Raw genomic sequence first — 105,176 nt, 5'->3', positions numbered from 1 at the left:
AGCTGGACGGCGGATCGCTTTCGAACGTCCAGCGCCACAGCCGCTGATAGGCGCGCGGGCCCGTCAGCACGTAGGACGGAAAGGTCTTGGAATTGGTGAAGGACAGATAGATCGTCCAGAGGATGAAGCCGTAGACGAACACAAGCGTGATGGCGAAACTCGGCGCGAGCACGATCTTCTGCAGCGCGTCCTGCAGGCGCGCGCGGATGGAAATGGGCGTTCCACGGTGCGGCGTGAGAACGGTTTTATCGGTAGCGATGGTGCTCATGGGGTCATCTCCTCCAACGAGATCGTCCGTGGCGGAATCTTCCCCGCCGACACCGGCGGGGAAGACCGTGGGAGGCCTTGATTACTTGGCGTCGTCGATGGCCTTGACGAGCTCTTCGACCGCCTGGTCGGAGGTCTTGATCTGGCCATGCACGAACTTCGAGACGACGTCCTTGTAGGCATTGGCAACCGCCGGAGGCGCGCCATAGCCCTGGGCCAGCGAGCCGTACAGCGTGCCGCCTTCATTGGCCTTCTTCAGGTCGGCGATACCCTTCTTGCCGCAGGCGTCGAAATCGGTATCCGGAACGTCGGTACGGGCCGGAACCGAGCCCTTGACGACGTTGAACGCCGACTGGAAGCTCTTCGACAGCGTTGCCTTGGCAAGCGCCACCTGTGCTGCCTTGCGGTCGTCAGGCACGTTGAACATGCCGAACATGTCCGAGTTGTAGATCACGCTGCCGTCGGTGCCCGGGAAGCGGTAGCACAGGAAGTCGGTGTTCGGTGTCTTCTTGGCGGCGACGAACTCGCCCTTGGCCCAGTCACCCATCACCTGCACGAGCGCATCGCCCTTGATGACCATGGCGGTCGCAAGGTTCCAGTCGCGTCCGGAGAAGTTCGGGTCGACGTACTGGACGATCTTCTGCAGGTTGTCGAACGACTTCTTCATCGTGTCCGACTTCAGCGACTCCTCGTCGAGGTCGTTCATCGCCTTCTTGTAGAACTCGGGGCCGCCCGTCGACAGCACGATCGAGTCGAACATCGTCGCTTCCTGCCAGTTCTGGCCGCCGAGCGCCAGCGGCGTCACGCCGGCAGCCTTCGCCTTGTCGAGCAGCGCGATCAGGTCGTCGAAGGTCTTCGGCTCGGTGCCGCCGATCTTGTCCATCACACCCTTGTTGATCCACAGCCAGTTGACCGAGTGGACGTTGACGGGGGCTGCGACCCACTTGCCGTCATAGACGGAGAACTTCTGCAGCGCCGCCGGAACCGCCTTGTCCCAGCCCTCGGCCTTCGCCGTCTCCGTCAGGTCCCCCATGACGCCGGCCTGGGCGTAGTCGAGAACGGTGTAGCCGAGCATCTGCGAGGCCGTCGGATAGGTGCCGGCCGCAACCATCGCCTTCAGCGCCGTCATCGCCGCATCACCGCCACCGCCGGCAACCGGCACGTCCTTCCAGGCAAACCCCTCCTTCGACAGATCCTCCTTCAACACGTTCAAGGCCGCAGCCTCGCCGCCGGACGTCCACCAGTGCAGCATCTGCACTTCCTTCACATCCGCAGCCTTGGCAGCACCCAAGCCCGCAACACTCATCGTCACCAACGCTGTCGTCAGCAAAAACTTGCGCATCGTTTCCTCCCGGTTTGCAAGTTCGAAGGTGCGGGACCATTCCCGCACCGATTACCCGCCCTCCTCGGGCGTAGTCTCGTTGCCGGTTATCCCAGCGTTTCCCTCTTCGGCATCCACCAGTTTGTCCGGGCGCCGATATGCATGTTGAGCGTCTTGGTCTCGGTGTAATCCTCCACCGCATGGCGGCCGAGTTCGCGGCCGAGGCCGGATTGCTTGTATCCTCCGAACGGCAGCTCGGAGGCGCCGTCCATGAAGGTGTTCATCCAGACCGTCCCTGCCCTGACCTTCCGACCGATCGTCAGGCAGGTGTCGAAGTCACGGCTCCAGACGCCAGCGGAAAGGCCGTAGTCTATGGAGTTGGCGATCGCGATCGCCTCACTGGTGGTTTCGAACGTGAGGACGGACAGCACCGGTCCGAAGACTTCCTCGCGCGCAACCGCCATGCCTGGCGTGACAGCTTCGAGGATCGTCGGCGCCATGTATTGCCCCATGCCCAAGTCGAGCTTTTCGCCGCCATGCGCCACCTGCGCACCGCTGCTCGTCGCACTGGCCACGTAACCGGCAATCTTTTCCAGATGCTGCGGCGTGATGATCGCGCCCACTTGCGTTGTCGGATCGAGCGGATCGCCAACCTTGACGTCCTTGGCGAGTTCGGCGACGCGCTTGACCACATCGGAAGCGATGCTCTTGTGCAGGATAAGGCGCGAGCCCGCATTGCAGCACTCGCCGGCATTGAAATAGGCGCCGAAGACGGCCGCGTCGATGAACGCATCGAGATCCGCATCCGGGAATACAATCTGCGGGTTCTTGCCGCCCAGTTCCAGCGAGACCTTCTTCAGCGTCTGCGCGGCATTCGTCATGGTGAGCTTGCCGACGCCGGTTGAGCCGGTGAACGACACCATGTCGACCTCAGGATGGGACGTCATGATCGCGCCGACCTCTGGTCCCGTGCCGGTGACAATGTTGACGACGCTATCGGGCACGCCTGCTTCCTGAAGGATTTCGCCAAGAACCAGCGTCGAGCCCGAGGTCAGTTCGGATGGCTTGACGACCGTGGTGCAGCCCGCCGCCAACGCAAAGGGAAGCTTCTGGCCGACGATCAGGAAGGGGAAGTTCCAGGGAGTGATGATCGATACGACGCCGATCGCCTCACGCAGGACAACGCCCAGCGTGCCGTCTCCAAGCGTGTTGTAACTTTCGCCATGAAGATCGCGGGCGAGCGCCGCTGCGTATCGCCAAATGTCGACCGAACCGGCGATTTCGCCGCGCACCTGGGAGATCGGCTTGCCGGCCTCGATCGCGTCCAGGTAGGCGAGTTCGTCCGCACGGGCTGAGATCAGGTCGGCAGCCTTGAGCAAGATGGCGGAACGTTCGGATGCCGTCATTCTGGGCCAGGGACCCGTGTCAAACGCCTTGCGGGCGGCTTTGATGGCGCGCTCGGCATCGGCTTTGCTTCCCGCCGGAAAGCGGCTCACGACGACGCCATGGCTTGGCGCCACGCGCTCGATCGGCTGGCCGGAGCCGGCCTCCCACTTGCCATCGACCAGCATCTTGAAGTCGCGGGCCTTGTGATCGCTAAGCGCCTTGGGAGTAACCAGAACCGTCATTACCATTCTCCTCTAAAGTGTGCAGGGCGTTTTTCGGTGAACGAAGCCACCCCCTCATTGAGGTCGCCGGTCTTCGCAACGAGGATCGAGCCCAGCGCCTCGACGGCCGTGCCATTGTCCTCGCCGTTCGCGGAGGCAATCATCAGCTTGACCACTTCAAGAGCAGCCGGCCCCCTCATCGCGATGCGGGCCGCATATTCCTTGGCCGCTTCCACGGCATTACCGGTCGATGTCACCACATCGACGATGCTAAGCGCGCGGGCTTCCTCGGCGGTGAAGATCTCACCGCCCAGCGCCATGCGCCTGACCACCTGCGCGCCGAAGCGCTTCACAAGACGCTGCGTGCCCGACCAGCCGGGAACCATGCCGAGGCCTGTTTCCGGAAGTCCGATCTTGATGTGCTCTTCGGCAATGCGAATGTCGGCGACGCCGGCAAGCTCCAGCCCACCGCCGAGCGCATGGCCGTTCAAGGCCGCGATCAGAGGCATTCTGAGGGTCGCAAGTCTTTCGAAGATGCGATGTCCGTGGCGTACCCAGGCATGACCAAACTCCTGTGGCCGCATGCCGCCCCAGGCCTTGATGTCGCCGCCCGCTGAGAAGCCCTTGCCTTCGCCTGTCAGGATCGCCACACGAACGTCGCCGTTAGCCTCGACGTCATCGGCGGCATCTGCGAGCGCCTTGAGCATGTCGAGATCAAGCGCATTCAGCTTTTCCGGACGCGATACCGTCATGATCGCGATGTGATCTTCGACGTGGATCTTGACCGTGCCGCTAGCCATTGAACGTGCCCTCCAGGACGCGGGCGCTCTTCTTCGGTAGAGTCAGGCCGATGTTTGCTTCACCAAAGAGTTTCGCATCCATGACCTTGAGGTCCTCTGCTATGATGAGCGAGAACTCGGACTGATCGAGGATATGGGCCTGCAGGTCGACACCCGGCGCAATCTCCGTGAGAACAATGCCTTTAGGCGTCAGCTTCATCACGCATCGTTCGGTGACATAAGTGATGTCCTGGCCCTGCTCGATCGCCCGCTTGCCGGAGAAGGTGACATGCTCGACCTCGTTGACGAGCTTCTTCAACTTGCCTTCCTTCTCGATCACGAGCTTGCCGTCGACGATCGCGAGCTTTGCGCCGGCATTGAACATCCCCGAGAAGACGATCTTCTTCGCACGCGCCGTGATATCGACGAAGCCGCCGGCACCCGCGGTGACGTGGGGACGGAACGACAACTTCGAAACGTTCACCGAGCCATCACGGCCGATCTCGAGGAAGGAGAGCAACGAGGCGTCGAAGCCGGCGCCCTGGAAATAGGTGAACTGGTATGGCGAGGGCATATAGGCGTCGGCGTTGGATGCACAGCCGAACGCGAAGTCCAGCAACGGGACACCGCCGACGGCACCCTGTTCGATGACCCAGGTGACGGAGCCGTGCAGCCCTTCCTCAAGGAGGATGCGCGGCACGTTGGCGGAAATGCCGAAGCCCAGATTGACGCAGCTGCCTGCCTGCAACTCTTGGGCAACGCGGCGCGCGATGACCTTCTGGATGTTGAATTCCGGAACGCGGAAGCTCTCCAACGGGCGAAAGATCTCGCCTGAGATAGCCGGATCGTAGAGCGTCTGAGTGGTCTGCTTCTGGTCCGGATCGACGATCACGTAATCGACGAGCATACCGGGGACGCGCACGTCATGCGGCTTCAGCGAACCTTCCTTGGTGATCCGCTTGACCTGAGCGATGACGATGCCGCCATTGTTGCGGGCAGCAAGCGCCTGGTCGAGACCGCCGAGATAGGCACCCTCGTGTTCATAAGTCAGGTTGCCGCGCTCGTCCGCGGTCGTCGCGCGGATGATGACGACCTGCGGCACGATCGACGGGAAGAACAGGTAGTCGTCGCCTTCGAACGAGACGCGCTTGACCACCGGGTCCTGGGCAGCGAGGTCGTTCATCGCGCAACCCTGCCTCTTTGAATCCACGAACGTGTCGATGCCCACCTTTGTCAGGACACCCGGGCGTTTGGCGGCAGCCTCCCGGTGAATATCGAACATGATGCCCGAGGGAATGTTGTAGGCCGGAATTTCGTTGTTCGTGATCATTTGCCAGATCAGCGGCGGCTCCGCACTGGATGGTCCCGACGGATAGGAGCCGCCGATGATACATTTGAGCAGGCCCTTCTTGGCGATATAGTCCACACCCCTGATACCGCTCATGTCGCCCGCCGCGATGGGATGCAGCGTCGTGATATCGCGCGGATGACCGGTGCTATCGAAGCGCTCGCCGATCGCCTTCAGCATCAGGTCGGGGCAACCGAGGCCGCTCGACGACGATACGGAGACAACCGCTCCGTCGGGGATCAGTGCTGCGGCTTCCGTCGGGGTAATGTGCTTGCTCATCTGATTACTCAAAGCCCTGTTTCGATTTTCACGGCCGAGCCGCTTTTCGCCGCCTCGACAACGGCGGGACCCGTCGCCAGCGACCAACTCATGCCTGCCTCCTGTTGGAACCGCCTGCCAGGTTTGCTCCACAGGTCTCCCGGACCACGAGCCGGACAGAGGAGACGATCGACTCCGCTTCCGCCCTACCCGCGCTGATCTGCTTCAGAAGCAGTTGCGCGGCGCGCCTGCCCATTCCCTGCGGATCCACCGAGATCGTCGTCAGCGCCGGAACGGCGGCCTTTGCCTCGATGACGTCATCGAAGCCGACCACTGCAAAGTCACGTCCAGGCTCGAGGCGCTGGGCGCGAAGCCCGTCGCACACACCGAACGCGACTGCGTCGTTGAAACACACAGCGGCAGTGGGAGCGGCAGCGATTGCCAGCGCTCGGCCGATCGCATCGACACCACCAGCTCTCGAGGGGGCGGAAGGCAGGATAAGATCTTCGTCAAGCTCAAGGCCGCAAGCCGCTATTGCGCCGCGATAGCCGTCGATGCGCTCGTCGAAGACCGCCGTATCACTAAAGCCGCCGATGAATGCGATCCGGCGGTGGCCAAGCGAAGCGAGATGCTGCACGCCAGCAGATATTCCCTCGCGATTGTCCGAAACGACGGACGAGACCTTAGCTCCCGGAACGTTGCGGACAGCCACGACGACGGGAATGCCAGCGGCGACCAGCGGCTTCAGGTCAGCGGCTTCGGTCGCACGGGCGGGCGACATGATCAGCCCTGAAATCCCATGCTCGCGCATGGAGGCGATAACTTCCCGCTGTCGGTCCAGGTTCTCGCTGGTATTGGACAGGAACTGGACGAATCCCGCGGACTGGACGACCATGTCCACACCAACGGCGAGTTCCGCGAAGAACCCGTTGGTCAGATCGTTGACCACCACGCCGATAATTTTCGACTTCGAACCGGATTGGCGCAGATTGGCGGCTCCGCGATTGTACACGTAGCCAAGCTCGCGCATCACCGCATTGACCTTCGCTCTCGTGCCGTCGTTCACCAGGGACGATCCTTGCAAGACAAGCGAAACGGTCGACTTGGAGACGCCCGCCGCCTTCGCAATATCGATGACGGTGACCCGCCCTTTTGTCATGAGATCCTCCAATGGCCTTAGCCACGGCGCCCAAATAATTGGAACGTTCCAATTTTGTCAAGTGGCAATTCCGCATTTCTTGCGGGAAAAGCAATCGCCATACAGGAATTACGCCTCTGCGCTTCTAAATATCTAAGCCACGGAAAATACATCAATATCATCTACGGCGCTTGCTTGTTCGCAAGAAATTGGGTCGGTGTCGATCTAGAATATTTTGGAACGATCTAAGTTAAACCAACCGGAGGTCGCGCATCAACGCTCCCCGCTGCTGAGCAAAAGTCACGGACATGTAGTGTCGGTAGGCTGGGCAGGAAACCGGCCCAGACGGTCTTTTGGATCTCCGCGCTGAGTCCCTTTACGCTGCGCGACCACTTAGCCCGCCGCTCCCAAGCGCCGAATGGCCAGCAGTCAGTCGCCAGCGGTGAAGCCACCTATGGCATGCGTCAAAAATCCATGGTGAGATCGGCCGCTGGTAGGCCTGAGCTCGTGGAAGCCGTGATAGACAGCGCTGCGCCAACCGGAACTCGCCGCGTCAGAACTCCCCGATCAAACCGCGATCGGCGCCTTGATGCTGGCGTCGGCTTCGTAGCCGACCAGCTCGAAATCATCGAACTTGAAGCCGAAGATGTCCTTCACGTCGGGGTTGATCCGCATGAACGGCAATGGCTTTGGCGTGCGCGTCAGCTGCAGCTTCGCCTGCTCGAAGTGGTTGTGATACAGATGCGCATCGCCGAGCGTGTGCACGAAATCGCCGAGCTTCAGGCCCGTTACCTGCGCCACCATCATCGTCAGCAGGGCATACGAGGCAATGTTGAAGGGTACGCCAAGGAAGATGTCGGCCGAACGCTGATAGAGCTGACAGGACAGCTTCCCGTCGGCGACATAGAACTGGAACAGGCAATGGCAAGGTGGCAACGCCATGTCATCCACCTCGGCGGGGTTCCATGCCGAAACGATATGCCGGCGTGAATTCGGGTTCTTGACGATGCCCGAAACGAGATTGGAGATCTGGTCGATATGGCCGCCATCGGGAGCAGGCCAGGAACGCCACTGTGCGCCGTAGACCGGCCCAAGGTCGCCGTTTTCATCAGCCCATTCGTCCCAGATCGAGACGCCATTGTCCTTGAGGTAGCCGATATTGGTGTCGCCGCGAAGAAACCAGAGAAGCTCGTGGATGATCGAACGCAGATGCAGCTTCTTGGTCGTCAGGACCGGAAAGCCCTCCTGAAGATCGAACCGCATTTGATAGCCGAACACCGAGCGTGTGCCGGTGCCCGTTCGATCGCCACGATCGGTTCCGTGTTCCATGACATGCTTCAAGAGATCGAGATACTGCTTCATCGTCCGCCGCCGATTCCGTTCCGTACCTATTTAGGCGTTTTGCCCGTCGAAACCAATCATAGTGCGGCTATTATCCCGGCAATTCTCCGCGATACCTACCAGACGGTCGGAGGCGCTTTCAGGCTACCGTCAGGTTTGCGTGTCGCCCTATGCTCAGCGCGGGGGCGCTCCACGGGGTTTCAGCACTGTCAGTATATTAGCGGCAATTCACGCCGCTCTCCTTTGGGACCAACCGCTTTTTTTTGGGGGGGGAAATGATGGCAGAGAGCCCGATACGATTGCAGCTGCGAACAGAGCGGCGGGACGAAGAATTCGCCAAAGAGGATCAGCCGATTGGCGACTTCACCAGATGTCTTTGACGACATGGTCAGCCGATCCGTGCCGTATTACGAAGAAATGCAGCGGATGGTCTGTGAGTTGGCGCTGGACTTCGCCGTACCGAACACCAATCTCTACGATATCGGCTGCTCGACGGCGACGACATTGCTTACGCTCGACCGAATGATCGATCCGAACGTCACTTTCATCGGCATCGACAATGCCCCTGACATGCTGGAAAAGGCGGCAAAGAAAATCGAGCATGCAGACGCGCGGCGCCCGATCGACTTGAAAGTCGTCGATCTCCACCAGGGTCTTCACATGGAGAACGCCAGCGTCGTCACCATGCTGCTGACGCTGCAATTCATTCGCCCGCTGTTTCGCGAGCGCGTAATGAAGATGATCTTCTCCGGCCTGAACGATCAGGGCTGCCTGCTCCTCGTTGAGAAATTGACCAGCGAGGATACGGCCTTCAACCGGCTGTTCATCCAGCACTATTACGACTTCAAGCGACGAAACGGCTACTCCGAAATCGAGATCGCCTAGAAGCGCGAAGCGCTTGAAAATGTGCTCATCCCCTATCGTCTGGAAGAGAACATGCAGCTTCTGAAAGAGGTCGGCTTCCGCAGTGTCGAGGTCTTTTTCCGCTGGTACAATTTCTGCGGCATCGTGGCCGTCAAGTGAGTCTGGGCGCAGAAATGAAAACAGCCATGATCCATATCGGGAACTTCTTCTTCAAATATCGCAATCAGGTGTTCCCGCTCATAATTGTCACCTTGTTTCTGATGACGCTACCCCCCTCGGAAATCGGGGGAAGCGTTACGGCGGAGCGTGTTAAAGACGTAGTTGCACTTCTGATCCTGCTTGCCGGCCTGGCTTTGCGCGCAACCGTGATCGACTATGCCTATATTCAGCGAGGCGGCCTGAAGAAGCGCGTCTACGCCAGCGATCTGGTGACCGAGGGGATGTTCGGGTCTGCCGCAACCCGCTCTATGTCGGAAACATGCTGATCTATGCAGCGGTCTTCTTGCTGCATGGAAATCCAATGGTCGTAGTTGTCGGCATAGCGCTCTTCATGCTCATCTACCAATGCATCGTCTACGCCGAGGAAGCATTTCTCGAAAACAAGTTTGGCGACGCCGACGTTCCGCGCTGGATGCTTCGCCTTGGCAATTTTGCGCCGGCAACGCAAGGGATGGTGTTCAATGCGAAACGCGTCATCGCGAAGGACTATTCGACTGTTTCCGCCGCGCTTCTGGCCGTTCTCCTGATCGAGATCTACCGGGTCGCCAGCGCAGCCAATGCGCTGTCTCTCCCCTATCTATCTCTTCTTGTCTTCTTCATGGCCGTCGTGGGCGCTGCGACCGGTATGGTGAGTCTGCTCAAGAAGCGCGGTGTTTTCAATGAGGCAACGGCCGTCTGCTAGAGCACGGGCGAAATTCCTGCAGTCCCGCTCACTACGAAACGGTTTTGTGACAACACCTCTTCCCAACCGAGGCGGAAAACACTATATCAGCCATGCCGGTCCTCGGGCCGGCTATGGCGATAAATGAGCGGTGTAATAAACCTATTGGACCCGGGGGCGGTACCCGGCGCCTCCACCAAAAACCGGCGGCTTGCAACAAGATGGCCGGCTTTTGATGGGGGCGAAACAGGATCGACAAGGGTGTAAAGATCGTCTTTTTGCTCGGCATTGTACCGCCGTTATCGGGCTAAAATTGTAGTTGCAAACGACAACTATGCGGAAGCTCGTCTCGCTGCTTAATCGCGGTGTGACACTTCAAATAAAGCCCTAGTGGTTCGCACCTCTAGGCGGGGTCCGAAGGCACCTGGCAACAGAAGCCTTCACCTTCTCCCTTGCGCGCAAATCATGTATGGTTTGGTCAAGCATGACTCGGCTCAGGCCTTTTCCAGGGCGTCTTGGCATGCCATACAGCCTTGGGAAACGAGTCCGAACCAAAAGAAAGACAGGAAAGCATGGGGCAGGATCACATCCGTTACGACATTCTGGCACAGGACGCGCTGCGTGGCGTCATCCGCAAGGTTTTGTCTGAAGTTGCCGCGACGGGCCGCCTGCCGGGCGAGCATCATTTCTTCATTACCTTTCTGACCGGCGCCCCTGGTGTTCGCATCTCGCAGCACCTGAAGGCGAAGTATCCGGAACAGATGACTATCGTCATCCAGCACCAGTTCTGGGAACTGAAGATCACGGAGACCACTTTCGAGATCGGCCTTTCCTTCTCGGATGTTCCGGAAAAGCTCTTCATTCCGTTCAACGCCATCCGCGGCTTCTATGACCCGTCCGTGAACTTCGAGCTGGAATTCGACGTGCCTCTCGCTGACAGCGAAGAGCTTCCCGCCGCTGAAATCACCGCCTATCCGGTTGCGTCCGAGAAGTCCGAGGAAACGCCCGCCGCCAAAGCCGATGGCGAGGAAAAGAAACCCGGCTCGGTCGTCTCGCTCGACGCCTTCCGAAAGAAGCAGTAAAACCAAGGGAAGCAACTGCTTCCCTTTTTCAATTCCGATCGAGGCCAACCGTGACCGCCGAAGTCGTCAATCTCCGCCAGTTCAAAAAGAAACAGGCCCGCGCCGACAAGGCGAGGCAGGCGGAGCAAAACCGTATCTCCTTTGGCCGCACCAAGGCCGAGAAGCAGCTGACGAAGGCGCTCAATGAGAAGGCCGAACGCTCTCATCAGCAAGGCCGGATAGAGAAATCTGAAGACGACAAATGAGCGCCCCGAGAAACGCAAAAGATTCCGGGATCAATCAGTTGGCAGGCTTTCTGGAATCAACGTGTCAGCGGCTCGAACCGAATTCTGAAGCCTTGCGATGATCCGCAAGCACTCGGCTACTCTACACGGACACCGCACCAGCTTCTCGTTGGAAGACGAGTTCTGGACCGAGTTGAACATAATCGCCAAAGCGCGCGCTATCCCACTCGCAGCCTTGATTTCCGACATAGACGATCAGCGACAGCCGGAGAGCAACCTCTCGTCAGCGCTGCGCGTCTATGTCCTTCATTGGCTGAAATCCGAGAGCGCGGGCTAGTTCGCCTCGAAGGCTACCGCGCGTGAGGATACCCACATACCGCGATCGCAAACACACTACTGCGGCACCTGCACGCCCGGCAACCCCGGCACCGTTTCGAAATTGAGTGAGTTCTCCGGGGGCACGGTAAGCTGCTCCTGTGCCCGTCGCGCCGCCTCTGCGGCCGCTTTTGCGTCCTCCGCCGCCTTTGCCTTGGCGCGCGCTTCGGCTTCAGCGTCAGCCTTTGCTTTCGCTTCCGCTGCCTGCCTATCGCGCTCGGCCTGCGCGGCCAAAGCTCTCAGGCGCTGCTCTTCCGCCTGCCGTTGCGCCTCGAAGGCTGCGGCCTTCTGGCGCTCGATATCGTTGAACTTGTAGAGAGCAACTTCACGGCGCAGTCGCTGCTTCTCCAGTACGTTGGACTGCAGGCGCTCGACGCGCCGGCGTTCGCGCTCGTAGGCGCGCAACGACAAGAAGCCGGTGATGTCCGTGACATCAATGGTTCGCCCAGGCGACGCGAGCAGTCCTGAAAAGTCGAGTCGTACCGCAGGCTCCGCACCGGGAAGCACCTCGCCACCCGGATTCAGTGCAATGTTGAGCGACGCATTGATGCGCTCCTGTGGCAGGTCGATCTGGCCGTTGCCGACGAGCTTTGCCTGGTCGGTCGTCACGCTGACGTTCTGAAAGCGCAGAACCCCATCCGTCACGTTGAACGGAATCGCAGTCGGCGGCAGCTTCGCTTCGCCGTTGTTGAGCAAGGTCTCGACGATCGGATGAACCTTGCCGGCATTCAGCTGATCCTGCATCGGATCGGTGGCGGCCAGTAATGGCGCCAGCATGCCGAGATTGAGACCACGTACGCTGATATCGCCAAGCCGAAGCTCGCCGGAGCCGTTCAAAGAACCAGCGATATCCTTCATGGACTTGCCGGAAGCCTCCATGGAGAGCCCAAGCCCGAACTTGCCGTTGGCGACCGGCGCGCCATCGCGGGGCCACACGACACCGGCCAAATCCGCATCTGCCAGCACCAGTTGCGTCTGGAAGAAGCCCGTACCGTCAGCATTGGTAAACAGCAGGCTGCCGTTGACGCTGCCGCCATCCCAACCGCCCTTGATGTCGTTCAGCTGCAATTCGTCGCCCCTGTAGGCCACGTTTGACGTGAAATCCGAAATCGCGCCGGACCAGCCAGGCCAGAATTGCTTGGCGGAGAGCTTGAGGTTGACGTCCAAATCCTTGAAGATCGGCAAGCCCAGCGCGCCGGCCGACAGGTCGCCGGTCGCCGCATCCGTCATAGGTCCGTAAACAGCTTCCCCTAGCCAGGTGGCATCGGCCTTGGATAGCGCCAATTCGCCCGTCGCCGTGGTCTTTTCCGCTTTACGGTCGACGGTCAGGGCGCCGCTGAACTCGTTGTCGGCGGCATGTCCTGCGATATCCGCAAAGGAAATCTTGTCGCCATCGATGGTCGCGTTCGTTGTCAGCTTGAACGGCAGGCCCGTACCCATTTGCGGCACAGCGATGCCGTTCATGACAAGATACGGATCAAGATCGGCACTCTCCAGGGATACTGCAAGCTGTCCGTTCATGAAGGCCTGCGGGCGAACGTCCACTTTGCCGCCAGCCGTAAACGATGTGCGGTCGGTGGCAAATGTCAGCTGGGCGTCGGCAGGATCCGTTCCTTCTGCCTGCACCTTCAGGGTCAGGCGGCCATTGGCATCGGCCTCGACCGGCAACGGATCAAGACCCGCCTGCCCAAACAGGATCGAGGTGACGCTGTTCTCAAGCGTCGCCTCAAGGCTCGTTGTGCCCTTGCCCGTCAGCGCCAGAAGATCCGACATGCGGTAGTCGAGGTTGACACGACTGCCGTTGGTCACCCCCGCCAATGTCAGTGTCAGGCCGTCGCCCTCGTCGCCTCCGAGAGTCAAAGCTCCGCGCAGTGCGGTATTCGTGTACCATGCGGCATTGCGCACAAGCCTATCCATGACCGGATGCTGCGGCAGATGCTGCTTGAGCATTGTGAAGAATGAGCCCGGATCCGCCGATTTGAAGGTGATTTCCCCAGAGCCCTTGTAATCGAGCAGCGATCCCTCGGCGCGACCGGTCGCAGTCACTTCGGCACCCGCCAGGTTCTTGATAGAAAGCTTGTCGACCGCGAGAGCCCCATCGGCAATTGCAAAGCTCGCCTCGACATCGCCCGCTTCGACGCCGAAGGCTGTAAACTTGTCGGCCTTGAGCCGTGCAGTGATCTTGTGATCGAGTACGTTGTCGCCGCCATCCTGGCCGGTGAACAGCCCTGTCAGCGCACGCAGTGCATCCAGATCGAGTGCGTCGCCGGCAAGCGCGACATCAAGCGTCGGTACCTGGTTGGCCAACGCCTGTCGGTCCATCCGACCCTTCAACGTGGCCTGTCCAACGGCGATTTCCAGGTTGTTGAACGTCTGCCGGTCATGCGTGAGGCTGACATCAGCGGAAAAGCCCGCCTGCCGCAGTTGCCGGATCGCCGGATCGACTGAGCCGGAAAGCCATGCCGCAAGGCCCGTGGGCTGATTGGAGGCCACCGTGATCTGCCCAACGAACGATGCTTGCCCCTGCAAATTGAGCTTGCCCTGGCCTTCCACCTGTGTGCGTCCCGGAAGCGTGCCGACCACGTTGTCGATGATCCAGCCCTTGCCAGCGGGTTGCACATCGAGCTGGATATCGCGGATTGTCGTGTCGCCGGCGACGATCGCCGGCAACCGAACGGTTGCCTTACCCGGCACCTGCGGTACAGGCACTTGCGAAACGATCTGAATCAGCGCGTTCAGGCGCTGCCGCGCCGATAGGCCGGGATCGCGCGTCGTCTTGCCATTCGCACCCTGATTGCCGATGCGATTGACGTCGATCTGCTGGCCGTTCGCGATCAGCAGGAATTGCGGCTGGCTTCCGGTGTCCAGGGTCGCCTCGCCCGTGACCACATAGGGATCATCGGTGGCTCCGATCTCGAGACGGTATTCCGGTATACGAATGCTCTCGTTCGTAAGCTCGAACTTGCCTTTCAGTCGCGGAGGAACATCGGTCTTGTCGGCCGCCTTGGCGTTCCGGCTCTCGATCGATGCAGATATCGCTCCCTGATAGTTCGGCCTGCGGTCGACAAGTTTCAACTCGCCATCGAGATCGACGATCACCGGTTGCTTGTCGGGCTGCAGTCGCGTGCGCATCCGCAGGATCCCGTTCTCATCAGGCTGATTGCTGGCGATCATGAAACTCCCATGTGCGCCATCCAGCGCCGCATCGCCTTCGATCCTCCACGGACCGGCAAGCGACTTAGCCGACATTTCGGCGTTCAGTCCTGTGATGCGGCGCGACCGCCCTGACTGATCGTCAATGAACTGAATATCGCCGCCAGTAACGTGGACGTTTTCGAGAACAACCGTCTTGGCCGGAATTTCGGGTTGGCTGCCACGGGTCCAATCGAGCGTGCCATCCTTCAAGAGGCGCAGCTTCACCCGCGGATTGACCACGCGCATGTCGAAGATCAACGCCTCGCCGGAAAGGAAAGGCGCGAGTTCAGCATCCATGGAGAACTGCTCGATCTGCACGATCGGCGACCCGTCGACCTCCTGTCCAACGCGCACATCATGCAGCGTCACCGAAGGGAACGGCAGAAGGCGCGCGTCCACCGCTCCGTGCACGACGACCTTTTTGCCGATAATCCGGCTCGCCTGATCCTCGAAATTCTTTCGGAAATCGGTCCAATCGATAAACAGCGGTGCCAGCAGCGCTACGAACAGCGCCACCACAATCACTCCGCCCAAAAAGACGAGGAACCGGCCTACCAACTCAACTATTCTCCATTCGGGAATCCATTGCGGACACTAGAGCATGATCCCGAAAGCTGTGAAGCAGCTTTCGGGCAACATCATGCCCTATTTAATTGATTTGGAGATGAATTCGCCTCATCGCCAGTCAATCTTCCGTAGCGTCAACCCTGCCGGCCTACAGGCACGACGGAATCCCACTTCAGGTGCGGTGGAATATCTTGCCAGGATTGAAGATATCATCCGGATCGAGCGCCTTCTTGACCTGCCGCATCAGTTCAACCGTGCCGCCGAGCTCCTCTTCCAGGAATGCCATCTTGCCCTGGCCGATGCCGTGCTCGCCAGTGCAGGTGCCGTCCATCGCCAGAGCGCGAGCGTTGAGCCTGCCGACAAAGGCCTCGGCAGCGGCAATGCCCTCCTCGGTCTCGTCGTCGAACAACAGGAGCACATGGAAGTTTCCATCGCCTGCATGCCCGACGATCATCGCCAGCAGGCCATGTTCCTCTATATCGATCTGCGTCTCGCCGATACAATCGGCAAGACGGGAAATAGGCACGCAGACATCCGTCGAGAGCGCGGCCAATTCCGGCGCCAGCGCGCGCGATGCCCAGTAGGCATCGTGCCTTGCCTTCCAGAGCCTGCTGCGCTCCTCGGCGTTGACTGTCCATGAGAACGCGCCGCCTCCACATTCGGAGGCAATCTCGGCAAACTGTTCCGATTGCAGGGCAACGGTTTCATCCGTGCCATGAAATTCGAGGAAGAGCGTCGGCGTTTCCTCGTAGTTCAGCTTGGAATAGGCATTGCAGGCACGAATTTGCAGCGCATCGAGAAGTTCGATGCGGGCGACCGGAATGCCCATCTGGATGGTCATGATGACGGCATCGCAGGCGGCCCGAACAGTCGGAAAGGCGCAGACGCCACCGCCGATCTTCTGCGGGATGCCCTGCAGCCTCAGCGTCACCGACGTTAGTATGCCAAGCGTGCCTTCCGCGCCGACAAACAACCGGGTCATATCGTAGCCGGCTGACGACTTGCGGGCGCGTCGTGCGGTACGTATTTCTTCTCCGTTCGCAGTAACCGCGGTCACGGCAAGCACATTGTCCTTCATCGTGCCGTAACGCACGGCATTCGTTCCGGAGGCCCGCGTCGAAGTCATGCCACCGATCGAAGCGTTTGCTCCGGGATCGATGGGGAAGAATAGACCAGTGTCACGGAGATAGGTATTGAGCTCCTCCCGCGTCACCCCGGGCTCGACGGTACAATCGAGATCCTCAGCATTGACTTCAAGAACCCGGTTCATTCGACTGAAATCGATCGATATACCGCCATTCGGCGCATTGACCTGCCCTTCCAGCGACGAGCCGGTGCCGAAGCCAATGACCGGCACCTTGTGCTCGGCGCAAATCTTGACTGCAGCCTTCACATCGTCGGCACTCTCTGCAAAGAGCACGCCGTCTGGCAGCTGAGCCGGGATGTAGGTAGTAGTATGCGCGTGCTGTGCACGGAACGCCTCGCCGGTCTGGAAGCGCTCACCAAAGCTCTGTTTCAGAACAGCAAGAGCGGCGGTGATGCCTGTTTCGTTCCGTGTTCCGGATTTTGCATCTTTGAGCGCCATCTCTTTGATCTCCTTCACCTTCACACCCGGAGGCAGGTTGGTATGAGACAAGAGACGGCGCCTGTCTAGTGCATGATTACGGAGAACTGTCCCCGATCGAGCACCCTTAGACCACCGGCGGGTTTAGCCGCGCAAACGCTTCCTGCCTGCGGTATGGGAAGTAGGGATAGGGCGCGGTTACACTGCTCGCTTTGTCGAGCTTTTCCACCTGCTCCTTCGCCAATGACCAGCCGACGGCACCGAGGTTCTGCCGCAGTTGCTCCTCGTTGCGCGCGCCGATAATGACGCTGGAAACAGTGGGGCGACCGATCAGCCAATTGAGCGCGATCTGCGGGACGGTCTTGCCCGTTTCCTCGGAAATCTCCAGCAGCGCATCTACGATATCATAGAGCTTCTCATCATCGACCGGCGGCCCGAATTCAGCCGTCTGGTGCAGCCGACTGCCTTCTGGCAATGGTTGGCCACGGCGGACCTTGCCGGTGAGACGGCCCCAGGCAAGCGGACTCCAGACCAACGCACCGACGCCCTGGTCGGCAGCAAGCGGCATCAGTTCCCATTCGTAATCGCGGCCGGCAAGGGAGTAGTAGACCTGATGCGCAACATAGCGCGCGTAGCCATGCCGCCCAGCAATGCCGAGCGACTTCATCAGCTGCCATCCCGCGAAATTGGAGACGCCGACATAGCGGATTTTCCCTGCCGCGATCAGCCCGTCCAGTGTTGCGAGTACCTCTTCGATCGACGTCGAAGCATCGAACGCATGGAGCTGCAACAGGTCGATATAGTCGGTCCCTAGGCGTTTCAACGCCTCGTCAGTGGAACGTATCAGGCGCGAGCGCGACGTTCCCCAATCACCCGGTCCGTCGCCCATCGGTAGCGCGATCTTGGTTGAGATCAGCACGGCGTCGCGCCGGCCGGCGATAGCCTGGCCAAGGACTTCCTCGGAGGCGCCGCCCGAATAGACATCTGCGGTGTCGAAGAGATTGACGCCCGCTTCCAGCGAAATGTCGATCAAGCGTCGAGCTTCGGCGGCGTCCGTGTTGCCCCAGGCACCGAAGAGCGGACCCGAGCCTCCGAATGTTCCCGCACCGAAGCTCAAAACCGGCACCCTGAGGCCCGATGCGCCGAGATTTCTGTATTCCATGGTCGGTCTCCTGTTGTGGACTTCAGAAGAGATAGACACTGAATCTATCGTGATATAGATTGCCGGGAGGAAAACTATCCATGAATTGAATTCATCATGAGTCGACAAGACATCAATCGCTCCGGCGAAATGGAAGTCTTCGTGCGTGCCGTCGAACTCGGCGGTTTCACGGCCGCAGCGCGTGCCTGCCGCATGACACCATCTGCCGTCAGCAAGCTTGTGGCGCGCCTTGAGGCACGCCTCGGCGCTCGCCTCGTCAACCGTTCGACCCGCAAGCTGCATCTGACGCCGGAGGGATCCGCCTTTTATGAGCGTAGCGTTTCGATCCTTGCGGACATCGCGGAGGCCGAACGCTACGCCTCCGCCGGCGAGCAGGCCGCGGGTCCCATCCGCATCAACACGAGCGCTTCCTTCGGCCATCATATCCTTGCACCGCTCGTTTCGGATTTTCTGGCGCTCAATCCCGCCGTCACCCTCGACATCTCTCATACCGATGCCATTGTCGATCTTGTCGAGGATCGCGCCGATGTGGCGATCCGCGCCGGACCGTTGAAGACCTCTAGCCTCATTGCGCGCAAGCTTGGCTTCACCCGCAACGTCATCGTGGCATCGCCGGATTATTTGAAACGCGAAGGCGAACCGAAGTCGATCACCGATTTGAAGCGCCATCGCCGTGTCGGCTTCTCCTACGCACGCAGCGTTCAGGGCTGGCCGTTACTCGATGGCGGCGAGACCATTGGCCTGCCGATTACGCCAGGCGTCCAGGTGGGCGACGGCGAAGCGATGCGATATATGGCGCTGTCAGGTGCAGGCCTGGTCCGCCTCGCCACCTTCACCGTTCGCGCCGATATCGAGACCGGGCGACTGATTCCGGTTCTCGAGGATCTCAACCCCGGCGACATCGAGGAGTTCTACGCCGTCTACATTGGCCAGGGCGGTCCGTTGCCGGCTCGCGTGCGGGCCCTGCTCGACTTCCTGGCGGAGCGTGTCAGCCTCTGACCTCGCGAAACCGACAGGATTTCGCAATTGACCGCTTCCCCGGCAGGCGCCTATATCGGCGCATATCCTCCGGCCCTCCGGCCGGCTTCTTTTGCCAGCCAGTGCTGCTCTCCTGCTTCGCCTGATCGCGGCTCCAGCATTGGCAAGACATGCACGGGAATCATGCCGTTGTACGACGCCAGCCGTTTCTTTCGATACGCCAGCCTGCCGCGATGGATTCTCCTGCTCAGTATCTCGACCCTGCTTGTGGTCGGGCTTGAAATGCTCGGGCTGCCAGCCTCGCTCCTTATCGGCCCGATGGTGGCTGCAATCATCCTTGCCCTTTCCATCGGGCAGGGATCGCTTCAGGTGCCGCGCTGGCCACTCCTCTTCGGGCAGGCGCTCGTCGGTTTTCTGATGGCGCGCGCCATCACTGTCGATATCCTCAAGACCATGGCGACCGACGCGCCACTTTTTCTCGCGATGATCTTCTCCGTCATCGTTGCCGCGGCCGGCCTTGGCTGGCTGCTGACGCGCTGGCAGGTCTTGCCGGGAACGACCGCGGTTTGGGGTTCCTCGCCAGGCGCGGCGTCCGCGATGGTCATCATGTCCGAAGCTTATGGCGCCGATGCCCGTCTCGTCGCCTTCATGCAATATCTGCGGGTGGTCTTCGTCGCGGTGGCGGCCTCGGTTGTCTCGCGCCTCTGGGTTGCCGCCGATGGTGGCGAAGCGCCGCCCTTCATCCTCTTCCCGTCGGTCGACTGGCAGGCGCTGGCCGCCACTGTCGCCCTCACCTGCCTGTCCGCCTACATTGCGGTGCGCTTTCGCATTCAGGGCGGCACGATCACCGTGCCGTTGGTTCTCGGCGCGCTGCTTCAAGGGTTCGGGTTGTTCAAGATCGAACTTCCGCTCTGGCTGCTGGCGATCAGTTATGCCCTGATCGGCTGGAACATCGGACTGCGTTTCACACGCCGCATTGTCATGCACGCCGCGCGTGCCCTGCCCCGCGTCGCGGCCTCTATCCTGCTGCTAATGTCGATCTGCGGCTGTATGGCCCTTGCCTTGCACAAATTCGCCGGCGTCGATCCGCTGACGGCCTATCTGGCGACCAGTCCCGGCGGGGCTGATTCTGTGGCGATCATTGCGGCGTCAACCGACGTCGACGTGCCCTTCGTGATGGCGATGCAAACCGGCCGCTTCCTAGTGATCCTGTTTACTGGCCCAATGCTGGCACGCTTTATCGCGCGCCGCTCCGGCCTTGCGGAGAAGCCCGTCTAAGGCTCGCCCATTGGCCGGGCGTCATGCCATAGGCCTTTTTGAAATGACGTGTCAGATGGCTTTGGTCTGCAAAGCCCGTCGCCGCGGCCACATCCGAAAGCCCGTCACCCACCCCGATCATGGCGCGCGCCTGCTGCAGCCGCCGCATGAGCAGATAGCGATGCGGGCTTGTGGCGAAGGCGGCCCGGAAGTGCCGCGAAAGGGAGAAGCGGTCGAGACCGGTGACCGTCTCCAACTCACCGGATCGCACCGCTTCCGTCGCATGTGCTTCGAGATAATCGCGCGCCAATCTAGCACGCTGCCACGCAACGTTGCCGAGCGGCCGCCGCGGGGTCTTTGCATGCTTTGCAAGTCCGCCGGCAACACGCGAAACAAAGTCGTCGACGAACAACTCGTCGAGCTCGCGATCCAGCTCACTGAGTGCAGCTAGCAGCGTACCCGCCAAAACCGGATCCCCGATGACAGGGTCGTCAACGAAGGGCAGCCCGATCTTTTCCGCTCCAAGGCATTGGAGCAGTAGCGCCGGCTCAAGATAAAGCATGCGATATTGCAGCCCATCATCGGTGCCTGCTCCACCATCATGCTCCTCGTCCGGATGGAGCACGAGCACCTGCCCGGGCATGCTGAAGCGCCGCTGGCCGCGATAAGAAAAGGTCTGCACGCCTTTCATCGTGACGCCGAGAGCATAGGTATCGTGGCGATGCGGCTCGAAGGCCTTGCCGGAAAACTGCGCTTCCATCCGCTCGATTCCCGGAAAAGCCGGCGCAATCACGATCCCGTCTGCGCCGGGCTCCGTGCACAAACGTTCAAGACCCTCGAAGGCGTGACTGGTTACATCCTGGTCCAACGCGACTTTCGAACCTGCATGAAAGAGACTGGAATGTTTGATACCAAAATTGCGATCGTCCTGCGAAACAATCTTGCATCCTGGCAGAAGCTGAACGTCACGGCTTTCCTGATGAGTGGCATTGCCGGCCAGCACCCCGAGATGATCGGCAAGGCCTACAAAGACCGCGCCGGCAATCTCTACAATCCGCTTTCCATCCAGCCGATCATTGTACTGTCGGCAGAGGACGAAACGATGTCGACAATCCACCGCCGCTCGCTCGAGCGCGGCATAACCTCGTCGCTGTTCATCGAGGAGATGTTTGCAACCGGCCACGACGCCGCCAACAGGGCCGTCTTTGCCGAATACGCACCCGACGATGCCAAGGTCGTCGGCATAGCCATCCGGGCCGAAAAGAAGATCGTCGACAAGATCACCAAGGGCGCGACGATGCATCAATAACGAAAACGGCCGGGCGCTGGCCCGGCCGTTTCTCTTGACTGAAGTTTGGATCAGCTCTGCGTGACAGGCGCAATCTGGATTTCGACGCGGCGGTTCTGAGCACGTCCGGCTTCCGTAGCGTTGGAAGCGATCGGCTGCGACGGACCGAAGCCGACAGCGGAAACGCGGCGCGGGTCGATGCCCTGCGTGCCGAGATAATCGGCAACCGACATGGCGCGGCGCTGTGACAGATCCTGGTTGTGCTGCAAGCTGCCGGTCGAGTCGGTGTGGCCGTTGACGTCGATCAGCGTGCGGTTAAACTTGCGCAGGACGATCGCGACAGAATTCAGCGTTGGATAGAAGCCAGACTTCACAGCGTCCTGGTCAACATCGAACGTGATGTTGGACGGCATGTTGAGGATGATGTTGTCGCCGCGGCGGGTCACCGAAATGCCCGTTCCCTGGAGCTGGGCGCGCAGTTCCGATTCCTGCTGGTCCATGTAGTTGCCGATCGCACCGCCTGCGAGCGCACCGACGCCGGCGCCGATCAGCGCGGCATTGCGACGTCCGACCGGCGAGCCGCCGACCGCCAAACCGGCAAGCGCGCCAACGCCGGCACCCAGCAGCGCGCCGCCCGATGTATTCGACATCTTCTGCTCGCCCGTATAGGGGTCGGTCGTGGTGCAAGCACTAAGGTAAGTTGCGGCAACAGTCAGAAGTATGAATTTCTTGATCATGGACGGGCGAATCTCCAATTCGGTGTTGATGCGACCAGTATTAAGGATTGCGGCAACAAGATGAAGCAGACGCTGCAGATGCTCGAAATTGGGCAAAAAGCACAACTACTGCGGACGGCAAGCAACAACAACGGCCAGGCCGCTAAGTCGCCCGTCGGAATCTAAGCGACAGTTCTACTTCAAGACGACCGGTTAGAAGTTCTGGAAGAGTTGGCGAACCGTGTCGTAGCTGGCGTTGGCGATGTTCAGCGACTGCAAGCCAAGCTGCTCTTGGGTTTGTAAGGCACGCAGCAGGCTCGACTGCTCTTCCATATCGGCGTCGATCAGACGGCTGATGCCGCGGGAATAGGAGTCGTCCAGCGACTGCGCGAAGTCGCTCTGGATGCTGATGCGCTTTTCAAGCGCACCGAAGGCCGAGCCAACCGTCGTCATCTGGTTCAGCATCATATCGACGACGGTGATCATCTCCTTCACCTGCGCCTGCGTCGTGCTGCTCGAAACACCGATTTCAACCTGCCCAGCCGTGTTACCAGCGCCTTTGAGCATCACATAGTTCTGCGAGGCACCGGCCTCGGTCGCGAAATACTGGGATGTAAGAGCGCCATATTCACCGGAACCGGTGGTACGGTCGTCAATCAGGTAGCGAGCATCCTTCGAGGTGGTTGCCCCAACGGGCGCGAGATCGACCTCATAGCTCAGCATATCGACCTTCACCGTTCCGTCGGAATAGCGGATGAACGACGACGGGATCTCCCTCGGCTTGGAGGGATCGGCCGAATCGTCGATCGTAACCCAGTTGTCGCCGTTGAACTCCGCCGACTGCGCGACCGACCGGAGCTGATCTTTCAGGTGGGCGATATCGGTGTTGATCTTGTCCTTGTCGACACCAGACTCGGTCGCTGCGACCAGCTTTGCCTTGATCTCGCTGACGAGATCAATTGCGCTGTCGACGGCGTTATAGGCCGTGCCCATCGTCGCAGCCGCCAGGCCGAGAGCGTCGCGAATGGCCGATTGAGCTTTCTGATCAGTTTTCAGGGTCGAACTAATCGCCCAATAGGCGCCGTTGTCGGACGCTCTTTCGACTCTGAGGCCGGTAGACACCTGCCTCTGGGTTTTGGTCATGTCGCGACCGATGTCGCGCAATACATACAGCGCGGCATCCACCGAGGTGCGCCGATAAATGCTCAAGGTACTGTACTCCGAACACAACAATACACTGATACAAAAAAACCGTACCGCGAACGATCATTGTCCGGGAGCGCCTGAACGAGGCACCAGGGCGGCCCTCAGAAAACGCTGGAGGACCTTTCGGCTTCTGTCGGAATGATTACCGCTCACACTTAAAAAACGTCTAAAATTTAGAAGAAATTCATCCAATCCTACAACTTTTTATAAGCCATAACTCGCAGGACCTTACCCGCTGAAGGCGCGGTTCATTCTGCCGCCTCCAGCCGACCTGCCTTGGCGGCAGGGCGCGGACGCGATGCGTGCGCCATTTCTTCGTGGAGCCGCTCCTCTTCGTGAGCATGCGGCTTCGCGAAGCGGGCAATCAGCAGGTAAGCGACCGGCGTAATGTAGAGCGTCACCAGTGTCGCAAAGCCAAGCCCTCCAACGATAACCCAGCCAAGCGCAACGCGCGCTTCCGCGCCAGCGCCATGGGCGAAGACCAGCGGAACGCCGCCGAGGATCGTCGCTATCATGGTCATCATCACGGGGCGCAGGCGTAGCGCGCACGCCTTCTCAATCGCCGTGCGCACCTCCTCGCCGCGATCGCGGAGTTGGTTGGCAAATTCAACGATCAGAATACCGTTCTTCGCCATCACGCCCACAAGCAGAACAAGGCCGATCTGGCTGTAGATATTGAGGCTCGACCCGGTAATGATCAGCGCGAAGACGGCGCATGCCAGCCCGAGCGGAACCGTCGACATGATGATAACCGACGACAGCACACTCTCGAACTGCGCGGCCAGAACCAGGAAGATGATGACGATTGCAAAGCCAAAGGTCAGTGCCATGCCGCTTGAGTTCTCCTCCAGCGTCGCCGCCTCGGCAAGTGGCACGAGACGCGCACCGGCAGGCAGGATCGATTTGGAGATCGCGGTTACTTCCTTGACGGCATCTCCGAGCGAAAGACCATTCTTCAGGCCGGCCGTGATCGCTACCGACGCAAGCTGCTGTTCGCGGTTCAATTGCGGCGCGACCGAGCTCTCCGTCAGTGACGCGATTACAGACATCGGCACGATCTTGCCATCGCCCGTCTTCAGGAAGACGTTCTCTAGATCCGTCGGATCGTCGAGTGGTCGGGTGTTCGACGTGAGCAGCACCGGATAGGCTTCGCCCTTGACGAAAACGTCAACGACCGATCGCCCTTCCAGGAGCGACTGCATAGCCGTTGAAAGGCCGGTGATGTCGATCCCGAGATCGGAGGCACGCTCGCGGTCGATCGTCACCGACACCTGGGCCTGGGTCGGTTCGTTGGTCAGTCGCGGCGTATCGTAATGGCCCGTGGCGTCGAGGGCCTGCACCAGTTGAGCAGCCGCAGTCGTCAGAGCCTCGTGATCGTTGCCGACCAAGGCCATCTGCAGTCCGTTGCCGGCGCCGCGGATGCGCAGGCTGTTCGATTGGATCGCATTGCCGCGCAGCGCCGGAACCCTTGCTGCGGCCCGGTTGATATCGGCCACGATCTCCGCCTGTGTGCGATGGCGTTCACCCCACGGCGCCAGCGTCAGCACCATGAAGCCGCTGTTGACCTGTCCGCCCTGTCCCGAGATCGAAAAGACATTGCTGATATCGCCGCTATTGACAAGCGGCTGGAGATATTCCTCCACCCGTTGCATCTTGTCGCGCGTGTATTCGAGACTTGACCCCTGCGGCGTGGTCAGGCGCATCATCACCATCGCGCGGTCTTCGTTCGGCGTCAGCTCGCTTCGAACCGTCTGGAAAGCAAGAACAGCGGCACCGGCAAAAAGCAACGAAGCGACGATGACCACAAGCGGTGCATTCAGGCAGGCGTGCAGCGACCATCGGTAGGCGTCGGCGAACCACCTTCCGAAACGGCCAAGAAGGCCATGGTCCTCAAGCATCTCCTTCGTCAGTATCCGTGAAGCCAACATCGGACATAGCGTCAGGGCAACGATGGATGAGAGGCCAACCGAGAAAGCCAGCACGAAGCCGAATTCGCGGAACAGACCACCCACCTGCCCCGGCAGGAAGGAAAGCGGAATAAAGACCGCTGCAAGCGTCGCGGTCGTGGCGATAACAGCAAAGAACACTTCGCGCGTGCCGAGCACGGCAGCCGCTCGAGGTCCCATGCCTTCCGAACGGCGGCGAACGATGTTTTCGAGAACGACGATCGCGTCGTCAACGACAAGGCCGGTCGCCAACACGATCGCTAGCAGCGTCAGGATGTTGATCGAGAAGCCGACGAGATAGACCGCTGCCAGGGTTCCGATCAGCGCAACCGGCATGCTGACGGCAGGGATAATCGTCGCACGCCAGTCCCGCAGAAAGAGATAGATGACGCCGGTGACGATGACCGCGGCCAGGATGAGCGCCAGCACCACTTCATGGATCGCGCCCTGGATGAAGACGGCGTCATCGCTGGTGATGGCGACCCGCGTGCCTTCGGGAAGCGTTCTTGAAAGCTCGGCGACGGCGTCCTTGATGCCGTTGGAGATGTTCAGCGTATTCGATTGTGCCTGGCGGATGACGCCGAGGCCGATGCCGGGAACGCCGTTCGAGCGCAGCGCCGTCTGCCCGTCGCGCGGTCCGAGGGTAACATTTGCCACATCGCCGAGACGCACGTGGTTCTGCAGGATGACGTTGGAGAAATCCTCCGGCGTCTGCAAACTTGCCATCGCGCGGACAACGATCGTCTGCGTCGGGCTCTTTAGCGATCCGGCCGGCACGTCGAGAGCAGCGCTTGAAAGCACCTTCGTCAGATCGCCAACGGTCAGCCCGCGACTGGCCAGTTCGCTCTGGTTCACGTCGACGCGGAAGACCTTCTCCTGGTCGCCGTAGGTTTCGACATCGGCAACGCCATCGACCGAGGCAAGCCGGTCGATGACCTGGTTCTCGACGAGAAGCGTCAGATCGTCCATGTTCAGTTTCGACGACGTAACGGCAAGACGCATGATCGGCTGAGAGTCGGAATCCGCCTTGACGATCTGCGGCGCATCCGCCTCTTCGGGAAGACGGTCGGCAATACGGCCGATGGCATCTCGCACGTCGTTTGCCGCTACCGCGAGATCGACGGAGTCAGAGAATTCGAGCGTCACCCGGCTCTGGCCGAACTGAGAACTGGAGGAAATGGATTTGAGGCCGCTGACGCGTGCGGCAGCGCCCTCGATCACCTTCGTCAGTTCCTGGTCGATAGTCTGTGGCGAGGCACCGTCGAAAGTCGTGCGCACCGTCACCACGGGTCGGTCGACATCGGGCAGTTCGCGCACTTCGATCCCGGCATAGGCTGCAAGGCCGGCAACGATCATCAGGGCGTTGAAGACAAGCGCAAGGATCGGGCGCCTGACAAACAGCGCGGTGAAGGTCTGTTTGCCGGAAGCCGGCTTCTCCTGCATCTCGGTCACGGTCATTGCGTGACTGGCTCCGAATTCGACGCCACTTCGCCGGCCACCCGTACCGCGCCACCTTCACGGACACGCTGCAGCCCTTCGGTGACGATTGCATCGCCATCGTCCAGATCGGCCTTGACGAGAATATAGTCGGGATTGCGCTGCACGATGCTGACACGCACCTTGCCGGACTTGCGGTCGACGACCTGCCAGACGAACGCGCCTTGCGAATCCCACTGGACTGAGAGCGGATCGACCGCGGGATACTGGTCGCCGCCAAACCGCATCCCGACATTGAACGACATGCCGGCGCGCAGTTCGTCCGATGCGTTGTCGATCCGGGCCCGCACGCGCATTGTCCGGCTGGCGGCGTCAATGCGGTTGTCGATTGCCTCGACCGCGCCCGAGAATACCCGACCTGGCCGTGCCACCGACGTTGCCTCCACGGGCTGGCCGACCGTGATCGTGTTGGCGAAGCGTTCCGGCACCCAGTAGTCGACCAGGATTTCGGTCCGGTCGTCGAGGGTCGCGACCGGTGTCGTCGTCGAAACGTTGTCGCCGACGTTGACCGGGATGATGCCGACAATGCCATCGATCGGCGCGACAATGCTGCGACGCTCGAGATTGAGTTCGGCGGCCTGCAGTTGAAGGCGTGCGCCTTGCTCGGCGATTTCGGCATCGAAGACATCCATGCGCGACACGCTGGATTTGATGTTGTGGTAGAGGCTGGATTTCTCGACGGCGCTTTTCAGCGCCACATCGGCCTGACCGCGAGCGATGACCTGCTCTTCGCTGTCTAGCTTTGCAAGCACCTGCCCCTTAGTGATCCTGTCGCCCGACTTGATCAGGATCTCGCGAATTGTCCCGCTTGCCTGCGGCATCACCACCACGGAGCGGATGGCGTCGCCCGTGCCGATGGCACTCAGCCGATCATTGACGACACCACGAACGACGGCCTGCGTGGCGACCAGAACGGGCGCGTTTGCTCCGCCGCTGCGACGTCTCGATTGCCCTTCCTCGCTCCCCACCGGCTTCGGTACAGCCTCACCGGGCGCCAGCTTTGAAACCTCTGAAAAGCCGGCCTTCCGTAGCGTCTCGCCAGCCCCTGGCACGAAGAAAACCCATCCAGCAAAGCCGGCCGCAATCACGACAAGGCAAACTATAAACTGCTTCCAAAATGGCATTCACGTCTCCAGAGGGACTCGAGGCTAGTCCAGGGTCTATCGAAAGAGGCGTTCGCAGGACAAATTGCCGCGCGTCTGCGACAATATTGTCTCTTTGCCGATCACCAGCAAGCGAATTGGTCCGGCATTACTGAATTGTAATTCAAGACTGAGTTACTGTCAGGCAACTCTCGACCGCCGCCTGCCGTGTTGTAGAATTTCATCGTCAACGTCAAATGACGGTTTTGTTTTCTGAGTTTTATTGACGATGTTTGCGCGCGACCGAGCCCGCCCTTACAGCGCACTGGGCAATTCCCGGGCAGGCCTGCTCGAATGCACTGCATAAGCTGAGGACAGCGGGTGCGGGGCGGAATGAAAGCAGAACATCTTTTCTGGTCTTTCGATCCCGAATCACTACATTACGCGCCATGAGCAATAGTTTCGACGATATCCCCTTCTTCGATGAAGAGCCGGGCGAGCCGCCGCGCAAGCAGCCGACCCCTGCCGCTCCAGCCGCCGGAGGGCTCGCCGCCCGTGCCATGGCAGCTCGCGATGGCGGCAGGCGCCCCGATTATCTTTCCGGCCTGAACCCTGAACAGACCGAAGCCGTCGAGACACTGGAAGGCCCCGTACTCGTGCTCGCCGGTGCGGGCACCGGCAAGACGCGCGTGTTGACGACGCGCATCGCCCATATCCTGAACACTGGACGCGCTTTCCCCTCGCAGATCCTTGCCGTGACCTTCACCAACAAGGCCGCCCGCGAGATGAAGGAACGTATTGCCGTGCTCGTCGGCGGCGCCGTCGAGGGCATGCCCTGGCTCGGCACCTTTCACTCGATCGGCGTCAAGCTTCTGCGCCGCCATGCCGAACTCGTAAACCTGCGCTCCGACTTCACGATCCTCGACACCGATGATGTCGTCCGGCTGATCAAGCAGCTGATCCAGGCGGAAGGCCTCGATGACAAGCGCTGGCCTGCCAAGCAGTTCGCCGGAATGATCGATGGCTGGAAGAACAAGGGCCTCGGCCCTGGCGACATTCCCGAGGGCGACGCCCGCGCCTTTGCCAACGGCAAGGGCCGCGAACTCTACTTTGCCTATCAGCAACGGCTCTCGACGCTGAACGCCTGCGATTTCGGCGATCTCCTGATGCACCCGATCGCGATCTTCCGGAAAAACCCGGATCTTCTCAAGGAGTATCACGGCCGCTTCCGCTACATCCTTGTCGACGAGTATCAGGACACCAACACAGCCCAGTACATGTGGTTGCGGCTGCTTGCCCAGCGCCCGAAGGGCGAGCCGCAGAACGTCTGCTGCGTCGGCGACGACGACCAGTCGATCTATGGCTGGCGCGGTGCCGAGGTGGACAACATCCTCCGCTTCGAGAAGGACTTCCCGGGCGCCAAGGTCATCAAGCTGGAGCGCAACTATCGTTCGACGGCGCATATCCTTGGCGCCGCCGGCCACCTGATCGCTCACAATGAAGGCCGCCTCGGCAAGACGCTTTTCACCGACCGCAGCGACCCCGATGACATCAAGGTCCAGGTGCACGCATCCTGGGATTCAGAGGTGGAAGCCAGGGAAATCGGCGAGGAGATCGAGCAACTTCAACGCGGCGGCGCCAATGGAAAGCGGCATTTGCTCAACGACATGGCGATCCTCGTGCGCGCCTCATTCCAGATGCGCGAGTTCGAAGACCGCTTCGTGACGCTCGGCCTCAACTACCGAGTCATCGGCGGCCCGCGCTTCTACGAGCGCCTCGAAATCCGCGATGCCATGGCCTACTTCCGCCTCGTCGCCCAGCCTGCCGACGACCTCGCCTTCGAGCGCATCATCAACACCCCGAAGCGCGGTCTTGGCGATACGACGGTGCGCGCCCTCCACGATTATGCCCGCGCCCGCGACATTCCGATGCTGGCCGCAGCCGCCGACATGATCGAAACCGACGAGCTGAAGCCGAAGGCGCGCAAAGCTCTCTTCGACGTCGTCCAATCATTCCGCCGCTGGCAGGAAATGCTGGAAAACACCCAGCACACTGAGCTTGCCGAGCAGATCCTTGAAGAGTCGGGTTACACCGACATGTGGAAGAACGATAAGTCGGCGGACGCGCCGACCCGCCTCGAAAACCTGAAGGAACTCATTCGCTCGATGGAGAGCTTCGAGTCGATGCGTGGTTTCCTCGAGCACGTCGCGCTTGTCATGGACGCCGAGCAGAACGAAAACCTCGACGCCGTCTCGATCATGACGTTGCATTCCGCCAAGGGCCTGGAGTTCGATACCGTCTTCCTGCCGGGCTGGGAGGAAGGCCTGTTCCCGCACCAACGTTCACTGGACGAAAGCGGCCGCGCCGGCCTCGAGGAAGAACGCCGCCTTGCCTATGTCGGCATCACCCGCGCCAAGCGCCGCTGCCACATCTGGTTCGTCTCCAACCGGCGCATCCACGGTCTCTGGCAGTCGACCATCCCTTCGCGGTTCCTCGACGAACTGCCGGAAATGCATGTCGAGGTGGCGGAAGCCGAGCAGAGCTACGGCGGCTATGGTCGCGGTGGCTACGGCCAGTCCCGTTTCGACAAGGCTGACCCCTTCGCCAACTCCTATTCGACGCCCGGCTGGAAGCGTGCCCAGCAGAACAAGACGGACGCCACCCGCGACAACTGGGGCACACGTTCTGGCCACGCCGTCGAACGCATCGGCTACGGCGAAAGCGGCCCGCGCAGCCGCACCATCGATGGCGAACTCGTGGCGAAATCAACCGCCGCCGAGCCCTCGAAATTCAAGACCGGCGATCGCGTCTTCCACCTCAAATTCGGCAACGGCAACATCGTGGAGATCGAGGGCAACAAGCTGACGATCGAGTTCGACCGGGCAGGCCAGAAGCGCGTCTTGGATGGGTTTGTGGAGAGGGTTTCCTAAAGCGGAACCGCCAACTCACTGACCTCAGATAATGTACCAACAACTGCAGCAAACGACAGCGCGGCTTGCCTCACCCTTTCGTGACTTCGTTTACTGCCCCGCGTCCCGCATACTGAACTCCCGCGCGCATCGATCGCGGGAGAGAAGGAGGACGCAGATGAAACGTTATTCGCTGCCTCTGATCGTAGCCTCGCTCATGATTGCGGTGTTGAGCAGTCCGACCGTCGCATTTGCCTGCAGCAAGATCATCCTAGGGACCTGATCCCGCAGGTACACGAACGACTACCGACAAGCGAGGAAGTCCGAATTCTTGGAGCGGGCGTGGCGCCCGCTCACCCCAGGATCGGCATCGATCCCAACCCCAGTATGTCGTTGAGCAATGCGAGCCCGATCCCGGCGGCGACGACCGCGATTCCGATCAGGAACAGGCGCCTCGCCCGATCGTACTTGGCCGCAATCAGCGAGTCCCTGGCCAGCAGATCGGCAAAGACCTTGACCTGCAAGGCAATCCCTACCGTCAGCAGCAACATCGGCAGGATATCGATCCGGCTCCAGTCGTTCGGATTCGAAGCCCAACGGCTCATGAAACTCAGGGAAAAACCGAGAATGATGCCGGCTGCCGTCAGTGACCCGTTGCGAAAGGTCGCATCGATCTTCTCATCAGGACCGGGCTCGGTCGTTGGCTTTCGCTTCAGGTCATCCTCTGCAGCCATCAGGCACAGCCTTCCGCGGCAAATGTCGCACCGCGCTCTTCAAGGAGGCGCCGCAACACGCTTCGATGGCAGCGGCTCTCGGTCTCGCAGTAGCATCCGATTGAAAAATGACTGGCATGCGAAAGCGTGGCGAGCAGGTCTAGCACATGGCTCGCCTCCGGCACTTTCATTTCCTTCGTGAAGCTGCGGACGAAGGCCGCCCACTCGGCGTCAGTCGTCGCGGCCTTCGCTTCCGTCACAAGGGGCTGGCTCGGCGAAAGCACCGGCAGCCAGACGTCATAGTAGTTGCGGCTGGAAAATTCTTCCTTCGGCACGCCCCGTGGCGGTCGGCGGACGGTACCGATCCGCACCCCCTCGCCTTCTGCCCGCGGCGAACCCAATTGCACGACCCTGATTGCCACGACGCCCTCCATCGACCTGCCGCGATATTTACCGCAAGGGCCGCCGCCTCACCAGCCTCCAGAGGAATGATCCGTCACCAGATCCCAGGCACCAGGCGCCATTGGACCTGGCTGCGGTACTCGGCATAGCCGACCAGATTGCCCACCAAATACCTCTCCTCATCTAGGAGGCGGGCGACCAGACCACCAATGACGGGAGCCAACACAAGCAGACCCCAATAGGAAGCCAGCGCCAAGGGCACGCCAAAAAACATCGCCAGCGCCGCGGCATACATCGGATGGCGCACCACGCCGTAGAGGCCGGTCGAAATCACCCGCTGCCCCGCCGTCACGCCGACTGTCGCCGCGGCAAACGAATTCTGCCGGAGCACGAAGAAGCAGCCGATAAAGCCGACCGCGATCAATGCATTGCCGAGAAGCACGATCGAGGCCGGAACGACCGACCAGCCGAACCTGTGGTCGAGCGCCGAAACGACGAAAAGCGCAAGGATCGCGATGCTGTTAAAGGACTGTATGCGCTTCTGCGATGGCTCGCGTTCCGCCGCCGGTCCGACACTCATGCGTTTCCGGACCAGTTCCGGGTCGCGCTTGACGAAATAGGCCGTGAGGACTGCGCACCACCCGCAGAAATGCACGAGAAACACCCAGCCTTGCCAGTAAGACAGGGATCCTGCCGCTAGGAAAATCATGACCAGCATGACGAGACAGAATTTGGCCGTCGCGACTGTCGCCTGTCGCCCGAGACTCTGAACGCTACTCACCATCATCACTCACTCGCACTGTCGCGGGCACAAGGTCTCCTATCTCTAGATTGGCCTGACTGAGCGCGCGTCAATGGCATGAATCGCACGAGGATCGGGAAACCGATCTTCGCCGCATCAAGTGAAGGTTTACGAATCATGCTTAAAAGCCGACGAACAACGCTGCGCCTCCACACATGCGACAACAAACCGAAAGTCTCATCATGAGCGACTCCGATATCTTCGACCTGTCACCGATCGCGATGTGGATCGAGGATTTCAGCGGGGTCAAGGCGCAATTCGATCGCTGGCGCGCTGAGGGCGTCGAAGACATCCGAGCTTACCTTAGAGAAGACACAACGCGCGTCGCCGCCTGCTCACAGCTTATCCGCGTGCTGCGCGTCAACCGAAAGACACTCGAACTCTTCGGGGCTAACGATCTCGACCACCTGGTCGCCAATCTCGGCCTGGTGTTTCGCGACGAGATGCTCGAAAGCCACGTCAACGAATTGGCAGAACTCTGGGATGGCAAGACCGAATTCACCAGCAGCGCGGTCAACTATACGCTGTCCGGCCGCAGGCTCGATATCCAGCTCCGTGGTTCGGTGCTGCCGGGCCATGAGCAGTCGCTTGCGCAGATAATGCTGACAACGGAAGATGTCACCGCACGTGAGGAAGCGCGCCGCAAGGAGCGCGAAAATCGCCGCTACGCCGAAGGCATCTTCGAGCATTCCCCGGTCTCGCTCTGGGTCGAGGATTTCAGCCAGATCAAACTGCTGATTGAGAATGTCCGCGATCGCGGCATCGACGATTTCAGGGTTTTCACCGATGTCCATCCCGAGTTCGTGCGTCAGTGCATGAGCGAGATCCAGGTGATCGACGTCAACCAGGCAACCCTCGACCTGTTCTGCGCACCCGACCGGCATACGCTTCTGCAGCGCATTGGCGATGTCTTCCGCGACGACATGGAAAAACACTTCCGCGAACAGCTGATCGAGCTTTGGAACGGCCGGCTCTTTCATCAGCGCGAAGTGATCAACTACGCCCTCGACGGCTCCGAGCGCTACGTCCTTCTGCAATTCTCCGTCCTTCCCGGCCACGAAGGCGACTGGGCACTTGTGCAGGTAGCCCTCACCGACATCACAGCGCGCAAGAAGGCCGAAGCTTACCTCGAATATCTCGGCAAGCACGACGTCCTGACCAAGCTTCACAATCGCGCCTTCTACGTGGACGAGTTGAACAGGCTCGAACGCAAGTCGCTGCGGCCGGTCTCGGCTGTCGTCATCGATCTCAACGGCCTGAAGGAGGCCAATGACCAGCTGGGACACGATGCCGGCGATGCGCTGCTGCGCCGTCTCGGCGAAGTTCTGAATGGCGCCGCCACACAGCCAAACCATGCTGCCCGCATCGGCGGCGACGAGTTTGCGGTGCTGATGCCCGGCGCCGACAAGCAGGCTGTCGCCGCAATGGTCGAGACCATCGGCGAGCTGCTGAAGATCAACAATCAGTTCTACTCCAATGCTCCGCTCAGCATATCGCTCGGTGTCGCGACAAGCGAGCCGGGGGAAACGATGGAAGCCATGGTGCGGCGTGCCGACATTGCGATGTACGCGCAGAAACGCGCCTATCACGCCAGCCGCAAGACAGAAGGACAAGGCAGCGTCGCGGCGAATGAAAAGTCCGCTTCGGCGGCCTGACCATTTCCCCGGCGCAGGAAATCTCTCCACGGTCTTGGAACGCCGGCGCAAGAACCGGCCGCGTCAGCACATGTTCGCAGGGGCGAACCACCCGCCGCAACGCACAATAAAAATCGTTTGAATACTACCAATTTGGTTTCAAATGGATATATGAGCCTTGTGGCTTGCTGCATGCCTCCTCCCAAGCGCCTTGCCGAGCCACCGCCGGCCCGCCGTTTCGACGGCTTCAAGAGAAAATTTCCGGCGCAACAAGAACAAGAGGTACAAGACTGTGGCTGGTATCATCACCAACAGTGCCGCGACGACGCGCCCGGCATCGGCTTCCCCGGCAGCGAGCTATCAATTTGCCCTCGTGGCCCTGACATCGTTGTTTTTCATGTGGGGTTTCATCACCTGCCTGAACGACATTCTCATTCCGCACCTGAAGAACGTCTTCCAGCTGAATTACACGCAATCGATGCTGATCCAGCTCTGCTTCTTCGGCGCATACTTCATCGTCTCCCTGCCCGCCGGCGCGCTCGTCAAGCGCATCACCTACAAGTGGGGGATCGTGACGGGCCTGATCATTTCCGCCATCGGTTGCGCGCTCTTCATTCCGGCCGCAAGCTACCGTGTCTATGCACTCTTCCTCGGCGCCCTCTTCGTGCTGGCAACTGGGATCACCGTGCTACAGGTCGCGGCAAACCCGTATGTCACGGTCCTCGGTCCACCCGACACCGCCGCAAGCCGCCTGACCTTGACACAGGCCTTCAACTCCCTCGGCACGACACTTGCCCCGATGTTCGGCGCAGTCCTGATCCTGTCTGCGACAGCGGCCGCCGTTGCGGGCACCACTCCGGAACAACTCGACGCCGTCAGGCTTGCCGAAGCGAGCGCTGTGAAGTTCCCCTATATGCTGCTGGCTGTCGCCTTCCTGTCACTCGCCGCGCTCTTTGCAGCCCTCAAGCTCCCCCAGGTTGAAGGTGCGGAAGATATTGAGCCGATCACCGGCGGCGGCTCGGCCTGGCAGTATCGCCATCTCGTGCTCGGCGCAATCGGCATCTTCCTCTATGTCGGCGCGGAGGTCAGCATCGGCAGCTTCCTGGTCAACTTCATGAGCCAGCCGGATATCGCAGGCTTTTCGGAAGCCGAGGCCGCCCATCATGTATCCTACTTCTGGGGCGGCGCGATGATCGGCCGGTTCATTGGTGCTGTCGTGATGCGCTACGTCGATGACGGCAACGCCTTGGCCTTCAATGCAGCCGCGGTCATCCTGTTGCTGTTACTCACCGTCTTCTCGGGCGGTCACGTCGCCATGTGGTCGGTCCTCGCAATCGGCCTCTTCAACTCGATCATGTTCCCAACGATCTTCAGTCTCGCACTGTACGGCCTTGGAAAATACACGAGCCAAGGCTCTGGAATCCTTTGCCTGGCAATCGTCGGCGGCGCCTTGCTGCCGCTTTTGCAAGGCGCCCTTGCTGACACGATCGGCATACATCTCGCCTTCCTGATGCCGGTTCTGTGCTATGCTTACATTGCCTTTTATGGGCTGAAGGGGCACCGGCCGACCTGACCATTTCAAGGCCCGCTTCGCCGCCCATGCGGCGAAGCGTTTCGGCGCTTGCGCCGTCCCTCGGCCCTTGGCATGTTGCAGTGCAAATCGAGGGAGTCGCACCGATGAAAGCCTTGCTTCTAGTCGATATTCAGAATGGCTTTTGCCCGGGCGGCAACCTGCCGGTGCCGGATGGCGACCAAGTGGTTCCCATCGCAAACCGCCTGATCGAGAGCGGCAAGTATGACCTGATCGTCGCCTCCCAGGACTGGCATCCTGCCGGCCATGGAAGCTTTGCCTCATCTCATCCCGGCAAGCAGCCGTTCGAACTAGGGACGCTCTCCGGCAAGCCGCAGATGATGTGGCCGGACCATTGCGTTCAAGGAACGGTGGACGCTGAACTGCATCCCGATCTCAAGACGGGCGAGATCGATCTCATCCTCCAGAAAGGCGAGAATCGCGGTGTCGACAGCTACTCGGCATTCCGCGACAACGATCAGGACGCCCTCACCGGGCTCGCCGACTTTCTCGAGGGGCAGGATGTCACGGAACTCGACGTTTGCGGTCTCGCAACCGACTATTGTGTGAAGTTCTCCGTCCTCGATGCGACCGAAATGATGCCCGGAGTGCGGGTTCGCTTTGTCGAAGATGCCAGCCGTGGGATCACGCCCGAAGGTGTTGCGACCGCGGTCAAGGAAATGCGCGAGCACGGCATCGACATCGTCACCAGCCGACAAATTTTGGAAGGCTGATCACTCCGTCGCAGTCCGCTGCAACTCATAGACGTCCTCGGAAAGGTCATCCATGCGTCTCGCAAGCGCGACTTGCGCATCCTCGAGCCCCTTCTTGTAGTAAGCGGCGCCAACTTCCTTCGCGAAAAACTCGAGAACAAACTCCGCTTTCAGGAGGCCGATCGGTTGGTCCAACTCACTATCGAAATAGTGCTGGATCCGCGCAATGAGTTCGGCCTTTTCCTCTTTCGAAAGTTCGATCCGGGTCATCTTTGTTCCTCGAACGGCAATCAGTCGCGTGTGCATCGTTCAGCGAAATCGATCGGTCAATCAAGGAAATTTGCTTGCGGCGGATACCGCCCGTCCCTAGACGGGGGACAAAATTCCAGAAGGATTATCGCCGATGAGTCGCGCTGATTTTTTCGACGGCTTGCGCGGTGGCTCAGCCATTGCGATGGCCTCGGCCCCGTTTGGGGCATTGTTTGGAGCGCTCGCAGTCGATAACGGCATGTCGCTCGCGGAAGTGACCTTCATGAGCGCCACGGTCTATGCCGGCGCGAGCCAGATGGTCGGCCTCGAACTGTTCGGCCATAACGTCCAGGCGTGGCTGATCGTCGCCTCCATCCTGGCCGTCAACTTTCGCCATGTCCTCTATTCGGCGGCCATCGCCCCTTACATCAAGCATTTTTCGCCGCTCCAGAAATTCTTCACCTTTTTCCTGCTGGTCGATCCGCAGTTTGCCGAAACGCTGAAGCGCGGCGAAGCCGGCAAGCCGGTCACCTTTGTCTGGTACCTCGGCTTCGGCATCATCATCTACATCCCCTGGGTCCTGGTGAGCCTGCTCGGCGGGCTGCTCGGCAACTACATCGGCGACCCGAAGTTGATCGGTCTCGACATCCTGCTGCCGGCCTACTTCCTCGGCATCGTCCTGGATTTCCGCCATCGCGACAACTTTCTGCCGGTCGCCGCCGTCAGTGCGGTCGCCTCTGTTGTCGCCTATCACTATGTCGGCTCACCTTGGCACGTCAGCCTGGGTGCCGCAGCGGGAATCATCCTTGCCGCCCTGTTCCCACCGCCGCCCCACGAACAGGAACTCGAATCCGATCTGCACGAGGTATGACGATGGCCTTCGATCTTCATATGGCACTCGTGATCGTCGCTGCGGCGGTTGCAACCTACGCAACCCGCATCGGCGGCTATATCCTCATCACCACGATGAAGCGCATTCCGCCACGCATGGAGGCCGCACTTGCTGCGGTCCCAGCCGCAGTCTTGACGACGCTTGTCGCGCCGGCCTTCTTCATCGGGGGCTGGGATTCGAAGCTGGCCCTGCTCGTCGCACTCGTCGTTGGCCTGCGGGCCTCGCACACCTGGATGCTGATCGTCGCGTGGCTCTTCGTTCTGGGCTGGCGTCACACGATCGGCATGTGACGCCATCGGCGGCGAGCAAGGCCGCCTGGCTCAGTATTCCAGCGGCAAGGTCGAGTTCTCCAGCCACGCCTTGACGTCGTGGTCGTGGATCAGCGGCATCAGCGCCTCCCGCGTGCGCTCATGATAATTGTTGAGCCAATGCAACTCGTCATGGTTCAGAAGTTCTGGAATGACGAGGCTGCGATCGATCGGGCAGAAGGTCAGCGTCTCGAACCCGAGCATTGGCGTGTCGCCGCCATCGATTGCCTCTGCCTCGCGGACGTAGATCAGGTTCTCGATGCGGATGCCGAAAGCGCCGGGACGGTAGTAGCCGGGCTCGTTCGAGAGGATCATCCCCGGCAGTAATTCCTGCGTTGATAACCTGGCGATGCGCTGCGGACCTTCATGCACCGAAAGGTAGGACCCGACACCGTGGCCGGTGCCATGGGCGAAATCGGCCCCCGCCCGCCAGAGCGCGATGCGGGCCAGCGGATCGAGATCGCAGCCGCGGGTGCCTTTCGGAAAACGCGCGGTGCTGATCTGGATCATGCCCTTCAGCACCAGCGTGAAGAAGCGCTTGTGCTCCTCGGTGACCGAACCGATCCCGACGGTGCGGGTAATGTCCGTCGTGCCGTTGATGTACTGGGCGCCGGAGTCGATCAGGAAAAGCTCCCCGGCTTCCAGCTTGCGGTTCGTTTCCGTCGTGACGCGATAGTGCATGATCGCCGCGTGCTCGCCGGCACCGGAAATCGTATCGAACGAAATGTCCTTCAGCGGGTTCTGCATGCTCTGCCCGACACGGGCGCGCGCTGCTTCGAGCTTCTCCGCCACGTCGATTTCCGTCACGGTCCCGGGCTTGACTTGCGACAGCCAGTAGAGAAACTCGACCATCGCTGCGCCATCCTGCAGATGCGCGGCCGCGGAACCGTTAATCTCAACGTTGTTCTTCACCGCTCGCGGAAGCTTTGCGGGATCATTCCCTTCCACGACTTCGCCACCTCCCTTGCGAATGATCTCCGCCAGGGCATACGAGGTGAGGTCAGGATCCACGAAGACGCGACCACCATCCTTTGCAACAGCTGACAGTTTCTTTTCGAGCTCCGACGGCGGAAGCTGCATGCACATCTGAGCGAGATAGGCTTCGGGTTCGATACCGGTCTTGCGCTTGTCGAGGAAGAGGTCCGCCTTGCCATCGGCATAGATGATCGCCCGCGCCAGCGGGTGCGGCGTGTGCGGGACATCGGCACCGCGGATATTGAAGATCCAGGCGACCGAAGACGGATCCGCGATCAGCGCCGCCTTGAGGTTCTTCTTTGCAAGATCGGCCGCGACCGTTGCGATCTTGTCGGTTGCGAGCACGCCCGCCTGGACGATGTTCTGGATTGTCACCTGCCCCAACGGCTCCTGCGGCCGGTCGCTCCAGAGTTTGTCCAGAGGATTGTGAGGCAGGACAACGAGCGAACCGCCAATTTCTGCAAGCGCCTTTTCAAGTCGCCGCACCTCCGCCCCGGAGTGCAGCCAGGGATCAATGCCAAGACGCAAGCCCTTGGAGCCATTCTTTGCAAGCCAGGCATGAGGCGGCTCGTTCACAAGGTCCCCACCGGTGAAGAGCGCGTTGTCGACTTGCTCGGCAAGTTGCGTCACGTAGCGCCCGTCCACGTAGACAATCGCCTCCGAACGCGTCACCAGCGCGACCCCCGCCGAGCCCGTGAAACCCGTCAGCCACGACAAGCGTTCCGAGCAAGCTGGCACGTATTCGCCGTTAAACTCGTCGGCGCGCGGCACCAGAAAGGCGTCGATGCCAAGCGCATCAAAGCTTGCGCGCAGGGCCGAAACGCGATCGCGGCCGAATTGTGGCGTCGAGGTGACTTCGAAAGACTGGAACATGCTCAATAACCCGTTTTTTTGGACGATCCCCTCAGCGAAGAGATTCGGCTATGGTATCGGAATTTCAGGAGAATACGAGAAATTGCGACGCGATACCTGAGTGAGAGCCGCGCAATAATTCGGCGGAAATGAGGCGCCGATTCACAAACTGGCACGCTTTATGCATTCTCTGCATGGCTCCCATGAAGGAAACCCTCTCCCTCAGCTTTTCTAAATCGCTATATAGGCGCCATCAGACGGGTTCGAGACGAACCTGAAACGAAACAAAAGGAATTTGGATATGACTGCCCCTCTGTCGCGCTTCGCTTACAGCAGCCCGGTGCAGGCTGGCGAGCGCCAGACTGTGCGTCACATCATCGGCTCGCGCCGTCCGCCGCATGAGGACACCCTCAAGCTGCTCGGCGCCGGCCACAGGGTTACGCGCCATCAGGTCGCAACCAGCTACACGTTCTGAGCAACTCGCCGCTCCCTTCTCCTCCTCCCTCACGGGATCGGCGATCAGAACAGTAGAAGCCCGCTCGAGCGCTCCTCCTCCTTCGAGCTCGCGGGCACTGACCGGGAAACTGGTCTCAAGGCGGTGCCATTGGCACCGCCTTTTCTTTTGCCTTCATCTCAAGGGCGGTCGAGATGGATCGTCACCCAACCGTTTCGCCAGATCGTGCGGACATGCCGCAGGTGCGCACCATTATAGGCGGCAAGCACCTTCCAGCGTTGCGCGGCCAGAATGCCGGAGAGGATGACCGACCCTCCCGGCGCCAGGTGGTTGACGAGCTGCGGCGCCATCTTGATCAGCGGTCGCGCGAGGATGTTGGCGATGATGAGATCGAAGGGACCATGTGTGGAAAAGGCCGTCGAGTGAAAACCCGGCGCTGTCGCCGTCGAGATACCGGACGCAATCCCGTTGCTTCTGATGTTCTCGGCCGCGACCCGAGTTGCGACCGGGTCGATATCGGTGGCGAGAACGGGAATGTTACGCAGCTTCCTCACGGCAATCGCCAGAACGCCGCTACCGGTTCCGAGGTCGAGCGCATTCCGCACGGAGCGGGAACGAAGAACGCGATCGATCGTCTCCAGGCAGCCAGCCGTCGTACCGTGGTGACCCGTACCGAACGCCTGGCCCGCATCGATCTCGATCGCAATGTCCCCGGGCCGTACCTTGTCGCGGTCGTGCGAGCCATGGACGAGGAACCGCCCTGCCCGAACCGGCTTCAGGCCCTCGAGTGACTTGGCGACCCAATCGACGTCAGGGATCACCTCGCGTTCGACCTTGGCGTCGGGAAAGCTCGTCTTCAGCGCGTCTTCGACACGCGCGCGAACCTGCGCCTCGTCTTCACGCATCATGTAGACGGAGGCTTCCCAAATGTCCTTCTTCTCGTCGATTTCAGTCGTCGCGATCGCGAAGTCTTCTTCGCCGAAGACCTCGGACAGCAGGTCCAGAATCTCACCGGCCTGCACTTCGGTCGTCGTCACATAAAGGCGTATTTCACTCACAATCACTCTTTCTTTTATGGGGCGCCATCGATCCAGGGCGGCGACTGCGTATCATATCCGGAAACACCGTGAAGCAATTTTTGTCGGAATGCAGGTATCCGCAAAAGAACCGGTACGGCAAGATTGCGGATCGCGATTGCCATCGGATGTGTCATTGTGATTAGCGATGTCAATTGATGGGTCTGCTTCAGCACCGTCGTCACAGCAGGCATCCTGAGCACCGCATACTCCTGCTCCCGCCTCTCCGAGATCAGCCAGGCCAACCAGCATGCGTCTTCGATGCCAAGGTTCATCCCCCGCGCCCCGGCAGGCGAATGAATGTGCGCAGCATCCCCGGCAAGGAAAACGTTGCCCCTCGCCATTACCTCGGCACGACGAAAGTGAATGCGAAAATCGGACGCCCAGACCCGCTCAGCAATGGGCGCGGGATGCTCGATGCGGCTCTCGAAATCGGGGAGCGTCGAAATGTAGCGCAGCACGTCACGCGTCACAGGCAAGCGCCCGATCATGCCAGGATCGAACAGGCTGATCTCGGCAAAGCTGGGATCGACCGGTCCGGCGTAGCGAAAATCCGCCAGGTAAAAGCTGCTCTCCAGCACCTGCCCGGGGAAACCGATGCCGAGGGCTTCTCGCACCGTTGAATGGGACCCGTCGGCCGCGATCACGATATCGAAATCCGCGGTTTCGACCGAACCATCCAGCTTCCTTAGCGTCACCTTCGGTTTCGAAAGATCGCCGGAAACCGCCTCCACGACGGTTTGCCACTCCGGAGCAATCTCGTAGTCGGAAAGCTTGCCGAGCAGCAGCCGCTCGGTATGCCCTTGCGCCAGCGCATGGATGGCACTGTAGGGACCGGGAACCTCCGTGGTGTCGATGTCGGCAAGGACCTTGCCTTTGGCGGCGATCCGGAAGTGCTGTATCTGCTGCGCTTCCTGCAGGATCGTGTCCGTCACACGCGAAGGTGAAAGCAGCGTCAGCGTTCTGGCATTGATGCCGAGAGCACGGCTTTCCGTTAGGGGCACCGGTCCGGCGTCGCTATCGACGATGCGCGGGAGGTGGCCGCGGCGGGCGAGTTCAAGAGCAGCAGTCAGACCAGTCGCACCGGCTCCGGCGATCAAGATGCTGCGATGCCCTGACGCCATGCCGTCATCCCTTGCTGACGAGGTTCTCCAGTTTCTTTACAGCCGTATCGGGATTTTCGCCATAGGCGATGGTACCGGAGAACCGCCCTTCCGAATCGAGCAGGAAGACAGAAGCCGTGTGATCCATCGTGTAGTCGCCGTTCGGATTGCTTTCGTCCACCGGAACCTTCTTGGCGTAGACGCGGTAGCCCTTGATGACATCGGCAATCTTGTCGGGCGCGCCTGATATGCCGACGATGCGCTTGGACACGTTGGAAACGTATTCGTTCATCACCTCAGGCGTGTCGCGCTCCGGATCGACGGTCACGAAATAGGCCTGCAGCTTCTTGCCATCCGGATCGACCTTCTCCAGCCAACCGTTCATCTCAAAGAGCGTTGTCGGGCAGACCTCCGGGCAATGGGTGAAGCCAAAGAAGAGCGCCGTCGGCTTGCCCCGGAAGGCCTGCTCGGTGATCGGCTTGCCGTCCTGGGCAACGAGCGTGAACGGCACGCCGAACGGCCCCTCGGAAACGGCCTCCTTCGTCTTGGTGACATTAAGCGTCAGCCAGCCGAGAATTCCGGCCATCAGCAGCACCGCAACCCAGACCGCAATGCGGACAGTCTTCATCGATCGAACCTCAAAGATCGGGATTATTCCCGTTTATCGGGTGATATCGCCTCCTGCTTCGGGGCGCAATTCAACAACACGTTTCCCAGTGGCGACCGATTGCCCACCAGCACACGGAAAAGGCGAAATCGGTTTCACAAAAACCAAAATCTTCAACCACTTAGCAGATGAAACAAAGACGGTTGCAATCTTTGAGGGTTAGCAAATACTTAAAAATACATATCTATATTTAGGAATGGATAGAACGTTCTACGTTCTCGTGACATGAGGTCCACCCGGCATTTCAATCCCCGGCTATCCGCGTGAGCGCAAGATGCACACCGCGTCTCATCGCGGAGGGGGATGATCATCAATGACTGATATGAAAGTGCGCAAGAGCCTCTCTGTAGGCCAACGGCTGGGGACACTTGCCGGCGCGGCGTTCATTGGCTTCGGCTCGATGCTTGCAGTTGGCTGGTATCAAAATTCGAGCGCCGACGCGGCTTTGAGACATGCCAACGAAATCCAGGCCAGCGTCGACCAGATTAACGAGATGCGCGCCGCAAACCTCACCCTCATTCTTGCCGCCATGGACACCATCGTCGACCGTGGCGATCGCGCCGTGATGCCCGAACGCCTGAAGCTGATGAACGAGGCGATCGGCGAGCTGCAGAACAGCTCCAAGGAGATGCACCGCCTGGGCGAAGAGCTGAACGCCGGAAACCTGTTGTCCACCTATGATGCAGACGTGGCGTCTCTGGGGAAAAATGTCGTCGGAGACTTGAAATCTGCTGTCGAAGCCGGGGCGCCGGACAGTGAATTTGACAAGCTGGACGACGCCATCGACGGTGGCGGCGACAAGGTGGGCGCGACACTGGACAAGCTCGCCCACGAAGGCGGCGAATTGGCCAAAGCGCGGATCGACGAGGCAAACGCAATCTCGGAGCGGGCGATACTGATCCAGCTGGGACTTGGCATCGTCGCCATCCTGACAATGGGCACCCTGCAATACATTCATGGCGGTTCCATCCGTCGCGGTATCGAGGGTGTGCGAAAAAGCATGCAGGGCATCATGCGCGGCGATCTCAATAGCCTTGTCCCCGCCACTGACCGGGGCGATGAGATCGGCGACATGGCACGCGCAGCGGAGAGCTTCCGGCTTGCCGCAATCGAGAAGCAGGAATTGCAGGCGCGTAGCGACAGCGAACGCCAGCAGAGCGACGCCGAGCGCCGCAGCCGTGAAGCAGCGAAGCTTGCGGACGCCGAAGCGCTCAACGATGCAGTCCATGCGTTGGGCGACGGCCTTACGCGCCTCGCGGGCGGAGACGTGACAGTCACCATCAATCAGCCGTTCACGGCAGAGCTTGAGCGCTTGCGCACCGACTTCAATCACACCACGGCGACGCTCCGCCAGACAATGGCCGGGATCGCCCGAAACGGGACTTCCATCCAGGCAAACAGCCAGCAGATGCGCTCGGCAGCAGACGACCTCGCCAAGCGTACGGAACAACAGGCGGCCTCGCTGGAGGAAACCTCCGCGGCGCTCGACCAGATCACCGCAACGGTTCGCAACGCCACCAACCGTGCCGAGGAAGTCGGCCACATGGTTGCCCACACCCGGCAGAATACCGCGAAATCAGATGTGGTCGTGACCGATGCCATGGCTGCGATGGAGCGAATCGCGACCGCCTCGCGCGAGATCGGAACAATCATCAACGTCATCGATGAGATCGCCTTCCAAACCAACCTCCTCGCCCTCAACGCGGGCGTCGAAGCTGCTCGCGCCGGCGAAGCCGGCAAGGGCTTTGCTGTCGTAGCACAGGAAGTACGCGAACTCGCCGGCCGCGCGGCCGGTGCCGCCAAGGATATCAAGGCCTTGATCGGAAAATCCGGCGCCGAGGTAAAGGCCGGCGGCGAACTCGTAACGGCGGCCGGCGAAGCCCTGCGCCAGATCGGCGAAGATGTTTTGCGCATCGACGAGCATGTTAAATCAATCGTAACCTCTGCACGCGAACAATCTACCGGACTGAACGAAATCAATACGGCCATCAGCCAGATGGACCAGGTCACGCAGAAAAATGCGGCCATGGTGGAAGAAACGAACGCAGCTAGTCACGCGCTCGCCACCGATGCCGACAGCCTGATCCACCTGATCCAGACGTTCAAGATCGGCGAAGGCATGAATGCCCGTTCCACGCCGCGGGAGGCCACCGCAGTCTCGCATCCGAAACCATCTCCCGCACGAAGCCTTATCGGCAAGGTCGCGGGCGCATTCAGCGGCGGCGCAACCGCCAGAGCCATGGCCGTACCGGCCGGAGACAACTGGGAAGAATTCTGATCATGAACAATACCGTCATCAACCAGACCGGATCGCATCTCGAGATCGTCTCCTTCCATCTCGGCGAGCAGGAGTTCTGCATCGACATCATGGCGATCCGCGAAATCCGCGGCTGGGCGCCCGTAACGCCAATGCCGCACACACCGCCCTACGTCCTCGGCCTCATCAATCTTCGTGGTGCGGTAATTCCGGTCATCGACATGGCCTGCCGCCTCGGCATGAAGATGACCGAGCCGTCGGAGCGCTCCGCCATTATCGTCACCGACATTGCCGGCAAGCTCGTCGGCCTGCTGGTCGAGCAGGTCTCCGACATGATGACCATCAAGAGCGAAGACCTGCAGCCGGCACCGGAGATCATCCCGGAAGCCCAGCGCGCCTTCTGCCGCGGCATCGTCGCCCTGGAAAAGACCATGGTCTGCTTCCTAAACCTCGACACCGTAATCGCCGACGAATTGGCACAGGCTGCTTGACGCGACCAGCCAGCATAACCGCCAAGAGATTTTCGAACCGCTCGCATCGAACCGTTGCGAGCGGTTTTTTCTGTACGGTCATTGTTAGGGCCGCATTGCAGGCTATCTCCTCATCGCATCGTCCGACGTCGCTTCGAGTGAACGAAGTGCGCGAACGGGCGTTCGAATGGTTGTCAGAAGAACAACGGGGTACGCAGAATGCGCGAGGCGAAAACCCGTCACACCGGAGGATGCGGCTGCGGTGCGGTCCGATACAGAATTGACGAGGCGCCGCTGGCGAGCGGCATCTGCCACTGTCAGACATGCCGAAAGGTCGCTTCGGCTCCTACGCTTCCGTTCGTCACCTTTCCCGTGCGAACGCTGGTATACGAACAGGGAGCCCCTCGGGCATTTGCCTCCTCGAGAGGCGTTGTCAGGACATTTTGCGGCTCATGCGGTTCTCCGATCGGCTATCAGAACGATGCCGACCCAGACCTGATCGACATCATGACAGTCAGCCTCGACGACCCGGATGAGTATCATCCGACCTTTCACGTCTGGACGTCTGAAAAGGTGTCCTGGGATGTCATCTGCGACGAGCTGCCGGCACATCCCAAGAGCCGCGCCTAGCGCGACGAGGCGTGTTGCTATTGCGGCTTGCCGTTCTTCCACGTGACATTCTGGCCGTATAGCGGGATGGTTGAAATCGCCATCTTCGCCGAGCCATCAGTCAGTTCGCGGGAGTGGGCGAGATAGACCAGCGTGTCGTTCTTCTTGTCGTAGATCCGGTTGACGACCAGCTTCTTCCAGATAAGCGACATGCCCGTCTTGAACACCTCGTCGCCGCCCTCCGACAGATTGATGTCGCCAATCTCGATCGGCCCCGTCTGCCGGCAGGAGATGGAGTTGTTCGAGGGGTCTTCGAACCAGTTGCCGTTCTTCACGCGATCGATAACGCTGCGGTCGAAATAAGTGACGTGGCAAGTCACGCCCTTCACCTGCGGGTCGGCCACCGCATCGATGATGATGTCGTTGCCAATCCAGTCGACCCCGACCTTGCCGACGACGTCGGCTGAGGCAGCGCCGGCGCTAAGGCCGATGAGTGAAGCAGCGGCAAGCGCGATGTAACTCTTTCTGGACATGACGGTTCCCTGATTGCATCCGCATCTTAGGTAAGCGCGCCTGATGCCTTTACAAGGAAGTGTTCACGCCTTCCTGCAGGTGCAGGCCTCATACCCGGTCGACGTCAGCCTGCCAGGCTTCATGCCTATCAGAGCGGGAATGGCGTTCACTGCAGCCGCCCCGACAGCCTTTGCCATCGCGATCGCGGCATGCGCGCAGACGGCGGCGTCCTCGGCGGCATTGTGATGCGCAAAACGCAGGCCGAGATGCTCGGCGATCATGTTGAGCCGGTGCGAGAGGAAATGCGGCCAGATCCGCTGGGCCATCTTCAGGCTACAGAGATACGTCAGCTCCGGATAGGACTGCCGATAGAGATCGAGGCTCGCGCGCCAGACGCTGAAATCGAACGCTGCATTGTGCGCAATCATGGTCGCACCTCGGAAATCGTCGTGGAATTCGTCCATCACTTCCGGAAACGCCGGCGCGTCCTCGACATGCTCAGGCCGGATGCCGTGAATGGCGATGTTCATACCGGAGAACCGCATCTCCTTCGGCCGGATCAGACGCTCCTCGACGCGGGTAACCTTGCCGTCCTCAATCCATGCCAGTCCCACCGAACAGGCGCTGCCGCGTTGTTCGTTGGCGGTTTCGAAATCAATGGCGATGGTTTTCAACGAGATTTCCGATTCGATAGCATGGATCTGGCATAACCTCCCCACCCTCTCCGCGCAAATCCGGCTGTTGACATCCGCAAGCGGATTGCGAAATCATGGCGCATGACCGGATTGATGACCATTGTGCTGACGCGGACGACCACCCTTGCAGGGTTGGCGGGAGCGATGGTGCGTTAGAAGCAGTCCGTCATCCCTAAACCCTGCCGAGGCGAGCAGGGTTCGGGAACCGGCTCTCCTCAAACTGAGAAGGAGAGTTGCATGCAGAAGAATCCAAACCCCAGAGAAATACCCGCCGGACTGTCGATCCGAGCCATCCGTCCGTCCGACACCGAGGCATTGACGGCGCTGGTCAATCTGCCGGGCTTCCGCGCCGGTACCTTGCGTCCACCCTACCAGAGCATTGAAGAGACCCGCCGCCATGTCGAAAACAGCAATCCGGATGCAATGCGTCTGGTTGCAATTATCGACGAGCAGATCGTCGGCGACATCGGCATGACCCGTTACCACGGCCGCCGCAATCACGTCGCCAGCATCGGCATGGGCGTGCATGACGACTTTACCGGTCGCGGCATCGGCAGCGCGATGCTCGCGGCCGTCATCGATGCCGCCGACAACTGGCTGAACATCATGCGCCTGGAATTGACTGTTTACACCGACAACGAAGCCGCCCTCGCCCTTTACAGGAAATTTGGTTTCGAAGAGGAAGGTATACTCCGTGCTTTCGCCTTCCGCGCCGGCAGCTACGTCGATGCTTACGCGATGGCGCGCATCAAGCGGTAGAGGAACGCTCCGAGGTCGGTGACAGCCGATCCCTCATCCGCTGATCAGGGCCAGCCACTCGACCTCGTCCATCGTCTGGACACCGAGTTCGCGTGCCTTGTCGAGTTTCGAGCCTGCGCCTGGTCCTGCAACCACGATGTCGGTTTTCTTTGACACCGAGCCTGCGACCTTAGCGCCGAGGCTTTCAGCCCGCGCCTTGGCTTCATCGCGCGTGAACTTCTCCAGCGAACCGGTGAAGACCACAGTCTTGCCGGCGACTGGGCTGTCTGCAGCAGCAACCTTCTCTGCGGGCAAGGGCGTCCCGTCATTCAGTTCGGCGAGCAGTCGCGAGATCACCTCGACATTGCGCGGTTCCTTGTAGAATTCAACGATCCCGCGCGCGACGATCTCACCGATGCCTTCGATGGCGTTGAGGTCGTTCCAGGCATCGCCCGAGAGCGGCGCGGCAGCTTTCATCGCTGCTTCGAAGTCGGCATAGGTGCCGTAGGAGCGTGCCAGGAGCTTGGCTGTCGTCTCGCCGACGTGCCGGATGCCGAGCGCGTAAATGAACCGGTGCAGCGCGATGCTCCGCCGCTCGTTGATCGCCGTATAGAGCTTTCCGACGCTGACCTTGCCGAAACCTTCGATATTTTCAAGCTTTGTCAGCGAACCGGCCTGCCGCTTCTCAAGCGTGAAAATATCTGGCGCGTTACGGATCTGCAGCGCCGGATCGTCGCTCTCGAAGAAGAAGTCGACCTGCTTCGATCCCAGGCCCTCGATATCGAAGGCATTGCGCGAAACAAAGTGCTTCAGATGCTCGGTGGCCTGCGCACGGCAAATGAAGCCGCCGGTGCAGCGCGTTACGGAGTCGAGCTTGCCTGTCTTTTCGTTCTTCTCCCGCACCGCATGGCTGCCGCAGACCGGGCATTTTTGCGGGAATTCATAGCGGGCGGCATCAGCGGGGCGCTTCTCCATGACAACATCGAGCACCTGCGGGATAACGTCTCCGGCCCGCTGCACGATGACCGTGTCACCGATCCGAATGTCGTGCCCGACGTCGCGGATGCGTTCGCCCGAGTTCCCGATGCCTTCGATGTAATCGGCGTTATGCAGGGTCGCATTGGTTACGACGACGCCGCCGACGGTAATTGGCGTCAGCCGTGCAACCGGCGTCAGGGCGCCGGTGCGGCCCACCTGGATATCGATGTTCTCGACAGTCGTGAAAGCCTGCTCGGCCGGGAACTTATGTGCCGTCGCCCAGCGCGGACTGCGGGAGCGGAATCCGAGCCGTTGCTGCAGATCCAGGCTGTCGACCTTGTAGACGACACCGTCGATATCATAGTCCAGGTCCGGTCGCTTCAGGCCGATCTCGTCGTAGTGGGCTAAAATATCGGCGACGGAATTCAACCGCTTCATCAGGGGATTGACCGGAAAGCCCCAGCTCTTGAATACCTCGACCATACCAAACTGTGTGTCGGAGGGCATGTCGGATATCTCACCCCAGGCATAGGCGAAGAACTTCAACTTGCGGCTCGCAGTCACCTTGGCGTCGAGCTGCCGCAGCGATCCGGCTGCCGTATTGCGCGGATTGACGTAGGTCTGCTTCCCCTCGGCTTCCATCTGCTTATTGAGCGCCAGGAAGTCGCTCTTGGCCATGTAGACCTCGCCGCGCACCTCGACGACTGCTGGTGCCCCCGCCGGCAGCGTCTGGGGAATTTCCTTGATCGTGCGGATGTTGGCCGTGACGTTTTCGCCGGTCGTGCCGTCGCCGCGCGTTGCAGCGCTCACCATCCTGCCGTTCTCATAGCGAATCGACATAGAGAGGCCGTCGATCTTCGGCTCCGCGGTAAAGGCAATCGACTGGTCCGGCAGACGGCCGAGGAAGCGATAGACGCTCGCCACGAAGTCCTGCACGTCCTCCTGCGAGAACGTGTTGTCGAGCGATAGCATCGGCCGTGCATGCACAACGGGCGCGAACGTTACCGAAGGCGCGATACCGACACGCCGCGACGGACTGTCCTCGCGAATGAGTTCCGGAAAGCGCGCCTCGATCGCGTCGTTGCGACGCTTCAGTGCATCATACTCGGCATCGGAAATCGCCGGGCGATCCTCGCCGTGATAAAGCTCGTCGTTGCGGGCGATCTCCTTGGCGAGCCACTCAAGCTCGGCGGCGGCATCTTCGATCGTCAGGGCATCAACGGCTATGGCTTCGGTCGACATACGGCTCTCGCTCCACGGAATCTGGAGTCGGTTTTAGAGCAAAATGAATGGATTGAAAGAGAGCGAGAGGTCATCGTTCGCCCTCTCCCCAATTCGGCGATTAGGAAATCAGCCGTTCCCGGCCAGCAGCCGGGCCGCCGCCGCCCTCGCCTCTTCCGTCACCGACGCACCCGCCAGCATGCGTGCGATTTCTTCCGTCCGGTCGCCAGGCGCCATCGTCGCGACGCGAGTCGCGATCTTCTCCGAGCCTTCGGCGGCCGGTCCTTTCGAAATCAGCAGGTGCGTCGCCGCACGCGCGGCGACCTGCGGCGCATGTGTGACCGACAGCACCTGCACCCGGTCGGAGAGCCGCTTCAGCCGCTGACCGATCGCATCCGCAACCGCACCACCGACGCCGGTATCGATTTCGTCGAAGACGAGCGTCGGCGCAGAACCGCGATCGGCAAGCGCAACCTTCAGGGCGAGCAGGAAGCGCGAAAGCTCGCCGCCGGAAGCTACCTTCATAATCGAACCAGGACGTGTGCCCGGGTTGGTCTGGACGTGGAACTCCACCACGTCGATACCCTCCGAGGTCGCGTCATCAGGATTGGTGGTGATCTCCACCATGAAGCGCGCGCGCTCAAGCTTCAGCGCCGGCAGCTCCGCCATCACAGCAGCAGCCAAGGCGTCTCCGGCATGATGACGCTTGTCGGAAAGCGTGCGCGCCGCTGCGTTGTAGTTTGCCTTGCCAACACCGACCTCGGCCTCAAGCTTGGCAAGCTTTTCCTCGCCGGCATCGACGTCGGCAAGATCGCTGATCATGCGAACCGCCAGCGCTGGCAGTTCGATCACCGGAACGGAGTATTTGCGGGAGGCAGCGCGCAAGGCAAACAGGCGTTCCTCCACACGCTCCAGCTCCTTCGGATCGTATTCCGTCTTCCTCAGCGCAGCCTCGACTTCCATCTGCGCATTGGAGAGCTGGTCCAGAGCGGCATCCAGAAGCGCCACCGTATCTTCCAGCAAGCCCGGCGCCTCGTGGCTCTTGCGCTCCAGCCTGCGCACCAGCGAGGCGATATGTGGCACGGGGGAAGCATTGCCGTTGAGGAATTCGGAAGCCTCGGCGATATCGCCGGCGATCCGCTCGGCCTTCATCATCTTCTGGCGACGATCGGCGAGCTCGTCCTCTTCTCCGTCTTGCGGTGAAAGCTTCTCGAGCTCCTCTACGGAAGCGCGGAGGTAGTCGGCCTCACGAGCAGCGTTCGCCACCTTTTCGCGCTGCTTCTTGAGCGTCCGCTCGGTATCGCGCCAGATGCGGTACAGATTGGAGACTCCGGCAGCATCTTCGTTCACGCCTGCGAAAGCGTCGAGCAGGATCCGGTGCGCATGCGCATCGACCAAGGCGCGATCGTCGTGCTGGCCATGAATCTCGACCAGCATCTGCCCGACCTGGCGCATGAGCTGAACGCTGAGCGGCTGGTCGTTGACGTAAGCCTTGGTACGGCCATCAGCGTTCTGGACACGGCGGAAGATAAGATCGCCGTCATCATCGATGCCGTTTTCGCGCAGCAGCTTGCGGGCGCTGTGGTCCGCGCCGACGTCGAACACAGCCGTAACCTGCCCCTTGTCCTCGCCGTGGCGAACAAGACCGCCATCTCCGCGCCCGCCAAGCGCGAGCGACAGGCTATCGAGCAGGATGGATTTGCCAGCGCCGGTCTCCCCGGTCAGCACCGAGAGGCCGGTCTCGAAGGCGAGATCCAGCCGCTCGATCAGGACGATATCGCGGATCGAAAGCTGGATCAGCATTGGCCTCAGGTACCGAGCAGGAGTTTCTTGCCTGCGGCAGCAATCCACGAACCGGGGTTTTCACGCGGCTCGGTGCCACCACTCTTCAGCAGCTTGAAGGAGTCCGCATACCACTGACTGTCAGGATAGTTGTGGCCGAGAACCGCGGCTGCCGTCTGTGCTTCCTCGACGATGCCCATTGCGTAATAGGCTTCGACAAGGCGCGCAAGCGCTTCTTCGATCTGGTTGGTATTCGGATATTTCTCGACAACCGTGCGGAAGCGTGAGATCGCCGCCAGGTATTCCTTGCGCTCCATGTAGTAACGGCCGACCTGCATTTCCTTGCCTGCCATCTGATCGCGTGCGAAGCGGATTTTCGCCTGCGCGTCGTCGACGTATTCCGAATCCGGATAGTTGTCGATGACAGCCTGCATGGCCTCGACGGTCTTGGCGGCCGCGCGCTGGTCCTGCGTGACGTCCACGATCTGCTTCGAATAGGTCAGACCGATCAGATACTGCACGTAGGGAGCGTCCTTCGACTTCGGATACTGCGCCATATAGCGGTTGCCCGAAGCGAGAGCGTCGTCCAGACGGCCCTGGCGATACTTGACGAAGGTGCTCATCACGAGCGCCTTTCGCGCCCATTCTGAGAACGGGTTTTCGCGGTCGATTGCGTCGAACTTGCGCGCCGCCTCGGCCATGTTACCGGCCTTCATGTTGGCGAGGCCCTGCGTATAGAGGACATCCGGCGGATCGTTCTCCAGGCCGAGCTTGGTGATATCGATATCGGGGTCCGACTGGCATCCGGAAACTAAGGCACCTGCGCTCAGCACCAAGAGCGATGCGAACAAAGCGCGCGCTGTCTTCATCATACTATCAGACCCTGCATAACCCATCGGAATATCCCAACGCCGCCATCCCTCAACGGCAGCCACGCCTTGCTGGCGTTTCTAGCCACAAATGTGGAGCCAGAGCAACGCAATGATGATGCATTAACGCATTTTTGTGGCGATGCAGGCGATAAACGCCGGTTTTACACTGCGAATGCTGCATCTGGTGCTACTAAGCATCTGCGGCAGCACATCTATCGGGGAATCATCGCCGGCCTGCTCCCCATAAAGAAACCGCCTCTCGAAGGAGGCGGCCCTGGCCTAATAAATGCGATGGAGGTCATGCCGACCAGGGAGCAAATTCCGGCGCGTTGACCCGGATGAAATCCCGAGCCGCAACACGCTGGCGCGGCGCAGAGGTCTCGACAACCTCATAGGCGGTCGGGTCGCTGAGCAACGCCTTGAGAGCATTAGCATTCATCTTGTGACCGCCGCGGTAGGACCGATAGCAGCCGATGAAAGGAGCACCGGCGAGCGCCAGGTCGCCAACCGCATCGAGCGCCTTGTGGCGCACGAACTCGTCCTTGGCGTAGCGCAGGCCTTCGACGTTGATAACGGTGTTGTCGTCCGATATGACGACCGAATTCTCAAGCGACGAACCAAGCGCGTGGCCGGAGGCCCAAAGACGCTCGACATCGCGCATGAAGCCGAAGGTACGGGCACGCGACAGCTCGGACTTGAACGTCGCAGCCGTCATGTCGCCTTCCCACTTCTGTCGGCCGATCAGCGGGCAGTCGAAATCGATCTCAACCTCAAAGCGCATGCCGTCATAGGGACGGAACTCGCTCCACGAACCACCATGCTCGATGCGAACCGGCTTGGTGACGCGGATGTAGCGGCGCTTGACGCCAAGCGATACCAGGCCAACCTGTTCGATCGCCTCGATAAAGGGCATCGAGCTGCCATCCATGATGGGCATTTCGGAACCGTGAACTTCGATCAGGACGTTGTCGAGACCAAGCGCGTAGACAGCGGCCATGACATGCTCGATCGTCGCGACCGAGCGCGCCGGCGAGAAACCAAGAACGGTGCAGAGATCTGTATTGCCGACCTGAGAAGACACGGCACGATATTCGGAAACCTCGCCGTTGTCGTGCATGCGATTGAAGACAACGCCTGTGTCAGCTTCTGCCGGGTTGAAGGTAATCGAAACGTCAGCACCGGAATGAACGCCGATGCCCGAGAGCGTAATCGGGCGCGATACTGTCGTCTGAAAACCCAACATGCCAATAACCATAAATTTTTGCCTTTATTATCCCTGGTAATCCGCATCGGCTAACATGCCGAACCATCCGCCAGGGGTCATTTCACTCCGTCAGAGCCCCGCGACAAAGCGCAAGAAGACGGTTCCTTGAGCACATACATACGTGCGCCCGGGTTCCAATCCAAATCACTGTTTCTTTCGCATTGTTACGAAAGCATGCCTTTGAAATAACACCGCAATTCGTGTCGAATTCAGAGCTTTGAAACGGCAATGCCCGGGAGCGTACTCCCGGGCATCCTTGTGGCGATTCTGACCCTTGCCTCAGTTCGACTGGCGGCGCAGGAACGCAGGAATTTCAAGCTGATCGTCTTCCTGCATCATGCGAGCTTGCGGAACGCTTCGGCCCTGATCGTCGAGATTTCCGCGACGCGGCGCATAGAGGCTGGCTTCTGGAGAAAGCGGTCGGCGCTGCTGCGATGCCGCAGCCGGAGCCGAGGTCATCTCTGGCGCAACTTCCTCTTCGCGGCGACCAAGTGAGTTGGTGATCCGCTTCAGGAGCCCCATCGGGCCACGCTCTTCGTGGGCGTGAGACGGAGCGGCCGGCTGCGAGCGACGGTCGATCTCGGCCTGCACGACCGGCGGAAAGTCTTCCACCTTCGGCATGCGAACGGCCTGCTGGGCGGCCATCGGCTGCTGCATGACCGGAGCCGGCTGGCTCATGACCGGCTGCGGAGCCGGCTGGCTGATAACAGTCGCGTGAACGGGAGCCTGCTGAACCGGGGCGGGGCGAATGACGGGAGCGGCTTCCGGAGCAGCGAAGATCTTGCTCTGTGGGCGGAAGGTCTCCTGCATTGCCGGCTGCTGCACCGGAGCTGCAGCACGCGGAGCGTGGATCTCGAGCTCGCGTTCCATCTCGGCCTCGGCCGTGCGGATTGCCTGTGCAACCGAGTCGACGGGCTTGGGTGCCTGCTGCATGACAGGTGCAGGCTGAACAGCGGCCGGAGCCGGAGCAACGGCCGCGGAAGGACGCACGATCGGCTTCGCTGCCGGCTGGAAGGTCTTTCCTGCCGCGGCATTGATCGCACGATCGATACCGGTAGCAACAACGGAAACGCGGATGATGCCTTCGAGCGACTCGTCGAACGTCGCGCCGAGGATGATGTTCGCGTCCGGATCGACTTCCTCGCGGATGCGGGTCGCAGCTTCGTCGACTTCGAAGAGGGTCAGGTCGCGACCGCCGGTGATCGAGATCAGCAGGCCCTGTGCGCCCTTCATCGACGTTTCGTCGAGCAGTGGGTTGGCGATTGCAGCTTCGGCAGCCTGCATCGCGCGGCCCTGGCCGGATGCTTCGCCGGTGCCCATCATCGCGCGGCCCATTTCGCGCATGACCGAACGGACGTCGGCGAAGTCGAGGTTGATGAGACCTTCCTTCACCATCAGGTCGGTGATGCAGGCAACGCCGGAGTAGAGTACCTGGTCAGCCATCGCGAAAGCGTCGGCAAAGGTCGTCTTGTCGTTGGCAATGCGGAAGAGGTTCTGGTTCGGAATGACGATCAGCGTGTCGACCGACTTCTGCAGCTCTTCGATTCCGGCTTCGGCCAGACGCATGCGGCGACCGCCCTCGAAGTGGAAAGGCTTGGTAACGACGCCGACCGTGAGGATGCCCTTGTTTCGAGCCGCCTGAGCGACAACAGGAGCAGCGCCGGTGCCGGTGCCGCCGCCCATGCCGGCGGTGACGAAGCACATGTGCGTACCGTTCAGGTGATCGATGATTTCATCGATGCACTCTTCGGCTGCGGCACGGCCGACTTCCGGCTGCGAACCAGCACCGAGACCTTCAGTGACGTTGGCGCCGAGCTGGATGATGCGCTCCGCCTTGGTCATCGTCAGGGCCTGGGCATCCGTGTTGGCAACGACGAAGTCGACGCCCTGGAGGCCAGCGGAGATCATGTTGTTGACAGCGTTGCCGCCGCCGCCGCCAACACCGAACACGGTGATACGCGGCTTAAGCTCAGTGATATCCGGCTTTTGCAGCTTGATAGTCATGTTACCGTTCCTTCTCTTTATGGCCGCATCGCCACGCCGGCCAATTCACTCAATTGTCAGAAGCTCTCTTTCAACCACTGCCCCATGCGGGCAAAGCGGCTGGTATTTCCCCCAAGCGACATGAGCAGACCGCTCTGTGACGCATGTGTTTCCTGGTCCGCGACCTGCGGATAGATCATCAGACCGACGGCCGTCGAAAAGGCTGGGCCCTTCGCTGCAGTCGGCAGGCCCGAGACGCCCATCGGACGACCGATTCTGACGTTGCGGGCAAGAATGCGACGCGCAACTTCGGCAAGGCCGGTCAGCTGGCTCGCACCACCCGTCAGCACGACGCGCTTGCCGACGATCGGGCTGAAGCCCGAGCGCTGGATGCGGTCGCGGATCAATTCCATGGTTTCCTCGATACGGGCGCTGACAATGCGCGATACCAAAGCGCGCGGCACTTGCGTCGGCAGGTCGCGTTCGTCTTCGCCGATCGGCGGGATCGAGATCAACTCGCGCTCGTCCGAGGAGTTCGGCATTGCGGAAGCATGAACGACCTTGAGGCGCTCGGCATCTTCGATACGGGTCGAAAGGCCGCGGGCGAGGTCCGTAGTGACGTGATGGCCGCCGAGGCTGACGGCATCCGTGTGCACCAGCTTACCTTCTGCAAAGACCGAAATCGTCGTCGTTCCGCCCCCCATATCGATCGCCGCGCAGCCCAGCTCGACTTCATCGTCGACGAGAGCTGCCAGACCGGAAGCATACGGCGTCGCAACGATTCCCTCAACCGAGAGGTGAGCGCGATTGACGCTGAGCTCGAGATTTTTAAGCGCGGTACGCTCAGCGGTGACGACGTGCATGTCGACGCCGAGAACGTCACCGTACATCGACAAGGGATCTCGGATACCGCGTTCGCCGTCGAGCGAGAAGCCGGTTGCCAGCGAATGCAGCACGGCACGATCCTGGCGCAGCGACTGCTGGCAGGCTGCCGACAGAACCTTCTTGAGGTCGTTCAGTTCGACTTCCTGGCCACCGAGATCGATGGTTGCGGTGTAGATATCGCTCGTCAGACGACCGGCCGTGACGTTAACGATCAGGCTTTCGACCGTCAGGCCGGCCATGCGCTCGGCGGCATCGACAGCAAGGCGAATCACGCTTTCCAGCGCATCGAGGTCGGAAATCGCGCCGGTCTTGATGCCGCGCGAACGCTGGTGGCCAATCCCAATGATTTCAATGTTGTGCGTGCGGCCGGGCAGCACCTGGCTTTCCTCGCGAGGCGTCAGGCGGCCGATCATGCAGACGACCTTCGTCGATCCGATGTCGAGCACCGAAACGACGTGGGACCGCTTCGACGAAAGCGGCTTCAGGCGCGGCAATCCGAAATGGGACGAACCGAACAAGCTCATATATTTTGCCCCGCCTTCTTCAAATCCTTGGTCCGCTGATCAAGCACAAGTTGCCGGCGCGCCATGGCTTCCGGCGTCAACTGAATTGCCGTGCGGTCGGTGAGCCTGAGATCGACCGCAGCGATGTCGCGCTCCAGAAGGTCCTGCTCCTTCATGAACTTCGACAGCCGCGCCAGAGCCAGATCGACATCGTCTTCCGGCAACTTCACCGCAACGCCGTTGTCCATGTGCAGATCCCAGCGGCGACCCGACACCCAGACGTAGGCCTTTACCCGCGCCCTGATCTCCGGCCACTTCGCAAATTCGGTTTCGAGCGAGGTTGCGGCAACTTCAGCACCGCGACCAACCACCAGCGGCAACTGCGAAAACTTATTGTCACGAAGCGGAGCGATGACCGAGCCACCCTTCTCCACGAGAGAGAGTTCCTGACCATGCTGCCAGATGGCGTAAGCCTGTCGCTCCGTGAGCTTTACCTCGATCGTCTTCGGATAGACCTTGCGAACTTCGACATTCTCGACCCAGGGAAGTTTCGCGATCTTCTGACGCGCGGCATCGACATCGAGCGCCACGAGCGAGGTCGTACCGTCCAGCCCCAACAACTGCAGGATCTCGATTTCGGAGGTCTCGGAATTGCCGGACACCTTCACGTCATCAATCGCAAAGCCTGCAGCCGTCGTCGTCGCCTGCGCAACCGCTTCGGTGTGACCACCGAGCGACATGCCGTAGAGACCCGTCGCCGCAAAGAATGCCAAGGCGGATACCGTCCCAACGTGAGCCGGAATATGGATGCGGCCACTCCCGAGGCTGACAAGAAAGCGCACAACGCGACGCAGCGGGCGCGGCAGAACCAACCGACCATCACCCTCGGGAAACGAGAGCTCCGCCTGATGACTTGGGCGCCCTATTCTTTTGACCGTCACCGAGAACAAGAAGCGTCCTCCACCATCCAACGGAGAAATTCACCAAACGTGTAGCCGGCATGACCGGCCATTTCGGGCACCAGGGAGGTTGGAGTCATGCCTGGCTGAGTATTGATTTCCAGCCAGATGATTTCACCATCTTCGGAGAAGCGATCGTCGTAACGAAAGTCGGAGCGACTCACGCCACGGCAACCAATTGCTTGATGCGCCCTTAACGCCAATGATTGTATTTTTTGGTAAATATTCGGTGAAATTTCCGCCGGAATGACGTGTTTCGATCCACCTGCCACGTACTTGGCATCGTAGTCGTAGAAGCCATGCCCGACCGGCACGATTTCGGTGACGCCGAGCACTTGATCGCCCATCACACCGCAGGTCAGCTCTCGACCGTAGATGTAGCGCTCGACAAGAACCTGCTCGCCATAGCGCCATTCCGGAGAGCTGATGATTTGCGGAGGATGGGATTGATCTTCCTGAACGATCACTACGCCGAAGCTGGAACCCTCGCGCACAGGCTTCACGACGTAGGGAGGTTTCATCGGGTGCTCCGCCGGAAAGGCGAATCGATTGATCACCTCGGATTGAGCAACCGGAATGCCGACAGCAGCTGCAACGCCCTTGGCCTTCTCCTTGTCCATGGCGAGCGCTGACGCAAGCACGCCGGAGTGCGTATAGGGAATCTCAAGATATTCGAGGACGCCCTGGATCGTGCCATCCTCGCCATAGGGGCCGTGCAGCGCATTGAAGACGACATCGGGCCGCAAGGCAGCAAGCTTGGCAGACACATCGCGATCGACGTCAATCCGCGTCACCTGGAAGCCCTCAGCCTCGAGAGCGTCCGCGCACGCCGTCCCGGAGGAAAGGCTTACCGGCCTCTCCGAGGAAAACCCGCCCATCAGGACAGCGACATGCTTGCGACTCATCAACACCCCCAAAAATAACCTGCACTGTGAATTTCGACGCTTGCACCAAGCTTGTTTCCCGTCCGAATCTCGCTCGGTGACGCAGGTGTATTAGAGCCTGATTATGGTTAATGAAGTGTTTACTTTCGTTAATTTTTGCCTCGAACGCCCCTCCGGAGGAAGGCCGTGCAACGTTCAGAAAACCCCACGACAACGGCGGCTTTCGTGCAGCATCCCATCAGGAATTCGCACCAGTTCGATGGCTTTTCCGCCCGTCAACTTTGAGGTTCGGCCACCCAGAAGCGCCGAATCGTCGGAAAAATGCAAAGCGTACTAATTTTTTTTGCGTTTGTTACTCGGTGGGCATTTGCGCCGAATTAAAATTGCGTTAAGAGCCGTCTGCCTCCCAAGGGCACCGGTGTAATCCCAATTGGAATGAAAATGTCAGACGCGATATCCAGAGTATCGCCGACGCCCGCTTTATCGAACAATGCGCAAGTCAACTCGCCGGCGCGTGTTCTGATCGCGAGCCTTGTCGGCACCACGATCGAATTCTTCGATTTTTACGTTTACGCCACAGCCGCCGTGCTGATCTTCCCGACGCTGTTCTTCCCGAACAGTGATCCGACCACGGCCCTGCTTGCTTCCTTTGCAACCTTCTCGATCGCCTTCTTCGCCCGTCCACTGGGCGCCGTAGTCTTCGGCCATTTCGGCGACAGGATCGGCCGCAAGACGACGCTCGTCGCCGCCCTGCTCACCATGGGCATTTCGACGGTCGTGATCGGTCTTCTGCCCTCCTACGAGTCGATTGGCGTTCTCGCGCCGCTGCTGCTCGCGCTCTGCCGCTTCGGCCAGGGCTTTGGCCTAGGCGGTGAATGGGGCGGCGCCGTGCTGCTCGCCACCGAGAATGCACCGGAAGGCAAGCGCAGCTGGTACGGCATGTTCCCGCAGCTCGGCGCGCCGGTCGGCCTGTTCCTCTCCTCGGGCATCTTCTGGCTGCTGCTGCAGGTCATGTCGCAAGATGATCTGCTGAGTTGGGGCTGGCGCGTGCCGTTCATCTCTTCGATTCTGCTGATCGCCATCGGTCTCTGGGTTCGTCTCTCGATCACCGAAACGCCGGCGTTCCAGAAGGCGATTGACAAGCAGGAGCGCGTTGCAGTCCCGGTTGCCGAACTCTTCCGCAAGCACAAGCGCAGCCTGTTCCTCGGCACCTTCGTGGCGCTCGCCACTTTCGTGCTGTTCTACATCGGCTCGGCTTACCTTCTGTCTTACAATGTCAAGGTCCTGAAGATCCCGTTCCCGGACGCGCTTAAGATCCAGATCGTCGGTTCCGTCGCCTTCGGTATCTTCATCCCGATATCAGGCAAACTCGCCGAGCGCTTCGGCCGCCGCGAGATGCTGATCCTCACCACCTTGCTGATCGGTATCTTCTCGTTCTTCCTGCCCGGTCTGATGACCGGCGGCGAAGGCAGCATTGTTGTGTTCGCGATCGTCTCCATGGCGCTGATGGGCATGACTTACGGTCTGATCGGCACGGCGCTTGCTGCGCCCTTCCCGACTGCCGTGCGCTATACCGGCTCGTCGATCACCTTCAACCTTGCCGGCATCTTCGGCGCTTCGCTGGCGCCCTACATTGCCACTTGGCTGCAGGCAAACTACGGCATGCAATATGTCGGCTACTATCTCGGTCTTTCTGCCGTCATCACCTTGATCTGCATTCTGGCCTCCGGCCGCAACGAAGTCTGATCACGAAAACAGTCCAGTTCGAAGGGCCGCGACGGGAAACTGCCGCGGCCCTTTTCATTGTTGCCGGCTAACGCCTTGCCCCTAGATTCTCGAAAACGGGGAGAGCCGGGATGCTGACACGACGATCACTGCTGGCACAAAGTGTAGGCGCCGGAATCTCGCTGACACTGCCGTCCATTGCGAGCCGGCCAGCGTCCCGCCGATCAATGTCACCTTCCTTGTCATCAACGACGTCCATGCGTGCCGCTTCGGAGACGGGCTAAGTCCCAACTGCCAGTGTGAAGGCAAGACCGACGCAAACCTGCTCCGTCACATTCTTGCGCTCAACGGCATTCACCACCAGGCATGGCCCACTGAGATCGCAGGGGAGCCGAGCGGCCTTCTGCTCGCCGGTCAGCCGATTGCGAGGCCGCAGGGCATTACCGTGTGTGGCGATGTGACCGATGATGGCGGCGGCCAGACTGCGGAGTTCGCAGAAGGGTCGCAGCTACTGGAGTCTTCTCAACGCTACCAGCAAGGACGCGGTGCCGACCACGTGCACTTTCCCGTCTATGTTGGGCTCGGCAACCACGATCTCGATCAGGACGGGCGCCCGCCGCAAATCGATTGGTACCGCGACGAACTGCGTGATTACGTGCAGATGAACCACAAGCCGAGCGTCTTCTTCAAGCCGCTGGTGCCTGTCGACAACTACGACGAAGCATCGGACAACTACTCCTGGAATTGGGGTGGCCTGCATCTGATTCAGGCGCAGCGTTACGCTGGGACAACACAAGAGGTTCAGCGAGCAGCCTCGATTGGATGAAACGCGATCTCGAGACCTATGCGTCCGATGGCCGCCCGGTGGTCATCTTCCAGCACTATGGATGGGACCGGTTTTCCCTCGAGCGCTGGAATCCTGAAATGAAGACATTCACGTTAAGAGGAAGCGGTGCGCCCCACTGGTGGGGTGAATCGGAACGTCAGGAACTCCTCGCAACCCTCGAAGGCTACAACGTAATCGGTATTTTCCACGGCCACGAGCACAACACGCCGATGGCCTATCGGGTCGGCAAGCTGGACGTTTTCAAAGCAAAAGCCGCCTTCATGGGCGGCTTCTGCCTTGTCCGGGTGACAAGCAACACGATGGATGTAGCGATCGGCGAAGCCAGTGACGACAGGGGCGGCGTAACTTTCTCCACCGCCTTCAGCAAACGCCTCACCTAACGTTACTCGTTGGTTACGCCTTGGAAAGGACGAACCTCACGTCCTGGCATGAAGACGCCGAGACGCTTGATTTCCCACTCGAGCTTGATACCGGATTTTTCGAAGACTTCGCGACGGACCTGTTCGCCGAGATATTCGAGATCATATCCCGTCGCCTGCCCCATGTTGATCATGAAATTGCAATGAAGCGACGACATCTGGGCGCCACCGATCACCAGCCCGCGGCATCCCGCTTCGTCGATGAGCTTCCAGGCGGAATGGCCGTCCGGATTCTTGAAGGTCGAGCCGCCGGTCTTCTCGCGGATCGGCTGGACCGTTTCACGATGACTGCGCACGGCATCCATCTCGGCCCGGATCTTGGCGCGGTCCTCGCTGTACCCTTCGAAGAGCACCGAGGTGAAAATCAGATCGCTCGGCACCGATGAATGACGGTAGGAATAGCCCATATCCGCGTTCGACAGGACAAGCTTGTTGCCCTTGCGATCAACCGCATTCACCTCGACGAGCCGCTCGCGCGTCTCCCCGCCGTTGGCGCCGGCGTTCATGCGCGCTGCGCCACCAATGCTGCCGGGAATACCGTAGTAGAAATGGAAGCCGCCGATGCCGTTGTCCATAGCCATGGCTGCGACATGCTTATCGGGGCAGATCGCACCAGCGCGTATGCGGTTCTCGCCCGCAAGCTCGACGGCGCCGAAGCCCTTTGCCGAAAGCCGCAACACCACGCCGGGAATGCCGCCGTCACGAACCAGGATGTTCGATCCGACGCCAACGACGGTGACCGGGACTTCCTCCGGCAAAAGCTTGAGGAAAGCAATCAGGTCGTCCTCATCATGCGGCTGGAACATCAACTCGGCCAGACCGCCAGCGTGGAACCACGTGACGCGGTCCATCGGCGCATCCGGCGTGATCCTACCGCGGATGTTCTTTACACCGTCGCCGAGCGACGCAAGAAGCTTTTCCCCATTCACCTGTTTCATGCAGATATTCCCGAAAGGCTTTCCAATTGCTTGGGCAACGCTGCCGCCCAGTATGTGATACTCCCAGCCCCCAACAGAACCACAAAATCCCCCGGCTTTGCAATCTCTGCGACCATTTCAGGCAAAAGCTCTTGGGAAGGCAGGAAGCGGGCATCGCGGTGACCGCCCGATTTGATCCGGGATACGAGTGCCTCGGAATTCACCCCTTCGATCGGATCCTCACCCGCCGCATAGACAGGCGCGAGGAAAATGCTGTCCGCATCGTTGAAGCAAGACGCGAACTCCTCGAAGAGGCTGGATAGCCGCGAATAGCGATGCGGCTGATGAACTGCGATCACGCGACCCTTGCAGGCTTCGCGCGCAGCGCGCAGCACGGCTTTGATCTCGACAGGATGGTGGCCGTAGTCGTCGAAGATCTGGACGCCATTCCATTCGCCGGTCAGCGTGAAGCGGCGCTTGACGCCGCCGAAGGAGGCCAGTCCCTTGGCAATGTCCTCGCTGGACATACCGAGGCGATTGGCAACCGCGATCGCGGCGGTGGCATTGGATATGTTGTGCCGTCCGGGCATCGGCATCACGAGATTGTCGAGCCTGATCACCTGCCCGGTTCTCCGGCGGCGGATCTCTACGTCGAAGATCGAGCGCGGACCGTCGACACGGACATTCATGAAACGAACGTCGGCCTGCGGATTCTCGCCATAGGTAACGATCTTGCGGTCCTCGATCCGGCCGACGAGCGCCTGGACTTCCGGATGGTCGAGGCACAGCACGCCGAAGCCGTAGAACGGCACGTTCTCGACGAACTGGCGGAATGCGCCGCGAACCGCATCGAAATTGCCGTAGTGGTCCAGATGCTCGGGGTCGATGTTAGTGATGACGGCAACGTCGGCGGGAAGCTTCAGGAACGTGCCGTCGGACTCGTCGGCCTCCACCACCATCCACTCACCCTCACCCATGCGAGCGTTGGTGCCATAGGCATTGATGATACCGCCGTTGATGACGGTAGGGTCGAGACCGCCTGCCTCCAACAGCGTTGCCACCAGCGACGTGGTTGTGGTCTTGCCATGCGTACCGCCGATCGCGATCGCATTGCGGAACCGCATCAATTCGGCAAGCATCTCCGCCCGGCGAACGACCGGCAGCAGCTTTTCACGCGCCGCGACAAGCTCGGGGTTGTTCTTCTTGATCGCAGTCGAGACGACCACCACTTCGGCGTCACCGAGGTTTTCTGCCTTGTGGCCGACGAAGACTTCGATGCCCTTGTCACGCAAGCGTTGCACGTTGGCGCTGTCGGCCTGATCCGATCCCTGCACGCGGTGACCGAGATTGTGGAGCACCTCGGCAATGCCGCTCATGCCGATGCCGCCGATGCCGATGAAATGAACGAGGCCGATGGCCTTCGGCATTTTCATGCGCGTTTCCCCTTGAACTCTGCAATTGTACGTCGTGCCGCAATAGCCTCTACCATGTCGGCAAGCAAGTTCGCAGCGTCGGGTTTACCCGCTTGCCTGGCTGCAGCGGCCATCCGGGCGAGCTTTTCCGGATCGTTCATCGCATGGGTGAGTATCGAAGCGATCTTCTCCGGCCAAAGCTCGGCCTGCGGAATGACCTTGGCTCCGCCGGTCGCCGCAAGCGCTGCCGCGTTCGCCGCCTGATCGTGGTCCAAAGCATGTGGGTAAGGCACAAGCACTGCCGGCCGCCCGATCACGGAAATCTCCGAAACCGTGGATGCACCGGAACGGCAGATGACGAGATGTGCCGCGGCAAGTCGTTCGGCCATGTCGCTGAAGAACGGCGCCGTATCAGCAGCCATCTTCAATTGAGCGACGCAAGCGCTCAACATGCCCATATCTTCCGGACGCACTTGCTGGGTGATGCGCAGGCGATCGCGAAGCCCGTCCTCGAGCAAGCTGATGGCTGTCGGCATCGCCTTGGAGAAATACTGCGCGCCCTGGCTGCCGCCAAAGACGACGAGATTGAAAGGCTCACCGGGATTGGACGGAGAATACGGCACTTTCGCCGCCTCGATGATGGCCGGTCGCACCGGATTGCCCGTTGTCACCGTCTTGCTCGGAAACTGGCCGTCGCCTTCGGGCAGGAACCCGCCTGCAATCGCCTGCATACGGCTAGCCAGCGCCTTGTTGGCGCGGCCCATCACGGCGTTCTGCTCGTGGATCATCGCAGGCACGCCGAGGCGCGTTGCAGCGAGCAGCGGCGGTACGGTGGGATACCCGCCGAAGCCAACGACCACCACAGGCTTGAGACGCGCGATAAGCTTCTTGGCAGCCCGCATTCCGGTCCACAGCGTCCACAGCGAGCGCGCGACAGCGACCGGATTCTTGGAGCCTATCGTCGACGACGGCACGACATGAATCTCATCGGCCGGGAATTTGCCGGCATAACGCTCGGCACGGCTATCGGTGACCAGGTGCACGGAATAGCCGCGCTCCTTCAGCTTGTAGGCCAGAGCCTCCGCAGGAAACACATGACCGCCGGTTCCCCCGGCGGCAAGCAGGACAATGCCTTTACTCATAAGCAATTACTCCGCCGGCATTCCGTGCGCGACGCGGAAGAGGCTCCGATCCTGCGCACGTTTTTCCGGCCTGTGACGCGTCAGCGCGAGAATGAACCCCGCGGTAACGCAGATGGCGACCATGGACGAACCGCCGTAGGAAATCAGCGGCAGGGTCATGCCTTTCGCCGGTAGCAGTTCGAGATTGACGCCTACGTTGATGATCGACTGTATGCCGATCTGCAGCACGAGGCCAGCGACGGCAAAGCGGTTGAAGTCGTTCCGCTCCTTGTAGGCATGCGAGAGACCGCGCAGCACGAGGACGGAAAACAGCGCAACGAGCGCCATGCAGAAGACGATGCCGAACTCTTCGGCCGCGACCGAGAAGATGAAGTCGGTATGCGCGTCGGGGATGATCCGCTTGACGATGCCCTCGCCAGGTCCCTGGCCGAACCAATCGCCACGAATGATGGCTTCGCGTGCCGTGTCGATCTGAAAAGTATCACCTTCGCCGGTCAGGAACTTGTCGATGCGCAGCGCCACGTGCGGGAAGATGTAATAGGCGCTGACAAGGCCGCCGACACCGCCTGCGCCGAGCAGGATGATCCAGATCCACGGCATGCCGGCCATGAAGAACATGCCGCCCCACACCGCCGTCGTCAGGATCGTTTGCCCAAGGTCGGGCTGCGCGACCAGAAGTGCAGCGACAATGCCGAAAAGTATGATGGCAAACAGGTTACCCGGAATCTCCGGCTGCCTTGCATGCTCGGCAAAGAGCCAGGCACAGACGACGACAAAGGCCGGCTTCATGAATTCGGAGGGCTGGATAGAGATGCCGGCAAGCGTGACCCAGCGGCGGGAGCCTTTGACCTCGACACCGAAAAACAACGCCAGCAACATCATGCCAAGGGCGACGATCAACAGGATGATCGCCGTTCGCCGCACCTGGCGGGGCGTCAGAAAGGAGAGGCCAACCATCACCGCGAGCGACGGGATCATGAAAGCGGCATGGCGCTTGACGAAGTGGAACGGCTCCAGCCCGATGCGCTCGGCGACGGCGGGCGACGCGGCGAAAGACAGCATGAAGCCGATGCCCATCAGGAAGATGAACATCGCCAGGAAGAAGCGGTCGATGGTCCAAAACCAATCGGCCAGAGGCCCACGTTCCGCGCGGCTTACCATGTTATTTATCTCCTGTTGCCGAATCGATCAGCATGGTGATTCCGTCGAGCGCTGCCACATGGCTGACAAATGCATCGCCCCTGACTTCGAAGTTCTTATATTGGTCGAAGCTTGCGCAAGCCGGGGATAACAGCACGGCCAGAGGACCGCTTTCGTCCTTTTCGGCATCGGCAGCTGCATGAGCGACGGCGCGCTCCAACGTCCCCGAAATCTCATAGGGCACGGCCTCGCCGAGTGTCGCGGCAAACTCGGCCGCGGCTTCGCCGATCAGATAGGCCTTGGCGATCCGCGGGAAGAACCCCGTCAGTGAGGTAATGCCTCCGGCTTTCGGCAAGCCGCCGGCGATCCAGTAAATGCGGTCGTAGCTCGACAACGCCGGAGCCGCGGCATCGGCGTTGGTGGCCTTCGAGTCGTTGACGAAGACGACGTTGCCGCGACGCCCGACCGGCTGCATCCGGTGCTTGAGGCCGGGAAAGGATGCGAGCCCGGCGCGTATCTCTTCTTCGGAGACGCCGACGGCCAGGCATGCGGCAAGCGCCGCTGCGGCATTCTGTGCGTTGTGGCTGCCGCGCAGCGTCTGGATCCCGTCGAGATCGGCAATCGACTTTGTTGCGCCTCCCGAGGCCTGGATGAGCTTCGTTCCATCCGCGTAGATGCCGTAGGGAAGTGCATGACGGCGGGAAATGCGCATGACCTTGCCGCCGGCCCGCTCGATACGATCCGCGATCATCTGGCAGTGGCTGTCGTCCACGCCGATGACGGCGACGTCACTGCCGGCAACCAGCCGCTCCTTGATGTCGGCATAGTGCTGCATCGTGCCATGACGATCGAGATGATCCGGCGTCAGGTTGAGCAGGATGCCGGCGGACGGATTGACCGTCGGCGCGAGGTCGATCTGGTAGGACGAGCATTCGACGACGTAAAAACGTCCATCCTTCGGCGGGTCGAGCGTCAGCACCGCCGTCCCGATATTGCCGCCGAGTTGCGTATCGCGGCCGCTCGACTTCAGGATATGCGCGATCAGCGCTGTCGTCGTCGACTTGCCGTTGGTACCGGTAATGGCAATGAACGGGCAATCGGGCGCATGAGCCCGGCGCTCGCGCACGAAGAGCTGGACGTCGCCGACGACATCGACGCCGGCGGCACGCGCAAGATCAACGGTCCAGTGCGGCTTGGGATGCGTCAGCGGCACACCCGGTGAGAGCACGAAAAGCGACTGCGCGCTCCAGTCGATGGTGCGCAGATCGGCGGTATGGATGCCCTCGGCGGCGGCTTTGGTAACGCTATCCGGATTATCATCCCACGCGGTCACCTCGGCGCCGCCCAGTTTCAGCGCGCGCGCCGTGGCAAAGCCGGAACCGCCGAGCCCGAATAGCGCGACCTTCTTTCCTGATAGCGTCGTAACGGGAATCATCGCCGCCTCACCGCAGCTTCAGGGTGGAGAGACCAAGCAGGGCAAGACCGACCGCGATGATCCAGAACCGGATCACCACCTGGCTTTCCGTCCAGCCCTTCTTCTCGAAATGGTGATGGATCGGCGCCATCAGGAAGACGCGCCGGCCGGTCATCTTGAAGTAGCCAACCTGGATGATGACCGAGAGCGTTTCCATCACGAACAGGCCACCGATGATCGCCATGACGATCTCATGCTTGGTAGCGACGGCAACCGTGCCGATCGTGCCGCCAAGCGCCAGCGAGCCGGTGTCGCCCATGAAGATTGCGGCGGGCGGCGCGTTGAACCAGAGGAATCCGAGGCCGGCGCCGATGACGGCCCCAAGCACCACCGAGAGCTCGCCGGTGCCCGGTACGAAGTTGATCTGCAGATAGTTTGCAAAGACGGCGTTACCCGCGAGATACGCAATCACCCCGAAGGATGCTGCGGCAATCATCACCGGCACGATGGCGAGCCCATCGAGACCATCGGTCAGGTTCACGGCATTGCCGGCACCGACGATCACGAAGCCGCCGAAGAGGACGAACATGATGCCGAGGTTGATCATGAAGTCCTTGAAGAACGGGAACGCGATCGATGAGCCGAAGGTCGAACCCGCGGTTCCGGATGCAAGCGCCGTTCGCATCATGAAGTAAACGGCAATGCCTGCGATCACGAACTCGATGCCGAGTCGCGCCTTGCCGGAGAAGCCCTTGTGGCTTTGCTTGGTGACCTTCAGGTAGTCGTCATAGAAGCCGATCGCGCCGAAACCGAGGGTGACGAGCAGCGTGGCAACCACGTAGACGTTGGAAAGATCAGCCCATAGCAGCGACGACCCGACGATACCCGCGAGGATCATCAGGCCGCCCATGGTCGGCGTACCTGCCTTCTTGAAGTGTGTCTGCGGACCGTCGGCGCGGATCGGCTGCCCCTTGCCTTGGCGGATGCGCAGCGAGTTGATGATCGTCGGACCAAAGAGGAAGACAATGAAGGCGGACGTAAACAGGGAGGCGCCCGTGCGGAAGGTAATGTACCTGAACAGATTCAAGAATTTCAGGTGTTCCGACAGTTCGACAAGCCAAATCAGCATTCAGGGCCCCTTGTTTACCCGCTCAAAAATCGCGTTGCGTGTCGGCAAATGGCGGGAACTTGTCAAGAAGCGCGGCGACGATCTTTCCGAAACCTATGCCCAGTGACGATTTTACCATCAGCACGTCGCCAGCCACGACGGAGTTCAGTACGTATTCGCTTAGTTCTTCTGTCGTCTCGTAGTGAACGACCTGGACGCTCTCCGGGAGCGATTCCTTCAGCGCAGCCATTTCACGACCGGCCAGCCAGACATGCTCAATGCCGGCAGCAAGCAACGGCCCCGCCAGATCCGAATGGACCCTTTCCGCGTAGTCGCCCATCTCCAGCATGTCGCCGAGTACGGCGATGCGCCGCCCCGCCCCCGTCGGCACCGCGCTCGCAAGCACGGCGATTGCCGCCCTCATAGAGGCGGGATTGGCGTTGTAGCTCTCGTCGATGACCGTGAAGGCGCCGTGGTCGATCATCAGCCGATGACGGCGGCCCCTGCCCTTCTCGGGCTGGAGCGTCGCGAGGGCGCCGATCGCCTGCTGCATGTCCGCACCGACTATCTTCACGACCCCGAGGGCAGCCAGCGCATTCTCCGCGATGTGCCGGCCCGGCGCACCGATTGCCACTTCCTTCGTGTCGCCGTCGATGGTGATCCAGAGCGTCGAACTCTGGTCCGAGCCGTTAAACTCTGCCAGGCGGAAATCCGCTTTCGCGTGCTGACCGAAGGAATGGATGTGGTGGATACCGCAAGCTTGTGCCGTCCGCTCCAGAAAGTTGAACTGGTCGTTGTCTCGATTGAGCACGACCTGCCCACCGGACACGACGCCTTCGAAAATCTCGGCCTTGGCCGTCGCGATCTCACGAATGCTCTTGAAGTTGCCAAGGTGTGCCGGCGCGATTGTCGTGATCACGGCGACATGCGGCTTGATCATCTTGACCAGCGGGCGGATCTCGTCCGGATGGTTCATGCCCACTTCGAAGACACCAAAATACGTGTCGAGCGGCATCCGGGCGAGCGTCAGGGGTACGCCCCAGTGATTGTTGAATGAGGCAACGGAAGCGTGCACCTTGCCCGATGGAGACAAGACCCGGCGCAGCATCTCCTTGGTGGTCGTCTTGCCGACCGAACCGGTGACGGCAATGATCTGGGCGCGCGAACGGGCGCGAGCAGCCTGTCCGAGCTTTCCGAGTGCCGCCAACACATCTTCGACAACGATCACTGGGACGGTGAGCCGCCCCATGGCTGGCAGGCGCGCTTCGCTGACGACGAGAAGAGCGGCTCCGTTTGCCATCGCCATCGACGCGAAGTCGTGGCCATCGACGCGGTCGCCCTTGATGGCGAAGAAGGCTTCGCCGGGCGCAATGGAGCGGCTGTCGATGGAAATCCCGGTAATGCCCTCAGGCAAAGTGCCGAACGGCCGCCCTGCCATGGCGGCAATCATGTCTTCCGTCGTCCAAAGCCAGTTCACGGTTTCAGCTCCTCCAAAGCCTTACGCAATTCGGCGTGATCCGAAAACGGCAGGGTGACGCCCCCTATCGTCTGCCCTTCCTCGTGCCCCTTGCCGGCGACGATCAGCGTGTCGCCGGATGTCAGCATCCCGACCGCCGTTCGGATCGCCTCGGCGCGGTCGCCGATTTCGGTTGCGCAGCCAGCGGCCGCCATGATCTCGGCACGGATGCTCGACGGCTCTTCGGAGCGCGGATTGTCGTCCGTGACAATCACCACATCGGCCAGACGGCAGGCGATTTCGCCCATGATCGGGCGCTTGCCGCGATCGCGGTCGCCACCGCAGCCAAACACGACGATGACGCGGCCCGTAGTAAACGGACGAACGGATTCCAGGACGTTGGCAAGCGCGTCTGGCTTGTGTGCGTAGTCAACATAAGCAAGCGCGCCGTCCCTGGTGTGGCCCACCAGCTCCAGTCGACCCGATGCGCCCTGCAGCTTTTCGAGGGCCGCCATGGCAACCTTCGCCGGCACACCCGTCGACATGGCGAGACCTGCCGCGACGAGCGCATTGGCCACCTGGAAGTCGCCCGCAAGCGGAATGTCGACCTCGAAGATTTCGTCCTCGGCATGGATTTCAGCCACCTGCTTGTGGCGGAAATGCTCGACGCGCTTCAGCGTCAGGTAGTCACCCTTGCGACCAACGGTGCGGACGTCATGACCCGAGTCGCGCGCCGCTTTGACGGCTTGCTCCGACCACGCATCGTCAGCGAAGATCACCGCCGGTGCGCCCTTTGGCAGCAGCGTATCGAAAAGCCGCATCTTCGCGGCCATGTAGCTTTCGATCGTCGGATGATAGTCCATGTGATCGCGGCCTAGATTGGTAAAGGCAGCGGCAGTGAGCCTGACGCCATCCAGACGGCCCTGATCGAGGCCATGGCTGGAGGCTTCCATCGAGGCATGTGTAACGCCCTCCCCGGAGAGCTCAGCCAGTAATTTGTGAAGCGAAACTGGATCGGGCGTCGTCAGCGAGCCATATTCATTGCGTGTCGGAGAGACGACACCAGTCGTACCGATCATCGCCGCCGGATGGCCGGCATAAGCCCAGATCTGCCGCGTAAAGGAGGCAACCGACGTCTTGCCTGCAGTACCGGTCACGGCAACCATCGTTTCCGGCTGCTTGCCATAGAAGTGAGAGGCCGCGATCGAGAGGAAGCGGCGCGGATCGTTCACGACGAGAACAGGTATGGAAGCATCAATGCCATGGGAGGCAATGGCCACGACAGCACCGCGCGTCGCCGCATCGGCGATAAAACCTGCTCCATCTGCCTTCGTCCCGGCGACAGCTACAAACACCATTCCGCGTTCGATCTTGCGGCTGTCGGACGAGATGCCCAAAACCGCCAGCGCCCCGACAGACCCGGCTAATTGATTTTCAAGTTCCGGAAATGCATCTCCGGCGATGTCTCGCAAGTTCATCGAATGTACTTTTCTCTTTCAAGCCGCCGCGCCCCCGTGGCGAATCGGCTCCGACATTCATTCAGACTCAATAAGACACCAACATGGCCGATCCGTCGTCACCGAACTTGGGTTCCACACCGAGAATTGGCGCTGCGCGGGCAATGATGTTCTTCACCATCGGTGCAGCAGTATACGCGGCGATGTTCTGACCTTTCTCGCCATTGTGCGGTTCATCGCAGAACGTCAGCACGACATACTTCGGATCCTCGATCGGAAATGCGGCGAGGAACGCATTGAAGTTGAGGTTCGTCGCATAGCGGCCATTGACCACCTTGTCAGCCGTGCCAGTCTTGCCGCCGACGTTGAAGCCGGGGACGTCAGCATTGCGGCCGGAGCCCTTGATGCCGTTCAGCTTGAAGAGATAACGCACGTCGTCGCTGGTCGACTTCTTGACAACCACTTCAGCAACCTCGTCCGCCTGTTCCCGATTGCGCGGCAGGAAGGTTGGCTCGATGAGCTTGCCGCCGTTAACGAGCGCCGCGCCGGCAACCGCCGTCTGCAGTGGCGTCGTGGAAACGCCGTGGCCGAAGGAAATCGTGATCGAGTTGATCTTCTTCCAAACCTTCGGTTGGCTCGGCATCTTCACTTCCGGCAGTTCGGTCTGCATCTTGGTCAAAAGGCCGAGCTTCGTAAGATAATCCTTCTGAGCATCCATCCCGACAATGTCGATGATGCGAGCTGTGCCGACGTTCGACGAATACTGGAACACCTCAGGCAGCGTCAGCCAACGGCGCTGGCCGTGGAAGTCGTGAATGGTGAAGCCGCCGATGCGGATCGGCTGCGTCGCATCGAAGCTGTCGTTCAGGCTGACCTTGCCCGTGTCGAGCGCCATGGCAAGCGAGAACGTCTTGAAGGTCGAGCCCATTTCGAACGTGCCGTTCGACATGCGGTTCAGCCAGCCCTCCTTGGCGCCCTCCAGCGGGTTGTTCGGATCGAAATCCGGGGCCGATGCCATTCCGAGCACTTCGCCGGTATGAATATCGAGGATGACAGCGCCGGCGCCCTTGGCCTCGTAGTTCTTGACCGCGTTGACGACGACATCGCGCACGATGTTCTGGACGCGGACGTCAATCGACAGGCGAACGGGCTCCAGCGGCTGGTCGCTTGTCATGCCGACGGAGGCGAGGTCGGCAAGGCCCTGATCGTCAATGTATTTTTCCATGCCGGCAACGCCGCGGTTGTCGATGTTGACGTAACCGAGAATGTGCGCTGCGGTGGCGCCACCCGGATAAAAGCGGCGCTTCTCAGGGCGGAAGCCGATGCCCGGAATGCCGAGCGCAAGGATCTGGCTCTGTTGCTTCGGCGTCAGCTGGCGACGCAGCCAGGCGAAGTGGGACGTGCGGTTCGCGAGCTTCTTGTAAGTCCCCTTCATGTCGAGGTCGGGCATAACGGTGGCGAGTTTCTCGACCGCCTCGTCGGGATCGACAACCTTGTTCGGCTCGGCAAACAGCGAGACGGTGCGGATATCGGTCGCCAGCACCTCGCCGTTTCGGTCCAGGATATCCGGGCGCGACGCCATCAGACGATCAGGCGGCAGGATACTGGACACGACATCGGGGTCGCGGACTGCGTATTCGACGAGACGCCCGCCGATCACGCAATAAACAGCAACGAAGCCGACGATCAGGAGCCCGACGCGGCTCTTGGCCTGTCCCGCCCTCTTTTTTCGCGATCCCTCGATCGGCCTATTGCCGCCGAGGCGGTTGTGCGTGCCGGCGGAGAAATGCGCCTGGCTCTTCAAGACCATGATGCGTGAAAGAAACGACATCTCTACTCCACCGATCCGGTTGCCATCATGTCTTCTTCTTCGGGTTCAGGCGCCACCGCCTTTGGCTTCGCCTTGGCACCGGCCTTCGCTTCGGTAATGTCGGGAACCGGAACTTGCGACTTCAGCATCGGCAGTTCCTTGGCATGAACCAGCGACGTGGAAGCCGTCGGCTGCAGCTGAAGCTCACCATTGTAGTTGTTGACGAGCCGCTCGAGCCTGTTCGGCTGGGACAACAGAGCCCAATCGGCCTTCAACAGATCGATGGTATCCTTCTCGAGCTTGATCTCCGCTTCAAGGCGATGAACTTCCTCGAGCTTGAGCTCGGCATGGTGCTTGATCGTATAGGTGACAGCAGCAGCTGCTGTCATGACACCGACGAGGATGAGGTCCAAGGTTCTCAGCATATCAGGCTCCGAGCTTTCCGAGACTCGCCAGATTCGGCAGCCCGAAGATGGAAATATCCGCCGCTTCAGCGGGTGCGGCAGTGCGCAGCCCTGCCCGCAGCTTGGCAGATCGCGCCCGCGGGTTTGCCTGCGCCTCCGCCTCGGTCGCAGCAACCATGGGTTTGCCGATCCGCTCGAAGGTCGCCGCACGCTCGTGCGCGACGGGCAGATGACGCGAGCCCGAAGCCTTGCCGGCGCGATCAGAGAAGAAGGTCTTGACGATCCGATCTTCGAGCGAATGGAAGGTAACCACAACGAGACGCCCGCCGGGCTTCAGCACGCGCTCGGCGGCAAACAGCGCCCGCGCCAGCTCGCCAAGTTCGTCGTTGACGAAAACCCGCAACGCCTGGAAGACCCGGGTCGCCGGATGAATCTTGTCCTTCATTTTACGTGGGGTAACGAGCTCGATCAGACCAGCCAGATCGCGCGTCGTCTCGAACGGCTTTTCAGCCCGCCGCTTTTCAATCGCATGCGCGATGCGCGGCGACTGATTTTCCTCTCCGAGAAAATGAAAGATGCGGATCAGATCAGCCACCTTGGCACGATTGACCACATCGGCCGCCGAAACGCCAGCCGCCGACATCCGCATGTCCAGCGGACCATTCTTCTGGAACGAGAAGCCGCGCTCGGCCTCATCGATCTGCATTGAGGACACGCCGATATCGAGCACGACTCCATCCAGCCCGCCCGATGGAGCAGCATCGGCCAATTGAGAAAACCGCGAATGAACGAGCTTCAAGCGGCCTTGGCTTTCAGCGACAAGGGCCTGACCGGCTTCGATGGCGGTCGGATCGCGATCCAGGGCGATCACATTGGCGCCAGCACCCAGAATGGCAGAAGTATAGCCGCCCGCACCGAAGGTGCCATCGAGAATGATCTTGCCGGGCAACGGCTCGAGCGCGGCAAGCACCTCATTGAGAAGAACCGGAATGTGGCGAACCGGTCCGCCACCGGCATCAGTTGAATCTCCGCCAGGATTCGCCGCCATTCCGTTCCCTCGTATTTTTAGGAACGCCTGCCCGCCAGCCGACGCCCTCCTCGTGCCTGCACCTGAGCAGCCTGAAATGCCTGCGGCTGCCACAGCTGAAAATGATCCGCCCGACCAACGAAGGTCACTTCGTCCGAGATACCGGTGAAGTCGCGGATGAAATCCGTGACCATCAGCCGGCCTTCCGCATCGAGCTTCATGAAGATACCGCCCCCGTGGATGAGAAGCGACATCTCGTTCGCGTCCGGCGAAAACGGATCTTCCGCAGAGATTTGACGCTCGAACCTCTCCAGGAGATCCGGACCGCCGACACTGATCGCCGGAAACACAAAGTCCTGGAAGCAATAGAGCTCCTGAACATTGCGCTGCGCCAACACGGATCGAAACGCCGCCGGCACGGAAACCCTGCCCTTGGAATCGATTCTGTTGGTCGCATTTGAAAGGAAGCGGCTCATGACACGAAACATCCGTTCCCGAAAGAGCCCGGACTGAACTCAAAAGCCCGGAACCCTGAAATTCAGGCACAGCTTCGCGAGCCGAATGGGCAAGACCCCATCCGGAGCTTCCGGAACAGAAGACACCTTGGCTTTGCGATTGGTGGGCACCTACTTGCCCTTGCGCAGTGCATGAATGGGATAACATGGGACCATATGGGCGTCAATGGGAAACGCCCGTCTCACGATGAGCGCCGTATCGAAAATTTATAAGCTGTTAAGTTTAACAAAGGGTTAGTTCCGCACTTACCGATGCCGCGAACCAGCCCTGCCAGCACGCGCCCGAAGGCGACCGATGGCTCAGATCGGCACAACCAAATATGCAATTTCCAACAAAGGCTTAAGGCTTGCTCTTCAACAGTGGCAGGCGTCGATCCAAGGCGCCCCATGAAAAGGTATGCAGCCGCTATCCCCTTTGAAGTAAGCGACCAAGCTATTCGGATATTGCCATGTGCAAAATAATAAGGAGGCGGAGAATTGAATCGGTTCAGCGCTGCCGCATATTAATGAAGGCTAAATAAGTAACCGTGGAGTAATAGTATGACAAACTTCACATTAAAGGGACTTCTTTACGGGCGCTTTGAACCGGAAAAGCGTATTCCACTGTCGCAGTCAGGCATGACGACCGACATCCAATGCGATTCCTGCGGCAAGATATTCAAGCGCTGGTCCATTCTCGCGCGCAGCAGCACCACCTGCGATGAATGCCTGGCAAAGGCACCGACCGCCCACTAGCAATCGACGACATCAACAAGACGCGTCTTAGCAAAGGTAGTTCGCCAGTTGGCCTGTAAGCCGGGTTCTGTATGGCCCCGGCCGAAGCCGGAACGTGGCAGCCATTCCTCTGGGACAGCGTTCGCACGCTGCCTCACGCAACCCACCCGGATGACTGACCTGGAAACCAGCCGGAAGGCTTTCGCCTCCCACGTCATCCCTATTCGGTCTTGCTCCCGGTGGGGTTTACCTTGCCATCGCCGTTACCGGAGATGCGGTGGGCTCTTACCCCACCCTTTCACCCTTACCTGCCGAGGCAGGCGGTTTGCTTTCTGTGGCACTTTCCCTGAGGTCGCCCTCGCCGGACGTTATCCGGCACCGTGTTTCCGTGGAGCCCGGACTTTCCTCACCCTACCGCCTTTCGGCATTGGTAAAGCGCGGCTGCCCGGCCAACTGGCATGGCTCCCTTAGCGGAGACGCGAAGCGAATGCCACTGAAATATCTTCGAGCTCTGCGCGTACTCGCAACGGGCGCCCCTCCCCGACCGGAGCGTGCCTAGCGGAAGACCGGCGTCAGCTCCCTGCCGAAGTCCTCGGCGCCGAGCCAGCCTTGCGTCATGACGACCGCGCCCAGTCGGCCGAGCTCATCCGATGATTTCGCGGCAACGAAATTGCCACCGGCCAGAACCGCAATTCGTGGAGAATCCGTATAGCCCACATAGGGATAGGCTGTTGCCGTGAAGGTTGCCACACACGGCGCCGAGGTTGTTGCGCAACCCGCCAATGCGGGCATGTGCTGCAGGGCCGTTGACACCAGCAGGTCGCGCTCCGCCAGATCGCCATCGGAGCGAAACCATGTTCCGACATCCTCAAGCGTCTCGAATGAGCGCGTTTCCAACTCGCCGCCGAGTTTGAGATAGAACTTGCCGTCGGGATAGCACACCGGCGGAAGGATGTAGACATGGTCCTCGTCGCGGTCGCCGAAGATAATGGCTGAAGGCATTTCGGAAAAAACTGCCATCTCCCGGGCGCCAAGTTCGAAGAATGCCACGGTGCGCGCCGCGATCCTGACATCGATAGCAGCAGGGAGAAGACCGTTGAAATTGCTGAAACCGCCGGCAGCGACCAGCACCCGCTCGGCGGTATAGCGCTTGCCGCCGGCATGAACCTCCACGAACGTACCCTCATCGCGAACAGAGGCAACAGTCGCATCGATAACCGTCACGCCCGCCTGCTCGGCAAGCTTGGCTTGCGCTCGAACCAAAGCGCGCGGGTTGATGTGGCCCGCGCGTTTAGCTTCGAAATAACCATTGAACGACGGGTTGAGATCAAACGGAGGAAAGCGGTCCCGCAACGCCGTCGGCGTCAGCGTTTCGACGTCGAGACCGAGCGTTTCGCTGACCTGCAGCGCCCGTCCGAGATATCGCTCCCCCGGTTGGGCAGGTGGTCCGGCAAAGAGGCAACCCGCTTCCGTGAAAAAGGAAATGCCGCTCTTCGCTCCGATTTCGTGGTAGCGGTCGAGCGAGCGTGCCGCCAGCGTCGCCCAAACGGCATTGTCGTCGAAGGTCCGCGTGATGCGGGCCTCGTCGTAGTGGCTGGCAAAGACGCCATGATGGCTCTTGCGCTCGACTGGCTCACTGGGGCCGATGAGCGCAACACCCTCGATCATCCCGGAGAGATGGCGGGCCGCAGCCGCGCCCATCATTCCGCGCCCGACGATGATCACCTTGAAATCAACTGCCATGTATCACCTCATTTCGGAGGCCAGATAACACAGGCACTATGTTGAATCATATTCTTAAGTGCCCGGTCGAAGTAATTATCAGACAGGCAGTTTCAGGTGATCAGTCGAGCATCGCCAGGACCTTACCGCAATAGGCCTTGGAGACCGGGTTCATGCGGGTTGCGCCATGGCCGGCATTGTACTTCAGGATCGTGTCGCAGGTCTCACCACCGCCGAGTTCATGTGCAGCGGCCAGGTATTTCATGCCGAACCTGATGTTCGTCTCGGGATCGAACAACCCCTTGCTCGTCCCCGAGTAACCCATCATCCTTGCTGTCGCCGGCTTGATCTGCATGAGACCGATTTCACCGGCACTACCGCGTGCGTTCGGATTGAAATTGCTCTCGACGCGAACGACGGCCTGAGCGAGCTCGGCAGGAACGTTATATTGCTTTGCGTACTTGATAATGAGAGCCGAATATTTGTTGGCCGTGAAGTCCGGCATTGCATAGCCGCTAGTCCGATCAACAGTCTTCAAAGGAACCGTCTGTGCCCTTGCGCCCCATTCACCCGCGAAAGCGCAATTCATACCCATCAACAGTGCGCTTGCGCACACCGCAGCAGAAATAATCCTATTCATTCAGTCTAATTACTCCGACCCAAAGAATTTCTGGACCGCGTTTCAAATAACGATCCAGTTTTATGCGGCAGATATTTATTAGAGATACTGCAGCAATTCTTTTTGTTTCAATTGACGACCGCCAAGAACCCCAAACAACACAAGCGGCGCCGTTCGACGTTTGGCGTTAGACCATCGCAATGAGGAGATAATAGGGAAATGATGTGGCGAGCCGACGAACTCTCAGAATCCCGGTAAATTGGCGCGACTCAAAAGTACTACTTATGCGGAGTAGCGTGGAAGCGACGCCAGCAGACGGTGCAGGGTGTCTATCGTCGAAAAGTCCGCAATTCCGTCGATTCGGGCGGGCCGAAAATGACGCTGGAAGGCCTCGACCTCGCCTGCCATCTTGGCCGAGAATTCGCCAGTGATCTCAGTCGCATAGCCGTAGAGCGACAGCATCGACTGCAGGGCTTCGACCGGCTGGCCGCGGTCGCCGCGTTGGAAAAATCTTCCACCGGAGATCGGTGCGGGCTCGACCCAGTGGCCGATACCGGCCCTGGAGAGCTCCGCCCAGGGAAATTTTTCCCCCGGATCGACCTTCCGAATCGGTGCAACGTCGGAATGTCCAAGCACCCTTTCAGGGGCAATTGACCAACGTTGGCCGCAATCTCGACACAATTCGATCACGGCTTGGATTTGTTCTTGGGGATACTCTGGAAGGCCGCCGGGATGACCGGCATTGGCGATCTCGATCCCTATTGACAACGAGTTGATATCGGTCTCGCCCTGCCAGTAACTTTTGCCAGCATGCCAGGCACGGCGCTCCTCGGGCACGAGCTGCAGAACCTCGCCGTCTTCCTGGACAAAGTAGTGGCTGGAGACCTGGCTTTCGTCGCGACAGAGCCACTTCAGCGCTCCGTCGGGCGTTGGCATACCTGTATAGTGAAGAAGGATCATATCTGGCTTGCGTCCATCCGCACGCTCGCCGTGATTGGGCGAAGGGCGAACAATTGCCTTCCGGTAGTCGGCCTCGAACGAGGTCATGCTGCGCGGCGTTCCTTCTCGATCGCCTCGTAGGCGGCATTCAGCGCCGCCATGCGCTCATTGGCAATGGCATGGAACTCGGCCGGCACACCACGGGAAATCAGCCGATCCGGATGATGCTCGCTGACAAGACCATGGTAACGGCGACGGATCGTGGTGAAATCATCGGAGGGAGAAACACCGAGCACCTTATAGGGATCACGTCCCACGGAGACATGGCGCGCGGCGATCCTTTCGAAATGCTCGTCATTCATATGGAAGATCTGGCCGACGTGCCGCAGGAACGCCAATTCCTTCTCATGAATGAGCCCGTCAGCCTTGGCGATATGAAAGAGACCGTCCAGTACCTCTTCCAGTACCGGGCAATTGGCGGCGCATGTCACGCACAGGGACGACAAGCGCTCCGCATAGGCCTCATAGCCGGCCACGTCCTGGCGCGCCAGATTATAAAGACGCGCAACGTTCTTCGCCTGCTCGGGCGGGAATTCGAAGATCTCGCGGAAGGCGTCAACCTCCTTCTCACTGACGATCCCGTCCGCTTTGGCCATTTTTGCCGACAGAGCAATGATCGCGACTGAGAAAGCCACCTTGCGGCGGGTCTCCGGATCGCCTTCGAAAACTGTCCGGATAGCCTCGACCACCGCCGAAAGGACGTTGCCCGCGGTGTTGCCAATGGCATTCAGCAGTTTTTCCCAGAAGGACATAAGAGTCTCTCGCAGTGCAAATAAGATTAGACACCTTGACCAAATAAAGCCTGCGTTTGCAAGGCGACGATTGGTCATAGGAGCGAATACTGCTTTCACAATTCGGTAATTGTCGCTCCGGCATCCAAGCATACGCCGTATTCGCACGGCGTCATATGACACCAAGGGATAGGCTGTTAACGCATCAGAGAAGCATGCAGTTGTACAGTCGGCTCCACGCGCTCGGGAATTTCCACAAGCCATCTGAACAGCTATCCTTGGCTTGAAACGATTATATCCGCGCTTCCATCTACCTTCGCCGTCAGGGGCGCGATTTTCACAATAACAACACTTTACATGGCCCTTTCCCTGCCGCATCCATGCGTTAGGTAAGCAGACGCGCTTGCACCGATACGAGACACAATGGAGGGATCATGGCCAAACAGAAAGTCGCATTGCTCACGGCCGGAGGCCTGGCGCCCTGTCTCTCCTCCGCAGTCGGCGGATTGATCGAACGCTACAGCGACGTTGCGCCCGACATCGAGCTCGTCGCCTATCGTTCCGGTTACCAGGGCGTACTCCTCGGCGACAGCATCAAGATCACGGCAGACATGCGGGAGAAGGCTTCGCTTCTGCATCGCTACGGCGGGTCGCCGATCGGCAACAGCCGCGTCAAGCTCACCAATGCAGCCGATTGCGTGAAGCGCGGTCTCGTCAAGGAAGGCGAAAACCCGCTGCGTGTGGCGGCCGAGCGGCTTGCCAACGATGGCGTCACCATTCTTCACACGATCGGCGGCGACGACACGAACACTACCGCTGCCGATCTTGCGGCATATCTGGCGGCCAACGGCTACAATCTGACGGTCGTCGGACTGCCGAAGACGGTCGACAACGACGTCGTCCCGATCCGCCAGTCGCTTGGCGCATGGACAGCCGCCGAAGTCGGCGCACACTTCTTCGACAACGTCAGCAACGAGCAGACCGCGGCACCGCGCACACTGATCATCCACGAAGTCATGGGGCGCCACTGCGGCTGGCTGACGGCGGCAACTGCTCGGGCCTATCTGCAGCGGACGAAGAACTATGAATATGTCGATGGGCTGATGACGAACGCCAGGATGAAAAGCATCGACGCCGTCTACCTGCCCGAACTGGCATTCGATCTCGATGCGGAAGCGGCCCGGTTGAAGGAAGTCATGGACCGCACCGGTCATGCGACCGTGTTCGTTTCGGAAGGCGCCTGCCTTGACGCCATCGTCGCCGAGCGCGAGGCCGCGGGCGAGACCATCAAGCGCGACGCCTTCGGCCACGTGAAGATCGACACGATCAATGTCGGCGGCTGGTTCCAGAAACAGTTCGCAGGCCTCATCGATGCCGAGCGCTCGCTCGTGCAGAAATCGGGTTACTTCGCACGTTCGGCCCCCGCAAACGGCGATGACCTTCGTCTGATTCAGAGCATGACCGACCTTGCCGTCGAAAGCGCCCTGAACAAGGTCTCCGGTGTCACAGGTCACGATGAAGCGGAGAATGGTAAGCTCCGGACAATCGAGTTCCCGCGTATCAAGGGTGGCAAGGCCTTCGACACCTCCACCGAGTGGTTCGGCGAAGTCATGGACACGATCGGGCAGAAATACAGCGCGGCATGATTGACTGAGGGTTAATATGGTGTCTTTGCTTTCCCTTAGGGAATAGGAGGAGATTCCATGTCGCTCGAAGCCTGGCTCGCTTTTGCCGCTGCGTCTGCAATCATGCTGGCGATACCGGGGCCGACGATCCTTCTCGTTGTTTCCTATGCGCTGGGCCATGGGCGCAAGACGGCGCTCGCGACGGTAACCGGCGTCGCGCTCGGCGACTTTACCGCGATGACTGCATCCCTTTTCGGACTGGGGGCCGTGCTTGCGGCCTCCGCGACCCTATTTACGGTGCTGAAATGGATCGGCGGCGCGTACCTGATCTGGCTCGGGATCAAGCTTTGGCGCGCACCCGTGATGTCCGAACCGATGGCGGACAATGACAACCTGCCCGAAAAGAAATCGATCAGGGTTTTCCTGCACGCCTATGTCGTCACGGCGCTCAATCCGAAGAGCATCGTGTTCTTCGTCGCCTTCGTTCCGCAGTTCCTGAATCCCGCTTTGCCGTTCTTCGGCCAGATGCTCATCATGGAAGCCACGTTCCTGGTCCTCGCAACCATCAATGCCTCGACCTATGCACTGGCAGCAAACGCGGCTCGCGGGCTTATTCGCAAGGCAAGCATCCAGCGTGCGGTTAACCGCACCGGCGGCACTCTGCTCATTGCCGCAGGCGCCGTAACAGCCGGTTATAGGCGGATAGCCGCGTAAATATTTCCAGCGGGTTGCAGCAACGCAACGAATACGTTAATTGCGGATTCCAGGCTTAAGGTTTTTGGTAACTTCTAACGCTGCCGGGGCGGCGCGTTCACGAAAGTGAGAGTATGGTAGCGATCGGTTTTTCCGGCCTGAAACGCAGTCTCATCGTTTCGACGATGCTCTGCGGCGTCGTTGCCGGATGCACGAGCGTCGAATACACGTCGGTGGAAGAACTGACCGCAATCCAGACCGTTGTTCCGACACCAAAGCCCGGCGAAGACGCCACGCTTGCAGCCGTGCCGGCCGGCGACGGAGCGGCCCAGACGGCGATGATCACCACCGCCGACCAGGCGACAACGGCCCTCGCGGCACCCGCCATGCCGGCAACCGATCCTTCTCAGTTGAGCGGTCAGGCCGGGGCGACGACGGCAACGGGTTACGCGCAGATTCCGCTCACGCCTGAAATGACAGCGATTCAGTCCGTTGTACCGATCCCGCGCCCGGGCACCCCTTCCCCGTCGACTCAACTCGCCTTTGCCGCAACACCTCAGGCTGGAAGCAGCGCGATTGCAGCTCTTTCCGCTATCGATACGACGCCGCACCCGATGATGGATTACGGTTTCGACACCTCAGGTCCCTCGGATCCACCGGCCGCACCGCCGATGTTCAGCGACAGCGACGACGATGGCGCGCCGACGGTTGAGAAAAGCGCAATCACCAAGATCATCGACAAATATTCGAAGCTCTACCAGGTGCCCGCCTCGCTGCTTCACCGCGTCGTGCATCGCGAGAGCCGCTACAATTCCAAGGCCTATAACAAGCGCGGCTATTTCGGCCTGATGCAGATCAAGTACAACACGGCCAAGTCCATGGGCTACGAAGGTGAGCCCGCTGGCCTCTTTGATGCCGAAACGAACATCAAATACGCCGCCAAGTATCTTCGCGGCGCTTGGCTCGTCTCTGACAGCAGCGAAGACGATGCTGTCCGCCTCTATGCCCGTGGCTATTACTACGAAGCCAAGCGCAAGGGCATGGACGACGTCGCCCAGGGCAACTACTGATCACTGCCGGGCAGCGCGGCTAGGATCTCTTTGACCAGCATCTGCGGCTTGTAGCGAAGCCAGCTTGGCGTCAATCCGAGCCTGACGACGACAAGCTTCGCGGACGGCACGATCGCAATGCTCTGCCCATCGTGCCCCTCCATCCAGAACGTATCTTCGGGAAGACCGGCAACGGCGCTGGTGTCACCGCCCGGCGCGGCGAGCCAGGCCTGCGCCTGGGTATATTTGCCGCCCGAGGCCACGGTCGGCGTCCTCATCGCTGCCATGAACCGTTCCGGCAACAGCCTCTGGCCGTTCCAGACGCCGTCCTGAAGAAGGAACTGGCCGAAACGCGCCCAATCCCGCGCTGTGGCGTAAAGATAGGAACTGCCGGCGAAGGTGCCCCGTGCGTCGACCTCCAAGACAGCACTCGACATGCCGATCGGGTCGAACAGCGCCGTCTTGGGATAGGCAAGCGCCGCCTGCATGTTGCCAATCCTGTTCATCCATATCTTTGAGATCAGCACCGACGAACCGCTTGAATAGCTGAAACGCTGGCCCGGGCTTGCCTCCAATGGCAGACTTGCTGGCAGCGCCGTCATATCCGCATCGAGATAGAGCATCCGTGTGACATCGGCGACCGTGCCGTAGCTCTCGTTGAACACCAGGCCGCTCTCCATGCCGAGCAGATCACTCAGCTTGATCGCCGAATGGTCGCCCCCCTTCCACTGCGGCAGAAGGCCAGCCTCATCGAACGCGATTTTGTTGTCGAGCATCAGCCGCCCGACGATGGCTGCATTCACGGTCTTCGTCATCGACCAGCCTGTGAGCGGCATCATCGGACCGAATCCATCACTATAGCGCTCCGCGATGATGCGGCCGTTGCGAACCACGACAACCGCGCGCATTGCAGGACCGATCAGCTCGGCATCTGAAAGCAGTGCATCGACACGGCTGTCATTGGCCTTCGCGACGGCATTTCCCTCCGGCCATGGGGCCTCATTTTGCGGCTCCGGAGTCACCGGAACCTCGGGCACGGCGCGCGCCGCGGCCTCGAAGTCACCATCCGGCACGCTGCTGCAGCCGAGTGCGCCGCGATAGATCGCATGGCCCGGCGCGAAGAGCCCGAGGATACGAGCGGTAACCCGCTTGTCCTGCCTGTCGACAGTGACGCGTACCAGTCGTAGCAACGGATTTCCCGGCGCCTGAACGTCCTCGTAAAGCACCTGTTCGGGGTCACGCCCTGCCAGGAATACGTTCGAGCAAACGATCTTGGCTGCGTAACCATCACCGACTCGCAGCAATTCAGGTGGCCGCGCATAAAGCCAAGCCGCGCTCATAGCGACGATCGCGACCAGCAAAAGAGCGAGTGGCCTCACGACACGCAGCACAAATCGCATATGCGATCCTCCTTGCCCACAAGAGAAGCAGGAAAGCCGGCAGCGCGAAAGCCCCCAATGCCCGGATGTTTTTCCATTTCCACCGACGGAAGCACGCGCCCACAGCTTGCGTCATCAAACTGTAGTGACGGCGCGCTAAACGCCCTGAACGCTAAAAGGGTGAAAGACTCATATGACGGAATTTGCACCGGATGCCGGCTTCCGCAAGAACCGGAAACTCAAGGCAGCTCTTCTCCGCCACAATGCCTTCTCCAAGGCAGGCTTTTCGGAACGGCTCTTTGGGTTGCTGTTTTCCGGCCTGGTCTATCCGCAAATCTGGGAAGATCCCGACCTCGACATGCTGGCGATGGAGCTTCAGCCTCACCACCGCATCGTGACGATCGGCTCCGGCGGCTGCAACATGCTTGCCTATCTTTCCAGGAGCCCGGCGTCGATTGATGTGGTCGATCTCAATCCGCATCATATTGCCCTCAATCGCCTGAAGCTTGCCGCGTTCAGCCACCTTCCCGCACACGCCGATCTCGTTCGCTTCCTCGCCACACCGCGCGAGTTGTCGAACAGCCACGCCTTCGACCAATTCCTCGCTGCAAATCTTGACGACGCGACCCGCAACTACTGGAACGCCCGCAAGTTCGGCCGTCGGCGGGTCACGGTTTTCGACCGCAACATCTACGAAACAGGTCTCCTCGGTCGGTTCATTGGAGCAGCACACCTTCTGGCCCGCCTGCATGGCGTCGACCTGACGGAAATGACCAAGACGCGCTCCCTGCGCGAGCAGCGCCAGTTCTTCGACGAGAAGATCGCACCACTCTTCGACAAGCCGGTCGTACGCTGGATCACCGGCCGCAAGAGCTCGTTGTTCGGCCTCGGTATCCCGCCACAGCAATACGACGAACTGGCAAGCCTCGCCGCCGAGCAGTCAATCGCGCCGGTCCTACGGCACCGACTTGAGAAGCTGGCCTGTCACTTCCCCATGCAGGAAAACTATTTTGCCTGGCAGGCTTTCGCTCGCCGCTACGCGCCGAAGGGCGAAGGCACACTCCCAACCTATCTCGAGCCCGCGAACTACGAGGCGATCCGTGGCAATGTGGATCGCGTCACCGTTCATCATGCAAGCTTCACGGAACTGCTCGCCGGCGAGCCGGCCGGATCGCGCGATCGCTACGTCCTCCTGGATGCACAGGACTGGATGACGGACCAGCAACTCAACGACCTATGGGCAGAGATCAGCCGCACGGCGCGCGAAGGTGCCCGGGCGATCTTCCGTACGGCGGCCGAAAAGAGCATCATCGAAGGCCGTCTGTCGCCTGCAATCCGCGATCAGTGGACGTACATGGAAAAGCGCTCCGCCGAACTCACGGCGCTTGATCGCTCGGCAATCTATGGCGGCTTCCATATCTACGGGAAGAATGCGTGAGCGGGGTCGGCACGAATCCCGTCACCAAGGACGACGGCCACGCCGCCCTGATGGACGGCATGTACCGTTATCAGCGCCACATCTATGACCTGACGCGCAAGTACTACCTTCTCGGCCGTGATGAGACGATCCGCAATCTGAATGTGCCGGAAGACGGCACCCTGCTGGAGGTCGGTTGCGGAACCGGCCGCAACCTGGCGCTCGCCCATAAATATTACCCGCGGGCTCGGCTGTTCGGCCTGGACATCTCGCACGAGATGCTGATCTCCGCGCGCAAAACATTCGAGACCAAAGCAACGCTTCCGGATTTCCGCGTCGCGGACGCGACCGCCTTCACGCCGCGCGAGTTCGGCGTCAGCGGCTTCGACCGCATTCTCATTTCCTACGCCCTTTCGATGATCCCCGATTGGGAACGCGCCGTCGACTCGGCCGTGGCCGCCCTCGCCCCCGGCGGCGAGCTGCACATCGTCGATTTCGGCCAGCAGGAGCGCCTTCCGGGCTGGTTTGCACGCTTTCTCAAGGCGTGGCTGCGAAAATTTCACGTGTCGCCGCGTGCCGATTTGCGGCAGGTTCTCGCGTCGCAAGCCTCTGAAAATCAAGCGCGACTGACCTTCGAGACCATTAGTGGCGGCTATGCCTGGCGGGCCGTCATTGTGACCAAACCTTGACATTTCGCTTGAAACTAACCGTTTTTTTACGTTGATATGGAAAATAGAGGGGACATTCCTCTGCTGGACGCGTCTTTAACGGGGTCGAGCTGTGGGGCAAAAAATCCATTCGTTTCGCGACGGAACATCTATGCGCCGGCTTCTGTTTTGCGTTTTGCCGTTGGCTGTCATGCTCGCCGGATGCACGTCATCGGGCTATGATTTTCTCGAAACAGCGTCCGTGAAGCCAAAGACGCGCTTCAAGGACACCGATCCCCAGGACTTCGGATCAAAGCATCCTGAGCAGCAGCCGATCCACGGTATCGACGTGTCGAAGTGGCAGGGCAATATCGACTGGCAGACGGTCAAGGGTTCCGGCGTTGCTTTCGCCTTCATCAAGGCGACCGAAGGCAAGGACCGCATCGATCCGCGCTTCAACGAATACTGGCAGCGCGCCCGCGCCGTCGGCATTCCGCACGCTCCCTATCATTTCTACTATTTCTGCTCGACGCCCGATGAGCAGGCTGACTGGTTTATCCGTAACGTGCCCAAGGAATCCATGCGCCTGCCGCCGGTCCTCGACGCCGAATGGAATGCGGAATCGAAGACATGCCGCTATCGCCCCGATCCGGCGACGGTCCGCGCCCAGCTTCAGCGCTTCATGGATCGCCTCGAGGCCCATTACGGCAAGCGGCCGATCATCTATACCTCGGTAGACTTCCACCGCGACAATCTCGTCGGCTACTTCCAGAATTACCACTTCTGGGTCCGCTCCACCGCCAAGCATCCCGAAGTCACCTATGCCGACCGCCGTTGGGCCTTCTGGCAATACACGTCGACGGGCGTCATCCCCGGTATCAAGGGTCCAACGGACATCAATGTCTTTGCCGGATCGACCCAGAATTGGCACAACTGGGTAGCGGCTGTATCAAAGGACACAAATTCTTAGTAACGTCGCCTCGTCTTTCTTGCTTCCGTCACAATCATTTGGGAAATCGACGGAAATTCCATTTTATGACGAGGATCGAAACTATGTACGTCTCGCCCGCAAGCCGCACGGCACTTGCACTCCTTTTCGCTGCCGGTCTGGCGACCGGCGCAGCCGCGCAGACGCCGGCACCGAGTGCCCCGGCTTCGCAGACACCGGCGGTAGCATGTGACGGCGACCTCAGCGAATTCTTGGCCGGCGTAAAGGCCGACGCCATCGCAGCGGGCGCATCGGCCGAAGCTGCTGACAAGGCTCTGGAAGGCGCACAGATCGACCAGAAGGTCTTGAGCCGCGACCGCGCTCAGGGCGTGTTCAAGCAGACTTTCCTGGAATTCTCGCAACGCACTGTCAGCCAGGGCCGGCTCGACATTGGCCGCCAGAAGATGAAGCAATACGCAGATGTCTTCGCCCGTGCTGAGCAGGAATTTGGTGTACCCGCAGGGGTTATCACCGCCTTCTGGGCGATGGAAACCGACTTCGGCGCCGTACAGGGCGACTTCAACACCCGCAACGCCCTCGTGACCCTGGCTCACGACTGCCGCCGTCCGGAGCTTTTCCGTCCGCAGCTGATCGCCCTCATCGAAATGGTTCAGCATGGCGACCTCGACCCGGCAACCAACACCGGTGCCTGGGCCGGCGAGATCGGCCAGGTCCAGATGCTGCCTCGTGACATAGTCGCCTATGGCATGGACGGCGACGGCGATGGTCACGTCCGCCTCAAGCAGAGCGGCCCCGACGCCATTCTGACTGCGGCCAAGTTCATCCAGCATCTCGGCTTCCAGAAGGGCCAGCCGTGGATCCAGGAAGTCACGCTTCCCGAGAACCTCCCCTGGGAGAAATCCGGTATCGGTGGCCCACTGACGGCCGGTGAGTGGTTCGCCCTTGGCGTCAAGCCGCGCGATGGCAACACGAGCTTCGGCAACCTGCATGGCGACCTGATACTGCCGCAGGGTCGCCTTGGCCCGACCTTCATTGCCTATCCGAATTTCCAGATCTATCTCGAATGGAACAAGTCGTTCATCTACACGACCTCGGCCGCCTATTTCGCGACACGCCTTGCCGGCGCTGAGACCTATCTCAAGGGCACGCCCGAACAGGGACTTTCCAACGACCAGATGAAGGAACTGCAGACCAAGCTCGGAACGCTCGGTCACGACGTCGGCAAGGTCGACGGCATCCTTGGTTCAGGCACGCGCGTCGCCATCCAGAAGGAGCAGCAGCGTCTCGGTATTCCCGCCGATGGCTGGGCAACGCCGACGCTCCTCAACTCGCTCTGATCACGTTTCCTCAAGCGAGCACTTTAAGGCCGGGTTTCGCACCCGGCCTTTTCATTTTCGGGGATTGTTCCATGGTTTCAGGCGCTTCAGGCAAAGCCTTCATCTTGCCGCAAGTGTGAAGGCTGGATCGCCGACCTTAACGGCCGGTTAAAATCTGTGAATATTTTTCCACGGAGATTTATCTTGCGATTTCAACAAATTAAAGAAAGCATCACGGCCGCAATGTGACATTTTCGCCGCAGCGCAATATAAAATCCGCTTTCCAAGCGACACAATCACGACATATTATCGCAACTGTTAACGCGAGGAGACAGACATGGGACTTACACAATCCTTGAATGTCCTTTTGGTCAGCGCGGCGTTTGCATTTGTATTGACAATGCTTTTCATCTGAACGCCGAGGCAAGCGAACAGTACCGAGACTCCTGAGTAGCGAAACAGTTCAATGAATCAGAAAAGCGCATCCCACGAGGAGATGCGCTTTTCTTTTTGTCGTCACTGACGGAGCAGCCTACGCGGCAGCGCCAGCCTTGCTGGCGCCTTCCCGTGTGAAGCCGAGATTGGTCAGCACGGCCGAAACGAGCGGCGCCCGGTTCATCGTGTAAAGGTGGAAATCGGTGAGCCCGCGGCGAGCCAGATCCTCGATCTGTTCGGCGGCAACCTCAGCGGCAACCTTGGCTCTTTCTTCCGGCTTGTCGTCGTAGCCTGCAAAGCGTTCATCGAGAAATGCAGGGATGACCGTGCCGCAGGCACCGGCGAAGCGCTTCAGCTGCGTCAGGTTCTGGATCGGCATGATGCCCGGCACAACCGGGATCTTGATGCCCGCAACCCGCACCTTTTCCAGGTAGCGCTCGAAATTGTCGTTATCGAAGAAGAACTGCGTCAGCGCGCGGGTCGCGCCGTTATCCGCCTTCTGCTTCAGCATCTCGATGTCGGCGGTGGTATCGCGGCTTTCCGGATGCTTTTCCGGGTAGGCCGACACCGAAATCTCGAAATCGCCGATCTCACGCAGACCGGCAACCAATGCCGCCGCATTCGCATAGCCGCCGGGATGCGGCTGATAGGGCGCGCCAACGCCGCCCGGAGCATCGCCACGCAGCGCCACGAAATGCTTCACGCCAACCTTGCGGAAGCTGTCGATGACGCTATGCGTTTCGTCCTTCGTCGCGCCGACGCAGGTGAGATGCGACGCCGTGGCGAGCGGGGTTTCGGAAAGGAACCGTGAGACAGTCGCCAGTGTAGGCGCCTTGGTGGTGCCACCGGCGCCATAGGTCACCGATACGAAGTCGGGATTCCAGTCCTGCAGATCGGTGACCGTATTCCACAGCTGACCTTCCATCTCTTCCGACTTAGGCGGAAAGAACTCGAAGGAAATGCCGATTTTGCGGCGCGCGTCGCTGTTCAAAGCCATATGATTATCTCCCGGCAAGTATGGGTTCGGCGCCTTCGCTCGCTGCGGAGGCCATAAGGCGCCGGGGGTCGCGCGCAAGCCAGACAGTGACGGTGAGCCCCTGCCCGCTTTCATGACCCGGATGAAGATCGACGACCTGCTCGACATCCAGCCCAGCCTTGCGCAGCCAGTCGGACATCGACTGATGCGAAAAGCCGAGGCGAACATGCGCATGCTCGTCGCGAAGATACTCCAGCCCATGCGGGGCAAGATCGATGATGACCAACCGCCCGCCTGGCCGCAGCATGCGCGCTGCCTCGCCGATCGCGATCTCGGGCTGGTCGAAGAAATGCAGTACCTGGTGGATCGTCACCACGTCGAAATCCTGCGCCTCGAACGGCAGGTTCAGGATATCGGCGTGTCGGACGGATGCCTTGGTAATCCCTGACTTGTCGAGGTTGGCGCGCGCCACGCTCAGCATGTCGCGGCTGGCGTCGACGCCGATCGCCCGGCGATAGAGGCCAGATAGAAGCTCGAGGATGCGACCCGTTCCGGTGCCGAGGTCGAGAAGCGAGTCTATGGGCTGGCTGCCGAGCAGCCGAATGACCGCGGCATCGACCTCTTCGTCAGCGGCATGCAGACGGCGAAGTTCGTCCCACTCGGCGGCATTGCGGCTGAAATAGGCCTGTGCCCGCTCGGCCCGCTGGCGCTTGACCGCCGCCAACCGTTCGCTGTCACGCAGGATCACAGCATCGTTCTCGGAGGCATGAGCCAGCAGGCTACGCACGAACGTGGCCGCCTTGCCATCCTGCCGAAGCCGGAAATAGGCCCAAGCGCCCTCCTGGTAACGGTCGATGAGGTCCGCTTCGCCAAGCAGCTTGAGGTGGCGAGAGATGCGTGGTTGGGATTGGCCAAGGATTTCTGTAAGATCGGTGACCGTCAGGTCCCCTGCTGCAAGGAGCGCCAGCAGGCGAAGACGCGTCGGCTCGCCGGCCGCCCTGAGGACGTCCACCAATGCATCCAATCCAAGTCTGATAGGCTCACCCATACTCGATCCAATCAACATATAAAGATATCTTTATGTGAAACGATTGGGCGTGGCAAGCCGCAATTCCCTCCGTTCACGAAATTAGCTGCTCGGATCACGACATCGACGCGCGCAAAAAAGCCCCGGCGAACCGGGGCTTCCAGGTCTCCAACGCGATATTGGGTGATCAGCGCGTCAGGCGCTTGTAAGTCACCCGATGCGGATTGATCGAATCGACACCGAGACGGCGCATCTTGTCCTTTTCGTAGTCTTCGAAATTGCCTTCGAACCACTCGACATGGCTGTCGCCTTCAAAGGCGAGGATGTGCGTCGCCAGACGGTCGAGGAACATGCGATCGTGGCTGATGATGACGGCGCAACCGGCGAAGTTTTCGAGCGCATCCTCGAGTGCTGCCAACGTTTCCGTATCGAGGTCGTTGGTCGGTTCGTCGAGCAGGATGACGTTGCCGCCGGCCTTCAGCATCTTGGCAAGGTGAACGCGGTTGCGCTGACCGCCGGAAAGCGTGCCGACCTTCTGCTGCTGGTCGCCGCCCTTGAAGTTGAAGGCGCCGCAATAGGCACGGCTGTTCACTTCATGCTTGCCGAGCTTGATGATGTCGTTGCCGCCGGAGATTTCCTCCCAGACCGTCTTGTTGCCGTCGAGTGCGTCGCGGCTCTGGTCGACATAGCCGAGATCAACGGTCTCGCCGATACGGATCTCGCCGCTATCGGGCTTTTCCTGATCCGTGATCATACGGAACAGCGTCGTCTTGCCGGCGCCGTTCGGACCGATGACGCCGACGATACCGCCGGGCGGCAGCTTGAAGGTGAGGTTCTCGATGAGCACGGTATCGCCGTAGCCCTTGGTGAGGTTCTCGGCTTCGATGACCACCTGGCCAAGGCGCTCGCCGACCGGGATGACGATCTGCGCATCGCCGGGGCGACGGGCCTCTGCCGCCGCGACCAACTCGTCATAGGCACGGATACGCGCCTTGGACTTTGCCTGGCGGGCCTTCGGGCTGGCGGCCATCCATTCCTGCTCGCGGCTGATCGCCTTCTGGCGGGAGGCCTCTTCGCGGCCCTCCTGCTGCATGCGCTTGGCCTTCGATTGAAGATAGGCGGAGTAGTTGCCCTCGTAGGGGATACCGCGACCACGGTCGAGTTCGAGGATCCAGCCCGTGACGTTGTCGAGGAAGTAGCGATCGTGGGTGATCATCAGGACCGAGCCGGGGTATTGGCGCAAATGTTTTTCAAGCCAGGCAATCGTCTCGGCGTCGAGGTGGTTGGTTGGTTCGTCGAGCAGCAGCAGGTCGGGCTGCGCCAACAACAGGCGGCAGAGCGCCACGCGGCGCTTTTCGCCGCCGGAGAGCTTCTCGACCGAAGAGTCGCCTGGCGGGCAGCGCAGCGCGTCCATGGCCATTTCGACCTGGCTTTCAAGGTCCCAGAGATTCTGGCTGTCAATGACGTCCTGGAGCTTGGCGCCCTCTTCCGCGGTCTCGTCGGAATAGTTCATCATCAACTCGTTGTAGCGATCGAGGATCGCCTTCTTCGGCGCAACGCCTTCCATGACGTTCTCAAGGACCGTCTTCGACGCATCGAGTTGCGGCTCCTGCGCGAGGTAGCCAAGGGTAGCGCCTTCGGCGAGCCACGCCTCGCCGGTATATTCCTTGTCGAGGCCTGCCATGATGCGCAGAACGGTCGACTTACCAGCACCGTTCGGGCCGAGGATACCGATCTTGGCATCCGGATAGAAAGAAAGGTGGATATTTTCCAACACCTTCTTGTTGCCGTACGCCTTGTTGAGGCCGGCCATATGGTAGATGAACTGACGTGCCATAGATAATTCGCTCCGCGCGGGAATTTGAGTTTTGCCGCTATTTAGGCGAATTGGGGCCAAGGAGCAACGCGCGGCGGCCAAAAACCAGAGGCTTTTGCAGCATTCATAGCCGAACTCGGCACGCTCCTCTACCGTAGCGTCGCATGATCAAGGCGCAGCTAGTCGCGGCGCGTGGACGGACGAAGGCTCGTTTTCGATGAGAGGCAGTCTCAGAACCCTGCAGCGTCCACGACGCCCTCATTGCAGCCGAACGACGTCCGCCCTGCCCCCTGGATAAGGTCACGAAGGCTTGCTTGCTCGTTCGATGTCGCGCCCTCCGACAGCCCGATAGTAAGTTCGCTGATAACGCGGCCTCCGCTGGCCCGTCGGCAGCTCATCTTGACGCGATCGCCGGCACCGGGGCCGAAGCTCTTGTCGAAAGCCGCCTTGATCGCCTCCGCCGTCAGTGGCTTGCCGATATTGGTCGCGAACAGATCGCGGACTGCCGAGGCGTTCAGCTCGTTGATCAACCGAACCGACGCGCTGAAATAGTCGTCGGCGCTCATCTTCGTGCAGGTGCCGTGCTTGGTCCACTCATGCCGCTCCAGGCCGGATTGCGTACCGGGCATCGCCTTATCGAGGGCTGTCTTGGTCTCCGCCGAAAGCTCTACCTCAGGCAGCCTCCCCCACTCGCCGTCCTTGTCGGCGCTCCGCAGGGTACCAGAGACGTCGCAATAGTCCTTCCGCATCGGCCAGAGCCCGTGCAGCGAAAAATTGGTCGCGTCAAACCTCTCCCTGGTCTGGCTGCGGCATTCCGGCTTGCGCTGGTTGGTTTCACAGAACGCGGGTTGCCAGCTGGCCGCCAGAATGAAGCGCGTCCTTCCGCCGCCGTCCTGGGCTCCCGCAACGCCAGCGGCCGCAATTCCTATCAAGACTACAGCCATGCGCAGAAATGGATTGCTCATTCTCACCCCCACAAAGAACAATTCATGAACAGGAAATCACGCCGCGTTTGTTTTCACAACCCTCAATCCGTAGGGTACGAAAAATCCCTTGGCATAAATATCTGGGCGTGTTGCTTTTCACGGCCGATCTGGTCTTCTCCCGGCAACGGGAGGATATGATGTTCGCAGAAACGCAACGCCTTGAAACGGCGGACGCTTCACTCGCCTTTCATCATGAGCCGGCGCAATCCGAGGCACGCGGAATTCTCCTTGTGTCTCATGGGCTGGCCGAGCATTCCAGACGTTACTCCCGTTTTGCGGCAGCGATGGCAGCCCGCGGCTACCATGTGTTCGCCTTCGATCACCGTGGGCACGGCGAAACGACTGGCCCGGATGCGCCAATCGGGCGTTTTTCCCGCCGCAACGGCATGCGACAGGTTATCGACGATGTCGGCTCTGTCCGCGAGCTTGCCGTAAAGCAATATCCCGGCCTCCCCGTCATCCTCTTCGGGCACTCGATGGGCGGGCTCATCGCGCTCAACGCGGCGATCACCTATCCGGAGAAATATGACGCCATTGCCGTCTGGAATTCGAATTTCAACCCGGGCCTATCGGGACGGGCCGCCCAGGCGGTCCTGTTGGCAGAACGAGCCCTTAAGGGCTCCGATGTTCCAAGCGGCATCCTACCGAAGCTCACCTTCGGCACCTGGGGGAAGTCCATTGCCAACCGTCGAACCGAGTTCGACTGGCTAAGCCGCGATCCTGTTGAGGTCGACAAATACATTGCTGACCCTCTGTGTGGCTTCGATGCTTCCGTGTCGCTCTGGCTCGATATTTTCGAGATGACGTTTCGCGCACCACAAGAGGCGCAACTGGACCGGCTGCCGAAGCACACGCCGATCCACCTTGTCGGTGGCGGACAGGATCCGGCAACAGATAACGGAAAAGCGGTGATCTGGCTGTCAAAGCATTTGAAAGCTCACGGCTTCTCCCGTATCAGGACACAGATATATCAGGACATGCGCCACGAAACGCTGAATGAAATTGGAGCGGACGCGGCCATCGCCGCATTCGCCGACTGGTGCGACGAAGCGATCGCAAGATCCTGAACTGAAGGGTTTCGCGATGAGCAATGGCATTTCGTCCCGTTCTGCCTCCGCTTCGGAGGTTTCGACCGGCATTCTCCTGATGTTCCTGTCGGTGCTGGTGTCCCCGATCATCGACATCTTTTCCAAGCTCGCGATCGCTACGATTCCTGCAGCGGAAATCACCGCCGCCCGCTTTGTGGTGCAGGCTCTCTGCATGTTACCGATCGTTGTCTGGCGAGGAAGCTGGAAGACCTTCTCCTGGCGAGCCAATATCTTTCACGCCATCCGAGGCGCCATCATTACCATTTCCATGGTCTCCTTTGTTACGACGCTGAAGTTCATGCCGGTTGCTGACGCCATCGCGATTTTCTTCGTCGAGCCGATCATATTGACGATCCTGAGCAGTATCTTCCTCAAGGAGACGATCGGCTGGCGCCGCTACATTGCCTGCGGCGTCGGCTTCTTCGGCGCGATGCTGATTATCCAGCCGAGCTTTCAAGAGGTCGGCTACGTCGCGCTTCTGCCCGTCGTCAGCGCTTTCTGCATCGCCATCTTCGCCTTGATGACCCGCGTGCTTTCGCACCGAGAAGATCCGTGGGCGATGCAGCTTCAGATGGGCATCTGGGGTCTGCTGTTCTGCGCGATCCTGCTTGCCTTTGGCAGCGGCACAGGTTCCGACATCTTCGACGCGGTGATGCCGGATGGCCGGGGCTACTTCTATCTGGTCGGCGTCGGTGTCACGGCGGCCATTGCCGGCATCTTCGGCGTCTATGCCTATCGTGCAGCACCTGCCTCCATTTTGGCACCACTGCAGTATTTCGAGATCGTGTCGGCGACCTTTTTCGCCTGGCTCGTATTCGATGACTTTCCGGATGCGCTCAAGTGGGTCGGTATCCTGATCATTATCGCATCGGGCTTGTACATCATCTGGCGCGAGCGCCGCTTTGCATCGAAGCCCGTATCCGATACACCTCAATCGGCCCTGGCGCCCTGATCTGATCGTGGGAGGAACATGACAGACAATCAGCTCCAAAAACCGCCGCTATCAGGCATACGCGTCATCGAGCTTGCGCGAGTGCTTGCCGGGCCATGGGCGGGCCAGATGCTGGCCGATCTCGGTGCCGACGTGATTAAGGTCGAAAACCCCGATGGAGGCGACGACACGCGGCATTGGGGGCCCCCCTTTGTCGAAGGTGCCGACGGCGAAAACCTCTCTGCGGCCTATTACCACGCTGCCAACCGCGGCAAGCGTTCGATCACCGCCGACCTGAAGCGCGAAGAGGATCAGGCCCTCGTCCGCCGCCTTATCGCCACGGCCGACGTCGTCATCGAGAACTTCAAGCTCGGCGGCCTTGTGAAATACGGTCTCGATTATGAGAGCCTGAAAAAGATCAATCCGAAGCTTGTCTATTGCTCGATCACCGGCTTCGGCCAGAACGGTCCCTATGCCAGCCTGGCAGGTTACGACTATATCGTTCAGGGCATGTCCGGCTTCATGTCGATCACCGGCGAGCCGGACGGACAGCCGATGAAAGCGGGCGTCGCGATCGCCGACGTCTTTACCGGTATTTATGCCGTCGCAGCCATCGAGGCCGCCCTCATCCACGCGCAGAAGACCGGCGAAGGTCAGCTGGTCGATATGGCGCTACTCGACGTACAATCCGCCGTGCTCGCCAACCAAAACATGAATTATCTCGTTTCTGGCCGAGCCCCGACCCGGCTTGGGAACGCGCATCCGAATATCTCGCCCTATGAAGTCGTCCCCGCCGCCGATGGCTATCTGATCCTCGCAGTGGGCAATGACGGCCAGTTCCGCCGCCTCTGCGCGATCCTCGGCCTCCAGGGCATTGCCGACGATGCACGCTATTCCACGAACAAGGCGCGAGTCGCGAACCGCGACGAGGTACGCAAGCTGGTTTCCACCGAAACGCTGAAATGGCAGAAAGCCGACCTGTTGAAAGCCTGTGAGGCGGATGCGGTTCCGGCCGGTGCGATCAATACAATCGAAGAAATGTTTGAGGATCCGCAAATCCAGGCGCGTGGGTTGCGGGTAGATCTCGCCGACGCAAAGGGTACCGTCATTCCCGGTGTGAGGACGCCGGTCGTGCTGTCGCAAACGCCTTTGCGCTACGAGCGGCCGAGCCCGAGGCTGGGAGAGCATCAGGAGGAAGTTCTGGCGGAACTCGCCGAACTGGAGGGGAAAAGAGCATCATGAAGAAGACCGGCGGGGAACTGATCGTCGAGGCCCTGAAAGCAAATGGGGTGAAACGCCTCTCCTGCGTACCCGGCGAGAGTTTCCTTGCCGTCCTCGATGCGCTTTATGACAGCGACATCGACGTGGTGGTCTGCCGACAGGAAGGCGGCGCGGCCATGATGGCGGATGCCTGGGGCAGGCTCACCGGCGAGCCCGGCATCTGCATGGTCACCCGCGGCCCGGGCTCCACCAATGCAACGGCGGGTTTGCACATTGCCAGGCAGGATTCCATCCCGATGATCCTCTTCATCGGGCAGGTCCAGCGCGATGCCCGCGAGCGGGAGGCTTTCCAGGAGGTTGAGTATCGCCGCGCCCTCACCGAATTCAGCAAATGGGTCGGCGAGATCGACGACGCGGCTCGCATTCCGGAGTTCGTCACCCGCGCCTTTGCGATCGCAACATCCGGTCGTCCCGGCCCTGTTGTGTTGTCACTGCCTGAGGACATGCTGCGAGACGAGGTGGAGGCGCCCCGCGCAAAACGCTATTCGCGCGTCGAAGCCCATCCCGGCCGCCGCCAGATTGACGACTTCTATCTTCGCCTGCTGAAGGCGGAGCGACCGATGGTCATCGTCGGCGGCACGCGCTGGGATGCGGATGCGGTCGCCGACCTGAAAGCCTTCTCGGAACGCTTCGCGCTCCCCGTCGGATGCTCCTTCCGCCGGCAGATGCTGTTTGATCACCTACACCCGAACTATGCCGGGGATGTTGGCATCGGCGTCAACCCTGCGCTGGCGAAGGAAATCAAGGAGAGCGACCTGCTGATCCTGCTCGGCGGCCGGATGTCGGAAATGCCCTCCTCCGGCTATACGCTGATCGACATCCCCTACCCACAGCAATCGCTCGTCCACATTCATCCCGATCCTTCAGAACTCGGCCGTGTCTATCGCCCCGACCTGGCAATCTGCGCGAGCCCGAGTGACTTCGTGGCGGATCTTGCTGATCTCGAGGCGCCAAGCGAACTCAGATGGGCGGAGCGCACTGAACGGATGCACCAAGCCTACATCACCTGGTCGACACCGCCGCAGAGCGGCCCGGGACCGGTCCACATGGGACCGATCATGGAGTGGATCGAAGAAAACACACGCCCCGATGCGATCTTCACCAACGGCGCGGGAAACTATTCCACCTGGCTCCATCGTTTCCATCGCTTCCGCCAGTTCAACACCCAGGCAGCCCCGACATCAGGTTCCATGGGCTACGGCCTGCCGGCCGCTGTCGCGGCCAAGCAGCTCTTTCCCGAACGCGAGGTCATCTGCTTCGCCGGAGACGGCTGCTTCCTGATGCACGGCCAGGAGTTTGCGACTGCCGTACGCTATGGCCTGCCGATCATCGCGATCGTCATCAACAACGGCATCTATGGCACCATCCGCATGCATCAGGAGCGGGAATATCCCGGCCGCGTCAGCGGCACCGACCTGACCAACCCGGACTTTGCTTCACTTGCGCGTGCTTATGGCGGCCATGGGGAAACCGTCGAGACGACGGAAAGCTTCGCCGCCGCCTTCGAACGCGCGCGGGCAAGCGGCAAGCCCTCGATCATCGAGGTAAGGCTCGATCCGGAAGCAATTACGCCGACACGTACCCTTTCGGAAATTGCCCAAACAAAAAGCCGGTGAGTAAAACCCACCGGCCTTCGAGATTACAACACCGTCGACTTAGTCGAGGGCGGCGGTAACCGTGAACTCGACCTTGTACTTCGGTGCAGCAAGCTTGGCTTCGCTGGTAGCGCGAGCCGGCGTGTTGGCCGGGTCGACCCAGGCTTCCCAGGCAGCGTTCATTTCGGCAAAGTAGGACATGTCGGAGAGATAGATCAGCGTCTGCAGGATCTTCGACTTGTTCGAACCGGCCGCAGCGAGCAGACGATCGACTTCAGCCAGTGCCGACTTGCACTGTTCGGTGACGCTTTCGCCTTCGCCGACCTGACCTGCGAGGTAGACCGTGTTGCCGTGGACGACCGCGCCGCTCATGCGGGCGCCAACGTCGATGCGCTTAATGCTCATGATTGTCTCCTATTGGTGAAATGAAAGACGCCGCTGGAAAGAAGCGGCGTCGGACTCGGGTCAGTGATTGTGTTATGCGCGGATGTGCTGCGTCTTCTGATAGATCGCGGTCGAACGGGCACCGGAGCGGCAATAGCCGAGCATCGGACGCGGGAACTCATCAAGCGCGTCGACCATCCCGGCAATCGCCTCTTCGTTGACGCCCATCGGGCCGACCGGCACGTGTGCGATATCGAGGCCGAGTTCCTTTGCGCGCGCTTCGACCAGGGCATAAGGCGTCTGATCCGGGCTTTCGCCGTCCGGGCGATTACAAACGATCGATTTGAAGCCCATGGCCTTGATCTGATCGAGATCCTCGACCGAAATCTGTCCGGAAACCGAATATTCGTCGTCGATTTGGCGAATGTCCATCGCTAATCCTCCTGAAATCATGGGCTGAATGACTACGCCGCCCCATGCCAAGCGTCAACCGCAGATCACTCACACGAAGGCAAAGCTGAGCGCATAATTTCGGCTCTCGCCGGGCTTCAGCATGATGAACTCACCCGCTGCTTCCAGCTCGGAGCGAGATACCCAGCGATGCGACACCGGCTCGATGCCGAGGACGTCGGCAGGTGCCTTCTGATTGCGCCAGACCTGCAGGTGCGGCAACGTCTCGGCAAGGACCCGCACTCGGAGGACCTTGCCGCCGATCGCGGCTATCGGGCCAAGACGCACCTCGGCAAAACCGCTGTCCGTTGCCGGCGCCTTAACGCAGAAGATGCCACCCGGCTCTTCACCAAAATTCCAGGGGAAGCCGCCACCCTCGAGCATCTTGCCTTCGAGGCGCGTGCCGGCATCGAACCACTTGCCGCCAATATTCATATGGTACATCAGGAAAGTCGGCACGACCTTGTCGCTGGTGTTGACGACCTTGTCTTTAAGACTGACCTCGCCTGTCTGACCGTTGATGAACCAATGGCGTTCAATTCGAGCCGGCAAGCCTTCGACCGTTACGATATCGATATCCGCCCGGCACTCGGCATTCCCATTCTCGAATTTCGTCCAGAGGATCCTGGCTGCATGACCAGGGCCCGATCCATGCAAAGGATAGACCTTGCCGTCTGCGCGACCCGGAATCGGCTCGCGGTGACGGATATGGTCCGGTCCGCAGGTAAAGAGAAAGCCTTCGACAGAATGCGAGATGCGCGCGTCGCCGTCATCGGGGACCGCCTTCTTGGGAGCGATGTCGACACCATTGACGATACAGCCGCCGATATCCATCTGCGACGTCTCGTCCAGCATCAGCTTCGGCCCTCTTGCCGCGGCAAACTCGATCATTGTCCAACTTCCTCCCGGTTCTGGCGACTGATGCAGCGATATGTCTCGCAGCGGCATTCGTCAATCGCGGCTGCTATGCCGCTTCAGGGAACCGGCAGTTCACCCCAAAGGTTTATGAGCAAAGGAGAAATCACCAAATATTTATCTTTTGTTCAGTACGATTTCATAAATTCCACACTAGCGTCAAAATTCGCAGGTGTGTGTCGGCCAAGTCACTGAAGGATATGAAGACGTGAATCGCTTTGTAAGATCGGGATTGTCTGCCGCAGCTGCCGTGCTCGCCATCGCTGTCGCGCCTTCTGCCGATGCGCAGCAGTTTTACAACGGACGCCAGGGCGACATTGTCTTCGTGGCGCCGAACGGCGATATCCTCGACTACGTACCATCCGGCGCCGCCTACGCGCGCGACCGCAGGGGTAACCGCGTACTGGTCGATCCCTATGGCAATGTGATTGCGACCGAAATGCGCGCCCGCGGTTACTACCCGCGCCCGCCCGTGCGTGATGCCTACAATAACGACGCTTACTACGGCGACGATCCCTACGGCGATTCGCGCTATTCCGAACGCGGCGCCGTCACCGGCTCGATCCCGCGTGACGCTGCGATCGACCGACAGCCCCTGGACGAGCAGCCTTACCCGCAAGGCGGCGAAAACTACGCTTCCATCGAGCCGGACCAGCAAATGCCGGAGATGGCGCAGCCGAAGCCGCCTCAGGAGCCGGTGATCACGCTCAAGAACAAGTCGAAGTCCGAGATCGTCGCCCTTCAGGTGTTCCTCGACCGCGCCGGCGTGTCCCCAGGTGCGATCGATGGCCACATGGGCGCGAACGTGACCAAAGCGATCTATGCCTACCAGCAGATGACGGGTGAGACTCTCGACCCGAACAATACGGACGCCATCCTCGAGCAGCTTCGCATGACCGGCGGTCTGCCGCTGGTGAGCTACACGATCACGCCTGCGGATGCCGCTGGCCCCTATGTCGCGGAGATCCCCGAGGACTACGCACACAAGGCCGCGATGTCGTCGCTCGGCTACACCTCGACGACGGAAATGCTCGCTGAGCGCTTCCATATGGACGAAGGCTTCCTGAAGGAAATCAATCCGGGCATCGACTTCACGGTTCCCGGCACGGTCATCAAGGTTGTCAATCCTGGCGAAGTGAAAGCTGGATCGGTCGCGCGAATCATTGCCGACAAGGGCCGCAAGCAGGTCTTTGCCTATGACAACGCGGGCAATTTGGTTGCTGCCTACCCGGCCTCGATTGGCTCGACCGATACGCCCTCGCCTTCGGGTACGGTCACCGTCGAGCGCGTAGCTTTCAATCCGGGCTACACCTACAATCCGAAGATCAATTTCCAGCAGGGCGCCAACGACAAGATCCTGAACATTCCGCCGGGTCCGAACGGCCCGGTCGGCACGGTCTGGATGGCGCTCTCCAAGCCGACTTACGGTATCCACGGAACGCCGGAACCATCGAAGATCGGTCGGACCCAGAGCCATGGCTGTATCCGTCTGACAAACTGGGACGCCACCGAACTGGCGAAGATGGTCAAGCCGGGCGTAACAGTCGAATTCACCGACTGATCGATCCTGCCATTCCACCAAAAAAAATGCGCCGCAAAGGGCGCATTTTTTTTGTTTAGCAGACAGTTTCCGCTAGGCGGCTGAGCGGATCAACGGGCCAGTGCTGCGCGCCGGCTCCGGGAGCTTTGCCGGGACCTTGCCCATGATCTCTTCAGCGAAACAGCGCGCGTTCTCGCGCGCCTTGTCGAGGTTGCTTACCCGGGCAGGATCGAGGGAATGCAGTGTGCCCCCACAGTCAAAGATGTCTCGGAAGGCAGACCGCTCGATGATTGCAGTATCCAACACCGGCACTTGGCGCTCGCTCAGCAGCGACTTGACGATGGAGAGCGCGCGTGTGGTCACCATCGAGTTGACACGGGTCAACACGACCGAGTGCCCAATACGGATGCCGGCCTTCTCGTCCAGATATTGCAGCAATTCGAGAACCTGCGCGCCGCCCCGAGCGTCCATGGCGCATCCCTGGATCGGGACCAGCACGTGATCGGAGAGGCCGATTGCCGTGGCAAGCAGCGGATTACGCGCACCGGGCAGATCGACGATGAAGTAGTCCGTATTGTGTTTGTTTTCCGATATGTGCAGCGGCAACGACGCCGACGTCACGAAATCGATGACCGAGATGTTGGCCACATGCCCGGATACTTCATGCCATCTCGTGATCCAGTGCTGCGGATCTGCGTCAAGGATTGTCACCCGATAGCCCTTCTGGGCAAGCTCGGTGGCGAGAAGAAGCACGGCTGTGGTCTTGCCGGCGCCGCCCTTGGTGTTTGCGAAAGTGATGACTGGCATGGACGGTCCTCGAAGGGAAAAGTGAGCCTCTCTATGGCCCTGTCGCGCATTTTCCGAAACATCGTGCGGTTAATGCATCCTTTACAATGATGGTTAACAACTCCTAAACACGGCGCCTGAAATTGCGGCTGACATTTCTTGCATCCCCTCGAAATCACGACGCCACGAATAAAAAAGCAACGGTGTTAGGCGTCAATCACCGTTGCTCGATAGTCTCTCATTTTGGCATTGAGGATTATGATCATCCTTCGCATGACCGCGACGAGAGCGACCTTTCCGGGCTTTCCTTTCGCTTTCAGTCGTTCGAAGACGGCCTTCATGGCTGGATCGAAGCGGATGGCGGGCAAGGCGGCGATGTAAAGGGCGTCGCGCACTGGTTTGCGGCCGCCGGCAATCATCCTCTTGCCACGCATCAGGC

At 60.3% G+C, this 105,176-nt stretch carries 91 protein-coding genes, 2 other RNA genes and 3 pseudogenes; 36 read left to right on the top strand and 60 right to left on the bottom strand.

Features of this window, described 5'->3' with window-relative positions:
* The 7 genes and pseudogenes from C934_RS0119875 to C934_RS0119840 all read right to left on the bottom strand — a co-directional run.
* A pseudogene (locus tag C934_RS0119875) lies at window positions 1-268 on the bottom strand (sugar ABC transporter permease); the annotation flags it as partial.
* An 81-nt stretch (window positions 269-349) separates the two neighbouring features.
* On the bottom strand, window positions 350-1,609 hold the full coding sequence (locus C934_RS0119870; RefSeq protein WP_018858615.1) for an ABC transporter substrate-binding protein: 1,260 nt from the start codon (window positions 1,607-1,609) through the stop codon (window positions 350-352).
* 86 nt (window positions 1,610-1,695) lie between these two features.
* Window positions 1,696-3,222: an aldehyde dehydrogenase family protein gene (locus C934_RS0119865; RefSeq protein WP_192304717.1), complete on the bottom strand. Its 1,527-nt coding sequence runs from the start codon at window positions 3,220-3,222 to the stop codon at window positions 1,696-1,698.
* Window positions 3,216-3,995 carry an enoyl-CoA hydratase/isomerase family protein gene (locus C934_RS0119860; protein WP_018858377.1) on the bottom strand — a complete coding sequence of 260 codons (780 nt, stop codon included), beginning with the start codon at window positions 3,993-3,995 and terminating at the stop codon, window positions 3,216-3,218. Before C934_RS0119860 ends, C934_RS0119865 begins: the two co-directional genes overlap by 7 nt.
* Window positions 3,988-5,601, bottom strand: coding sequence for an acyl CoA:acetate/3-ketoacid CoA transferase (locus C934_RS0119855; RefSeq protein ID WP_018858376.1), 1,614 nt, complete (start codon window positions 5,599-5,601; stop codon window positions 3,988-3,990). The genes C934_RS0119860 and C934_RS0119855 overlap by 8 nt, the downstream gene beginning before the upstream one ends.
* 88 nt (window positions 5,602-5,689) lie before the next feature.
* The gene (locus C934_RS0119845; protein ID WP_018858375.1) at window positions 5,690-6,739 is read right to left on the bottom strand and encodes a LacI family DNA-binding transcriptional regulator; all 1,050 of its coding nucleotides are present in this window, start codon (window positions 6,737-6,739) and stop codon (window positions 5,690-5,692) included.
* A 546-nt stretch (window positions 6,740-7,285) separates the two neighbouring features.
* Window positions 7,286-8,080, bottom strand: coding sequence for a thymidylate synthase (locus C934_RS0119840; protein ID WP_018858374.1), 795 nt, complete (start codon window positions 8,078-8,080; stop codon window positions 7,286-7,288).
* Between the two features lie 333 nt (window positions 8,081-8,413).
* On the opposite strand from C934_RS0119840, the gene C934_RS32195 reads away from it, so the two are divergent.
* The 7 genes from C934_RS32195 (at window position 8,414) to C934_RS0119815 (ending at window position 11,446) form a co-directional block, all read left to right on the top strand.
* Window positions 8,414-8,944, top strand: coding sequence for a methyltransferase domain-containing protein (locus C934_RS32195; protein ID WP_245267979.1), 531 nt, complete (start codon window positions 8,414-8,416; stop codon window positions 8,942-8,944).
* 152 nt (window positions 8,945-9,096) lie between these two features.
* Complete coding sequence (locus C934_RS35720; RefSeq protein WP_245267978.1) at window positions 9,097-9,408, top strand: hypothetical protein; 312 nt, start codon at window positions 9,097-9,099, stop codon at window positions 9,406-9,408.
* Entirely contained in the window at window positions 9,402-9,824 is a 423-nt protein-coding gene (locus C934_RS35715; protein WP_245267977.1) for a hypothetical protein, read from the top strand. Before C934_RS35720 ends, C934_RS35715 begins: the two co-directional genes overlap by 7 nt.
* Before the next feature lie 55 nt (window positions 9,825-9,879).
* Window positions 9,880-10,248, top strand: a transfer-messenger RNA (tmRNA) gene (gene ssrA, locus C934_RS33825).
* Window positions 10,249-10,375: 127 nt separating this feature from the next.
* Complete coding sequence (locus C934_RS0119825) at window positions 10,376-10,885, top strand: SspB family protein (RefSeq protein ID WP_018858372.1); 510 nt, start codon at window positions 10,376-10,378, stop codon at window positions 10,883-10,885.
* 50 nt (window positions 10,886-10,935) lie between these two features.
* Window positions 10,936-11,130 (top strand): DUF4169 family protein, encoded by a 195-nt coding sequence (locus C934_RS0119820; protein ID WP_018858371.1) that lies wholly within the window; start codon window positions 10,936-10,938, stop codon window positions 11,128-11,130.
* 97 nt (window positions 11,131-11,227) lie between these two features.
* Complete coding sequence (locus C934_RS0119815) at window positions 11,228-11,446, top strand: ribbon-helix-helix domain-containing protein (RefSeq protein WP_018858370.1); 219 nt, start codon at window positions 11,228-11,230, stop codon at window positions 11,444-11,446.
* 56 nt (window positions 11,447-11,502) lie between these two features.
* Here the strand turns inward: C934_RS0119815 and C934_RS0119810 are convergent, their stop codons facing one another.
* From C934_RS0119810 to C934_RS0119800, 3 genes are all read right to left on the bottom strand, one after another.
* Window positions 11,503-15,237, bottom strand: a complete 3,735-nt coding sequence (locus C934_RS0119810; protein ID WP_018858369.1) for an AsmA family protein — start codon at window positions 15,235-15,237, stop codon at window positions 11,503-11,505.
* 181 nt (window positions 15,238-15,418) lie between these two features.
* Window positions 15,419-16,831, bottom strand: a complete 1,413-nt coding sequence (locus C934_RS0119805) for an FAD-binding oxidoreductase (RefSeq protein ID WP_018858368.1) — start codon at window positions 16,829-16,831, stop codon at window positions 15,419-15,421.
* 106 nt (window positions 16,832-16,937) lie between these two features.
* Window positions 16,938-17,972 carry an aldo/keto reductase gene (locus tag C934_RS0119800; protein WP_018858367.1) on the bottom strand — a complete coding sequence of 345 codons (1,035 nt, stop codon included), beginning with the start codon at window positions 17,970-17,972 and terminating at the stop codon, window positions 16,938-16,940.
* A 96-nt stretch (window positions 17,973-18,068) separates the two neighbouring features.
* Between C934_RS0119800 and C934_RS0119795 the strand changes: the two genes are divergently transcribed.
* Together C934_RS0119795 and C934_RS0119790 are read left to right on the top strand one after the other, a co-directional pair.
* On the top strand, window positions 18,069-18,971 hold the full coding sequence (locus C934_RS0119795; protein ID WP_018858366.1) for a LysR family transcriptional regulator: 903 nt from the start codon (window positions 18,069-18,071) through the stop codon (window positions 18,969-18,971).
* Between the two features lie 162 nt (window positions 18,972-19,133).
* Complete coding sequence (locus C934_RS0119790) at window positions 19,134-20,228, top strand: AbrB family transcriptional regulator (RefSeq protein WP_018858365.1); 1,095 nt, start codon at window positions 19,134-19,136, stop codon at window positions 20,226-20,228.
* Here C934_RS0119790 and C934_RS0119785 read toward each other — a convergent pair.
* Entirely contained in the window at window positions 20,188-21,075 is an 888-nt protein-coding gene (locus C934_RS0119785; RefSeq protein ID WP_018858364.1) for an AraC family transcriptional regulator, read from the bottom strand. The genes C934_RS0119790 and C934_RS0119785 overlap by 41 nt on opposite strands.
* A 33-nt stretch (window positions 21,076-21,108) precedes the next feature.
* Here C934_RS0119785 and C934_RS0119780 point away from each other — a divergent pair, with 33 nt between their 5' ends.
* Window positions 21,109-21,516 carry a DUF2000 family protein gene (locus tag C934_RS0119780; RefSeq protein WP_018858363.1) on the top strand — a complete coding sequence of 136 codons (408 nt, stop codon included), beginning with the start codon at window positions 21,109-21,111 and terminating at the stop codon, window positions 21,514-21,516.
* Window positions 21,517-21,566: 50 nt separating this feature from the next.
* Here C934_RS0119780 and C934_RS0119775 read toward each other — a convergent pair whose 3' ends face one another.
* From C934_RS0119775 to C934_RS0119755, 4 genes are all read right to left on the bottom strand, one after another.
* Entirely contained in the window at window positions 21,567-22,232 is a 666-nt protein-coding gene (locus C934_RS0119775; RefSeq protein WP_018858362.1) for an OmpA family protein, read from the bottom strand.
* Window positions 22,233-22,424: 192 nt separating this feature from the next.
* Window positions 22,425-23,420 carry a flagellin N-terminal helical domain-containing protein gene (locus C934_RS0119765; protein WP_018858360.1) on the bottom strand — a complete coding sequence of 332 codons (996 nt, stop codon included), beginning with the start codon at window positions 23,418-23,420 and terminating at the stop codon, window positions 22,425-22,427.
* Window positions 23,421-23,665: 245 nt separating this feature from the next.
* Window positions 23,666-26,821: an efflux RND transporter permease subunit gene (locus C934_RS0119760; protein WP_018858359.1), complete on the bottom strand. Its 3,156-nt coding sequence runs from the start codon at window positions 26,819-26,821 to the stop codon at window positions 23,666-23,668.
* Window positions 26,818-27,984: an efflux RND transporter periplasmic adaptor subunit gene (locus tag C934_RS0119755; protein WP_018858358.1), complete on the bottom strand. Its 1,167-nt coding sequence runs from the start codon at window positions 27,982-27,984 to the stop codon at window positions 26,818-26,820. The genes C934_RS0119760 and C934_RS0119755 overlap by 4 nt, the downstream gene beginning before the upstream one ends.
* A 407-nt stretch (window positions 27,985-28,391) precedes the next feature.
* Here C934_RS0119755 and C934_RS0119750 point away from each other — a divergent pair, with 407 nt between their 5' ends.
* Window positions 28,392-30,872: an ATP-dependent helicase gene (locus C934_RS0119750; RefSeq protein WP_018858357.1), complete on the top strand. Its 2,481-nt coding sequence runs from the start codon at window positions 28,392-28,394 to the stop codon at window positions 30,870-30,872.
* A 332-nt stretch (window positions 30,873-31,204) separates the two neighbouring features.
* Here the strand turns inward: C934_RS0119750 and C934_RS0119740 are convergent, their stop codons facing one another.
* The 3 genes from C934_RS0119740 to C934_RS0119730 form a co-directional block, all read right to left on the bottom strand.
* Window positions 31,205-31,585, bottom strand: a complete 381-nt coding sequence (locus C934_RS0119740) for a hypothetical protein (RefSeq protein WP_018858355.1) — start codon at window positions 31,583-31,585, stop codon at window positions 31,205-31,207.
* The gene (locus C934_RS0119735; protein ID WP_026371947.1) at window positions 31,585-31,986 is read right to left on the bottom strand and encodes a DUF488 domain-containing protein; all 402 of its coding nucleotides are present in this window, start codon (window positions 31,984-31,986) and stop codon (window positions 31,585-31,587) included. Before C934_RS0119735 ends, C934_RS0119740 begins: the two co-directional genes overlap by 1 nt.
* Before the next feature lie 74 nt (window positions 31,987-32,060).
* Complete coding sequence (locus tag C934_RS0119730) at window positions 32,061-32,753, bottom strand: methyltransferase family protein (RefSeq protein WP_018858353.1); 693 nt, start codon at window positions 32,751-32,753, stop codon at window positions 32,061-32,063.
* Between the two features lie 197 nt (window positions 32,754-32,950).
* On the opposite strand from C934_RS0119730, the gene C934_RS0119725 reads away from it, so the two are divergent.
* From C934_RS0119725 to pncA, 3 genes are all read left to right on the top strand, one after another.
* Complete coding sequence (locus C934_RS0119725) at window positions 32,951-34,423, top strand: sensor domain-containing diguanylate cyclase (protein ID WP_018858352.1); 1,473 nt, start codon at window positions 32,951-32,953, stop codon at window positions 34,421-34,423.
* Window positions 34,424-34,703: 280 nt separating this feature from the next.
* On the top strand, window positions 34,704-35,975 hold the full coding sequence (locus tag C934_RS0119720) for a sugar MFS transporter (RefSeq protein ID WP_198011821.1): 1,272 nt from the start codon (window positions 34,704-34,706) through the stop codon (window positions 35,973-35,975).
* A gap of 104 nt (window positions 35,976-36,079) precedes the next feature.
* A complete protein-coding gene (pncA, locus tag C934_RS0119715) occupies window positions 36,080-36,706 on the top strand; it encodes a bifunctional nicotinamidase/pyrazinamidase (RefSeq protein WP_018858350.1) in 627 nt (208 codons plus the stop codon).
* Here the strand turns inward: pncA and C934_RS0119710 are convergent, their stop codons facing one another.
* A complete protein-coding gene (locus C934_RS0119710; RefSeq protein WP_018858349.1) occupies window positions 36,707-36,955 on the bottom strand; it encodes a DUF2164 domain-containing protein in 249 nt (82 codons plus the stop codon). It lies immediately after the preceding gene.
* Window positions 36,956-37,088: 133 nt separating this feature from the next.
* On the opposite strand from C934_RS0119710, the gene C934_RS0119705 reads away from it, so the two are divergent.
* Both C934_RS0119705 and C934_RS0119700 read left to right on the top strand, forming a co-directional pair.
* A complete protein-coding gene (locus C934_RS0119705; RefSeq protein ID WP_018858348.1) occupies window positions 37,089-37,805 on the top strand; it encodes an AzlC family ABC transporter permease in 717 nt (238 codons plus the stop codon).
* A 2-nt stretch (window positions 37,806-37,807) separates the two neighbouring features.
* On the top strand, window positions 37,808-38,116 hold the full coding sequence (locus C934_RS0119700; protein WP_025659392.1) for an AzlD domain-containing protein: 309 nt from the start codon (window positions 37,808-37,810) through the stop codon (window positions 38,114-38,116).
* A gap of 30 nt (window positions 38,117-38,146) precedes the next feature.
* Here C934_RS0119700 and C934_RS0119695 read toward each other — a convergent pair whose 3' ends face one another.
* Window positions 38,147-39,982: an aminopeptidase P family protein gene (locus C934_RS0119695; protein WP_018858346.1), complete on the bottom strand. Its 1,836-nt coding sequence runs from the start codon at window positions 39,980-39,982 to the stop codon at window positions 38,147-38,149.
* A 280-nt stretch (window positions 39,983-40,262) separates the two neighbouring features.
* Here C934_RS0119695 and C934_RS35215 point away from each other — a divergent pair, with 280 nt between their 5' ends.
* Complete coding sequence (locus C934_RS35215) at window positions 40,263-40,436, top strand: hypothetical protein (RefSeq protein WP_018858345.1); 174 nt, start codon at window positions 40,263-40,265, stop codon at window positions 40,434-40,436.
* A 158-nt stretch (window positions 40,437-40,594) separates the two neighbouring features.
* Here C934_RS35215 and C934_RS0119685 read toward each other — a convergent pair whose 3' ends face one another.
* From C934_RS0119685 to C934_RS0119675, 3 genes are read right to left on the bottom strand one after another with little or no spacing between them, the layout of a single operon-like run.
* Window positions 40,595-41,473: a 50S ribosomal protein L11 methyltransferase gene (locus tag C934_RS0119685; protein ID WP_026371944.1), complete on the bottom strand. Its 879-nt coding sequence runs from the start codon at window positions 41,471-41,473 to the stop codon at window positions 40,595-40,597.
* A gap of 14 nt (window positions 41,474-41,487) precedes the next feature.
* Window positions 41,488-42,615 (bottom strand): FAD-dependent oxidoreductase, encoded by a 1,128-nt coding sequence (locus C934_RS0119680; RefSeq protein ID WP_018858343.1) that lies wholly within the window; start codon window positions 42,613-42,615, stop codon window positions 41,488-41,490.
* Between the two features lie 4 nt (window positions 42,616-42,619).
* Window positions 42,620-43,222 (bottom strand): SCO family protein, encoded by a 603-nt coding sequence (locus C934_RS0119675; RefSeq protein WP_018858342.1) that lies wholly within the window; start codon window positions 43,220-43,222, stop codon window positions 42,620-42,622.
* A 352-nt stretch (window positions 43,223-43,574) separates the two neighbouring features.
* On the opposite strand from C934_RS0119675, the gene C934_RS0119670 reads away from it, so the two are divergent.
* The 3 genes from C934_RS0119670 to C934_RS0119660 all read left to right on the top strand — a co-directional run bounded on the left by C934_RS0119670 (window position 43,575) and on the right by C934_RS0119660 (window position 46,618).
* A complete protein-coding gene (locus C934_RS0119670) occupies window positions 43,575-45,539 on the top strand; it encodes a methyl-accepting chemotaxis protein (RefSeq protein ID WP_026371943.1) in 1,965 nt (654 codons plus the stop codon).
* A 2-nt stretch (window positions 45,540-45,541) separates the two neighbouring features.
* On the top strand, window positions 45,542-46,009 hold the full coding sequence (locus C934_RS0119665) for a chemotaxis protein CheW (protein WP_018858340.1): 468 nt from the start codon (window positions 45,542-45,544) through the stop codon (window positions 46,007-46,009).
* A gap of 198 nt (window positions 46,010-46,207) precedes the next feature.
* On the top strand, window positions 46,208-46,618 hold the full coding sequence (locus C934_RS0119660) for a GFA family protein (protein ID WP_018858339.1): 411 nt from the start codon (window positions 46,208-46,210) through the stop codon (window positions 46,616-46,618).
* Between the two features lie 17 nt (window positions 46,619-46,635).
* Here C934_RS0119660 and C934_RS0119655 read toward each other — a convergent pair whose 3' ends face one another.
* Both C934_RS0119655 and C934_RS0119650 read right to left on the bottom strand, forming a co-directional pair.
* Window positions 46,636-47,130 carry a CreA family protein gene (locus C934_RS0119655; protein ID WP_018858338.1) on the bottom strand — a complete coding sequence of 165 codons (495 nt, stop codon included), beginning with the start codon at window positions 47,128-47,130 and terminating at the stop codon, window positions 46,636-46,638.
* A gap of 63 nt (window positions 47,131-47,193) precedes the next feature.
* Window positions 47,194-47,784: a 3'-5' exonuclease gene (locus C934_RS0119650; RefSeq protein WP_018858337.1), complete on the bottom strand. Its 591-nt coding sequence runs from the start codon at window positions 47,782-47,784 to the stop codon at window positions 47,194-47,196.
* Between the two features lie 258 nt (window positions 47,785-48,042).
* On the opposite strand from C934_RS0119650, the gene C934_RS0119645 reads away from it, so the two are divergent.
* Entirely contained in the window at window positions 48,043-48,564 is a 522-nt protein-coding gene (locus C934_RS0119645; protein WP_018858336.1) for a GNAT family N-acetyltransferase, read from the top strand.
* Between the two features lie 33 nt (window positions 48,565-48,597).
* On the opposite strand, the gene ligA is transcribed toward C934_RS0119645, so the two are convergent.
* The 8 genes from ligA to C934_RS0119605 form a co-directional block, all read right to left on the bottom strand.
* On the bottom strand, window positions 48,598-50,763 hold the full coding sequence (ligA, locus tag C934_RS0119640; protein WP_018858335.1) for an NAD-dependent DNA ligase LigA: 2,166 nt from the start codon (window positions 50,761-50,763) through the stop codon (window positions 48,598-48,600).
* A 108-nt stretch (window positions 50,764-50,871) separates the two neighbouring features.
* On the bottom strand, window positions 50,872-52,545 hold the full coding sequence (gene recN, locus C934_RS0119635) for a DNA repair protein RecN (protein ID WP_018858334.1): 1,674 nt from the start codon (window positions 52,543-52,545) through the stop codon (window positions 50,872-50,874).
* 5 nt (window positions 52,546-52,550) lie between these two features.
* On the bottom strand, window positions 52,551-53,420 hold the full coding sequence (locus C934_RS0119630) for an outer membrane protein assembly factor BamD (RefSeq protein ID WP_026371942.1): 870 nt from the start codon (window positions 53,418-53,420) through the stop codon (window positions 52,551-52,553).
* Between the two features lie 274 nt (window positions 53,421-53,694).
* Window positions 53,695-54,651, bottom strand: a complete 957-nt coding sequence (lpxC, locus tag C934_RS0119625; protein ID WP_018858332.1) for a UDP-3-O-acyl-N-acetylglucosamine deacetylase — start codon at window positions 54,649-54,651, stop codon at window positions 53,695-53,697.
* Window positions 54,652-54,939: 288 nt separating this feature from the next.
* Entirely contained in the window at window positions 54,940-56,664 is a 1,725-nt protein-coding gene (gene ftsZ / locus C934_RS0119620; RefSeq protein ID WP_018858331.1) for a cell division protein FtsZ, read from the bottom strand.
* 56 nt (window positions 56,665-56,720) lie between these two features.
* Window positions 56,721-58,052, bottom strand: coding sequence for a cell division protein FtsA (ftsA, locus tag C934_RS0119615; protein WP_018858330.1), 1,332 nt, complete (start codon window positions 58,050-58,052; stop codon window positions 56,721-56,723).
* Window positions 58,049-58,981 (bottom strand): cell division protein FtsQ/DivIB, encoded by a 933-nt coding sequence (locus tag C934_RS0119610; protein WP_026371941.1) that lies wholly within the window; start codon window positions 58,979-58,981, stop codon window positions 58,049-58,051. Before C934_RS0119610 ends, ftsA begins: the two co-directional genes overlap by 4 nt.
* On the bottom strand, window positions 58,969-59,895 hold the full coding sequence (locus C934_RS0119605; RefSeq protein WP_018858328.1) for a D-alanine--D-alanine ligase: 927 nt from the start codon (window positions 59,893-59,895) through the stop codon (window positions 58,969-58,971). Before C934_RS0119605 ends, C934_RS0119610 begins: the two co-directional genes overlap by 13 nt.
* A gap of 420 nt (window positions 59,896-60,315) precedes the next feature.
* Here C934_RS0119605 and C934_RS0119600 point away from each other — a divergent pair, with 420 nt between their 5' ends.
* Window positions 60,316-61,620 carry an MFS transporter gene (locus C934_RS0119600; RefSeq protein WP_018858327.1) on the top strand — a complete coding sequence of 435 codons (1,305 nt, stop codon included), beginning with the start codon at window positions 60,316-60,318 and terminating at the stop codon, window positions 61,618-61,620.
* 110 nt (window positions 61,621-61,730) lie between these two features.
* Window positions 61,731-62,826, top strand: a pseudogene (locus tag C934_RS32185) (metallophosphoesterase).
* A gap of 2 nt (window positions 62,827-62,828) precedes the next feature.
* On the opposite strand, the gene murB reads toward C934_RS32185, so the two are convergent.
* The 12 genes from murB to mraZ all read right to left on the bottom strand — a co-directional run bounded on the left by murB (window position 62,829) and on the right by mraZ (window position 76,628).
* Window positions 62,829-63,803 (bottom strand): UDP-N-acetylmuramate dehydrogenase, encoded by a 975-nt coding sequence (murB, locus tag C934_RS0119590; protein ID WP_018858326.1) that lies wholly within the window; start codon window positions 63,801-63,803, stop codon window positions 62,829-62,831.
* A complete protein-coding gene (murC, locus tag C934_RS0119585) occupies window positions 63,800-65,215 on the bottom strand; it encodes a UDP-N-acetylmuramate--L-alanine ligase (protein WP_018858325.1) in 1,416 nt (471 codons plus the stop codon). The genes murB and murC overlap by 4 nt, the downstream gene beginning before the upstream one ends.
* Entirely contained in the window at window positions 65,212-66,336 is a 1,125-nt protein-coding gene (gene murG, locus C934_RS0119580; protein WP_018858324.1) for an undecaprenyldiphospho-muramoylpentapeptide beta-N-acetylglucosaminyltransferase, read from the bottom strand. Before murG ends, murC begins: the two co-directional genes overlap by 4 nt.
* 6 nt (window positions 66,337-66,342) lie before the next feature.
* Window positions 66,343-67,497, bottom strand: coding sequence for a putative lipid II flippase FtsW (gene ftsW / locus C934_RS0119575; protein ID WP_018858323.1), 1,155 nt, complete (start codon window positions 67,495-67,497; stop codon window positions 66,343-66,345).
* Window position 67,498: 1 nt separating this feature from the next.
* Entirely contained in the window at window positions 67,499-68,911 is a 1,413-nt protein-coding gene (murD, locus tag C934_RS0119570; protein ID WP_018858322.1) for a UDP-N-acetylmuramoyl-L-alanine--D-glutamate ligase, read from the bottom strand.
* 7 nt (window positions 68,912-68,918) lie between these two features.
* A complete protein-coding gene (mraY, locus tag C934_RS0119565) occupies window positions 68,919-70,019 on the bottom strand; it encodes a phospho-N-acetylmuramoyl-pentapeptide-transferase (RefSeq protein ID WP_018858321.1) in 1,101 nt (366 codons plus the stop codon).
* Window positions 70,020-70,041: 22 nt separating this feature from the next.
* Window positions 70,042-71,475, bottom strand: a complete 1,434-nt coding sequence (locus C934_RS0119560; protein WP_018858320.1) for a UDP-N-acetylmuramoylalanyl-D-glutamyl-2,6-diaminopimelate--D-alanyl-D-alanine ligase — start codon at window positions 71,473-71,475, stop codon at window positions 70,042-70,044.
* Window positions 71,472-72,932: a UDP-N-acetylmuramoyl-L-alanyl-D-glutamate--2,6-diaminopimelate ligase gene (locus C934_RS0119555; protein WP_018858319.1), complete on the bottom strand. Its 1,461-nt coding sequence runs from the start codon at window positions 72,930-72,932 to the stop codon at window positions 71,472-71,474. The genes C934_RS0119560 and C934_RS0119555 overlap by 4 nt, the downstream gene beginning before the upstream one ends.
* Before the next feature lie 67 nt (window positions 72,933-72,999).
* Window positions 73,000-74,742, bottom strand: a complete 1,743-nt coding sequence (locus C934_RS0119550) for a peptidoglycan D,D-transpeptidase FtsI family protein (RefSeq protein WP_018858318.1) — start codon at window positions 74,740-74,742, stop codon at window positions 73,000-73,002.
* 2 nt (window positions 74,743-74,744) lie between these two features.
* Window positions 74,745-75,146 (bottom strand): cell division protein FtsL, encoded by a 402-nt coding sequence (gene ftsL, locus C934_RS0119545; RefSeq protein ID WP_018858317.1) that lies wholly within the window; start codon window positions 75,144-75,146, stop codon window positions 74,745-74,747.
* A 1-nt stretch (window position 75,147) separates the two neighbouring features.
* Window positions 75,148-76,173, bottom strand: a complete 1,026-nt coding sequence (rsmH, locus tag C934_RS0119540; protein ID WP_018858316.1) for a 16S rRNA (cytosine(1402)-N(4))-methyltransferase RsmH — start codon at window positions 76,171-76,173, stop codon at window positions 75,148-75,150.
* A gap of 17 nt (window positions 76,174-76,190) precedes the next feature.
* On the bottom strand, window positions 76,191-76,628 hold the full coding sequence (gene mraZ, locus C934_RS0119535) for a division/cell wall cluster transcriptional repressor MraZ (protein WP_025659370.1): 438 nt from the start codon (window positions 76,626-76,628) through the stop codon (window positions 76,191-76,193).
* A gap of 579 nt (window positions 76,629-77,207) precedes the next feature.
* Here mraZ and C934_RS0119530 point away from each other — a divergent pair.
* Complete coding sequence (locus C934_RS0119530; RefSeq protein WP_018858314.1) at window positions 77,208-77,402, top strand: hypothetical protein; 195 nt, start codon at window positions 77,208-77,210, stop codon at window positions 77,400-77,402.
* A 40-nt stretch (window positions 77,403-77,442) separates the two neighbouring features.
* Here the strand turns inward: C934_RS0119530 and rnpB are convergent.
* The 5 genes from rnpB to C934_RS0119510 all read right to left on the bottom strand — a co-directional run bounded on the left by rnpB (window position 77,443) and on the right by C934_RS0119510 (window position 81,473).
* Window positions 77,443-77,838, bottom strand: an RNA gene (rnpB, locus tag C934_RS33265) — RNase P RNA component class A.
* A 98-nt stretch (window positions 77,839-77,936) separates the two neighbouring features.
* Window positions 77,937-79,124 carry an FAD-dependent oxidoreductase gene (locus C934_RS0119525; RefSeq protein ID WP_018858313.1) on the bottom strand — a complete coding sequence of 396 codons (1,188 nt, stop codon included), beginning with the start codon at window positions 79,122-79,124 and terminating at the stop codon, window positions 77,937-77,939.
* 100 nt (window positions 79,125-79,224) lie between these two features.
* The gene (locus tag C934_RS0119520; RefSeq protein ID WP_026371940.1) at window positions 79,225-79,743 is read right to left on the bottom strand and encodes a lytic transglycosylase domain-containing protein; all 519 of its coding nucleotides are present in this window, start codon (window positions 79,741-79,743) and stop codon (window positions 79,225-79,227) included.
* 261 nt (window positions 79,744-80,004) lie between these two features.
* Complete coding sequence (locus C934_RS0119515; RefSeq protein WP_018858311.1) at window positions 80,005-80,769, bottom strand: N-acetylmuramoyl-L-alanine amidase; 765 nt, start codon at window positions 80,767-80,769, stop codon at window positions 80,005-80,007.
* Window positions 80,766-81,473: a J domain-containing protein gene (locus C934_RS0119510; RefSeq protein ID WP_018858310.1), complete on the bottom strand. Its 708-nt coding sequence runs from the start codon at window positions 81,471-81,473 to the stop codon at window positions 80,766-80,768. The genes C934_RS0119515 and C934_RS0119510 overlap by 4 nt, the downstream gene beginning before the upstream one ends.
* A gap of 413 nt (window positions 81,474-81,886) precedes the next feature.
* On the opposite strand from C934_RS0119510, the gene C934_RS0119505 reads away from it, so the two are divergent.
* The 3 genes from C934_RS0119505 to C934_RS0119495 all read left to right on the top strand — a co-directional run bounded on the left by C934_RS0119505 (window position 81,887) and on the right by C934_RS0119495 (window position 84,840).
* A complete protein-coding gene (locus C934_RS0119505; protein WP_018858309.1) occupies window positions 81,887-83,098 on the top strand; it encodes a pyrophosphate--fructose-6-phosphate 1-phosphotransferase in 1,212 nt (403 codons plus the stop codon).
* A 57-nt stretch (window positions 83,099-83,155) separates the two neighbouring features.
* The gene (locus tag C934_RS0119500; protein WP_018858308.1) at window positions 83,156-83,791 is read left to right on the top strand and encodes a LysE family translocator; all 636 of its coding nucleotides are present in this window, start codon (window positions 83,156-83,158) and stop codon (window positions 83,789-83,791) included.
* A gap of 113 nt (window positions 83,792-83,904) precedes the next feature.
* Complete coding sequence (locus C934_RS0119495) at window positions 83,905-84,840, top strand: lytic transglycosylase domain-containing protein (protein WP_018858307.1); 936 nt, start codon at window positions 83,905-83,907, stop codon at window positions 84,838-84,840.
* Here the strand turns inward: C934_RS0119495 and C934_RS0119490 are convergent.
* The gene (locus C934_RS0119490; protein WP_018858306.1) at window positions 84,834-86,219 is read right to left on the bottom strand and encodes a serine hydrolase domain-containing protein; all 1,386 of its coding nucleotides are present in this window, start codon (window positions 86,217-86,219) and stop codon (window positions 84,834-84,836) included. The two genes, C934_RS0119495 and C934_RS0119490, sit on opposite strands and share 7 nt — an antisense overlap.
* Window positions 86,220-86,391: 172 nt before the next feature.
* Here C934_RS0119490 and C934_RS0119485 point away from each other — a divergent pair, with 172 nt between their 5' ends.
* The 4 genes from C934_RS0119485 to C934_RS0119470 all read left to right on the top strand — a co-directional run bounded on the left by C934_RS0119485 (window position 86,392) and on the right by C934_RS0119470 (window position 90,548).
* Window positions 86,392-87,636: a DUF3419 family protein gene (locus tag C934_RS0119485; RefSeq protein WP_018858305.1), complete on the top strand. Its 1,245-nt coding sequence runs from the start codon at window positions 86,392-86,394 to the stop codon at window positions 87,634-87,636.
* A complete protein-coding gene (locus C934_RS0119480; protein ID WP_018858304.1) occupies window positions 87,633-88,304 on the top strand; it encodes a class I SAM-dependent methyltransferase in 672 nt (223 codons plus the stop codon). The genes C934_RS0119485 and C934_RS0119480 overlap by 4 nt, the downstream gene beginning before the upstream one ends.
* Window positions 88,305-88,434: 130 nt before the next feature.
* Window positions 88,435-89,232 carry a glycoside hydrolase family 25 protein gene (locus tag C934_RS0119475; RefSeq protein WP_018858303.1) on the top strand — a complete coding sequence of 266 codons (798 nt, stop codon included), beginning with the start codon at window positions 88,435-88,437 and terminating at the stop codon, window positions 89,230-89,232.
* 83 nt (window positions 89,233-89,315) lie between these two features.
* Complete coding sequence (locus tag C934_RS0119470) at window positions 89,316-90,548, top strand: lytic murein transglycosylase (protein ID WP_018858302.1); 1,233 nt, start codon at window positions 89,316-89,318, stop codon at window positions 90,546-90,548.
* 511 nt (window positions 90,549-91,059) lie between these two features.
* On the opposite strand, the gene metF is transcribed toward C934_RS0119470, so the two are convergent.
* From metF to C934_RS0119450, 4 genes are all read right to left on the bottom strand, one after another.
* Window positions 91,060-91,959: a methylenetetrahydrofolate reductase [NAD(P)H] gene (metF, locus tag C934_RS0119465; RefSeq protein ID WP_018858301.1), complete on the bottom strand. Its 900-nt coding sequence runs from the start codon at window positions 91,957-91,959 to the stop codon at window positions 91,060-91,062.
* A 4-nt stretch (window positions 91,960-91,963) separates the two neighbouring features.
* The gene (locus tag C934_RS0119460; RefSeq protein WP_026371939.1) at window positions 91,964-92,986 is read right to left on the bottom strand and encodes an ArsR/SmtB family transcription factor; all 1,023 of its coding nucleotides are present in this window, start codon (window positions 92,984-92,986) and stop codon (window positions 91,964-91,966) included.
* 166 nt (window positions 92,987-93,152) lie between these two features.
* Window positions 93,153-94,802: an energy-dependent translational throttle protein EttA gene (gene ettA / locus C934_RS0119455; RefSeq protein WP_018858299.1), complete on the bottom strand. Its 1,650-nt coding sequence runs from the start codon at window positions 94,800-94,802 to the stop codon at window positions 93,153-93,155.
* 209 nt (window positions 94,803-95,011) lie between these two features.
* Complete coding sequence (locus C934_RS0119450; RefSeq protein ID WP_018858298.1) at window positions 95,012-95,746, bottom strand: ribonuclease T2 family protein; 735 nt, start codon at window positions 95,744-95,746, stop codon at window positions 95,012-95,014.
* A gap of 158 nt (window positions 95,747-95,904) precedes the next feature.
* Between C934_RS0119450 and C934_RS0119445 the strand changes: the two genes are divergently transcribed.
* The 4 genes from C934_RS0119445 to C934_RS0119430 are packed head-to-tail and all read left to right on the top strand — an operon-like array spanning window position 95,905 to window position 100,683.
* Window positions 95,905-96,834 (top strand): alpha/beta hydrolase, encoded by a 930-nt coding sequence (locus C934_RS0119445; protein ID WP_026371938.1) that lies wholly within the window; start codon window positions 95,905-95,907, stop codon window positions 96,832-96,834.
* A 16-nt stretch (window positions 96,835-96,850) separates the two neighbouring features.
* The gene (locus C934_RS0119440; protein ID WP_026371937.1) at window positions 96,851-97,807 is read left to right on the top strand and encodes a DMT family transporter; all 957 of its coding nucleotides are present in this window, start codon (window positions 96,851-96,853) and stop codon (window positions 97,805-97,807) included.
* A gap of 18 nt (window positions 97,808-97,825) precedes the next feature.
* The gene (locus C934_RS0119435) at window positions 97,826-99,028 is read left to right on the top strand and encodes a CaiB/BaiF CoA transferase family protein (protein ID WP_018858295.1); all 1,203 of its coding nucleotides are present in this window, start codon (window positions 97,826-97,828) and stop codon (window positions 99,026-99,028) included.
* The gene (locus C934_RS0119430; protein ID WP_018858294.1) at window positions 99,025-100,683 is read left to right on the top strand and encodes a thiamine pyrophosphate-binding protein; all 1,659 of its coding nucleotides are present in this window, start codon (window positions 99,025-99,027) and stop codon (window positions 100,681-100,683) included. Before C934_RS0119435 ends, C934_RS0119430 begins: the two co-directional genes overlap by 4 nt.
* Window positions 100,684-100,722: 39 nt before the next feature.
* Here the strand turns inward: C934_RS0119430 and C934_RS0119425 are convergent, their stop codons facing one another.
* The 3 genes from C934_RS0119425 to C934_RS0119415 all read right to left on the bottom strand — a co-directional run bounded on the left by C934_RS0119425 (window position 100,723) and on the right by C934_RS0119415 (window position 102,387).
* On the bottom strand, window positions 100,723-101,067 hold the full coding sequence (locus tag C934_RS0119425) for a RidA family protein (protein ID WP_018858293.1): 345 nt from the start codon (window positions 101,065-101,067) through the stop codon (window positions 100,723-100,725).
* 72 nt (window positions 101,068-101,139) lie between these two features.
* Window positions 101,140-101,478, bottom strand: a complete 339-nt coding sequence (locus C934_RS0119420) for a TIGR01244 family sulfur transferase (protein WP_018858292.1) — start codon at window positions 101,476-101,478, stop codon at window positions 101,140-101,142.
* A gap of 69 nt (window positions 101,479-101,547) precedes the next feature.
* Complete coding sequence (locus tag C934_RS0119415) at window positions 101,548-102,387, bottom strand: DUF4432 family protein (protein WP_018858291.1); 840 nt, start codon at window positions 102,385-102,387, stop codon at window positions 101,548-101,550.
* Window positions 102,388-102,619: 232 nt separating this feature from the next.
* Here C934_RS0119415 and C934_RS0119410 point away from each other — a divergent pair, with 232 nt between their 5' ends.
* The gene (locus C934_RS0119410; RefSeq protein ID WP_026371936.1) at window positions 102,620-103,972 is read left to right on the top strand and encodes a L,D-transpeptidase family protein; all 1,353 of its coding nucleotides are present in this window, start codon (window positions 102,620-102,622) and stop codon (window positions 103,970-103,972) included.
* Between the two features lie 72 nt (window positions 103,973-104,044).
* On the opposite strand, the gene C934_RS0119405 is transcribed toward C934_RS0119410, so the two are convergent.
* Complete coding sequence (locus C934_RS0119405; protein WP_018858289.1) at window positions 104,045-104,758, bottom strand: ParA family protein; 714 nt, start codon at window positions 104,756-104,758, stop codon at window positions 104,045-104,047.
* A gap of 185 nt (window positions 104,759-104,943) precedes the next feature.
* Window positions 104,944-105,176, bottom strand: a pseudogene (locus tag C934_RS35210) (IS110 family transposase); the annotation flags it as partial.

The organism is Rhizobium sp. 42MFCr.1 (assembly GCF_000377185.1).
Taxonomy (GTDB): domain Bacteria; phylum Pseudomonadota; class Alphaproteobacteria; order Rhizobiales; family Rhizobiaceae; genus Rhizobium; species Rhizobium altiplani.
The sequence above is the reverse complement of the archived record's forward strand: the minus strand, read 5'-3'. Positions and strand labels throughout refer to the sequence as shown.

Excerpts from the sequence above, each read along its gene's own strand:
- C934_RS0119675 (WP_018858342.1), bottom strand. The coding sequence starts at position 43,222 with ATGAAGACTGTCCGCATTGCGGTCTGGGTTGCGGTGCTGCTGATGGCC.
- C934_RS0119695 (WP_018858346.1), bottom strand. The coding sequence starts at position 39,982 with ATGTTCCAGTCTTTCGAAGTCACCTCGACGCCACAATTCGGCCGCGAT.
- C934_RS0119740 (WP_018858355.1), bottom strand. The coding sequence starts at position 31,585 with ATGGCTGCAGAGGATGACCTGAAGCGAAAGCCAACGACCGAGCCCGGT.
- C934_RS0119460 (WP_026371939.1), bottom strand. The coding sequence starts at position 92,986 with ATGGGTGAGCCTATCAGACTTGGATTGGATGCATTGGTGGACGTCCTC.
- C934_RS0119555 (WP_018858319.1), bottom strand. The coding sequence starts at position 72,932 with ATGAACTTGCGAGACATCGCCGGAGATGCATTTCCGGAACTTGAAAAT.
- C934_RS0119515 (WP_018858311.1), bottom strand. The coding sequence starts at position 80,769 with ATGACCTCGTTCGAGGCCGACTACCGGAAGGCAATTGTTCGCCCTTCG.
- C934_RS0119755 (WP_018858358.1), bottom strand. The coding sequence starts at position 27,984 with ATGCCATTTTGGAAGCAGTTTATAGTTTGCCTTGTCGTGATTGCGGCC.
- murG (WP_018858324.1), bottom strand. The coding sequence starts at position 66,336 with ATGAGTAAAGGCATTGTCCTGCTTGCCGCCGGGGGAACCGGCGGTCAT.
- C934_RS0119485 (WP_018858305.1), top strand. The coding sequence starts at position 86,392 with ATGACGGAATTTGCACCGGATGCCGGCTTCCGCAAGAACCGGAAACTC.
- C934_RS0119795 (WP_018858366.1), top strand. The coding sequence starts at position 18,069 with ATGAGTCGACAAGACATCAATCGCTCCGGCGAAATGGAAGTCTTCGTG.
- C934_RS0119630 (WP_026371942.1), bottom strand. The coding sequence starts at position 53,420 with ATGGGTTATGCAGGGTCTGATAGTATGATGAAGACAGCGCGCGCTTTG.
- C934_RS0119700 (WP_025659392.1), top strand. The coding sequence starts at position 37,808 with ATGGCCTTCGATCTTCATATGGCACTCGTGATCGTCGCTGCGGCGGTT.
- recN (WP_018858334.1), bottom strand. The coding sequence starts at position 52,545 with ATGCTGATCCAGCTTTCGATCCGCGATATCGTCCTGATCGAGCGGCTG.
- C934_RS0119645 (WP_018858336.1), top strand. The coding sequence starts at position 48,043 with ATGCAGAAGAATCCAAACCCCAGAGAAATACCCGCCGGACTGTCGATC.
- C934_RS0119470 (WP_018858302.1), top strand. The coding sequence starts at position 89,316 with ATGTACGTCTCGCCCGCAAGCCGCACGGCACTTGCACTCCTTTTCGCT.
- C934_RS0119825 (WP_018858372.1), top strand. The coding sequence starts at position 10,376 with ATGGGGCAGGATCACATCCGTTACGACATTCTGGCACAGGACGCGCTG.
- C934_RS0119680 (WP_018858343.1), bottom strand. The coding sequence starts at position 42,615 with ATGGCGTCAGGGCATCGCAGCATCTTGATCGCCGGAGCCGGTGCGACT.
- C934_RS0119525 (WP_018858313.1), bottom strand. The coding sequence starts at position 79,124 with ATGGCAGTTGATTTCAAGGTGATCATCGTCGGGCGCGGAATGATGGGC.
- C934_RS0119660 (WP_018858339.1), top strand. The coding sequence starts at position 46,208 with ATGCGCGAGGCGAAAACCCGTCACACCGGAGGATGCGGCTGCGGTGCG.
- C934_RS35215 (WP_018858345.1), top strand. The coding sequence starts at position 40,263 with ATGACTGCCCCTCTGTCGCGCTTCGCTTACAGCAGCCCGGTGCAGGCT.
- ligA (WP_018858335.1), bottom strand. The coding sequence starts at position 50,763 with ATGTCGACCGAAGCCATAGCCGTTGATGCCCTGACGATCGAAGATGCC.
- C934_RS0119865 (WP_192304717.1), bottom strand. The coding sequence starts at position 3,222 with ATGGTAATGACGGTTCTGGTTACTCCCAAGGCGCTTAGCGATCACAAG.
- ettA (WP_018858299.1), bottom strand. The coding sequence starts at position 94,802 with ATGGCACGTCAGTTCATCTACCATATGGCCGGCCTCAACAAGGCGTAC.
- lpxC (WP_018858332.1), bottom strand. The coding sequence starts at position 54,651 with ATGGTTATTGGCATGTTGGGTTTTCAGACGACAGTATCGCGCCCGATT.
- C934_RS0119520 (WP_026371940.1), bottom strand. The coding sequence starts at position 79,743 with ATGAATAGGATTATTTCTGCTGCGGTGTGCGCAAGCGCACTGTTGATG.
- C934_RS0119665 (WP_018858340.1), top strand. The coding sequence starts at position 45,542 with ATGAACAATACCGTCATCAACCAGACCGGATCGCATCTCGAGATCGTC.
- C934_RS0119710 (WP_018858349.1), bottom strand. The coding sequence starts at position 36,955 with ATGACCCGGATCGAACTTTCGAAAGAGGAAAAGGCCGAACTCATTGCG.
- murB (WP_018858326.1), bottom strand. The coding sequence starts at position 63,803 with ATGAAACAGGTGAATGGGGAAAAGCTTCTTGCGTCGCTCGGCGACGGT.
- C934_RS0119730 (WP_018858353.1), bottom strand. The coding sequence starts at position 32,753 with ATGATGGTGAGTAGCGTTCAGAGTCTCGGGCGACAGGCGACAGTCGCG.
- mraY (WP_018858321.1), bottom strand. The coding sequence starts at position 70,019 with ATGCTGATTTGGCTTGTCGAACTGTCGGAACACCTGAAATTCTTGAAT.
- C934_RS0119790 (WP_018858365.1), top strand. The coding sequence starts at position 19,134 with ATGCCGTTGTACGACGCCAGCCGTTTCTTTCGATACGCCAGCCTGCCG.
- C934_RS0119495 (WP_018858307.1), top strand. The coding sequence starts at position 83,905 with ATGGTAGCGATCGGTTTTTCCGGCCTGAAACGCAGTCTCATCGTTTCG.
- C934_RS0119655 (WP_018858338.1), bottom strand. The coding sequence starts at position 47,130 with ATGTCCAGAAAGAGTTACATCGCGCTTGCCGCTGCTTCACTCATCGGC.
- C934_RS0119445 (WP_026371938.1), top strand. The coding sequence starts at position 95,905 with ATGTTCGCAGAAACGCAACGCCTTGAAACGGCGGACGCTTCACTCGCC.
- C934_RS0119800 (WP_018858367.1), bottom strand. The coding sequence starts at position 17,972 with ATGGAATACAGAAATCTCGGCGCATCGGGCCTCAGGGTGCCGGTTTTG.
- C934_RS0119435 (WP_018858295.1), top strand. The coding sequence starts at position 97,826 with ATGACAGACAATCAGCTCCAAAAACCGCCGCTATCAGGCATACGCGTC.
- C934_RS0119490 (WP_018858306.1), bottom strand. The coding sequence starts at position 86,219 with ATGCGATTTGTGCTGCGTGTCGTGAGGCCACTCGCTCTTTTGCTGGTC.
- C934_RS35715 (WP_245267977.1), top strand. The coding sequence starts at position 9,402 with ATGCTGATCTATGCAGCGGTCTTCTTGCTGCATGGAAATCCAATGGTC.
- C934_RS0119450 (WP_018858298.1), bottom strand. The coding sequence starts at position 95,746 with ATGAGCAATCCATTTCTGCGCATGGCTGTAGTCTTGATAGGAATTGCG.
- C934_RS0119840 (WP_018858374.1), bottom strand. The coding sequence starts at position 8,080 with ATGAAGCAGTATCTCGATCTCTTGAAGCATGTCATGGAACACGGAACC.
- C934_RS0119860 (WP_018858377.1), bottom strand. The coding sequence starts at position 3,995 with ATGGCTAGCGGCACGGTCAAGATCCACGTCGAAGATCACATCGCGATC.
- C934_RS0119705 (WP_018858348.1), top strand. The coding sequence starts at position 37,089 with ATGAGTCGCGCTGATTTTTTCGACGGCTTGCGCGGTGGCTCAGCCATT.
- C934_RS0119605 (WP_018858328.1), bottom strand. The coding sequence starts at position 59,895 with ATGAGTCGCAAGCATGTCGCTGTCCTGATGGGCGGGTTTTCCTCGGAG.
- ftsZ (WP_018858331.1), bottom strand. The coding sequence starts at position 56,664 with ATGACTATCAAGCTGCAAAAGCCGGATATCACTGAGCTTAAGCCGCGT.
- C934_RS0119775 (WP_018858362.1), bottom strand. The coding sequence starts at position 22,232 with ATGATCAAGAAATTCATACTTCTGACTGTTGCCGCAACTTACCTTAGT.
- murD (WP_018858322.1), bottom strand. The coding sequence starts at position 68,911 with ATGATTCCCGTTACGACGCTATCAGGAAAGAAGGTCGCGCTATTCGGG.
- C934_RS0119500 (WP_018858308.1), top strand. The coding sequence starts at position 83,156 with ATGTCGCTCGAAGCCTGGCTCGCTTTTGCCGCTGCGTCTGCAATCATG.
- C934_RS0119425 (WP_018858293.1), bottom strand. The coding sequence starts at position 101,067 with ATGAGCATTAAGCGCATCGACGTTGGCGCCCGCATGAGCGGCGCGGTC.
- C934_RS35720 (WP_245267978.1), top strand. The coding sequence starts at position 9,097 with ATGAAAACAGCCATGATCCATATCGGGAACTTCTTCTTCAAATATCGC.
- ftsA (WP_018858330.1), bottom strand. The coding sequence starts at position 58,052 with ATGAGCTTGTTCGGTTCGTCCCATTTCGGATTGCCGCGCCTGAAGCCG.
- C934_RS0119600 (WP_018858327.1), top strand. The coding sequence starts at position 60,316 with ATGTCAGACGCGATATCCAGAGTATCGCCGACGCCCGCTTTATCGAAC.
- pncA (WP_018858350.1), top strand. The coding sequence starts at position 36,080 with ATGAAAGCCTTGCTTCTAGTCGATATTCAGAATGGCTTTTGCCCGGGC.
- C934_RS0119815 (WP_018858370.1), top strand. The coding sequence starts at position 11,228 with ATGATCCGCAAGCACTCGGCTACTCTACACGGACACCGCACCAGCTTC.
- C934_RS0119505 (WP_018858309.1), top strand. The coding sequence starts at position 81,887 with ATGGCCAAACAGAAAGTCGCATTGCTCACGGCCGGAGGCCTGGCGCCC.
- C934_RS0119670 (WP_026371943.1), top strand. The coding sequence starts at position 43,575 with ATGACTGATATGAAAGTGCGCAAGAGCCTCTCTGTAGGCCAACGGCTG.
- C934_RS0119845 (WP_018858375.1), bottom strand. The coding sequence starts at position 6,739 with ATGACAAAAGGGCGGGTCACCGTCATCGATATTGCGAAGGCGGCGGGC.
- C934_RS0119420 (WP_018858292.1), bottom strand. The coding sequence starts at position 101,478 with ATGGACATTCGCCAAATCGACGACGAATATTCGGTTTCCGGACAGATT.
- C934_RS0119725 (WP_018858352.1), top strand. The coding sequence starts at position 32,951 with ATGAGCGACTCCGATATCTTCGACCTGTCACCGATCGCGATGTGGATC.
- C934_RS0119405 (WP_018858289.1), bottom strand. The coding sequence starts at position 104,758 with ATGCCAGTCATCACTTTCGCAAACACCAAGGGCGGCGCCGGCAAGACC.
- C934_RS0119780 (WP_018858363.1), top strand. The coding sequence starts at position 21,109 with ATGTTTGATACCAAAATTGCGATCGTCCTGCGAAACAATCTTGCATCC.
- C934_RS0119430 (WP_018858294.1), top strand. The coding sequence starts at position 99,025 with ATGAAGAAGACCGGCGGGGAACTGATCGTCGAGGCCCTGAAAGCAAAT.
- metF (WP_018858301.1), bottom strand. The coding sequence starts at position 91,959 with ATGGCTTTGAACAGCGACGCGCGCCGCAAAATCGGCATTTCCTTCGAG.
- rsmH (WP_018858316.1), bottom strand. The coding sequence starts at position 76,173 with ATGGCGGCGAATCCTGGCGGAGATTCAACTGATGCCGGTGGCGGACCG.
- ftsL (WP_018858317.1), bottom strand. The coding sequence starts at position 75,146 with ATGCTGAGAACCTTGGACCTCATCCTCGTCGGTGTCATGACAGCAGCT.
- murC (WP_018858325.1), bottom strand. The coding sequence starts at position 65,215 with ATGAAAATGCCGAAGGCCATCGGCCTCGTTCATTTCATCGGCATCGGC.
- C934_RS0119760 (WP_018858359.1), bottom strand. The coding sequence starts at position 26,821 with ATGACCGTGACCGAGATGCAGGAGAAGCCGGCTTCCGGCAAACAGACC.
- C934_RS0119550 (WP_018858318.1), bottom strand. The coding sequence starts at position 74,742 with ATGTCGTTTCTTTCACGCATCATGGTCTTGAAGAGCCAGGCGCATTTC.
- C934_RS0119510 (WP_018858310.1), bottom strand. The coding sequence starts at position 81,473 with ATGTCCTTCTGGGAAAAACTGCTGAATGCCATTGGCAACACCGCGGGC.
- C934_RS0119440 (WP_026371937.1), top strand. The coding sequence starts at position 96,851 with ATGAGCAATGGCATTTCGTCCCGTTCTGCCTCCGCTTCGGAGGTTTCG.
- C934_RS0119855 (WP_018858376.1), bottom strand. The coding sequence starts at position 5,601 with ATGAGCAAGCACATTACCCCGACGGAAGCCGCAGCACTGATCCCCGAC.
- ftsW (WP_018858323.1), bottom strand. The coding sequence starts at position 67,497 with ATGGTAAGCCGCGCGGAACGTGGGCCTCTGGCCGATTGGTTTTGGACC.
- C934_RS0119475 (WP_018858303.1), top strand. The coding sequence starts at position 88,435 with ATGCGCCGGCTTCTGTTTTGCGTTTTGCCGTTGGCTGTCATGCTCGCC.
- C934_RS0119870 (WP_018858615.1), bottom strand. The coding sequence starts at position 1,609 with ATGCGCAAGTTTTTGCTGACGACAGCGTTGGTGACGATGAGTGTTGCG.
- C934_RS0119750 (WP_018858357.1), top strand. The coding sequence starts at position 28,392 with ATGAGCAATAGTTTCGACGATATCCCCTTCTTCGATGAAGAGCCGGGC.
- C934_RS0119805 (WP_018858368.1), bottom strand. The coding sequence starts at position 16,831 with ATGGCGCTCAAAGATGCAAAATCCGGAACACGGAACGAAACAGGCATC.
- C934_RS0119415 (WP_018858291.1), bottom strand. The coding sequence starts at position 102,387 with ATGATCGAGTTTGCCGCGGCAAGAGGGCCGAAGCTGATGCTGGACGAG.
- C934_RS0119530 (WP_018858314.1), top strand. The coding sequence starts at position 77,208 with ATGACAAACTTCACATTAAAGGGACTTCTTTACGGGCGCTTTGAACCG.
- mraZ (WP_025659370.1), bottom strand. The coding sequence starts at position 76,628 with ATGAGCCGCTTCCTTTCAAATGCGACCAACAGAATCGATTCCAAGGGC.